This is a genomic window from Aeromonas sp. R2-2 (genome assembly GCF_040908355.1).
Classification (GTDB): Bacteria; Pseudomonadota; Gammaproteobacteria; order Enterobacterales; family Aeromonadaceae; genus Aeromonas; species Aeromonas veronii.
In genome coordinates this window covers 138036-224505 of sequence record NZ_JBFODQ010000059.1, presented here as the reverse complement: position 1 = coordinate 224505, position 86470 = coordinate 138036, and the positions used below count along the sequence as shown (strand labels likewise).

Here is an 86470-nt window from a genome sequence, read left to right as displayed (position 1 = left end):
GGCACCAGCAGGCCAATCATCCCGGCTGGGCCGGGCTGCAACTGCTCGCCGTCGATGGCGTGATGTGGCGCACACCCGATACCCCGGACAATGCCGCTGCCTTTGCCAAGCCCGGTACTCAGCATGGGGAGACCGCTTATCCGCAGGCACGCATGCTCTGCCAGATGGAGCTGACCAGCCACCTGCTTGTTCAGGCGGTCATGGAGAGCTGCGCCGTCAACGAGATGGTGTTGGCCGAGCAGCTTGTCGCGCACACACCAGACCACTCGCTAACTCTGTTCGACAAGGGGTTTTACTCTCTCGGTCTGCTCCACGCCTGGCAAACCACTGGCAGCGAGCGGCACTGGCTGCTGCCACTCAAAAAGGGCACGCAATACGAGGTGGTGCGCAAGCTGGGGCGTCAGGATGCCCTGGTGCAGCTCAAGACCAGTCCACAGGCACGCAAGAAGTGGCCGCAACTGCCGGACACGGTGGAAGCCCGTTTGCTGACCCGCAACATCAGCGGCAAGGAGCGCCAAGTATTGACCTCAATGGTCGACCCGATGCGCTTTCCGAGCGCCGATATTGTCGAGCTCTACAGCCATCGCTGGGAAATCGAGTTGGGCTATCGGGAGATGAAGCACAGCCTGCAAGAGCACCGGCTGACCTTGCGCAGCAAGAAGGCGGCGGGTATACGGCAGGAGCTGTGGGGGGTGTTGCTGGCGTACAATCTGCTGCGCAGCCAGATGGTAAAGATGGCGGCAAGTCTGAAGGGATACACGGCGAGCCAGCTGAGTTTTCACATGGCGTCGGTCTATCTTATCCATGAACTGAGCTGCATGCCGTACCTATCACCGGGTACTATCCCGAAGCGGGTAGCTGACCTGGAGAAACAAGCGGGCCAGTTTGTGCTGCCGGAACGAAGGGAGCGAAGTTACCCCCGCAGTGTGAAGGCGAAGCCGCAGAAGTATGCCGTGAAAAAAGCCAATAAAAACAATGCCAGTCAGGCTTAACTGACTGGCATTACTCCCTTGGGAGCCTCTTTGCGTTGGCGAGCCGGTCACAGGCTCATGATCTTCTTGAACTCCTCCGGCGAATACTTCTTCTCGGTACGCTTGGTGAGATCCGTCATCAGTTTGTAGCGCAGCGTTTTGGCCATCTGATAGGTCTGCTCCAACTGGCCATAGGAGTAGTCGGCGGCCAGCCCGATGGCGGTAGCCTTGTCGCTGGCGTAGGCCTGCTTCAGGCTCTTGTCGAGCAGCGCCATCTCCTTGTAAAGCTTGCTGCTCTCCTTGTTCCAGACGCCGCGCAGCAGCGGCAGGTACTTGTCCGGATCAGCGCTGGCCAGCGCGGTCAGGCTGCGGAACTGCCAGTAGGCGGAATCATCGGAGTAGCTGTCGCTACCGGTGCGATAGGGCAGGGGGTAGGACTCCAGGGTGTTGTAGAGCGGCACCATCACAGATTCGGCCAGCACGCCGTAGCTCTGCCAGATCAATCCCTGCAGCTCTTTGGGCATCTCCTTGCGCAGCTGGATGACGTGGGATTCGAGCTGGCGATCGATGCGGATCGGCCGCTCCGCCTTGCCCGCCAGCGGCGTGCCGTCATAGGTGGCGCTCAGCAGCCTGGCCACGTCCGGCACGGCGATGGGGGCATCCGGTTTCATAAAGAGCGGATATTGCGCCTGCCGGGTCGGCTGCGGGTGGCTGGCGGTCAGCATTTTCTGGCCGAGCCACTCCCGATCCACGTTATACGGGTCAGCGATGACCCCGAACGCCTTGGCGAAGTTGAACTCTTTCGGGTCGGCGTTATCCAGCAGTTTGTGTTCGCGTACAAACTCCAGCAGCTTGGGCGAGTGCAGCACATCGGCGCTGTCGAGATTGACGCCGTGGATGCGCAGGCCGTTGGCCACCATGGCGTAGCTGTCGTCCGGCACCCGCACCGCGATCCAGTGGTGGCCGGAGCCGATCTCCATCAGCCAGGCTTCGTTCACATCTGCCAGATAGAGGCTGTTGCCCTCACCAGCACCATATTGCTCCACATAGCGGCCGAGCAGCTCGACCCCCTCTTTGGCCGTTTTGGCCTGCGGCAGGATCAGGGTGGGGATGATGGCTTCAATCACTCCCTTCTCGATCAGCGGATCGGCTTTTTGGGCCTTGTCGTTGACCTCGGCACTGGTGGTGGCCGAAATGGCGACGTTGAACTCGTTGATGCCGCGCTCTTCATAATATTTGCCTGCCGGATCGCTGGTGGTGGCATCCCAGTCGTGGATGGCGGAGTAGGCTAAGAACGCCTTGGGCATCGGCACTTCCAGCCCGTTACCCAGTTTCCAGGCCTTGCCCTCGTTCTGCTGCGCGGGCCGGAAGGCGAGGTACTTATTCCAGTTGTTGACGCCAAAATCCTCGTTTCTGGCGATCATCACGCTGCCATCGGCGCTGGCCCCCTTGCCGACGATAAGGCCGGTACAGGCGTCGGCACTGGTGCCAAGCAGGGTGAGCAGGGTGGCAGAGAGAAGACTCAAGGTGTGTTTTTTCATAGGTGTACCCGAAGGGTTGCGGTGAGTGAGAGTCAGACGAGGTGATGAGGTGTGGGGAGGCTGCAGCTCCGAACTGGCAGCGGAGTGAGCACGGCAGATTGGTCTGCCTGTTATTGGTTTTTCGAACAGATCATCCATGACACGGCTGGCTGGTTGTGATGTGCGCCAAAATTGTATTCCTGAGTGGTTGTTTGTTTTGTGATCGAGCTGCTGTTCCTGACTTTTCTCTGGCGTCGTGGCGCGTGGACGGCGAAATGTGCCAAAACAGCGAGAGCCGGCAGCAGATGAGTCATGATTCTGACGCCAGCCTTGCGTGTGGGGCGTGGTGAGATCCACCATAGCGCGGGATCTTGCAACATCTGACAAGTTGGCCTGTAACTTGCTGGTTTAATTGATAATGGTGGGGCCTGACGCCCCATGTGACCGGATCAGCCTGTGCCCATTGCCGCAGATGCGCACTGAATTGGAGCCCCCATGGATATCAAACCCTACAGCCAGCAGCTTGCCCAGAGCGCCTCCAACAACCGCGCCCTCGCCACCCTCAACAGTGCCAGTAGCGGCGGTCAGGGTGGTGGCTGGGAGGAGATGGTCAGCCTCTCCACCCAGCGCATGACCGGTCAGGCCCAGCAGGTGCTGACCTACGAACATCTGGCCAAGAACAGCAAGCTGCCGCCCGCACTCGATATGAGCTCCGACAAGGGGGGCGTGGTACAGCAGTTGGTGGACAAGGCGCTCGGGTTTGATCGCAAGAAATTCAACGAGATAGAAGACAAGCTCAAGGCTATCGCCGATAACAAGAAGCTGACCCCGGAAGAGCGGGCGGAGCAGAGCAAGCCGCTCAACGAGCAGAAAGATGCAATGCTCAAGGAGGCGATGGATCGCCTGACCGGCAAGAAGAGCTCATCCAAAGATGAGGCCAAAACCGCCTGATCCTGCCACAGTTGTGCTCGCTACCCGGTCGACACCGATGGGCCAGTGTCGACCGCCGATGGGCAAGCTTCTGCCACCTATTTTGACCTCACCTCCCCACAGGCGCACAATGTCCGCGCATTGAGCCAGTCGAGGAGTCCGCCGTGTACAACTTCCAATATGCCAATCCGACCCGCATCTGTTTCGGTGAGGGGCAGATCGCCTGCCTGCCCGATCTGATCCCGCCCGGCAGCCGGCTGCTGGTGCTCTACGGTGGCGGCAGCATCAAGCAGAACGGGGTGTATGAGCAGTTGACCCGGGCGCTGGAGGGGGTGACGTGGCAGGAGTTTTCCGGCATCGGCGCCAACCCCAGATTCGAGTTGTTGATGGAGGCGGTGGCGCTGGTGAAGCGCGAGCGTATCGACTTCCTGCTGGCGGTCGGTGGCGGCTCCGTGGTCGATGGCACCAAGTTTGTCGCTGCCGCCGCCTGCTACGAGGGGGATGATCCCTGGGATATCTGCGGCAAACAGGCGAGCGTGCACAAGGCGCTGCCGATGGGCTGCGTGCTGACCCTGCCGGCGACCGGCTCCGAGAGCAATCCCACCTCGGTAGTGAGCCGGGGGGATGTGAAGATCTCCTTCAGAAGCCCGCTGGTGCAGCCGCAGTTTGCGGTGCTCGACCCGACCACCACCTACAGTCTGCCGCCGCGTCAGACCGGCAATGGCGTGGTGGATGCCTTTGTCCATATCGCCGAGCAGTACCTCACCTTTCCGGTGGGGGGCGAGGTGCAGGACAGACTGGCGGAGGGGCTGCTGCAGGTGCTGGTGGAGAACGGCCCCAAGGCGCTGGCGGAGCCGACCAACTATCAGGTGCGGGCCAATCTGATGTGGGCGGCCAGTCTGGCGCTCAACGGCCTTATCGGTTGCGGGGTGCCGCAGGATTGGGCCTCCCACGCCATCGGCCATCAGCTGACGGCGCTTTACGGGCTCGACCACGGCCAGAGTCTGGCAGTGGTGCTCCCCGCCCTGCTGCGAGAACGGGCAGCGCAGAAGCAGGAGAAGCTGGCCCAGTTTGCCGAGCGGGTGTGGCACTCCAGCCGCGAGGATTATGCCCTGCGCATCGAAGAGGCGATCATCCGCACCGAGCAGTTCTTCCAGCAGATGGGATTGGGTACCCGGCTTGCCGACTATGGCCTCAGCGAAAGCTGCATTCCGGCGGTCTGCTCCAACCTCAAGCGGGTGGGGCGCACCGCGCTCGGTGAGCAGCAGGATATCGACCCGGATCAGGTCGCGCGCATTCTCGCCCGCGCGCTATAAGCCGGCGCCGGTTTGTGTCCCTGGCTGATTCATTTTCCCAATTAAAGAGGGCCGCTTGTTGCGGCCCTCTTGCATGACGGGTTAGCCGATCACTCGGTGCGCGCCTTGAGATAACCGGCGTAATCCGGGATCTGTACGCTGAACGCCTGCCGCATATGGGGGCTGTCCATGATGAAATCGGCGGTCGCCTCGTTGGTGGCGACCGGGATGTTCCAGACTGCCGCGAGGCGCAGCAGCGCCTTCACGTCCGGATCGTGCGGCACCGCATTGAGGGGATCCCAGAAGAAGATCAGCACGTCGATCTTCCCTTCGGCGATCAGGGCGCCGAGCTGCTGGTCGCCCCCCATGGGGCCGGAGAAGAGGCAGGTGATGGGCAGCTGCGCCTTCTTGCCGAGCATGGTGCCGGTGGTGCCGGTCGCATAGAGATGGTGGAGCTTGAGCTCCTCCTTGCGGCGCATCACCCAGTTCAGCAGAGGGGTCTTCATGTTGTCGTGAGCCACCAGTGCCACCCGTTTGTGGGGCGCCATCTCGCGTGCAATCTGTTCCATGGAAATCGTCCGTAGCATTGTTATTGGAAGAGAGTCGTATCCTAATCGAAAGCCATGACAGATGCTGTGTCGGGCGTATTAACTGTGATCCTGTCGAAAAGTTTTCGGGTCATGGCTGCTCAAATGAAGAGACCCGCGCTGGCGGGTCTCTTTGCTTGCTGACCTGCTGGCTCAGGAGCCGTGGTGCAGTTGCGACTGCTGGTAGTTCTCCAGCCCGATGCGATCGATAAGATCGAGCTGGGTCTCCAGCCAGTCCACATGCTCCTCTTCATCTTCCAGGATCTCCTGGAACAGGTCGCGGCTGATGTAGTCCTGCACCGACTCGGCGTAGGCGATGGCTACCTTGAGGTCGGGGATGGCATCCATCTCCAGCGAAAGGTCGCAGCGCAGCATCTCTTCGACGGTCTCGCCGATGCGCAGCTTGCCCAGATCCTGCAAATTGGGCAGCCCTTCGAGAAACAGCACGCGCTTGACCAGCTCGTCGGCGTGTTTCATCTCATCGATAGACTCGTGATACTCCTTGTGCCCGAGCGCCTTGAGGCCCCAGTCATCGTAGATGCGGGCATGCAGGAAGTATTGGTTGATGGCAATCAGCTCATTGGCCAGCACCTTGTTGAGGTGGGCAATGATCTTGGGATCTCCTTTCATCGACAGTGCTCCTTGGTTCGTGCCTGAGGCTTCGATCGTTAGAGCTTAGTCCAGAAAAGTGACAACAAGAGGTCTGGCGAGCCAGCTCGCCTGAGAAAAGGGGTGACCCTGTTGGCGGGTCGCATCAGAAAAGAGGTGTCCGGATCAGGCCACTTCGTAGTAGAGCACGGGTTGCTCCTGCTCCATCTTGTCGAGTTCGGTGGCGATAATCTCCATGGTCATGCGCACGCATTTGCCACATTGGGCGCCCACCTCGAGCGACTGCTTGAGCTGGCGGAATTCGCTTTTACCTGACTGCACCGCTTTGCGGATCTGGGTATCTGTGATGCCGCGGCACAAACAGACGTACATGATGGTCACCTCTTGTGGAATGAGATGAAATCTAAATGAGAATGGTTCGTAGTGCAAATAACCATTGGTAATAAGATCCCCTGCTTGCCACTGTGCAACCCCTTGGGGACAATGCTGGCAACCAGAGGAGATCACCATGCTCAAGAAACTGTTCAGCGCCCTGTTCGGGGGCGAGCCGACCAAGGCGCCGGAAGTCACTCCCACCGAATATGCTGGCTATCTCATCTATCCGGAGCCCATGGCGGAAGGGGGGCAGTACCGACTGGCAGGGCGCATCACCAAGGAGTTGGACGGCGTGCTGCAAACCCACCGTTTCATCCGCTCCGATCTGTTTGCCAATCCGGCCGATGCCGAGCGTTTCATGGTGCAGAAGGCCCACACCTTTATCGATCAGATGGGAGATCGCATGTTCGAGCCCCGCAAACCGGCGGACAGCCAAGCTTCATGACACTGCAAGAGGTCACCCTGCTACGCGAGGCGCTGGCCCGCGCCGGTGAGCGGCGTCTTATCTGGCTGGAGGGGGAGGAGGCCGACTGCATTGCCCGCGCCCAATCCCTGCTCGGCGAGACTGTCTTCTGGCTGGGCGCCGGGCCCGAGTGCTATGCCCCGCAACCCGCCGCCAAGGCGCTGCAGCGGCTCGGTCAGGAGTGCGACACGCTGGTGTTCAATGCCTTTAGCGGCTTTCATCCCGATGCCTTCGGGGCGCTGGCGGGTACTCTGTGCGCCGGTGGCTTGCTGTTGCTGCTGACGCCGCCCAGAGAGAGCTGGCCCGCATGGCCGGATCCTGACCGGATCCGGCTGGTGGCCCAGCCGGAAGAGGCGAGCCGGGCCGGTCACGGTTTTATCGCCCGGCTGGTGCGGTTGCTGGTAGGTGATCCTGCCCTCTCTCTGGTGCCGCCGCTTTGCTCGCAGCCGTGGCAACCGATTGGGCTGGAGCGCATGCTGAGCTGCGATCAGACACGGGCACTGCCCACCATCCACAAGGTGTTGCACGGTCATCGCCGTCGGCCGCTGGTGCTGAGCGCTGACCGCGGTCGTGGCAAGAGTGCCTTGCTGGGACTGGCCGCCGCCGAGCTGCTGCGCCAGCAACCCTCGCTGAACATAGTGGTGACGGCCCCCTCGCAGGCGACGGTGGCGACCCTGTTTGCCCACGCCGCCCGCGGGCTTGATACCACGCCAGAACAACTGACCGGGCTGAGCTACTGTTCGCCAGATCGGCTGGTGCACGATGCGATGAATCCCGATCTGCTGCTGGTGGATGAAGCGGCCGCCATTCCGACCCCGCTGCTCGAGGCCATGCTGGCCCGCCACAGCCGGATTGTGTTTGCCACCACCGAGCACGGTTACGAGGGGACGGGGCGTGGTTTTCACCTGCGCTTCAAGCGGGTGCTCGATAGTCAGACCCCGGAGTGGCAGGAGATCCACCTCTCTGAGCCCATTCGCTGGAGTGAGCGCGATCCGCTGGAGCCGCTGATTTTCCGCCTGCTCGGCCTCAATGCCGAAGTGGCAACTCCCTTGCCGCCGACCAGCCCGAGCTGGCGTCTGGTCAGTCAGGAGACGCTGGCCAGCGACGAGGCGTTGCTCAACCAGCTGTTCGGCCTGCTGGTGCTGGCTCACTACCAGACCACGCCGAGCGATCTCAGATCCCTGCTGGAGAGCCCGGATCTCGACATCCATCTGCTGGAGCAGGATGCGAGCCTGCTGGGAGTGGCGCTGGTGGCGAGGGAAGGGGGGATAGAGCCCGAGCTGGCCGAGGCGATCTGGGCTGGTCGCCGCCGTCCGCGCGGCCATCTGCTGCCCCAGTCGCTGCTGGCTCATGCCGGTTTCAAAACGGCGGGGGGGCGCAGCTACGCCCGGGTGATGCGTATCGCCATCCACCCCGAGCTGCACCGGCACGGACTGGGTTCGCTGCTGCTTGTCAGGCTTGAAGAACATTATCGTCAGGCGGGGATCGATTACCTCGGTTCTGCCTTTTCGGCCAGCGCCGACCTGCTCCCCTTCTGGCGCAAGGCAGGACTGACGGTGCTGCGCATTGGTCTGCAACGGGATGCCACCAGCGGCTGCCACGCAGCCCTGCTGCTAAAGGCGCTGAAACCCGAGCATGATCCCGAGCTGGATCAGTGGCAGCAGCGTTTCATTCGCCAGTTGCCGACCCTGCTGGCTGGTGAGTTGAGCGAGCTGGATCCCGAGCTGGTATGGCAATGTCTGCAAGGCAGTACCGCTACCGCAGCGGAGCTTGGCGAGTTCGAGCGCGACGAGATTGAATGCTTTGCCCTGCATCACAAGCCGTTCGAACTGAGCCAGTCGAGCTTGCAGTTATGGCTGGCACGCCATCTGGCTGTGCTGGCTTCACTGACTCCTGACGAGCGTTATCTGCTGATCGCAGCCATCTGGCAATATGCCGACTGGGGAAGACTGGCTGTGAGGTTGCAACTGGCGGGCAAGCCCGCCGTGATCAAGAGGTTGCGGGCGCTGCTGGCGCGTCTCTTGAGTTCCTCTACCACTCGATAGGTTTACCCTGCCAGTCGAGAAAGCTCAGCTCGCCATCCGGTGGCAGCCGGTTCATCAGGTTAATCAGATGGTCGGCTACCAGCTCGGGACTCTGCACATTTCCTAGCGGTACATTGGCGTGAAACGGGCGGGAGAGTGGGGTATCCACTGTGCCGGGATGGAAGGCCAGCAATTTGATGCCTGGGGCCCGCCGGGCCAGCTCGATGGCGGCACACCTGAGCAGCATGTTGAGGGCGGCCTTGGATGCACGATAGCCATACCAGCCGCCCGCTCGGTTGTCGCCAATGCTGCCGACACGAGCGCTGAGAACGGCCAGAGTGCAAGGCTCGCGGCCAAACAGCGGTAACAACTGGCTGATCCAGCGCACCGGCAGCAAGGCACTGGTCTGGTAGAGGCGGGTCATGGCATCGAGATTGATTGCTTCGAGCCGCTTCTCTGGCTGGATCTCCCCCTGATGCAGGATGCCGTTACAGATCACCACCCGATGCGGTCTTGGTGCTAACTCAGCTATGCGGGCCACCACTTCTGTCATTTGCTCATCGCTGTAATCACAACATAGCCAGTGCAGGGCTGGCGAAGAGGCTCCTGCTGGTGCGGGCTGACGACTGATGGCAATCACTGGCCCAACACCCGCCGCCAACCAGTGTGTCACCAGAGCCGCCCCGATCCCGCCAGAAGCGCCAATCACGACGATACCTTCACTCATCTCAGGCTCCTTGTGAGTACATGATGGATTTCTCCATCTGCCAATGTTGTCCTGATTGGCAGATACGATCGTGCCAGCCTGCGGGATCAAGCGGTTAAGGCTGCAATCTTGCCGAGATCCGAGCCGTTGGGTGAATTCCATTCCTATACTGAAGGAAAACCGCAGCGGTCTGCTGCCCGCGCAACCAGAATGAGAGTCACCATGATGTCCAAAGATGGGGAAGAGCGTAAATCTATCCTGACCGAAAGTGGCACCAACGAGCTTGAGATCATCGAGTTTCACCTCAAGAAGCAGCTACCGGACGGTCGTGAAAAAACCGCTTATTACGGGATCAACGTCGCCAAGGTACGCGAGGTGATCCGGGTGCCGGAGACAACCGATTACCCCAATGCCCAGCGTCATATGGTGGGGGTATTCTCCCTGCGGGATCGCCTTATCCCGCTGGTAGATCTGGCGGGCTGGCTCGGCATCAAGACCAACCCTGACCCCAGCCACAAGGTGGTGATCGTCACCGACTTCAACAAGATGGCCAACGGCTTCCTGATCGATAGCGTCAGCAGGATCCATCGGGTCTCCTGGGAGGATGTGGAGTCCCCCAGCCAGTTTCTGGAAGCGGGGGAGAACGACTGCGTGGTGGCCGTGGTCAGGCGCGATGGCAACCTCATCATGATCCTCGATTTCGAGAAGATCATCGCCGATATCAACCCCGAGCTCAGCATGGAGAAGTACGACGTCACTCAGGACCGCAAGGTGCTCATCGACGATCGCATGATGGCACTGCGTCAGGGCAAGACCATTCTGGTGGTGGATGACTCGGCCTTTATCCGCAAGATGATCGAAACCACCCTGCGCACCGCTGGCTACAACGTGATCACGGCCAAGGATGGGGGAGAGGGGCTGGAGATGATGACGGATTTCGATCGTCTGGCCCAGGAGGAGAGGATGCCGGTGACCGGCTTTGTCAACGCGGTGATCACCGATGTGGAGATGCCGCGCATGGATGGCATGCACCTGCTCAAGCGACTGCGGGATACCCCCTCTTACAAGGAGATGCCCATCGTGATGTTCTCCTCCCTGATGAGCGATGACAACCGTCAGAAAGCGCTGCAACTGGGGGCCAACGATACCATCACCAAGCCCGAGATAGGGCGCATGGTGGGGATGATGGATCACATGCTGCTGGGAATAGCCCCGCCTTCGCCCGCCAACAACATCTGACCTGCCATTAACTTGCCATTGGCCGGTCGGATCCACTGACCGGTTGCCTCAAGCGGCCACTCCTTGCCAAGGAGTGGCCGCGCTGTTTTGGCTGTTTGCTGCGATCCCGACGCCCCTTGTCTCCCGGATATGATTCATGTAATGATAATTATTATCATTTGTTGGTGTGAAGCATATGACAGCAACCTGGGTGAAGGGGTGGGTCGAGTCGACCGAAGGTGGCAGCAGCATGAGTCACTGGAAACAGCAGACCCGAGAGGGTAATCGGCTGTTTGATTGCGGCGAGTATCATCAGGCGCTGGCCCATTATCAGCAGGCGCTCTGGCTGGCTCGTCAGCAGTTGGTGCAGTGGCATGACGCCGATGAGGCGGTGGCGGCGCTGGTCGTGGCTCACCACAATCTGGCGGATCTGCTGGTGGCCATGACCCTGCCCGATCGCGCCGCCGACCTGCTCTGCTATGTGCACGACTGCATGCTGGCGACCTGTCACTCCCCCGCATGCTCCTCTCGCCTGCGAGAGGCTGCTTTGCGCCATACCCGCACAACCCGTGCCGAGTTGCTGACGTTCGTACAGCGCCACGGTAGCCACGCCGGGATCATGCGTTCGCTCGGTCACTGCCTGTGTCAGAGCGAGCCCTCATCCCGGCTCCATTAATCCGAACAGAGGTCATCATGAGCCATACCCTGCCAGCCCTGAACTATGCCTACGACGCACTGGAACCCCATATCGATGCAATGACCATGGAGATCCACCACAGCCGTCATCACCAGACCTATATCAACAACCTCAACGCAGCGCTGGAAGGATCGCCCGAGCTGGCCGTACTGCCGGTAGAGGAGCTGCTGCGCCGCTTCGACACCCTGCCAACCGCCCTGCAGGGGGCGGTACGCAACCATGGTGGCGGCCATGCCAATCACTCCCTGTTCTGGCTGGTGATGAGCCCGCAGGGGGGCGGTGAGCCGGGCGGTGAGCTGGCTCTTGCCATCGAGCGGGAATTGGGGGGATTCGATGCCTTCAAGCAGGCCTTCACTCAGGCGGCCCTGAGCCGCTTTGGTAGCGGCTGGGCCTGGCTGGTGGTGGACAAGGCGGGCAGATTGCAGGTGGAGAGCTGTGCCAATCAGGATAGCCCCCTGATGCATGGCCATACCCCGATCCTGGGGCTGGATGTGTGGGAGCACGCCTACTATCTCAAGTACCAGAACAAGCGTCCTGACTATATCGCAGCCTTCTATCAGGTGGTGGATTGGGCCGAAGTGGCGCGCCGCTATCAAGCGGCGAGAGGCTGACTTGGCCACTTGGAATGGGTGTACAGGCTCACTGCCACAACCTGCGCTGTAATAACAAGACCCGCCAGTTGGCGGGTCGTCTGTTTATGGTGTGGCAGTGCTGACGCTGGCGGCTGAAGGGGTCATCGGTAATGTGGGCAAGGCCGCGCTGGGCATCTCGGCGGCGGTTTCTGCCGCGGATTTGGCGGGAGTGACCGGCTCAGTCGTTGCCGCAGCGGATACAGCAGGGTTGAGTTGTGCTGTCGCGGCCGAGGCAGATGGAGTAGCCGACTCGGTGGCAACCGCGGCAGAGACTGCCGCTGGCTTGGCCTCATCCACCGCCGGTTTGGGCTGTTTGAGGCAGGGTTGCAGGCTGCCGATGGTGCTCAGTGACTGGCAAGGCACAGGCAGACCGATGGGGACCGGTGCCCCGAGGAACTTGGGCCCCTTGTCCAGTACATAGAGGTCGAGCAGCCCCATCAGGCGGGCAAAGACTTCCCGCACCCGGGTGCGGATCCCCTGATAGGCGCTGGGATCCTCGGCATTGAAGCCGACCGCATCGATACCGAAATGGCGAGCGATGAAAATGGCCCGCTCGTTATGAAAGCCTTGGGAGACCACGGTAAAGCGCTCCTGGCCGAACACCTCCTTGGCGCGAACCACAGAGTCGAGGGTGCGGAATCCGGCGAAATCCATATAGATGGCGGAGGCGGGGATGCCCGCCTTGATCAGGGCGCGGCGCATCTGGCGCGGCTCGTTGTACTGCACGGTAGCGTTGTCACCGGAGACGATGATGAAGTCCACCTTGGCATTGTTGTAGAGCTCGGCCGCCGCCTTGATGCGGTATTTGAAGTAGTGGTTGGGGCCGCCACCAGAGAGATATTTGGAGGTACCCAGCACCACCGCAACCCGGTTGTAGGGCACCTTGTCCACCTGATCGTAGGTGTAGTGACGGGCATCCGAGACGATCCACTCGCTGTAGCCCAGCAGCATGGCAATCAGGGCCAGCAGCAAAACGAGGCAGGCGAGGAGGATCTTGGCAAACTTCTTCATGCGCGGTGCGGTCAGGGTCTGAAGTTGGGAGTGGCTATCGGCATTCTATTACAACTCGGCCGCTGGCGTCAGGCTTGATAACGGGCGGGCACCTCATTCGGGCAGAGGTTGTCGCAGCAGAGGCCGGGAGAGCGGGAGGATAAAGCGAGGGGCTGCGGTGGCAGCCCCTCTGGTAGGTGAAGGTTTATCAGTGGGCGGAGTCGTTACCCTTGCAGGCGTCTGACTCCTTGTTGGCTTGCCACCAGGGCAGCAGATCCCGGGCGAGCCACGCCTGATAGGCGTCGCTGTCGTTGGCGATCAGCCGGTCCAGCTCCCCTTCGAAATCGCTCATCGCCTGCTGCCGATCCGGATTGCGCAGCGCCTGTGCCAGCGCCAGCCAGCTGGCGCCGCGACCGGTATCGTTGAGGAAGCGGTGCACGGTATAGGACCAGGAGTAGACCATCTCGCCACCCTGCTCGTAGTCAAGGTGGAGGATAGCCGCCAGTGTCGGGCGCTGGTTGGCGGGGCGGTTTGCCACGTTATCCAGACCCCGGGCAAAGCACTGGCCGTGGGCGATGTACTCTGCAACCCCCTCGGCCCACCAAGTGGTGCGGTTGAGCGGATAGCGGCCGAAGCTGCCGTACTGGTTGAAGCGGCCGTCGAGATAGTGAACGTACTCGTGGCGCAGGTTCCACACCTGGAAGGCAGGGCGTTTCCACTCCGCCTCATAGGCGAAGAAGCGGGCCTGATTGCCGGGGCGAGCCGGATCCCCCTCGATATAGATGCCGCCATTGTCGGTGGAGACGCCAAACAGCGCGCTGCCGTAGCGGCCCCAGTCGGCGGAGGAGTTGAAGATCACCAGTTCCAGCGCTTCGTTGTGATCATCGGCCACCGGTTGCCAGCCAGTCTCCATCTGCTGGTGGAAGCGCTGCTCTTCATCACCCAGCTCGCGGCAGATCCCTTCGGCCTGAGCCTGAGTCAGATCCTGGGCGCGCAGACGCAGGGTGGGTGAGCAAGTGTGCTCGAACGGCAGAATATCTTCCATGCGGATCGGGGTACAAAGCCCGGCGAACTCGCCGCTGACACAGGCTTCGCTGGTGCGATCCGTGTAGGTGAGGTAGTAGCTGGAGAGGGTCAGGGAGACCTCTTCCAGCATGGCGGCCGGATGTTGGCCACCCGGGATCAGCCCCTGCTGGCGCATGATGGCGATGACATCGCGATCCAGCTGTTGGCGGTAGGCGATCGCCTTATCCGGGCTGGTGTGATGGAGGTAGCGCATCATCTGGTAGAGGCGGCTGTGGGCATCGAGGATGTTGTTGAAGATAAACAGATCCCGTGAGCCATCGCGCTGTTTCCAGAGGGCCAGCTCGCTCAGGCCCAGTTGCAGCAGGCTCTGGCGCAATGCCGCTTCCTGTTGCAGCACAGCTGCGCTGAAGTCGGCCTGCTGACCGTAAGAGGCGCTCTGATCGACCAGATTGAGCAGCTCGAACAGGCCATCGGCCCAGGGTTTGTGGCCATTGATCTGTGCCGCATGTTGCACCGCATAGCCGAGCGCCTGGTTAAGCTGGGCCAGCATGGGGGCGGCACTCTGGCGGAAGGCGGCTTGGCCAAGTTGGCCCTGCGCTGCCACGCTCCAGGCTTCCAGCACTGTGCCAGCCTGATCCTGTGGTTCAGCTCCCAGCAGCAATGGGTGGTTGAGCAGATCAATCATCACCCCGGCCAGAGCCCGGGCGGCCTGATCACTCTCTTTGCCAACGCCGCCATGGTAGTTGTGGGCGCGCACATAGTAGAGCAGCTTGTCCATTGCCGGATGGGTCGGCTGGTTGGCCGCCAGCAGAGCACGCATGCCGCGCACCACCGCCATCAGCTTGGCGTCATCGTGGCCGTAATCCGCCTGCCAAGCAGGGCTGTTCTGGCCGCTCACGTCGGCCACCAGTTTGGCGGCATCGCTGTCGAGCAGATCCACATCGGGCTGCTCGGGCTCGGAGCAGAGACGACCATTGGCACGGCGGCACTCCAGCTGCTCCTCCTTGCTGGCCAGCACGATGGGGCGATTGAGCACCCGACTCTCCTGCCACTCTTTGCTCTCTGGCAGGGGTTGCCACTCGCCGCCAGCGACCGGGTATTGGTAGCCGCTATCTTGCAGCGTTACCTGAACCTCGCTGCCAGCGGGGATCACCTGACGGCAGATGCGATAGCGGATGGTGTTGCTCCCCTCCTTGCGCTCCTGCGGCTCATCACACTCCTGCTGAGGCGTGAGCTGATCCAGCTGCCACTGATAGCGGCGCCAGACGTGGATCTCGCTGACCTGAGCGGCAGCCTGACTACCTGCCACCGGTTGCAGACGGAAAAAGATCTGCTCCAACCGGCCATCCCGTTCACTCGGGGTCTCTTCAAGTACCTGCAACTGCTGCCAATCCTGCGGCTGATAGTGCCACTCCGACTCGGCGCAGCGGCCCTGCGCGTTGAGTTCGCAGCGATCCAGCTCCCTTTCGCTCTGACCCAGGATGATGGCTTGCGGCAGCGGCAGACGATCCTGCCGCTGGGCGGTCGGCGTGCCCGCCAGCTGCTCCCAGCGACCCTGCTTGAGGCCATAACCGAAGTCATAACTGCTGGCCGGGATCAGCTTGCCCGCCGGAATCCGATCTTCACAGCGTACGAAGCGGATCTGCCAGCCCGCATCTACCTTGAGCTGCGGCTCGCCACACTGCTGTTCGGCCAGTGCGGCGAGATCGCTGCTCTGCCAGTCGAAGCGACGGTAGACCCTGAGCTGCTGATAGGGGGCGTTACTGCTGCGCGCCTTGAGCTCGTAGGTGATCTCGGTGATGCGCGCAGCCAGTTGCCGGCTCGATTCGCCAGTCAGCTGATACTGTCGCCAGTCATTGGGGGAGTAGTTGGCTTGCGCCGAGGATGTAGCCAAAAGCAGGGGGCCTGCCAGCAGCAGCCACCCGGTACCTGAACGGTTCATTTTTATCCCTTTGTTCTTGTTTGTGTATTGTCTTGCGAGTAATCGCAAGGCAATTTACAGAGACTCAAAGGAATATCAATGATTTTTTAAATGACATATAAATCAATGGTATAGCGTTGATTTATATGCTTGCTGTTTTTGAACTCCTGCTGCCGTAGTGAGGGCTCACATGCGACTTTATTGAAGAAGTTGTTAGTTGTGTAAAGTGCGTGTCAGATCTCATTTAATCAACACGAGACATGCAGCAATTGACCAGGAAAAGCGAGATGTCCCTATGGCTTAAGCCACATTATCTGGGCGGATGATGACTGGTGACTCAATCAGCAAAGCCAGCTATTTGTTCGTGGGGAGGCGGGATGAAAAGATATTGGCCGCCTGGCCTGTATGGGTAGCACAGGCGACCTGATAAGAGTTGCTTTCAACACCACCTGCTCATCTGTTTCGCGCCAATTTCACCGTCACTACAGATGAGTCATCAGAGATAGCTGACAGTCACGATCGCCATGTTGCTGGCATTGGTCACTTTGTAGCTGATAGTGCTGCTAATTGAGCTGATTTGACCGGCTTGCTGCAAGTGAGCCAAAGGCATGGTTTGCTTGTTCATGCCTGAATAGCAGGTCACGCTGCTGTCAGAAAAATCACATGGAGATTCATAGATAGTGCCAGTAAACGTCACTGAGCCATCAGCCGCAGAAGCGGTGGATGGCAACAAGGCGGTACCAAGCAGCAAGGAGGTGCATACAGAGAAAACTGTCTTGCGAACTAAACGGGAGGCGGTGTGTTGAGCTTTCATATCAATGTCCTTTTCGTCACAGGTGTTGTACGAAAAGGGCAACGCAATCAAAGAGTAATGCCATAAATCGGCAATAACATCACTCTTCTCAGATGGCAGCTCCGCTGTCTTAGGTATCAAAACCCTTAGACCGGTGGCTTTGCGTCCCGACCTTTCGATCGGTTTGCCCTTTACTCTATGTCTAGATGATAACACTCCACTTTGAGAAATCAATCGGCTTAAAAATCATGAGAGATGGATCACAGTTAGTCTGCATAATTAATAACGTATATTTATTTTTTTATCTCAAATCTTGCCTGTGAATATTGCGGGCAAACCTCTATATTAGCGCGTCATATCTATGATTAATATGTAATGTAGTAGATGTATATTTATGTGTGGGCTGCCACTAATTTGATTACCTGATTACCTGATTACCTGATTACCTGATTACCTGATTACCTGATTACCTGATTACCTGATTACCTGATTACCTGATTACCTGATTACCTCTTTAGGGGGCGATTCATGAAGTGGTTGATAACTATTGTCAAAAATAGATAGGTTATCTTTGTTGTGTTTTTGTTGGAGTTTTGTGTGCGACTTTAAATTCATAGTCTGACAATATTACAATAGATGTCCTTTATATGAACTTTATTTATTTCATGATCTCGCTTTATGTTTTATTGTTGCATTAACTCATTGTTTTTTATGTGTTTATAAAAAAATTTATACAAATCAAAATGTATTTGATGTGCATCAAACGAGTCGTTAATTTGTTCATCAAGCAAAAGCGGAATGCGGCTTTCTGCACAGACGACAAGGACGTATGTAGTTGTGCAGTTGAGGTGTAGCGGGAACTACCCCTGATGCGGTGTGCTGCTTTTGCTTATTTAAATAAACCTGAAGAGGCACAGTTTATTATTGGCATGACTTCTCATCGGCTTAATGAGAGACGAGCGCCAACAGTTGCTGTGCAGTATATCGCGGCATCACTTAATATCGTGACTCCAGCATGATTGGAGTGATGCAGTACAACACACGTTAATGTAGGTATAAACGAATGAAAGCTAATAAGATTCTGGTTGCTATGGGTGTTGGTTCCATGCTGCTGTGCGGCTCCGCTTTTGCTGCTGGTGGTGCCGGTTCCGGTAAAGTCACTTTTAACGGTGAAATCATCAACGCTCCTTGCTCTGTAGCCCCTGAGTCTGTTGACCAGGTAGTTGAAATGGGCCAGATCAGCACCAAAGAGCTGGCTAACGGTGGTGAGTCCAACTCCAAGCCGTTCAGCATCAAGCTGCTGAACTGTGAAATCTCCGACGCCGAAGATGCTGTCAAGGTGACTTTCAGCGGTGCCAAAGACCCGGTAGATTCCAGCCTGCTGGTGATCGGTGGTGGTCAAGCCGCTGGTGCCGGTATCAAGATGACCGCTCCGGGTGGTGCTCCGATCGTGCTGGGTACTCCGACTTCAGCCTTTACCCTGGTTAATGGTGATAACGAACTGCCGTTCAGCGCCGTGCTGAAAGGCTATGCAAAACAAGACACCAACCCGCTGAAAGCCGGTGCTTTCACTGCAGTGACCAACTTTACTCTCTCCTACGAGTAATAGAGTGCCTTAACGTGTGACAAGGGTTGTGGTGGTGCGAGCCACCACAACTTCACACATTCTGTTTCCTCACATCGAACCCTAATCATGAAAACTTCAATGATGGCGGCCATGGTGCTGCAGCTGGTGATGATGGCGGGATCAGTCCACGCCAACGAACTCACGGATGGACTAGCCGAATCGGGCTGTACGCTGAAGGTGCTGCGCAGCATTCCGCTGCAGGCTCAGCAACCGGGTACGTTGAAAATCAGCGGTTGTCAGGTTGACGGGGCGACGGTGGCATCACTGCCTTTTATTTCCATGTCCGTGCGTGGTGCCATGAGCGATGAGCTGGGCATTCTCAATAACGGCCAATATCACAAGGTATCCGGTGAGCGCTTTATTGTCTCGGATATCGTCAACAGTGATCTGGAATTCAATTTGGGGCTCATCAGCAGTCAGCTGTTTTTTCCGGACAGTACGACGCTGTTAGAACTCAATTATATGTAAGCAAACCAATTGCTTAGTGTAGATACCTCATTACGTGAGACCTTTATGCAATTCCTAGAGTGAAAATATGAGCGTTTCAACATCAGACTCTGTGAGAAAAAAACATTATTCAAAAATGGCTTTTATGCTATGCGTGCCCGGCCTGATGGCGGTGGCAAATCACGCATGGGCAGAAACGGAGTTTAATATTGATGCGCTCGATCTGGATGAGCGGACCAAGATCGACCTCTCCCAGTTTGCCGACGAAGGCTACATCCTGCCCGGCGACTACTACCTCGAGATCGAGGTCAACAAGAACAAGCTGCCCCTGCAGAAAATCCCTTTCTACGAGAGCGATACTGGCAAGGGAAAGGGTGGGGTAGCCTGCCTGCCGCAAGACGTGATCCCCAAGCTGGCGCTGACCGACGAGGCCATCGCCAAGATCGATACCTGGCACGATGGCCAGTGTGCCAACCTGTTGGCGCTGGACGGCGTAGTGATCTCGAACGATATCGGTAACGGCTTGCTGCGCATTGCCATCCCTCAGGCGTGGATGAAGTACAGCGATCCCAACTGGATTCCACCCGAACAATGGGATGAAGGGATCCCGGGGATGATGCTTGATTACAACATCAATGCCCAGGTCAACGAAGGCGATGGTTACTCCAATCGCAACATCAGCAGCTATGGTACGCTGGGGTTCAACTATGGCGCCTGGCGTCTGCGGGGTGACTATCAGGCCAGCTCTTACTGGGGCGACAATGAGCGGACATCGACCGAGTTGAACCGTATCTACGCCTATCGTCCGCTGCCGAACATGGCCGCCAAGCTGACAGTGGGTGAGCAGCAGCTCAACTCCCAGTTAATCGATGGTTTCCGCTATACCGGCGTCAACCTGGCCAATGACGAGCGCATGCTGCCGCCTAGTCTGCAGGGTTATGCGCCGGAAGTGAGCGGTATTGCCAAGACCAACGCCAAGGTCACTATCTCCCAGTCCGGCCGGATCATCTATGAAACCAACGTGCCGGCGGGCCCGTTTCGCATCCAGGGGCTGGACAGCTCGGTGCGCGGCCGCCTTGATGTGCGGGTAGAGGAGCAAGATGGCAGTGTCAATTCGTTCCAGGTAGACACGGCAACCGTTCCCTACCTGACTCGCCCTGGCTATGTCCGATACAACCTGGCGGTTGGTGCACCTTCCGAACAGACGGATTCGGTGCACGATGTGCACGGCCCTGCCTTTGTGACCGGTGATTTCTCTTGGGGGGTGGCGAACTCCTGGTCACTATACGGCGGCAGCCTGATTGCGGGTGAATACAACTCCATGGGATTGGGTATCGGTCGTGATCTCTATACCTTCGGCGCTATTTCCGCCGACCTGACCCAGTCCATCGCCAAGTTGCCGGGCCTGTCGACCAAGATTGGCCAGTCGGTACGGGTGAACTACGCCAAGCAGTTTGATGAATACAACAGCTCGATCACCTTCGCGGGTTATCGCTTCTCCCAACATGACTTCATGACCATGTCGCAGTTCCTCAATAACAAGGATCGGTTGGAGAACAACACTACGACCTCGAGCGATGATTACAATACCTGGGGTGACAAGGAGCTCTACACCATCACCGCCAACAAGACCTTCTGGGCGGAGGATGCAGCCAAGGCGCTGACTGTTTATCTGGACTACACCCACAGAACCTACTGGGATCACGAGGCAGAGGATCGCTACGGCCTCACTATCAACAAGAACGTGAACATCGGCAGCTTCAAGGATGTTTCCGTCTATGTGTCGGCCTACAAGACCAAGACCGAGAACTACGAGGATGACAAGAGCGTCATGTTGACCCTCAGCGTGCCAATAGGGGACAGAAAGAGCGCGGGATACAGCGTACAGTCCTCCAACGGCAAGGTGACTCACCTGGCCACCTATCAGGACTACAGTCGACCGGATGATACCTATCAGTTGGGGGCGGGCGTGCAGAGCAATGGCCACGCCGTGGCGCGGGGTTACTACAACCACAACAGCGACATCGGAGCGGTCAGTCTCAATGCCAACAGCGTGCAGAGCGAATACACCTCGGTTGGTGCCAGCCTGCGTGGCGGTCTGACGGCGACCCAGCACGGTGCAGCCCTGCACCAGGCGACTCGTCGTGGCGGTACCCGTATGATGGTGGATACCGATAATACCTCCGGCGTCTCTTTCAACAATGGCCGCGCCGTGACCAACCGCTTTGGCGTCGCGGTGATCAGCGACATGACCGACTATCGCAAGAGCGACACCCGGGTCGATGTGGATCAGCTGAGCGACGACATCGATGCGATGAACGCCATCAAGCAGGGGACCCTGACCGAGGGCGCAATTGGGTATAATGCCTTCGAAATTGCGGAAGGGTTCAAGCTGCTGGCCAATGTCAGACTACCCGATGGCTCAGTGCCGCCGTTTGGTGCCACCGTCGTCAAGGATTCCGGCCGTGTGCTCTCGGTGGTGGATGAAGATGGCCTGGTCTATCTGACCGGGGTGAAACCGAATGAAGCGTTTGAACTCTCCTGGGGCGGGGCCCGCCAGTGCAAGATAGTGGCGCCGCAACAAGTAACCGATCTGTCGATGAAGACTCTCACTTGCAAGTAATGGGATACCGATGAAAAAGCTGCTCTCTTATATCTGTCTGGCTGCGCTTGGCATGACCTCACTCAACGTCAGTGCCGCCATTGTGCTGGATCGTACTCGTGCCGTTTATCCGGGCGGCGCAAAGTCCATCAGCCTCAACATCAAGAACGAGAACCAGAAGCTGCCCTACTTGGCGCAGGCCTGGATTGAAGATGCCCAAGGCCAGAAGATCTCTTCTCCCTTCGTGGTGCTGCCGCCGGTACAGCGGGTGGATGCCAACCAGAAGTCCATCGTGCGCATCGCCAGTGTGCCGGCCATCGACAGCTTGCCCAAGGATCGTGAGTCCATCTACTACTTCAACCTGCGCGAGATCCCGCCCAAGAGCGAGAAGAGCAACGTGATGCAGATTGCCGTGCAGTCCAAGATCAAGCTGTTCTACCGCCCCGAGGCTATTCTGCCGGAGCGTGGAGCCGTCTGGCAGGATCAGGTGCTGATCACCAAGCAGGGCAAAGCCCTCAAGGTCAACAACCCGACCCCTTACTACATCACCTACGTGGGCCTAGGTCATCCACAGGGCAAGGAGCGGACCACCATCAAGGGTTTCTCCGCCTTTATGGTTGCCCCCAAGTCAGAGCAGACGGTCACCATCCCGGAAGCACTGGGTAATGAATTTGTGATCAGTTACGTCAATGACTACGGCGGATATATGGATATCAAATACCAGTGCACAGGTAATGCCTGTAAAGCCGTGAAGAGCGAGTAAGCCTTATGCTACGTTCCATCTTCTGTTCAAGTCTTATGCTGTTGGCAGGAACGGCATTGGCAAATGGCTATGTGACGCCTAACCCAACTCATGATTACTATATATCGTTGGACAAGGCTGACATTCAAAACAGACCTGGTTTTACTACCAAGGCATTTGAGTGGAATTTGGGAGGGCAATACTCAGGTATCGTTACCTGCCCAGATAGAAGCATTCCACAATCTCCAGTGTACTATAAAGCAACAATGACAGATGGCTTGCCTCAAGCTGGTGATGGTTTTGTAAAACTGAATGACTTTTTGGATATGAAAGTCGAAATTTGGATAGCCGGTTGGAAGAAAAAATTTGTTACAGCCCCATTCCCGAATGAAAGTAACGATTACCCAAATTACTCTTGTACTAAAGGGAAAGAGACAAGAATAAATAATTTCGAAAGCGGTAGCCGTGGAAAGGTAACTTTTCGCGTGAGAAAACAAATAATTAATGGTGTGCAAATATCAGATCGTCAAGTTGTAGAGATGTATGGTCGTCTAGGGGCTACAACGACAGACTTTAATAGTTTGCCAATGTCTAGGATTACGATTACATCTGCAATTTTATATGTACCAGAAGAGTGCGTGATCAATGGTGGGCAGACTATTGAAGTAGAGTTTGGTGATTTGCCGGGATCGGGATTGGATGGAAATAACTTTGAAAAGACGGTTCCTCTGACATTTCAATGCCGTGGTGGTGTTTTCGAAGGGGATGCTTTGAAGATCAATCTTGGTATTTCTGGAAAACCAACCTCTTTCAGTCAAGACTATCTGCGGACAACTCGGGATGGCTATCAAGGTGGAAATGTTATTTCCGATTTAGGGATAAAATTCAAACAGCTGGATGGTTCTCAGCTGAAATTGAATACCTTCTATCCGGTTTCCATGCAGGGAAATATCGGTGATTGGGGCTTTATCGCTGCACCGGTAACCCCGACAGGTGCAGATATTCCGGCGGGCGATTTCTATGCGACAGCCACCATCGTTGCCGAGTTCCAATGAGGAGATGTTTTATGCTACGGACATTGTGGATAGGCTTGGTGCTGTACCCGTTGTTGGGGGTAACGGCAGCCCCCCGTGCCAGCAATGATCTGGAATTGCTTGGCAATACGGTCCATCTCCATGGCAGGATCATCGATCAGCCCTGTGTGGTTTCTCCTGAATCCCTTGATCAGGAGGTCGAGATGGGGGTAGTTGATGTGAAGGAACTCTATGCCAACGGAGTCGCGGAGCTAGTGCCGTTCTCCATTCGTCTGACCAATTGCAAGCCGGGTATTTTCCGCATGGCCAAGGTGACCTTTACTGGCTCGCAGGATACCGAACTAAGCGGCGGATTGGCATTCACGGCTGGGATTGCCAAGGGGGCAGGCATCCGCCTGTATGACGTGGCCCAATCACCTCTGAATTTGGGTAGTGCCTCCCGCGGCTATCTGCTAGGTGGTGCGGCAGATAATGATCTGCAATTTTTTGCCAGGGTTGAAGGACATCCGGCGGCATTGACCGCCAAGAACATCCAGCCTGGCGACTATTCTGCCGTCGCCAATTTCATTGTTGCTTATGAGTAAACTCAGAAGTCGTTGCGCTGGATGACTTTTGTATTGCCATGGCTAGGCCAGGTGATGACGCCACCTAGATAACTGGAAAGGTAAATACCTCCGGGCAATTGAATGAACTTGGCTTTTTGTTTGGGGGGCGTTAGCGCCGCGACCAGAGTGGCGACCAGAGCGTTATTGGTCAGCGCCTGCTGGTCAATGAAATTGACAATGGTATTTTTTATCTCAACCGAAATATCGCCATTATCCCGCTCCAGATCCCCAACAGAATCCAGATTGAACAGCGTCTTTCCCTGATTGTCAGTGGCTATCACGGTGGCCACTACTATTTCTCTGTTCATGGTCACAATATATTTACTCTTTCTGGTCATTTCTACCCAGTTGTCTGGTGCCTGACAATCTCTGTGATATCTGACTGTGGTTTCTTGATTATTGTAATAGTTGTTGTAAACATTATTTTCCTGCTGGTTCATGGTTGTGATAACGCATTGAACTTCTTCGGCCACAGGGTGACCGCTACGCAACAGGAAGATATTTTCGGATAATTTCCTGCTGCTATTGTTGATGGAAAAATAGCTGATGGCTTCTTTTCCAACCAGAATTGAAATCTGCTCATCAGCTTTACGTGAAACAGGTTTTATCAAGGGCGTCAGTGAATCTATTTTCACATTCAGAGCTTTTTCCGTCTCGCTGGTCATATAGAGAGAAATCTGACCTAAATTGATAGTGCGTAGTGTATTTGCTGTCGCATAGTTATAAATGACGAGGGCTAGTGAAGTCAGCGAGACCAGCAGCAATGCAAACAGCAAAATACGCTTTGGGCTGAAATATCGGTCATATTTGCGGCGAGTATATTGCCGCCTGGCTTGAGGTGCAGGGGAAGGCGTCGACGCTTGAATTTCTTCCGCTGGTGCTGGCTCTTCACTTTCCCCAGCGAGCTCAATCGGAGCACAAAACATATAGCCAACCCGTGGAATGGTATCGATCGCATCCATTAAGCCGAAGGATTCCAGCTTTCTTCTCAACGAGAGTATCTGCCGGTTCAAATTGGTATCGGTATTGTCCTGATTTGGCCACAAGGCATCCTGCAGTTTGCTTCTTGGAATGACAGTGCCTGCCTCATCACACAGCATTTCGAGTAGCTCGGCTTCCTTGTTGCTGAGCTTGATGTCCTTGTCCCCTTTCGAGATTCGGAATATTGCAGCGGAGAAAAAGATATCCTCTGCAATTTTATAAATTCTGTTACTCATGTGTGACTCGTCTTACTGCCAAGGAGAGCATTTTACCACCACGCAGTCTTTGTTCAAATAATGATAAATCGTCAATTTCTTTTATTATCATATGGTTAGCTTTCCTACTAAATGCATGGTGGAGGGTATGGTACTACAGCCAATTAATTTGGTTCAAAAAATGTGCAAAAAAAGGCCGTTTATGTAATCGTTCTCACTTATTCAGACTGAGGAGGAGGATTTTGATACCACCAGCATTTTATTTTGAGCCATATGTGTATTTGGATGGCTCCATGGCGTCATTTTTTGTCGCATGAATAATTATTGCGACCTAATGATATTCTGAAATTGTTTCCGCTGTGGCTTGAGATTACCGCCAAGATCGGGCCAGGGGATCCAGTGGTCGGGCACCATAAAGCCGGGCAGGGCGCTACGGATCCAGGCTGCCAGTTCGGGGTAGGGCACCGGCTCGCCGTGCCAGTCGATAAAGGCGGCGGGGCGTTGCCCCCACTCGTCGCTCGGTACCGGCACCACCAGCGCCTGGGCGACAGCGGGATGATCTACCAGTCGCTGCTCTATGGTTTCGGGCTGGATGTTTTCGCCACCAGAGATAAAGAGGTTATCGAGCCGCCCATCTACCAGCAGTTCCCCTGCCGCAGTGAACCTCCCCTTGTCGCGGGTATGAAACCAGCCTTCGTCATCGAGGGGCAGTTCCAGCTCGCCATCTCGGTAGTAACCGGCAAACAGGGTGGCGCCGCGCACGCAGATCTCCTGCTCCCTGATGCACACTTCCCGTCCCGGTAGCGGTTTGCCAACTACGCCTGTATCGCCGGGGATAGCGGTGCAGACCTGACTGCCCATCTCGGAGAGACCATAACTCACCTTGGGTTCGAGCCCCATGGCGCAGAGGCGGCTCACCAGCGGTTGCGGGATGGCGGCGCCACCGAGCAGCAGCTCGCGCAGGCGGGTACGGGCGGGATCAAAACCCTCTGCCAGCAGGCGCCAGAGCTGGGTCGGCACCAGCGAGAGGTGAGTGATGGGCTGGCACTCCAGCCGCTCCTTGAGGGAGCGTTCACGTTGATCCAGCACCAGCGTGGCGCCCGCCAGAAAGACCCGAAACAGGATGGCGTAGCCGCCCACATGGAACAGCGGCAGGGAGAGTAGCCAGCCGCAGGCCTCATCGAGGGGAATAAGGGTGGCAGAGCCGCGTGCCGAGGCAAGGTGGTTGCAGAGCCGGTGCACCACCGCTTTCGGCGTGCCGCTGGAGCCGGAGGTGAGGATCATGTTGTTGAGTTGGGTCGATTCCAGCGGCCACGCTTCCTCGCTTGCTGGCAGTTCGCGCGTGAAGTCGAGCGGCAAGGGCTGCCAGTTGCCTGCCGGGATCTCCCCTGCCGACCAGAAGGCATCGGCATCGAGTTGCACCGCCAGCTCGCTCTGCTTTTCGAGAGGAAAGGCGGGGTTGAGCGGGCAGAACACCACGCCGCTGCGTACGCAGGCCCACGCCAGCAGCACATCTTCCAGCGCACCGCGCACCACCGCAGCCAGATGTTCGCCACGGCGCACTCCGGCTTGTTTCAGCTGTTGGCACAGGCTGTTGAGGTGGGCATCGAGCTGGCGGTAACTGAGGGGCGAGGCGGCGTGGATGGCAATGCGGTTCGGGGCTGTGATTGCCCGGTGGCGTACCGGGCAAGGTGTCTGTTCGGGTGAACGTGTGGGTTCAATCACGGTAATACAGTTGCTCCAGTCGGCTCAGATCCGGTTTGCCATCTTCCCCCAGCAGGTTGCCCGCCATCCAGCGGCGGGTATCCAGACCCGGCGCCTGTTCGGGAGCCCATTCGCTCGCCAGATGAAAGAGCTGGTTCAGGCCCAGATCCGATTCGAAGCAGGAGGAGATGATCACCTTGAGCCGCAGTTCGCGGGCGCGGGCGATCAGCGCTTCGCAGTTGGCGAGTGAACCGAGCAGGGTAGGCTTGAGCACCAGCGCGCGCAGTTGCGGGATCGGCTCCCACTGCTTGCCTTGTGCCAGCAGTTCGTCCAGCGCTACCGGCATGCCGGTTCGGTTGGCGACAAAGGCGATGTCGGCAAAGTCGGCGCAGGGGTCTTCCAGATACTCGATACGATTCGGGTCGAGGTGGCCGCAGAAGGTCCAGGCCTCCTCGCGAGTCCAGCCCTGGTTGGCATCCAGCACCAGCTTGAGGGAGGGGAGGCGATCGCACAGCAGGCGGATCAGCGCCAGCTCGTCACGCATCGGGTAGCGCGCCACCTTCAGTTTGGCCTTGCCGGGCGTGCGGTGCAGCCACTCTTTCCAGTTGCGCAGCAGCTCCTGGGGGGAGCCTTGAATGAGGGGATAGGGCTCCGGCAGCGGGTTGCGCTGCTCGGGCCATGTCCGGCGCGCGCAGTTGAGGCCAAATTGCACCGACGGCAGCACGGGGTTCGGGGTGTCGCCGGCGGCAAGGGCCGCCAGCGTGGCAAGGGCTTCTGCCTCTGCCTGTTGCAGACTCTCTTTCGAGAAGCCGGGCAGGGGGGCAATTTCCCCCCAGCCGTCGTTGATGCGCACCAACAGCCCCTCTCGCGCCACCTCCACCTTGCCGTGAAAGGTCAGTGGCTGGGTAAAAGGCAGTTGATAGCGATACAGGGCGAGTGTCATCAGGGGTTCCGCTTGTATTTGGAGAAGTCGGGGCGACGCTTTTCGTTGAAGGCGTTGCGGCCTTCCTGACCCTCTTCGGTCATGTAGAACAGCATGGTGGCATTGCCCGCCAGCTCCTGCAAGCCCGCCTGACCATCACAGTCAGCGTTGAGGGCGGCTTTCAGGCAGCGCAGCGCCATCGGGCTGTTTTGCAGCATTTCGCGGCACCAACGCACGGTTTCACGCTCCAGTTCGGCCAGCGGCACGACGGTGTTGACCAGACCCATATCGAGGGCTTGCTGGGCATCGTACATGCGGCAGAGGAACCAGATTTCGCGGGCTTTCTTCTGGCCGACGATGCGGGCCATGTAGGAAGCACCCCAACCGCCGTCGAAGGAGCCCACTTTCGGGCCGGTCTGGCCAAACTGGGCGTTGTCGGCGGCGATGGTCAGGTCACACATCATGTGCAGCACGTGGCCGCCACCGACCGCGTAACCGGCCACCATGGCAACCACCGGTTTCGGGCAGGTGCGGATGTCGCGCTGGAAGTCGAGTACGTTGAGGTGGTGAGTCCCCTCGTCATCACGGTATCCACCGTAGTCGCCACGGATCTTCTGGTCGCCGCCGGCGCAGAAGGCTTTCTCGCCAAAACCGGTCAGGATGATAGTGCCGATTTGATCGTCATAACGGGCATCGGCCAGCGCCTGCAGCATCTCTTTGACGGTGCGGGGGCGGAAGGCGTTGCGCACCTGGGGACGGTTGATGGTGATCTTGGCAATGCCATCGTTGGACTTGTGATAGAGGATGTCCTCGTAACCGGCGGAGCAATCTTGCCATTCAACAGGTGCATACAGTTCAGCTTCCGTCATTGCTTCAATCATGACTCGTCTCTTCTTGTTGGTTGACCCACTCCGCGAGGAGTCGGGCAAAGTTATCAGGCTGATGGGCGTGCAGATTATGGCCGCCATCCAGCACCAAGTGGTTGATTCTGCGATTTTGGTTCGCCAGCTGGCAAGCCAGCTGATGGAATTTGTGATCCCGCTTGCCACTCACATAAGTAACCGGCAGCTGGCTCGCCATGAGCCAGGGGGCGAGATCCGGCTGCTTGCCGAGCGAGGTGGCGCGCAGCATGGTGGCGATGCCCTGACCGTCGTTGCCAAGGCGGCGGGCGATCTGGCGGGCCCGGGCCGCATCGTCAAGATCGGCAAACACCCCTTGCCGGTACCAGTCTGCCAGCACGTCAGCCAGGGGCTCACGCTCAAAGCGCTGCGCCCACTGTTCATCGTGCTGGATGCGGGCGGCCCGTTCACTGGCCGGTAGCCCCGGGTGGCAGTTCTCCAGCAGCAGCCCCCGCAGCCCGGCGGGCTCGCGGCTGGCGTGATAGAGGGCCAGTCGCCCACCCAGCGAGTAACCTGCCAGCAGATAGCGTTCAATGTTGCGGCTGGCCAGCTCGGTGACCAGCCACTGGTGGCTCTGCTCAAAGTCGCTGACGTTGAGATCGCTATGCTGACCGTGACCCGGCAGATCGAGGGCGATGCAGCGGATGGCGGGCAGCCGGTCGATCACCGGTTGCCAGTCGCCGCTATCCCCCAGCAGACCGTGCAGCAGCACCAGCGGCACATTGGCATCTTTATTTGCCACGGATGGCGGCCCCCAGCGCCTTGAGATCATCGGCCACCTGCTCGCTCGGTACCCGGATCTCGATCAAGGTAACGCCATGTTGGAGGGCGGCGCGGTAATCGCGTTCGAACTCGGGCAGGGTGGTCGGCGCCCGATAGGCGAGGCCAAACATGGCGGCGGCATGTTCAAAGCTGAGACCGTGGGGCAGCCGGTAGTAGCTCTCCAGCAGTTCCCCTTCGGTGGGCACCGGCAACATACGGAAGATGCTGCCGCCATCGTTGTTGAGCAGGATCACCACCAGCGGTCGGCTCGCCTTGCTGAGCAGGGCGAGGCTGTTGAGATCGTGCAGGGCGCTGAGATCCCCAAGCAGCAGGGTGGTGGGCTCATCGCTACCCGGCTCGATCGATTGGGCAAACCCGTAGGCGGTGGCGATCAGGCCATCGATGCCGGAGGCGCCGCGGTTGGTCATCACCCGGCTCGGCCCCTTGCCCGTTTCGCCGAGCATATCCATTAGTCGGGCCGGCATGCTGTTGCCGACAAACAGTTGCCCTTCGATCAGGCGGTTGAGGCGATGGCAGACCCCAAGTTCGGAGAAGTGCTCGCAGGCAGCGGCGATCTGCTGGCTGGCGTTGTGTTGCAGCTCGGCCAATGTGTGCCAAGGGGCTTGTGTGGTGACCGGATGGGCCGCAGCAAAGGCGCTGGCACTGCAGAGCAGCCGGTTGCGCAGCCGGTAGTCGGGATCTAGCCGCGCCGGTTGCGGATCCACCAGCCAGTAATCCTGCCATGAATGGTGTTTGATGAACTGGCCAAGCCGCTTGGAGACAAGCCGCGCACCAAATTGCAGCAGCACCTCGGCGCGGCCCAGCTCGGCGACGAATTCAGGGTCGTTGAGCGCCATATCCATATGGATGAGGTTGCGGCAATCGAAGCGGATCTGGCTCTGCAGATCCGCCAGCAGCGGCCAGCCAAGTTGCTCCGCCAGCGCGGCGGCGGCCTGTGCCTGCTTCGGGTCGGTAATGCGACCAGCCACAACGATGCCGCGCTGTTGGCGAAAGGTTTCCCACTCCGCCTGAGGTGGGCAGGTCGGCTCGTTTTGCTGCCACGGGCTCCAGGGCTTGCGCGAGCCGAGCCAGTCGCCGAGGGGGGCCAGATAGTCGGAGAAATCCTGATAGTGCTCGCCCGGGTAAAGGGGCTCGGGGTACATGCAGTTGAAGTGCACCACCCCGGGGGTGAGCGCCTGTTTGGCCAAGGCTTGGTCCACCGAACTCAGCACAAACGCCGCCGGAATGGTCGGGGTGGGGCTCGGCAGGTTCTGTTGATAGACGGGGTAGCGGCCGAAGATCCCCTGCTGGTCGATCGCCTGATTGGCGCCGTTGTCGATCAGTTCGTGAGGGCGATCGGCGGAGAGAATAATCAGCGGCACGCCGGTGAGCTGGGCCTCTGCCATGGCGGGCCAGAGGTTGGCCACTGCGGTGCCCGAGGTCATGATCACCGCCACCGGCCGGTTGCTCCCCTTGGCCAGCCCGAGCGCCATAAAGCCGAGGCCGCGCTCGTCAAAGTGCAGGTGACGACGAAAGCCCTGATGGGCCGCGGCGGCCATGGTCAGCGGCGCAGAGCGGGAGCCGGGGGCCAGCGCGATGTCGCGCACCCCGAGGCGAAAGAGCTCCTCCAGCAAGAGGGAGGACCAGACGTGGTTGAAGGTGGCGTGCTGGCTCGAAAACGGTGTGCAGGCAAACTCTTCGCTGGCAGGCTCTTTACGGGTGGGCATAGGGGCTCTCGTAGCGTGAAAAGGGTGAATGACTATCCCAGCAGGGAGAGCACATTGGCGATCTTGTTGTCGAGTTCGGCCCACTCGGCGACAGGCTCGGAACCGGCGACAATGCCGGCACCGGCAAACAGGGTGACGCTGCCCGGCTGAATGCGGGCGCTGCGAATGGCGACCGAGAACTCGGACGTCTCCCGACTCAACATGCCGCAGGCTCCGGCGTACCAGCCCCGATCATAGGGCTCGAACTCGCGGATAAAGGCGAGCGCTGCCTCGCGCGGCGCACCGCCCACCGCCGGAGTCGGGTGGAGGGCGTCGAGCAGTTGCCAGTCGCAGACCCCGGGCTTGAGCTCGGCTTCGATATCGCACTTGAGGTGTTGCAGCAGCCGCAGTTTGAGAATGCGTGGCTCGGTCAGGGTGGCATCGTGGGTCAGTGGCGCCAGTCGGCTGAGGATGTCGGCATGTACCAGCCGGTTCTCCAGCCGGTTCTTGCTGTCGGCCAGCAGCTCGGCGGCCAGTTGGGCATCCACCTCTTCATCGCCGGAGCGGCGGATGGTGCCCGCCAGCGCCTCGGTAAAGAGGTGGCGATCTTCCCGGCGGTAGAGCCGCTCGGGGGAGCAGGCGATAAAGGCCTGCTCGGGGGAGAATTGAAAACCGAAGTGGAAACAGTCCTGGGCGTGGCGGGCCCACTGGTCGAGCATGGCCCAGGGATTGATATCCGCATCGTGGTTCGGACTGGTCAGCACGCTCTCCCGCGACAGCACCACCTTGGGGGTGTGCGCCTGAAAATCGGGGGCGGTGACGCGCTCCACCAGCGTTTGCCACTGGGCGGGGCCGGGGCAATCCTGTCGCTGCCAGGGCTGCTTTTGCAGGGCTGGCAGCGGGGCTTCTGGGCGCAGGGCATCGAGGGCGGCTTCGGCCGCCTGCAGTTCGGCCTCGAGATTGTTTTCATCCAGCCAGAGGTTGAGGCAGAGGCTGACGCATTCGCCACGGCGCACCAGCTCGATGCGGGGCAGCACGAAACGGCAGGGGCCAAACCCTTGCCAGCCGGACTGGGCCGGATCGAACGCCAGCCCGCCATAGTAGCGAGGGCTGTCGTCATGATGCTGGTTGGCTGTGTTAGTGCACACCTGCTTGATGGCGTGCGGTTCGGTCAGTTCATGGATGGCGCCTAGCGCGACATACTCGGGACGAGCCTCTCCACGGGCCTGCCAGTAGATGCGGGGATAGAGGGTTTGCGCCGCGAGCCAGCCCAGAAAGGAGCGGATTTCGATCGCCACTCGCAACCGTACGAAGCCGCTGACGTTGCTGTGACGCAGGGCGTCCAGTTGTTGCTTGATATGGGTCTGAGCCAACATGGATTCTTTTCTGAGCCGGGTAGTAACGAGCGATCCGGTAGCTGGATGCCGTAGGTTTATGCCAAAGGGCGATGATTTCCTATATATTATCTGCCCATTCGTCCATGTAAATCGCCCGCGGGAGCTTCACTCTCCGGGGCCAAGTATACCCAAATCCGGTTCGATAACCCTTAACACGATCAATATCCGATTGTTTGGCCATCACAAAATGACAAATACCTTCTCTGTTTGGTTGCTGGCGGCGCGTTTGCGAACATTGCCGCTCGCCTGCTCTTCCATCCTGCTGGGCTCGGGGCTGGCTGCCAGTCGTGGCGCCTTCGATGGCACCATCATGGCGCTCTCGCTGCTGACCGCCATCCTGCTGCAGATCCTCTCCAATCTGGCCAACGATTACGGCGATGCGGTTTCCGGCGCCGACAACGGTGAGCGGATCGGCCCGCAGCGGGCGGTGGTCTCCGGTCTTATCACCAAAAAACAGATGTGCGTGGCAATGGGGCTGACCGCGCTGGCGGCGGTGGCCAGTGGCCTGCTGTTGCTGGGCTGTGCCTTCGGCGGTCAGTGGCTGCAGATTTTGGCATTTGTGGTGCTGGGTGGTGCGGCCATTGTCGCGGCGGTGACCTACACCGTCGGCAAGACTCCTTACGGCTATCGCGGGTTTGGCGATATCTCGGTGTTCCTCTTCTTCGGCCTGCTGGGGGTGCTCGGCTCCTACTACCTCTTCACCAAGACGTTGGAGTGGGATCTGCTACTACCCGCCACCGCTTGTGGTCTGCTGGCGACCGCCGTGCTCAATATCAACAATGTGCGCGACATCGAGACCGACGCCGCCAGTGGCAAGATCACTCTGGCGGTGCGCCTTGGTCGCAACCGCGCCATCGCCTATCACTGGGTGTTGCTGGGGGCGGCGTTGCTGGCAACCATCGCCTTTATCCTGATCCAGCCCGCCAGTTTCTGGCCGTGGATCTTCCTGCCCGCCATGAAGCCTCTCAGCGATGCGGCCAAGACCCTTCGCGAAAGCTACGATGGCGAGGTGCTGACCGGTGCCCTCAAGAAGACCGCCATCAGCGCGTTTCTGTTCAGCCTGCTGCTCTCCATCGGGTTAGCGCTCTCCTGACCTGCTGGATGGAACGGCGATAAATGAAAAGGGCTCCCGAACGGGAGCCCTTTTTGATCGTTATCGAGGCAGCTCAGCTGGCCTTGGCCAGCGCCGGAGTCCGGCGGGAGAAGAGCAGGGTATCCAGCAGCCAGATGGCGACCAGCGAGGCGCCCACCAGCGGGAAGGCAATGCCCAGCAGGATCAGCAGGGCGATGGCACCGCGCATCGGCGGGAGTTTGGTAGGCAGCGGCGGTGCGGCGAGACGGCCCTGCGGACGGCGGCACCACCAGATCCACAGACCGCTCACGGCGCTGGCCAGCACCATCAGGCAGATAAGCAGCATGGCGAGCTGGTGGGGCCAGCCGTAGAGCTTGCCCATGTGCAGCATGACGCCACTCTCCACCGTTTTGGCGACCGGGCCGTAATCCTGCCAGCGCACATCGGCCAGCACCTTGCCACTGTATTGATCGATATGCAGGGTGGCATCGTTGCGCGGATCATCGGCAAAGATCGCGATGGTATAGACACCGGTGGCGCCGACCGGCGGGGTAATGCTGTAACCCGGTTGGACTCCCCGCTCATGGGCGATCTCGACCACCCGTTGCAGCGGGATCCGCTGGCTGGCCATCACCACTCCCTCGTGCTCGCCGTGGTTCATGGCGCCGTGATCGTGCCCCTCATCGACCGGCTGCGAGCTGGGCATAGGGGTGTTCTCCACCGCCCATGGGACGGTCTGCTCGTGGGCCTGATTGAGGCTGCGAGCCAGCGGTGCCGATTTGGGCACCTCGTTCCACATGGCGGCGGGGAAGCGGTTCCAGACCGCGGCAAACTGATCGCCCCAGAAACCGGTCCAGGTCATGCCGCTCAACAGCAACAGCAGCAGGAAACCAGCGCCCCAGAAGCCGACCACTGCATGCAGATCCCGCCACCAGAGGCGTCCGCGCTGGCTCACTCTGGGCCAGAGGATGCCGCCCACCCCGGGCCCCTTGCGTGGCCACCAGAGGTAGAGACCACTCAGCAGCAGCACCAGCCCCCAGCCTGCGGCCAGTTCGATCAGCCGATCTCCGGTGGTACCGAGCAGCAGGTCGGCGTGCAGGGAGCGGGCCACCGCTTGCAGATTCCACTTGTTATCCATGGTGCCGAGCAGAGCGCCGCTGGCGGGATCCATAAACAGGGTCAGTTCCTGTTCACCTCGATTGACGATGAACTGAGCGCTCAGGTCGGGAGTGGCAGGCGGCAGGTACTTACGCAGGCTGGCATCGGGCATGGTCATCATCGCCTTGGCCAGCAGCTGGTCGGCACTCAGGGTCTGGCTGGCGGGGGCGACCTTCATCAGCTCTGGGTACATCAGGTTGTCGAGCTGGGGTTTGAACAGATAGACGATCCCGGTCAGTGACAGCAGGATCAGGAAAGGGGCGACAAAGAGACCGGCGTAGAAGTGCCAGCGCCAGATCCGTTGGTAATGACTCGAGTCCCTGTTTTTCATTGCACATCCTTGTTGGGGTGCCAAACCTTTCGGCTGGTGGAATGTTTGTGGCGGCGCGGATAATAGCAGTAACGTTTCGTTAACTGCAATCACACATCTTGAGACCGATTCAGTGCGGAGTGTCGGTAACATGAGGTGCCGACGGTTTGCAGGATAGGATGATCACGCTTTGGGGAAAGCCTGTTTGCTGCTGGACTTTTCCTTATAAATTATTACCTTGTGGTAACAATTTGCAGGCGATGGTGGTGGTAACGGAATGGGTGCAGTCATGCAGCCACATGGGCAATTCGACATGGAGCGCAGGGGCCAGATGCTGATCTGCCGTCCGAGTGGCCCCTTCAATCTGGCAGGTGCCATGGCCTATGAGGCGCGCTTTCGTCACGAACTGGCCGGTCTGATGGATGGCCCCTGGGGGATTGTCGAGGTCGCGACCGAGTTTGAAGCGGCCGGGCCCGAGGTGTTGGCCCGTTTTCGTCGCCAGTTTGGCTGGTGTGCCGAGAGTGGCTGTCAGTTTCTGGCGGTGGTCTTCGTGGGGGGCTTCAAGCGCTATCTGGCGGATAACATCTTCAAGGGATTGCCCTTTCGGGCGGTACGTTACTTCGAGCAGGAGGCAGCGGCCATCCAGTGGCTGGGGGAGCAGCTCAACACAGCTCCCTGTGAACCTGCGAGCGCTTGACCACCCCGCTCCCCGCGTGGACGGGCTTCACTCCAGCTTGATAAACCACTTGTCCCGTTCGTCGACGCAGTCGGGTTCACCCATTTCGAATTCGCGGCAGATCAGCGGCCGTACCTCGTAGATACGGCACATCATGGTGTTGCGGTCGAGGGCGGCGCACCAGCCATCGTCCAGCCGGCGCATAACCGGTATCTCGCCATCCCGTTCCAGTACATAACGGTCCGGCACGCCGGTATCGGTAAAGAGCATCACTTCGAGGCGGCAGCAGCAGGCTTCGCAGTTCTGGCAGCTCACATCGGTTTGGATTGCTTGGGTCATGGTGCCTGTCTTGCCGCATGGCGGCATCGGAGATATGAAACAGGCGCCTGTCAGGCGCCTGTGGTCTGGCTAACGGCTTGCAAAAAACCTTAGCCCAGTTTGCGGGCGCGGTAGCTGCGACCCTTGATCTTGCCTTCCTGCAACCGCTTGAGGGCGGCGCTCGCCACGCTGCGCTTCACCGCGACGTAGGAGTACTGTTCGGAGATCTGGATCTTGCCCACATCGGCGCCGGCAATGCCGCCTTCGCCGGTCAGCGCGCCCAGAATGTCACCGGCCCGCACCTTGGTCTTGCGGCCTGCATCGATGGAGAGGGTCACCATCTGCGGGGCGATTGGCTTGATATCGCGGCCGATGCTGTCGAGATCACCCAACGGCATCGAAGCCTGCTGGTACTCTTCGATAAAGTTGACGCGCTGGGCCTCGTTCGGCTGATAGAGACTCAGGGCCAGACCCTGCTGGCCGGCACGACCGGTACGGCCGATGCGGTGCACGTGCACTTCCGGATCATAGGTCAGCTCGTAGTTGATGACGGCGCCCAGCTCCTTGATGTCGAGGCCGCGGGCCGCCACATCGGTGGCCACCAGAATGGTGGCGCTGCCGTTGGCAAAGCGCACCAGCACCTGATCCCGCTCGCGCTGTTCCAGATCGCCATTCAGCGCCAGCGCCGAGAAGCCCTTGGCGGCCAGATGGTCGGCCACGTCGTTACAGGCGCGCTTGGTGTTGCAGAACACCACGCAGGAGCTTGGCTGGTAGTGACTCAGCAGCCAGGTGAGGGCGTCGAGGCGCTGGCCGGCAGGCACTTCGTAGAGCTTCTGTTCGATGGCGCTCCCCTCGTGCAGGGACTCCACGCTCACCTCGACCGGATTGCGCTGCACGCCGCGGCTCATCTGGGCGATCCCTTCCGGATAGGTCGCGGAGAAGAGCAGGGTCTGACGCTGCTGGGGGGCATAGCTGATGACCCGGTTGATATCTTCGCCAAAGCCCATGTCCAGCATGCGATCCGCTTCATCCAGCACCAGCGTCTTGAGGCCGGAGAGCTCCAGCGTGCCTTGCTCCAGATGCTTGAGAATGCGACCCGGGGTGCCGACGGCGATGTGGGCACCAAAGCTCAGGGTGGCTGACTGCGGTGCGGTCGGGGTGCCGCCGCACAGGGTGACCAGCTTGACGTTGGGCAGGGCACGCGCCAGACGACGGATCTCCTGAGCCACCTGATCCGCCAGTTCGCGGGTCGGGCAGAGCACCAGCGCCTGCACTTCGAGGCGGTTGACGTTGAGCTTGGCCAGCAGGCCGAGGCCGAAGGCGGCGGTCTTGCCGCTGCCGGTTTTTGCCTTGGCGATCAGGTCTTTGCCATCGAGCACCAGGGGCAGGCTCTGGGCCTGGATCGGGGTCATCTGCAGGTAACCCAGGCTGGTGAGGTTCTCTTGCAGGGCGGGGGAGAGATTGAGGCTGCTAAATTCGCTGTTGTTCACAAAAGGACTCTATTTCGGAGAAAACGGGGATGCGCGAGCGCTAAGGCCGCGCATCATACCAGAATGTGGCACCGGATGTGGCGGATTTTTGAACGGCTGGCCACGAGGGGCAATGAAAGGTTCATTTGTTGCCAAACCGACCGCGGACGATCACCGACAATGCGATAAGGACTATTTTTCAAACACTCATCTAATTATTTATCGTGGATAAACGTTTTCTATTTTCAGTATTTTAATATAATGATTGGGAAATATTTCACGAACGGTTACTGCGCCACAGGGAATGTTGCGAAAATGCTGATGAAATATTTTCAAAGAACATGAAAACGGCGCCAGCCTTACCCAGTGCGATGTTTTTAAAGGAATTTATATTTCTATGTTGCGCGATTAATATCAGCTCATTGCACAATTAATTTAAAAACGTTTGTATTATCCTGCCTCCATAATATTGCGCGGGATTGTGATGGCTATCTGATTTTTAAATGTGCAAATGTCTATGATGGCGCCGGTCAAAAATTACAATTTACTCAGGTGCTACAGGTATGGAATACGTTCACTTTGTGCTCGGACTGGTGATGGTCCTCGCTCTCTCTCTGCTGGCTAACCGCCACAACTGGAAACAGATCAAACTGCGTTATATCGGCCAACTGCTGGTGGTCGAACTGGCGCTGGCCTGGTTCATGCTGAACTCCGAAGTGGGTCTGGCGGTGGTGGGTGGCTTCGCCGCCGGCTTCACCAAGTTGATGGAGTTTGCCAAACAGGGTACCGATTTTGTGTTCGGTGGTCTGGTCAACGAAGGAGCCTTCTCCTTCTTCCTGATGGTGCTGATGCCCATCGTCTTCATCTCCGTGCTGATCGGTATTCTGCAGTACATCCGCCTGCTGCCGCTGGTGATCCGCGGTATCGGTACCGTGCTGGCCAAGATCAACGGCATGGGCAAGCTGGAGTCTTTCAACGCCATCAGCTCGATGATCGTCGGCCAGTCCGAGAACTTCATCGCCCTCAAGAACATCCTGCCGCACCTGAACGAGAAGCAGATGTACACCCTGGCGGCGACTGCCATGTCTACCGTCTCCATGTCCATCGTCGGTGCCTACATGCAGCTGATCGAGCCGCGCTACGTGGTCGCCGCGCTGGTGCTCAACATGTTCAGTACCTTTGTGGTGCTCTCTCTGATCAACCCCTACGAGCCGGATAACTCCGTGACCGACATCAAGGCCATTGCCGAAGGTGACGAGCACCACACCCCGAAGAAAGAGAACTTCTTCGAGATGCTGGGCGAGTACATCATGGCCGGTTTCACCGTTGCCGTGATCGTGGGTGCCATGCTGGTGGGCTTCATCGCCCTGATTGCCCTGATCAACTACCTGTTCGAGATGGCATTTGGCGTGAACTTCCAGTTCGTCATGGGCTACCTCTTCTACCCGATCGCCTGGATCCTGGGTATCCCGAGTGGTGAAGCGCTGCAAGCGGGCTCCATTATGGCGACCAAGCTGGTGACCAACGAGTTCGTGGCGATGATGGATCTGGGCAAGGTGGCTGCCGAGCTCTCTCCGCGTACCGTCGGCATCCTCTCCATCTTCATGGTCTCCTTCGCCAACTTCAGCTCCATCGGCATCATCGCCGGTGCGGTAAAAGCGCTGAACGAAGAGAAGGGCAACATGGTTTCCCGCTTCGGTCTGAAGCTGGTCTACGGTTCTACCCTGGTCAGCCTGCTCTCTGCTGTTATCGCTGGCATCATGATCTGATCCTCTGGCGGCACCCGCCACGGTTTGAGCCCCTGACCTTGTCAGGGGCTTTTTTGTTTCTGCCTCACAGCCGCCAGCCGCACCACCAGCCGGCGACCAGCAGGGTGAGAGTGCAAAAGCCGGTTTCGATGGCGCCGCCACTGCGCAGCGGCCAGCCCGGCAGGCGGTAACGGCGTTTGATGGGCCAGAAGAGCGGAATGCCCGCCGGGGTGAGCCAGTCCCCCAGCAGATGGCTGAGGTAGCCGACGATAAGCGCATCCTTGACCTCCATGGGCAGGGTGCCCGGCGGCAGGCTCTGGTTCAGCCCCCAGACGGCGGCGGCGACTGCCAGCAGACTGTGGGTGAAGCCGCGATGGCCGAACAGCCGCGACAGAGGTTTCGAGATCCACGGCAGGCGCTGCCCCAGCACCGATTTGGGGTGGTCGAGGTCGGGCAACAGGGCGCTGGCCAGCGCGGCAGGGATGGTCTGCCACAGGCTGGCATCGGCCAGTGCCGGAGTGAGCTGCAGTTTGTGGGCGATCAGGGTGCAGGTAACGGAGAAGAGCAGGTGCCCTTGGGCGGTCATGATGATTACGGCGTGGACAAGATGGCGGCGCATCTTACCAGCCTGACGGTTGTGGTCAGCTCTTATTTTAAAAATCAGGATGTTACGGCGAAAAAGCGCCCATATTGGGCGCCTTTATAGCCTATTTACAACTTGCCTTTGACCAGCCACTTGTCGAGGGCGTTGGCGAAGCGCTGTTTGTCGGCAGCATTGAAGGGGGCCGGGCCGCCGGTCTGCACGCCGGCCGAGCGCAGCTCTTCCATAAAGTTGCGCATGCCGAGCCGCGCCTTGATGGTCTCGCGGGTGTAGATCTCGCCGCGGGGATTGAGTGCCTCGCCGCCAGCATCGATCACCCAGGAGGCGAGGGGGATATCACCGGTGATCACCAGATCGCCGGGTTGAACCTGCTGGGCGATGACATGATCTGCCACATCGAATCCCTTTTCCACCTGCTGGGTTTTGATGAAAGGCGAGGGGGGCACCCGCAATCCCTGATTGGCCACCAGGGTGGTGACGACCTGGGCGCGGTGGGCGGCGCGGTAGAGGATCTCCTTGACCGGAATGGGGCAGGCGTCGGCATCAACCCAGATGGGCATGGCATGGTTTCCTGTAGTGAAAGCGGATAAAAAACGAGAGCGGCCATGTTAACACAGGCCTCCCCTTCCAGGCGCGGGGCTGAGTCGGCCCCGCCTTTGGTGTAAGCTGGGGCCAGCACATGAAACGAGAAGGAGACGAGATGGATCGGGTGCCCAGTGAAGTGATTTATGCCCTGACCCTGGATGGCAAGGGGGGCATGGCGCCGCTGACGGCGGGAAGCGAAGTCCCGGCGGCGCATCCCGGCTGGCTGCATCTGGATTACGGCAATCCCGATTCGGCGCGCTGGCTGTTGCAGACCCCCTTGCTCAGCGAGGCGGCCAGGGAGTCGCTGCTCGGCCAGAGCAATCGTCCCAAGCTGGTGCGGATGGGGGAGACGGTGCTGCTGATCCTGCGCGGCATCAACCACAACAAGGATCACAGGCCCGAAGAGATGGTGGCGCTGCGCATCTTCATCACCCCGGATCTCATTATCAGCAGCCGTCGTCGTCCGCTGCTCTCCGAGCAGGATGTGTTCAACCAGCTCAAGCTGGGGGGCGGCGCCGATACCCCGGCCGACTGGCTGGTGGAGATTTGCGATGCCCTGACCGATCGGGCGGGGGAGTTTGTCGAGGAGCTGCACGACAAGATCCTCGATCTGGAGGAGATGGTGCTGATGCGCGACATGCCCGCCAATGGCCGCTTGGCGCTGATCCGCAAGCAGCTCATCATGATCCGCCGCTACCTCTCGCCGCAGCGGGATCTGGTGGCGCGGCTGGCCAACGAGAAGATCAGCTGGCTGGATGAGGATGACCGCCGTCGTCTGCTCGATATCGCCGATCGGCTGCGGCGCTGGCTCGATGACCTCGATGCCGGAGTGGCACGCACCGCCGTGCTGGCAGACGAGATCAACAATCTGATGGCGGAGGCGACCAACCGCCGCGCCTACCAGATGTCGGTGATGGCGCTGCTCTTTTTGCCCGCCAGTTTCCTGACCGGCCTGTTTGGCATCAACCTCGGCGGTATCCCCGGGGCCGAGAATCCGACCGCCTTCTGGGTCTTCTGCGGATCCTTGGTGGCGCTGGCAAGCGGGCTGGCTATCTGGCTCAAACATCGGCGCTGGTGGTAAGGAGGCGTAACCCATGTGGCAATCAATTGGCCTGACCCTGCTGCTGTTGCTGGGTCATACCCTGATCCGGCGGCTGATTCACAAGAGCCTGCTGGCGCTCGGTCAGAGCAGGCAGGTGAGCGAGAACCGGGTGCTCTACGTGGCCCATGTGTTCCACTTCCTGCTCGGCTGCGCCACCTTGCTGGTGCTGGCCGGGGTATGGGGGCTCGACTTCTCCCGACTGGTAGTGCTCGCGTCCTCCTTCTTTGCGGTACTGGGGGTCGCCATGGTCGCCCAGTGGTCGATCCTCTCCAACATCACCGCCAGCATCACCATCTTCTTTGCCTTCCCCTACAAGATTGGCGACCGGATCCGCATCCTCGACAAGGATGATTCGGTCACCGGCGTCATCACCGAGATTGGCCTCTTCTATGTGCGGGTGCGTGATGACAACGGCGATCTGGTCACCTATCCGGCCAACCTGATCCTGCAAAAGCCGGTCAGGAAGCTGGAGGGCAAGGTGGCGGAACCGCTGCAACCGGAATAGAAAGCAACCGGAATAACAAAAAGGCTCCCTCGGGAGCCTTTTTAGTGTGTGGTGGGTGGCGCTAGCGTTCGAAGAAGCGGTAGAGGTGCTCCACCTGAACCGGGCAGTTGGCCACCTGATGCAGATGTTCGCGGGCCTGTTCGACGTTACCGAAACTGACCGGGCAGCCGAGGGTGTCGGTTAGCTCGTAGAGGGTGCCATCCTTGCCTCTGAATTCGATGATCCATCCGGGGATGGCAACGTCGTGGAGGATTTCGGCCTCGTGCAGGATCTGTTGCTGATAGAGCTTACGAAGTTCACTGACTGTCATGATGCTCTCCTGTGGGGAATATCCAGCTCCAGTCTATGCCTGCCCTTTATATGCGGCAACGGGATCATCCCCGCAGGACCTCCCATGCCCAGCGGATCCGGATAAAGGTCTCTGCATTGCCGCCCCGATCCGGATGGTGCTGCAATGCCAGCTCCCGCCAGCGGTGGCGGAGCGTCTCCTGACTCGCCCCCTCATTCAACTCGAACAGGGCCAGCGCCTCGGCTTTGTGCCCCTCACCGTCATAAGCGCGCCAGAAGCGGTTGAGCAGGGCCTCAACTTCGGCACGATCGGTCTGCCAGAACACCTGCCAGTCGAGATAGTAGCTACGCAGATTTTCGCCAACGGCAAAGCCGTGGTTGGCCTCCTGATTCCCGGCCAGCGGTTCGAGCCGGATATCCAGGGTGCTGATCACCAGCCACCATCCCTCTTGCCAGAGCTCGGCCTGCAACTGGTAGAGGGCGTTCATGATCAGGAAGTTGACCCGAAACAGCTGCAGCTGTTCATCGTCGGCCAGCCGGGGGATCGCCCCCTGCTGGCGCAGAGCCGCCATCAGTTCATGCACCTTGTAGCTACCCGCCGCCTGTTGCAGCAGCACCAGCAGAGGGGCGATCAGCGGATTGTTGTTGGCTTCGTTCATTCGGCGCCCTGCTCTCTGGGCGGCTGCAGGGCGATCAGCAGCTCACCCGCCTGCGGGGTGACGGGGCCGGTAACGATCTGGGGCTTGCCCTTGCCATCCATGATGAAGAGCGGGATGGCGCCGGGATTGGCGGTCTGATACTGGGCCCAGTCGAACGCCTCGCTCAGGCGGGTCGCCTTGATCTGGCCGCCCCGGCTCAGCAGGCTGCTCAGCCTGGCATAGTTGATGTCGGGGCCGAACAGGTTCTGGCGAGCGCGAAAGGTGGCGCTCTCCCGGTTAGCCTTGCCGTGCTGCTCGCTGGAGCGCAGGGAGTAGACCTGCTCCTCGCCGTAGAGGTGGGCAAAGTGCAGTACCCCGAGGGCGTTGTTGTGGCGATTGGGGGAGAGCGCCAGCACGGTACTGATGCTGGTAAGCGGCAGGTGCAGCTCGGCATGTTCTGACTGGGGGTTGCCGAAGTAGCAGGGGAGGTTGCTCATCCGCGCCTGTTTGCAGAACTCCCAGGCGGGATCGCAGAGTTGCACCGGCACACCCTGATCCGCCAGCGCCCGGCCTATGGCTCGCGCCACCGAGTTGGCCCCTATGATGAGCCAGGTATTGGGGGTGCTCTGGCGCATCTTGAGCAGGCTGGCCAGCGGTGCCGAGGTGAGGCTCTGCAACACCACGGTGGAGATGATCACCGCAAATACCAGCGGCACCAGCTTGTCGGCATCGGGGATCTCGGCCTGATGCAGGCTGATGGCAAACGAGGCACTGACTGCCGCTGCGACTATGCCACGTGGGGCGATCCAGCTTAGCAGGGCGCGAGCTCGCCAGGAGAGATCCGAGCCCCAGGTCGAGACCAGAATACAGAGCGGGCGCGCCACAAACTGCACCACGCAGAGCAGCGCCAGCACCATGGGGCCGAGCTGCCAGAGCTGTGCCAGATCGAGGCGGGCCGCCAGCAGGATAAACAGGCTGGATATAAGGATGACCGCGAGATCCTCCTTGAACGCCAGCACCTCCTCCAGATCCAGCCCCTCCTGATTGGCGAGCCAGATGCCGAACACGGTCACCGCCAGCAGGCCCGATTCGTGGCTCAGCCAGTCGGAGAGGCTGAAGGTGACCAGCACCAGCGCCAGCACGCCGAATTTGTGCAGGCTGACCGGTAGCCAGTCCTTGCGAATGAGCAGGGTGGTGAGCCAGCCTGCCACCACCCCGATCAGGGAACCGACCAGCACTGTCTTGCCCAGCGCCAGCAGGGTATGGCTGATGAGATCCCCCTGACTGCCAAGGCGCACCGCCTCGAACACCAGCACCGCAAACAGGGCGCCGATGGGGTCGATGACGATCCCCTCCCAGCGCAGGATGCGGTCCACCTCCCGGGTGGGGCGGATCACGTTGAGCATGGGGGCGATCACCGTCGGGCCCGTTACCACCAGCACAGCGCCGAGCATGGTGGCAACCCGCCAGTCCAGCCCCAGCAGGAAGTAACCGGCGCTGCCGATGACGGCGAAACTGACCAGCATGCCGGTGGAGCAGAGATTGCGCACCACCTTGCCGATCCCCTTGAGCTCGGCCAGATGGAGGGTCAGTGCCCCCTCGAACAGGATGATGGCCACCGACAGGGAGACCAGCGGAAACAGCAGATCCCCGAGCAGGGCATCGGGGTCGAGCAGGCCGCTGACCGGGCCCAGAGTCAGGCCGGTGAGCAGCAGAAACAGGATGGCGGGCACCCGCAGCGACCAGGCAAGCCATTGGGCCAGCACGGAGACCAGGGCGATCCCGGCCAGAGAGAGGGCAATCATGCAGACCTCGATTCAGGCAATGAGTATGGAGCTAGTGTAGTGGCTAAGTTGGTCAGATTGACACCTGAAGGAGCGTGCATCATGGCCGGGATGGGGAGATGTGCGACAGTCGGCGTCATGGTGGCTGGCTGTGGTGTGAAGGGTGCCAGCCAGACGCCAACCGTGGTGACGGGTTGGCCTTGGGGCCGGATTAGATGGGGCTCTCCTTGTGGAGCTCGCCGACACAGTCGGCCAGCGTCAGTACCAGTGCGGAGCGCACCATCTGATCGAGCCGGTTGAGCTGCATCTGGTAGAAGGCCCAATCCTCTTCGCTGGCGGGGGGCTCCAGCTTCATCATGCCGCCCTGATTGACCCCGTGCAGGCGGTCGAGCAGATCGCGGATCGGCTTGTCGCTGAAGCGGTAATCCTTGGGGTCGCGCACCAGAAAGTCGCGGATCTTGATATAGGCTTCGATATCCTGATAGCGCTCGAGGGAGATGAGGCCGAGGGCGAAGATGAGCTTGAGGCGCACCTCCAGCTGGCCGAGGGGGCCGCTCTGGTTGAGCAGGGGTTCGATGGCGTATTTGACGGCATACTCCTCCTGACGGAACGCGCGTCGCATCAGGGAGTCGACCGCCTCTTCCAGGATGGTCACGGCTTCGAGAAAGAAGCCGCGGGGGCCATCCTGCTCATTCAGTCGTTCCAGTACTTCATCTTCCTGGTGTGTGGTCATAGGTGCATTGGGTCCAGCTGACAGGGAGAGAGTCAGCCTCTCTCCCGGTTTTTATCATATGGGGCACATTCCCTTGCCATTCAAGCGCTTGGCGCGCTATCAGTGGTGGCTGAATGCGCCGCAAGCAGGGTTATTACAGGGTTTCGTAACGGGCGACGATGGCGCGAACCACTTCGCTCTCTTCATCCAGTCCGGTGACGCGGGCCAGCGCTTTGGCCGGGCCCAGCTCCGCCAGCAGGGCTTGCAGCTCCACCGCCTGCGGGTCATCGGCATTGCGATAGTGGAGCGCCGCGGCGATCCCCTCCTGCAACTGCTCGTTGGGCAGGCCGTACTCCAGGGTGCCCAGCAGCGGCTTCACCAGTCGATCTCCCGCCGCCAGCTTGCGCAGCGGCTGACGACCGACCCGGTCAATCTCGTCCACCAGATAGGGGTTGGCGAAGCGGGCCAGGATCTTCTCGATGTAGGCGGCGTGCAGACGCGGGTCGAAGCCGTAGCGTTTCACCAGCACGGCACCGCTCTCCTCCATGGCGCGGCGCACCTTGCTGCGGATCACCGGATCTTCGATCGCCTCGCGCACTGTGCGGTAGCCCCGCAGTTTGCCGAGATAGGCGGTGACGATGTGGCCGGTGTTGAGGGTGAACAGCTTGCGCTCGACGAAGGCCATCAGGTTGTCGGTGGGCTCCATACCCGCCACCTGTGGCAGCTCCCCCTTGAACTGGGTCTGGTCGACGATCCACTCGCTGAAGCTCTCGACCGTCACTTCCAGCGGATCATCGTTGGCAGCCGCGGCGGGCGGCACGATGCGATCCACCGCCGAGTCGACGAAGCCGATACAGGATTCGAGCGTGGCATGATACGCGACCGGCAGGTACTTGAGTACCTCCCGCTTGAGGTGGCTTGTGCCGCGTACCATGTTTTCACAGGCGATGACGTTCAGCGGAGTCAGGTTGCCGGCATCGAAGCGAGCTTGCAGCCCCTTGGCCAGGGTGCTGGCAATCTTGTCCAGAATGTTGGGGCCCACTGCCGTGGTGACCAGATCGGCGGTGATGATGCGGGCGATCACCTCGTGACCGGCGGAACTGACCGCTGCCACGTTGCGCACCACGTCCAGCTTCTGATCCGCACCTACCACATGGACCTTGTACTCCTGACGGTGGTTGAGCTGGTCGATAAGAGTGTCGTTGACGTCGGCGAAGGTGACCTGATGACTGGCATCCGCCAGCACTTTTCCGATAAAGCCGCGACCGATGTTACCAGCACCAAAATGCAATGTTTTCATGATATTAACCTCTTGAACCAAAGACGATGAAAGATGATTACGCAGCCTGTTCGGCACCCAGCAGATCCAGGAAGGCCTGGGGATCCGTGGTGCTGGCCAGCCGGTCGATGAGACCGGGTTCATCCAGTGCATTGGTCAGGCGGGTTATCACCTGCATGTGTTCGTCGTTGCGGGCGGCGATGCCGATCACCAGCCGCGCTACCTCATCGGCAGCCTCGCCAAAGGCGACCCCGGCCGGGTACTGGCAGATGACGATGCCGGTACGCTTCACAAACTCCTTGGCGGCGATGGTGCCATGGGGCACGGCGATGGACTCGCCGAGGTAGGTGGAGACCAGCTGTTCACGCTCCAGCATGGCGTTGACGTAGTCGGGCGCCACGTAGCCCCGCTCGGCCAGCAGTCGGCCTGCGGTCAGGATGGCGGCCTCCTTGTTGTCTGCTTTCAGTCCCAGATGCACGTCATGACGGCTCAGGGTAAAGACTTCGGCGGCCTGCGGCTCGTAGCTGTCGTCGTTGGCGGCCACCAGCAGCTGCGGGTTGGCGACATCATCGTTGGCGGCGCGGCTCAGGCTCTGTACCAGCTCCTGATAGAGGCCGTTGTCGAGGAAGTTGGTCAGGGAAATATGGTGAGCGTTCGGCGCATGGCGACGGGCCCGCTCGGTCAGATCCTTGTGGGTGATGACCCAGTCCACCTGATCGTCTAGCTGATCGATGGCGCGGTTGGTGACGCTGATATCGAGCCCGGCGGCCTGCACCCGCTTGCGCAGCATGCCGGCGCCCATGGCGCTGGAGCCCATGCCCGCATCGCAGGCGACCACGATATTGCGTACCGCCATCAGTTCGCCGCCCGGCTTCTTGGCCGCTGCGGTATCGGGCTTGCCGCCCTTCAGGGCTTTCATTTTGCGAGTGGCTTCACCGAGGGCATCGGCCTCGTCGGCTTCCGGCTGCTGGGCGCGGACGAACACGGCGGCGACCAGGAAGGAGACCAGAGTAGCGCTGATGATGGAGAGGGCGACCCCGATCAGGGAGGCTTTCGGCGTCATCAACAACACGGCGAAGATGGAACCCGGTGAGGCAGGGGAGACCAGACCGGCGTTGAACAGGGTCAGGGTAAAGACCCCGGTCATGCCACCGGCGATCACCGCCAGAATGAGGCGCGGGTTCATCAGCACATACGGGAAGTAGATCTCGTGGATGCCGCCGAAGAAGTGAATGATGGAGGCGCCAGCCGCGGACTGCTTGGCCGCACCACGGCCGAACACCATGTAAGCCAGCAGCACACCCATGCCTGGGCCCGGGTTCGCTTCAATCAGGAAGAAGATAGAGCTGCCGTGCTCGGTCGCCTGCTGGATCCCCAGCGGCGAGAAGATGCCGTGGTTGATGGCGTTGTTGAGGAACAGGATCTTGGCCGGCTCGACGAAGATGGAGGTGAGCGGCAGCATGTGGTTTTCTACCAGGAAGCCGACGCCACCGGCCAGCAGGCCGGAGAGCACCTTGACGAAGGGGCCAATCACGAAGAAGGCCAGGATCGCCAGCAGCATGCCGATGAGGCCGGCGGAGAAGTTGTTGACCAGCATCTCGAAGCCGCTCTTGACGCGACCGTCCATCGCCTTGTCGAAGCGCTTGATGGCCCAGCCACCGAGCGGGCCGACCATCATGGCACCCATAAACATCGGGATGTCGGTCCCCACGATGACACCCATGGTGGTGATAGCACCGACCACGCCGCCACGATCACCGCCCATCAGCTTGCCGCCGGTGTAGCCAATCAGCAGCGGCAGCAGGTAGGTGATCATGGGGCCGACCAGCTTGGCCAAGGTTTCATTGGGCAGCCAGCCGGTGGGGATAAAGAGGGCGGTAATAAAGCCCCAGGCGATAAAGGCGCCTATGTTGGGCATGACCATATTGGACAGGAAGCGTCCAAAATTCTGTATCTTGACTTTGGTATCCGGTGATAACATGTCGGGACCCCGTTTTAAGCCTGTTTGATTAAAAGTGGTAGTTCGGGATGGCCGGTTTTGCCGAACCTCCATCCCTGTCGTCTAAGCAACTTCAATCTACCAGCTTGCGATCAAATTAGGCTGAAAACGGGGTGTCTTGTGATCCAGATCTCGGATACCCAGCGATACCCCCTCCATAATCAGTGACTCACATCACATTCCCATGCTGTAATTCGGCTACATTTCGATCTTTTCTGTTTTTAATGACTATTTTTTGTGATTCAGATCACCAGATTGGTTTTGCCGTGCCTTTGCGTAAAGGTGATTCACTTCACAAATTCAGTTTTTGTATTCGAATGGGGCAAATCACTCAATAACTCATCAGCGGGTAGTGACGATGAATCTATCTAAATCTCTCTTTACTCACAAATGAATCAATAGATTTGTAACCCGCTTTCAGTTTTTACGGTTGGTGATGAGCTCTCTTTTGCTGCTGGCTGTTGGGAATGGGCGCCAACATGCAGGATGTTATCGAGCGGCAGATGTTCGGGGCGCTTGCTTGCCGCGCAGGGCTGATAGCAGATAAAAACAAACCGCCAGCAGGCGGTTTGTCGGTTTTTGCGATCTGAGCCCTGTCGGGGCTGCGGCTTAGTAGAAGCCGGCATCCTCGGGGGAGGGGCGGGTCTTGAAGCGGCGATGGAGCCACATGTACTGCTCCGGCGCCTTGCGCACGGCGGCTTCAATCTCGCTGTTGGCGCGGGCGGCATCAACCATGTCATCCCCGCTGGGGTAGTCGGCGAGCGGCGCACCGATATGCAGGGTGTAACCCTCGCTGGTGCGGATGTTGTAGCAGGGGAGGGTGACGGTGTTCTTCACCCGCGCCAGGGTGGCTGTGCCGGTGATGGTGGCCGCCTGCTCTACCGCGAAGTAAGGCACGAACACACTGGCGTGGCTGCCGTAGTCGTGATCCGGCGCGTACCAGAGGGCGTCACCGTTGCGCAGCGCCTTGATCATCCCCTTCACGTCCATCCGGTCTACCAGATATTTGTTGGAAGCGCAGCGACCGTGATACTGGGCATACTCCAGCACCGGATTGGTGTTGGGGCGATAGACCCCCACGCCGGGGCGCACCAGCCCGAAACAGCGGGCGTTGAGTTCCAGCGTCAGGAAATGGCAGGAGAGCAGCAGCATGCCCTGACCTTTTTCCATGGCGGCGATGACGTGATCTTCCCCTTCCACCTTCATCAGGTTGCGCATCCGCCAGTCTGGCCAGAACCAGGCGATCCCCACCTCGAACACGGCGCAGCCCACGCTCTCGAAGTTTGCCTTAAGCAGTTTCTCCCGCTCATCCCGGGTCAGCTCGGGCATCGCCAGCTCCAGATTGCGACGGGCAATCTTGACCCGGGACTTCAATATCCTTGCGGCGAGACGACCGAGCTGACGGCCCAGCCACATCTGGCTGCGCCACGGCAGCAGGGTCAGCAGCCAGAGCAGGCCGAGGCCGAACCAGCTGGCCCAGTAACGGGGATGAAACAGGCGGGGCTCCAGGCGGGGAGCGTTGTCGTGGGCCATGGCTAATCTCTTGTTCGCAAACACAATCGGGGGATTCTAGCCGAAAAGGGGGGGCGGGGGCGAATGGCTGTGTGCTGGTCAGAGGGGTAACCCGCGTCCGGTTAGCGTGACAGCGGCGGCAACTGCAGTCGGCTTTTTCTACACCGGATAAAAGAGTGTGATAAAATCGCCCGCTGATTTTTCAGGTTTTGAGAGTCGATACAGATGAAGATCACCCTGCCCGATTTTGAAAAAGCCCGCGTTCTGGTCGTTGGCGATGTCATGTTGGACCGTTACTGGCATGGCCCTACCGGTCGGATCTCCCCCGAGGCACCGGTGCCCGTGGTCAAGGTTGAACACATTGAGGAGCGTCCGGGCGGTGCCGCCAACGTGGCCCTCAACTCCGCCGCCCTTGGCGCTCATGCCGTGCTGCTTGGCCTGACCGGTCAGGATGAGGCTGCCGATGCCCTGGCTGGCCAGATGGCCGGCGTCAAGGTCGCCTGTGACTTCGTTCGTCTGGCCGACTACCCGACCATCACCAAGCTGCGCGTGCTGTCGCGCAACCAGCAACTGCTGCGCCTCGATTTCGAAGAGGGGTTCCACGCTGTCGACTCCACCCTGCTGGTGAGCAAGGTCGAGCAGGCGCTGCCGCACAGCGATGTGATGATCCTCTCCGACTACGGCAAGGGTGCTCTCAACGACGTGCCCGGCATGATCCAGCGCGCCCGTGCCGCTGGTATTCCGGTGCTGGTCGACCCCAAGGGAACCGACTTCGAGAAGTATCGCGGTGCTACCCTGCTGACCCCCAACATGTCCGAGTTCGAGGCTGTAGTGGGCAAGGTAAAGAGCGAAGAGGAGCTGGTCGCCAAGGGGCTGGATCTGGTCAAGCGCTTCGAGCTGGATGCCCTGCTGGTCACCCGTTCCGAGAACGGCATGACCCTGATCCGCGAAGGTCAACCAGAGCTGCATCTGCCGGCTCAGGCCCACGAGGTTTATGATGTGACCGGTGCCGGTGATACCGTCATCTCCACTCTGGCTACCTCACTGGCGGCAGGCAAGAGCCTGGACGAAGCCTGCGCGCTGGCCAATACCGCTGCCGGTATCGTGGTCGGCAAGCTGGGTACCTCCACCGTCAGTCCGGTCGAGCTGGCCAATGCCCTCTACACCGAGCAGGAGACAGGCTTCGGCGTCATGTCCGAAGCCCAGCTGAAAGTGGCGGTTCGTGCCGCCCGTCTGCGTGGCGAGAAGGTAGTGATGACCAACGGTTGCTTCGACATCCTGCACGCCGGTCACGTCTCCTATCTGGCCAACGCTGGCAAGCTGGGGGATCGCCTGATCGTGGCGGTCAACACCGACGAGTCGGTTCGCCGCCTGAAAGGGCCGGGTCGTCCGGTCAACCCGACCGAGCGCCGCATGGCGGTGCTGGCTGCGCTGGGCGCGGTGGATTGGGTTGTGCCATTTGGTGAAGATACCCCGCAGCGCCTGATCGCCGAGATCCTGCCGGATCTGCTGGTCAAGGGCGGTGACTACAAGCCGGAAGATATCGCCGGTTACGCCGAGGTGACCGCCAATGGTGGCGAGGTGCGCGTTCTCAACTTCGAGGATGGCTGCTCCACCACCGACATCATCAAGACGATCCGCGAGCGCGGCTAACGCGCTGCTGGCCCCGCAATCTGGCGGGGCTCACTATCGGCGGCTGCAATCCGACCGAAATACGGATAACAAAAAGGCGACCTTGCGGTCGCCTTTTTCATGTCCGATAGCGGCTATCAGCCTTTGGCTTTTGCCGTGGCGGGCATCAGGCCCTGGTTCACTTCCACCAGATCCTGCGCTTCCAGAATACCGGCAGCCTGTTTCAGGCTCAGGATATTGAGAATGTAGTTGTAACGGGCTTCGGAGAGCTTCTGCTTGGCCTCGTACAGCTTGCGAGTAGAGTCCAGCACGTCGACGATGGTACGGGTACCCACTTCGTAACCGGCTTCGGTCGCCTTCAGGGCGCTGTCGGCGGAGACCACAGACTGGCTGTAGGCGCGCACCGAGCCGATACTGGCGTTCACGTTGTTGTAGGAGGAGCGCACTGTGCTCTGCACCGAGCGGAAGTTCTTCTCCAGCAGTTCGCTGGCCGCCACGTAGTTGTATTGAGCCTGCTTCACCTTGGAGCTGGTGGCGCCACCGCTGTAGATGGGCAGCTTGAAGGTCAGACCGATATTGGCCTGATTGTCATTGCCGCCCGGCATGCTATCCAGCTTGTAATCGGTATTGCTGGTTTGCAGTCCGGCACCCAGATCCAGAGTCGGCTCATGGCCGGTTTTGGCCAGATCGATCTGCTCCTTGGCAATGTCCTTGCTGATGCGGGCACTGTGCAGTTGCAGGTTCTTGTCCAGCGCCAGCTCCAGCCACTTGTCGGAGCCGAAGGCGGTCTTCTGCGGGCTGAAACGATCAGTGTTCAGCACGTCCAGATTGCGGTGATCGATACCGGTCAGCTCGCGCAGGGTCTCGTAGCTGTTGTCCAGCGAGTTTTCGGCATTGATCTCGTCAGCCAGCGCCTGGTCGCGGGAGGCTTCGGCTTCATGAACGTCGGTGATGGCGGTCAGGCCCACTTCGAAACGCTGCTGGGTTTGCTCCAGCTGACGCTCTACGGCAACCTTGTTGGCACGGACGAATTCCAGGGTATCCATCGCTTTGAGCACATCAAAGTAGGCTTTGGCGGTGCGCACCATCAGGTTCTGGATTTCGAGGTTGTAGGCAACATCTGACTGGGTGGCCTGCTTCTCGCTGATATCCAGATTGACCCAGTTACTGCGACGATAGAGGGATTGCGACAGCGTCACTTCACCCTTGGCGTTGGTATTGCTCTGGGTATCGTTCTTGTTTTGCAGATAATTGAGCCCGGCACCCAGATCGATCTGGGGCAGCAGAGGGGCACGGGATTCGTTGATCTTCTCGAAGGCCTGGTCGCGAACGGCTTTGGACTGCAGCAACTGCGGGTCTTTGATCTGGGCTTGCTGGTAGATGTCGAGCAGGTTTTCGGCATGGGCACCGGCACTGACGCCCAGCAACACCATGACTGACAAAAGTGTTCTTTTCATAGATCGTTTTAACCTTATGTAGTAACCCAAACTGGTTGCTGGAGAGGCAAATATTGTCACCGACCAAGCTTGATTGCAGCTTAATCACTCTACTATAAGCAAAATTTAATGCTAAGAGTCTCAGGTCCGGTGACGGGAACGTCAAGAACCGGACGCAGTTTTCTCCCCGCGCGCCTAGCCAAATGGTCTGTGGCTGCTAAAATCCACCCCTCATTACCATGGCACACCGAGTGAATGAACGTTCATTCATGTTCCTCGGATTTTATGGTCAAACTGATACAAGTCAAGCTGACGGGAGCCCCGGATGTCGCAGCAACCCTTGCCGCAAGATCGGCATTACGCCGCCGATGATGTGAAAATCATTGAAAAATCAGCTGGATATAACGGCTTCTTCAAGGTGAATGTCTATCGTCTGCAGCATCGGTTATTTGCTGGCGGCTGGAATCAGCCCATCGTGCGCGAGCTGTTCGAGCGGGGCCATGCTGCCGCGCTGCTGCCCTATGATCCGGTGCGCGACCAGATCGTGCTGGTGGAGCAGTTCCGCATCGGCGCGATGGAGACCAGCCCGACTCCCTGGCTGCTGGAGCTGGTGGCCGGCATCATCGACGAAGGTGAGACCGCCGAGGCGGTGGTGCGCCGCGAAGCGGTGGAAGAGGCCGGGATCGAGGTGGCCCGCTGCGAGCATGCCATCAGCTATCTGGTGAGCCCGGGCGGTAGCACCGAGCGGATCGAGGTCTTTGTGGGCGAGGTGGATGCCAGCAAGGCGAGTGGTCTGCACGGTCTGGCTGATGAGGGCGAAGATATCCGGGTGCACGTGGTGAGCCGCGAGCAGGCCTATGCCTGGCTCAAAGAGGGGCGCATCGACAATGCGGCCTCGGTCATCGCCCTGCAGTGGCTTGCTCTCAACCACGGCGAGCTGCGCGCCCGCTGGCTGGCGGATCGCTGAGGTGGCACTGACCCTGCAACAGAGCAGGCGCTATGTGCCTGATCTGATGTCCTTGCAGCGTACCTGCGAGGTCAACTACATGGCATTGATGAAACTGCTGCCGCCTGATGGGGAAGTCGGGGCCGAGCGCCGCTATCGGGTCGGCAACGATCTGCAGTTCCAGCTCACCATCATTGGCGAGAGTCGCTTCACCAATCAGGTGATCCTGAGCCAGCACAACCCCGAATTACCCGAATATTTACAAGCTCAGATAGAGATTCGTTTGTATCATGATGTGCGGATGGCGGAAGTGTGTGCAGCGCAACAGATTTCCCGTTTGCAACCACGTTATGATTATCCCAATAAAAAGATGCACCAGCGGGACGAAAAGGAGCAGGTAAATCTGTTTCTGGCCGAATGGCTAAAATTTTGTCTCAGACATGGTACCAGCCCGATCAATATCTCCAGTTGAACAAATAAAAAGAAGCGTGATTTTGGAAACAGAGCTCCCCCAGGCGCAGGACGGCAGTGTGCGCCTGTTGCAAATTACCGACACCCACCTCTTCGCGAGTGCCGAAGGGCGGCTGTTGGCTGTGCGCACCGCAGAGAGTCTGGCCGCCGTGCTGGAACAGGTGCAGGCCAATGAACACCCCTACGAGGTGATTCTGGCGACCGGCGATCTGTCGCAGGATCACAGCCCGGAATCCTATCAGCGTTTCGCCTCCATGATGGCGCCCCTGGGCCGTCCCATCTACTGGCTGCCTGGTAATCACGATGACAGCCCGCTGATGACCGAATATCTCCATGCCGCCGGGATCAGCGAATCCAAGCAGCTGGTGGGCGACCACTGGCAGGTGATCCTGCTCGACACCCAGGTGCGCGGCAAACCCCACGGCATGATTGGCGATCACCAGCTGGCCGCCCTCGACCGTGCCCTGCGCCAATATCCTGATCGCCACGCCCTTATCACCTTGCACCATCAGGCGGTGCCGGTGGGCTGCGCCTGGCTGGATCAACACAATCTCAAGAATGCCGATGACCTGTTCGCCGTACTGGCCCGTCATCCGCAGCAGAAGACCATCCTGTTCGGCCACGTTCATCAGGAGTTTGACGAGGTGCACCGCGGGGTGCGGCTGATTGCCAGCCCCTCCACCTGCATTCAGTTCAAACCGCTCTCCGACGGCTTCGCGCTGGACGAGTCCGGCCCGGGCTGGCGTTATCTCACCCTCTATCCGGATGGGCGGGTGGCCAGCGAGGTGTGGCGCCTGCCGGTGGGGCAGTTTGTGCCCGACCCCAACGCCACCGGTTATTGAGGAGAGCATTCCATGAAGTCGGTTCTCCTCTACCTGCACGGTTTCAACTCCTCACCGGGCTCCGCCAAGGCGCAGCAGATGGCTGCCTGGGTGGCCGCCAACCGGCCCGACATCGAAGTGATCATTCCAGCCCAGCCCAATACGCCAGCGGCGGCCTGGGCGGCTATCGAGCAGACCATTGCCGATCTGCAGCGTCGTTATGGTAGTGAATACAAGCTCGGCGCCGTGGGCAGCTCCCTCGGTGGCTTTATGGCGACCCGGGTGAGCGAGCGGTACGGTTGCCGCGCTGCGCTGATCAATCCGGCGGTGCGCCCCCACGAGCTGCTGTGTGACTACCTCGGCTCCCAGACCAATCCCTATACGGGTGAGCAGTACCAGCTGCTGCCAGAACATATGGACGAGCTACGGGCTCTGGCGGTACCGGTGGCGGCGCCGGAGCGACTCTGGATCCTGCAACAGCAGGGGGATGAGGTGCTCGACTATCGCAAGGCGCTGGATGAATACCGCTTTGCCCGCCTCTCGCTGGAGTGCCGTGGCAACCACGCCTTTGTCGCGTTCGAGCGCTACCCCGCCCAGATCATCCGTTTCCTCGGGTTATAGTCAGGTTTGAGTCAATAAGGGCGGTCTCGCCCTGCTTGTTCTTCTCCAGATCAAGCTTTCGGTGCGGGGAGTTTGTTCTACCCCCGCCTAGCAGTTAAGATTCCCTCCAAACGTCAATTCGCAAGGCCCTCCATGTCTACTCAATACAATGCGGATGCCATTGAGGTCCTCAATGGCCTTGAGCCGGTGCGTCGCCGCCCCGGCATGTATACCGACACCACCCGGCCCAATCACCTCGGCCAGGAGGTCATCGACAACAGCGTCGATGAAGCGCTGGCAGGTCACGCCCGCAGTCTGGAGGTGATCCTGCATGAAGACCAGTCCCTCGAAGTGATCGACGACGGCCGCGGCATGCCGGTCGATATCCACCCGGAAGAGGGCGTTAGCGGGGTGGAGCTGATCCTCTGCAAGCTGCACGCGGGCGGCAAATTCTCCAACAAGAACTACCAGTTCTCCGGCGGTCTGCACGGGGTGGGTATTTCGGTCGTAAACGCCCTCTCCGATCGGGTCGAGGTGACGGTGCGTCGCGACGGTCAGGTCTACGACATCGCCTTCGAGCGTGGCGAGAAGGTGCAGGAGCTGACCATCACCGGCACCTGCGGGCGTCGCAACACCGGCACCCGGGTGCGCTTCTGGCCGCAGGCGAGCTACTTCGATTCGCCCAAATTCTCGGTCACCAAGCTGGAGCACCTGCTCAAAGCCAAGGCCGTGCTCTGCCCCGGCCTTACCATCAAGTTCCTCGACAAGAACACCGGCATCAAGCTGGAGTGGTGCTACGAAGATGGCCTCAAGGATTATCTGGTCGACGCGGTCAAGCAGTTCACCTGCCTGCCGGAGCAGCCCTTTATCGGCTCGTTCAGCTCCGAACAGTCGGCGGTGGACTGGGCGCTCTGCTGGTTGCCGGAAGGGGGCGAATGCCTCGCCGAATCCTATGTGAACCTCATTCCCACCGCGCAGGGCGGTACTCACGTCAACGGCCTGCGTCAGGGGCTGCTCGACGCCATGCGCGAGTTTTGCGAGTTCCGCAACCTCTTGCCGCGCGGGGTCAAGCTGACCCCGGAAGATATCTGGGATCGCTGCGCCTACATCCTCTCCATCAAGATGCAGGATCCGCAGTTCGCCGGTCAGACCAAGGAGCGCCTCTCCTCCCGCCAGAGCTCGGCGTTCGTCTCCGGCGTGGTGAAGGATGCCTTCAGCCTCTACCTGAACAGCAACACCGAGCTGGCGGAGCAGATCGCCGAGATCTGTATCTCCAGCGCCCAGCGCCGGATGCGCGCCGCCAAGACGGTGGTGCGCAAGAAGATTACCCAGGGCCCGGCGCTGCCCGGCAAGCTGACCGACTGTAACTGCGCCGACCCCATGCAGGGGGAGCTGTTCCTGGTGGAGGGTGACTCCGCGGGCGGCAGTGCCAAGCAGGCGCGGGATCGCGAGTTTCAGGCCATCATGCCGCTGCGCGGCAAGATCCTGAACACCTGGGAGGTGGAGGCCGGTCAGGTGCTCGCCTCGCAAGAAGTGCACGATATCTCGGTCGCTATCGGGCTCGACCCCGACTCCGAGGATCTCAGCGGCCTGCGCTACGGCAAGGTGTGCATCCTCGCGGATGCGGACTCGGACGGTCTGCACATCGCCACTCTGCTCTGCGCCCTGTTCGTGAAGCACTTCCGCACGCTGGTGGAGAAAGGCCACGTCTATGTGGCCATGCCGCCCCTCTACCGGATCGATATCGGTAAAGAGGTCTACTACGCCCTCGACGAGGACGAGAAGAACGGCGTGCTGCAACGGGTCGAAGCCGAGAAGAAGAAAGGCAAGGTGATGGTGACCCGATTCAAGGGTCTGGGTGAGATGAACCCGAAACAGCTGCGGGAAACCACCATGGATCCCAACACCCGTCGTCTGGTGCAGCTCACCATGGAGCCGGCAGGAGAGAGCGAAGGGGATGCGGCTGACGAGACCCTGCAGCTGATGGACATGCTGCTGGCCAAGAAGCGGGCGAGCGATCGCCGCGAATGGCTCGAAGAGAAGGGCAACCTCGCCATCATTTAAGCCGTCGGCTGGCCCGCACTGGGCCAGCAAGCATTTAGCCGGAGTCGCCCTGTGGCGGCTCCCGAACCGAAAGAGAAAATCACATGAGTGATGCTATCGAGCTCAGTCTGGACGGGGTAGAGCGCCAGCCAATGCGCACCTTTACCGAACAGGCTTACTTGAACTACTCCATGTACGTCATCATGGATCGGGCCTTGCCGCATATTGGCGATGGCCTCAAACCGGTGCAGCGGCGCATTATCTACGCCATGAGTGAGCTGGGGCTGTCGGCGCTCTCCAAGCACAAGAAGTCCGCCCGTACCGTGGGTGATGTGCTGGGTAAGTACCACCCCCACGGCGACAGCGCCTGTTATGAAGCCATGGTGCTGATGGCCCAGCCCTTCTCCTACCGCTACCCGCTGGTGGACGGTCAGGGTAACTGGGGGGCGCCGGACGATCCCAAATCCTTCGCCGCCATGCGTTATACCGAGGCGCGGCTGTCGCGCTTCTCCGAGCTGCTGCTCTCAGAGCTCGGCCAAGGCACGGTGGAGTGGACGCCGAACTTCGACGGCACCATGAAGGAGCCGGTGGTGCTGCCTGCCCGCCTGCCACACATCCTGCTCAACGGGGTGACCGGTATCGCGGTGGGGATGGCGACCGATATTCCGCCCCACAACGCGCGGGAAGTGGCCTACGCCTGTGCCGAGCTGCTCGACAACCCCAATGCGGGGCTCGATGTGTTGATGCAGCACATTCAGGGGCCGGACTACCCGACCAACGCCGAGATCATCACGCCGCGCGACGATATCCGCAAAATCTACGAGACCGGCAAGGGCTCCATCAAGCAGCGGGCGGTCTGGAGCGAGGAGGATGGCGACATCGTCATCACTGCGCTGCCCCATCAGGCCTCCGGCGCCAAGATCATGGAGCAGATCGCCGCCCAGATGGTGGCGAAAAAGCTGCCGATGGTCACCGATCTGCGGGATGAATCTGACCACGAAAACCCGACCCGTCTGGTGATCGTGCCCCGCTCCAACCGGGTGGATGTAGAGGGGCTGATGGCCCACCTGTTCGCCACCACGGATCTGGAGAAGAACTACCGGGTCAACCTCAACATCCTCGGCCTCGACAACCGGCCGCAGGTGAAGTGTCTCAAAACCATCCTCAGCGAGTGGATCCAGTTCCGCCGCGAGACCGTGCGTCGCCGCCTGCAGTTCCGCCTCGACAAGGTGCTGGCTCGCCTGCACATCCTCGAAGGCTTGCTGATCGCCTATCTCAACATCGACGAGGTGATCGAGATCATCCGTACCGAGGATGAGCCGGGCAAGGTGATGGTGGAGCGCTTCAATATCAGCGAAACCCAGGCCGAAGCGATCCTCGAGCTGAAACTGCGCCATCTGGCCAAGCTCGAAGAGTTCAAGCTGCGCGCCGAACAGAATGAACTGGCCGAAGAGCGCGACAAGCTGGAGCTCATTCTGGGCTCCGAGCGTCGCCTCAACACCCTGCTCAAGAAAGAGCTGCTGGCCGATGCCGAGAAGTACGGCGACGATCGCCGCACCCCGCTGGTGGAGCGTGCTACCGCGGTGGCGCTGACCGAGAAAGAACTTATTCCCAGCGAACCGGTCACCGTCATCCTCTCCGAAAAGGGGTGGGTGCGCGCAGCCAAGGGCCATGACGTGGATGTGACGGGGCTCTCCTACAAGGCTGGGGACAGCTATCTGGCCCATGCCTGTGGCCGCAGCAACCAGCAGGCGGTGTTCCTCTCCACGTTGGGGAGAACCTACGCCCTCGAATCTCACACCTTGCCATCCGCGCGCAGTCAGGGTGAGCCGCTCACCGGCCGCTTTGCGCTGGGGGCAGGGGAAGAGGTGCGCCATCTGGTGATGGGTAACGAAGGCGAGCCGTATCTGATCGCGAGCGACGCCGGTTACGGCTTTGTCTGCACCTATGACGATCTCATCGGCAAGAACAAGAACGGCAAGGCGCTGCTCACCGTGCCGGAAGGGGGTCAGGTGATGGCACCCCAGAAGATCGGCTCGCCGGAGACCGATCTCTGCATGGCCATCTCCAACGAAGGGCGCATGCTGCTGTTCCCGATGAACACCCTGCCGGTGCTCGGCAAGGGCAAGGGCAACAAGCTGATCAGCATTCCGTCGGCTCGGGTGAAAGCACGGGAGGAGTTTGTGGTGATGGCCGCCGTCATCCCGCAGGGCCAGTCGGTCACCCTGTTTGCCGGCAAGCGCAAGCTGACCCTCAAACCCTCTGATCTCGACTACTACCGCGGCGAGCGTGGCCGTCGCGGTGCCAAGCTGCCCCGCGGTTTGCAGCGCGTGGATCGCATCGAGATTGAACCCGCCGCCGGTGCCGAGCCGGCAGCCGGGGAAAATCAGGAAGGGTAATTAATATAGAAGGGCGCGAAAGCGCCCTTATTATTTTATCAGCAATGATGCTTACAATATTAATGTTTTAAATGCATAAGGAATTTGAAATGACGCTTGAGGAACGAGAACTGTATGTTGCTCTAACTAGATATAATTATTTCCCAAATCAAAAGTCTTCGATAGGTGAGCTTCCTCCATGCATTAATTCTCGGCAATTCACACCTGAAATTTCAGATGCGTTGATTGCAATAAATGATGCTAGGCGTGGTGGTTATGATTTAGTTACATATTTCGCCACAAGATACAATAACGCTTCTCGTGAGTTGTCACTTATTCACCCTAGAGCATATTGTCGATTGGCTAGACATATAACGGATAACTGGCATCTGATACGTCATATAAAAGAAAATGAAAATAGCTTTATTAAGCCAGAAGAACATCAAGATGGTCGTATCGTTGTAATGAATTATGAAGACCCAATAGAAAAAACTAACAGAGTATTAAATAATAGCTTTGGTAAACGATACATTGTAAGTGCGGATATATCTAGCTGCTTTGATAGCATTTATACTCATGCAATATCATGGGGGTTAGTTGGTTTTGATTTTGCAAAAACAAACCGAGGTGATCACCATTGGTTTAATAAGTATGATATGTACCAACGTTATTGTAAAAGAAATGAAACTCAAGGTGTTCCTATTGGGCCTGCAGCATCAAACATTGCATTGGAAGTAATCCTCAGCAAAGTGGATAGTGAGCTAAGGAACGCAAACTTTTTATTCAATAGATATGTGGATGACTATACGTGTTATTGTGAAACTAGTGAAATTGCACATAAATTTATTTTGACGCTTAGTAAAGAATTAAAGAAGTTTAAACTTACTTTAAATACACAAAAGACAGTGATTACTGAGCTACCTTCACCTGCACAGGATGCATGGGTTACTGAAATACTATCATGTCTACCTAGTCGTCTAAATCATGCACATGATGAAGAGCCCAAACTTACTGCATCTGAAGCAGTTACTTTTCTTAATAATTCAATTTTAATAAACAAAAAAACGCCCGATGGAAGCGTATTGAAATATGCTATCCAGCTAATAATTGAACATTTAGATTTATCTGCCCCTCTATCTGTTTATCGGGCTGTCTTAAGTCTGTCGTGGCATTACCCTATTTTAATTCCATATTTAGACTCTTTGATAGAAAAGGCTGAACTATCCAATGATGAGATCGAACCGGATCTCAAAAAACTAATAGAGGAAAATAGTACATTAATGCGTTCAGATGGTATTTGTTGGCCTCTGTATATTATGAAGAAAAACAATATAATGCCATCTAGTGGTGTTGTTGAATCTGTATTGAACAGCAAGGATTGCGTTGCATTAACGATACTTAATTCAATGATAAATAGCGAGGAGATTGTAGCCTTTGCTAAAGAAGTTATAGCTACAGATGATAAGTATTATATTGATACATACTGGCTCTTAATTTATCAACTTTTCAGAGAGGGTAAAATAGATGATGTATCTGATAATATGAGTGCATTTGTTATAATGCGAGATCGTGGTGTGAATTTCATTCCTGAGGATATAATTACTCAAGCTGAGCTGGATAGCGATGCAGTTAAATTAAAAATGATATTTTCACACTTTGATGATGAGTGAATATCTAAGGGTTGATTAGGTCCGTAGGTCTGATTAGCGAAGCGTAATCAGACGATCGCGAAAACAGGTTGCCACAATGTGGTTGCTAATTCTTTTTTGGTGCCCCCTCATCCTCAGCCCTTCTCCCTTTATCTATGGCAAAGAGTGGGAGAAGGGGGTTCTGTAATCACCGATGGTTGATGGCATGACCACCACGGCTGAGATTGGTACTGAGTTGTTCCCTCTCCCCTTGGGAGAGGGAATAGGGCAAACGTCACAGCGAGCGCCAGGTTGCCAACCTGAAAAAGAACCATCCATCCCGCCATAAAAGAGGGCCCCGCCATCCATGATGGCGGGGCCCTTTGCATTAACAGCAGTGCCGCTGATTCAACCGTTCGCACTGGCAGGGGCCACTGAAATGGCTGGCCCGAGCCCGATCAGACGGGGATGGCTGTCGCCGTCGGGGTGATCTTCGAGGCAATCAGCAGGCGCAGGCGGGGCACCAGCAGTAGCAACACCAAGCCGCCCGCCAGCGAGCCCCAGCCCAGCATATTGAACACCGAGCTGTAACCCGGGTTGGTGGCGACCGGGGTGCTGCCGATATTCTGCGGCATGGCGCCAGAGACATAGCCCGCCAGCACCGAGGCGACGCCGGTCACCATCATCCAGCAGCCCATCATCAAGCCTTGCAGGCTGGCGGGGGCCAGCTTGCCAATCATGGCGTAACCGATGGGGGAGATCAGCAGCTCGCCAAAGCTCTGCAGCACATAGCTGATGGCGATCCACTTGAAGGCGACCAGCCCGTCGGCCCCCGCCAGATGGATGCCGATCGGCAGCACTAGCATGCCGAGCCCCATGCAGAACAGGGAGGCGGCAAACTGGGAGGGGATGTCGATATTCCACCCCTGTTCGCGCAGCCGCTTGAACAGCAGCGCCATCAAGGGGCCACCGATAACGATGACGAGGGTGTTGATGTTCTGGATCCACTGCGGGGCGACTCGCAGCCCGAACACGTTGAGGTTGATGTTGTGCTCGGAGAAGAGCATCAGCCCCATGGGCGCCAGCTGGTAGAGCGACCAGAAGATGAGGGAGCCGAGGGCGAGGATCAGGTAAGCCACCATGCGGCTGCGCTCGGCGGCGTCCGGATGGCGGGCGGTCATCACGCAGAGCAGTACCAGTACTACGGCCCCCAGGATCAGCACAAAGCTGCCGCTGAAGCTGGCGTGGGTCAGCAGCAGGCGCAGCGCCGGCACCAGCATGGCCAGAATGGCGATACCTGCCAGCATGCGGCGGTAGAAGCCGCTCCCTTTGACGTGGCGCAGCGGGGTGCTGATATCCGCCAGAATCGGCCAGCAGGCGAAGGTGGCGATGATGGCGATGATGTTGCCCTGCGTCGCGAACAGGAACAGGGTGCGGTAATCCTCGGTGAGCTGGAAGTAGCCCGCCACCGTGAAGCCGATAAAGAAGCCCAGATTCATCCCGGCGTAGTTCCACAGGAAGGCGCTCTCGCGGCGGTGATCATCCGGGGCGAAGCGCTGGGTCAGCATCATGTTGAGGCAGGTGACGTTGAGGCCGCTGCCGGTGAGGAACATGGCGAGCCCCCAGTAGAGGCCAGTGATCCCCATCTCGGCGATGAAGTAGCAGCCGATCACCTGCAGCACCATCCCCATCACGAACAGGTTGCGGTTGCTGAGGTAGCGCCCGCCGAGATAACCGCCAAACAGGTGCAGGCCATAGTTGAAGGCCCCGAAGACCCCCATCATGGCGTTGGCCTGGGATTCGCTAAAGCCGAGCCGCTTGGTGGCGTAGAGCACCAGCGTGGAGTAGAGCACTGCAAACCCCAGGGTCGAGAAGGTTTGGATAAAGAACAGCGCCCCGGAGCCGGGGGGAATGGTGGGGTGTTGATTCGAAGCGCTCACGGTCTGTCTCCTGTGAGAGAAGAAAGTCATAACTCGTCCTGAGAGCGTACCGGTCTGCTGCCGGCTAGCCTTGTGCGCTTCCATGCTGGTCTGAAGGCCGGTCTGTCATTTAGCGGCCAAGCGGTGCAAATAGCCATACCTGAAATTTAATCCGGCGCGATTAATTGCTTTTTATTGATCTATTCCGCCTTTTTATGCGTGATTGAGTCATGGTTGTAGCTCGGCTTACCACGCGATTGCGGCACGGTTGATGTGAGCCAGTCGGCTATTTAGTGCCGATTATGGCGCTGTAGCGGGATCTGCGTCCCACTTTGTTGTCCCGAAACGCAGCTGGCGCCAAGCCGTTGTATCGCAGGTTGTTTATTCATTCTTGGGCATTGAGTGAATAAATATCGGGAGGAGAAGGGGTTGCCTCAGGGTGACTTGCGTGTGTTCCCTCTCTGTTTGGGAGAGGGTGAGGGGAGGATAGAACAACGCCCGGCGGGCCGGGCGTTGTGGTGCGACTGATGGGCGGCGAAAGCGGCCTTAGAAGTCGTGGTAGAGCGGCCAGCCGAGCAGCGGGTGCTTGAGACCGGCGCGCATCTCGATGTTGTCGAGCTTCTCCGGCGAGGCGTTCTCTTTTTGCAGCAGCTGGTACTGGCGCACAAAGCCGAGGGTGTGCAGCAGGTTCGGCACAAAGCCCGGGCTCAGCTCCTGACGCAGGGCGGCGGCCATGTCGGCGGGTAGCGCGCTTAGCATCAGGGCGAGCTGGGCGGCGAGGTAGTCGGTGTCATACCAGCCCTCGTCGAGCTCAATCTCCCGCGCCAGTTTGCGCTTGAGATCCTGCTTCACCTTGAGCGGGGCGGCGCCACTGCCCTTGCCGCAGAGGATGCGGTAGAGCAGCGCTTCGGCCAGCTTGTCCTCCATGGTGGGGTGGTCGCTCTCGCAGGCGAAAAAGTGCTGGTCGATGAGCTCCATCAGGCGGCTCTTGTTGTGCTCGGTCAGCGCTTTCTCGTACTCCTGCCACCCTTGCCACTCCTCCGCATCGGGCGGGCTCGAGATCTTGTCCAGCAGGCGCGCATCCACGTCACCGTAGAGGCTGTTGCCAGCCTGCTTGGGGCTGACGGTAATGAGCATTGACCAGCCCTTCTGGAACGGCTTGATGGGGCCTTCCGGCGCCTGCAGCAGCGCCAGCGCCTTGGCCGGATCCCGCGCCGAGAGCTCCTGCAGGCCGAGGCTCACCACGCCGATGACGTCGTGGGCGGCCTGCTCCAGCAGGTGCATCTTGTACTTGTTGTAGTACTTGTCGGCGAATTTGAGGCTCATCAGCACCGCCTTGCCCTTGATGGCGGCGAGCTGTTGCTGACTCAAGAGTTCGTTGTCGCGGCCAAAGCGCAGCACCTGGCTCAGAAAGGGGCCCTGGTTGGCATCGCGAATGACTAACTGCATGAATGGGCTCCTTAATCCAGAAAGCTGAACATGTCGTCGACGTCGCCGTACTCGTCTTCCTCGACCTTGTTCTTCTCTTTGGCCTGCATCACCAGCTCGGCGGCAAACTTGTTGATGATGCCATCCCAGCTGGAGTGCTCGTTGCGCAGCAGCGCCTTGATGGCTTTCTCCACCTCGGGGGCCAGCTCGCGAATGAGCATCAAGAGGCTTCTCGGGTCATCCAGCGCGTAGTCGTGGACATCCTCGCTCTGCTGGCGCTCGCTGTAGCGCAGGGACTCTTCGAGATCTTCCTCTTCGGCGTGCAGCACGTCGCGATAGCCTTCGTCCTCTTCATAGCGATCGCCGCGATAGAACTCGATAAAGGGGATGGCGAGGTAGAAGAGACCGGCCGGATCTTCGGCCACGCACTCGAGGATCTCGCGCTGCTTGGCTTCACTATCCTGGGTGCGGATCAGGTAGTTGAGGAAGTCGAAGGTGTGCTGTTGCAGCTCGTCGGCGTTGTTCTTGATCGCCTCTTCCCAATAGAGCGGCTGCTGGCAGACGATGTCGCGGATCCGCTCCGGGGTCATCAGCTCGGAGATGATGGAGGGGAAGGAGATATCGTGCTGGCCGTTAATCTGGGTCAGGGTAACGATATCAATGTTTTCAATCACTTCTGCCAGCTGGTCGTCAGACATAGTCTTGGCGATCAGCTCGAACTTCTCACTGGCCTGCTTCGGCTCGATAACGGCCAGCTCTTTGATCTCGATGGCGGTAATTTCTATCAGACTGTTGCTCATGCCTTGCCCCAATTAGAAACGGACTTCGTCGTACATATCCTGATCGCCGTCGTCATCACCATAGCGGTCACTGCCGCCGTGGTAGTCGGCGTCGGCATCTTCCCCGTCTTCATCTTCTTCGTCGCGCAGCTCATAGTCGTCATCGCCGCGGTGGCTGCCGCGTGGCAGCGGGTTGTCGAGCAGGAACAGCACGGCGCAGGCTTCCATCAGCTGATCTTCGCTCTGGGCCCGCACCGCCTTGACCAGCGGCAGGGCGGCGTTGTTGAAGCCGACGCTCACCTTGAACTCGTCCCAGCTTGGCTGCTCGCCGCTGGTGAGCCACTTGTTCCACTGCGACTTGGCCTTGGCCGGGAACTGCACCCGACCATAGAGGGCCAGCGGCAGATACTCGGGCATAAACTCCAGCATGCTCATATCGGCCAGCAGCAGGCTCTTCATCTGGTCGGTGAACTGTTCCAGCCCCTTGGGGTCGTCCTGATCCCGGTAGGATTCGATGTTTTCGCTGGCATCGCTTTGCAGCGACTTGAGCCGCGCCTGGTCCCATCTCTTTTGCATAGTTGCTCTTTCTGCCTGCTGTTTCAGGGGTAGAACTGATCCCACATCTCCTGCATGGCGGAGGCGGGGTCGGTCACGATGACGTTGTTGAAATCCTTGATAAAGGCGGCCCGCTGTTTCGGATCGGACAGCACTTCATAGGCCTGCTTTACCTGGTGCAGCTTGATGGCTGCCTGCTCTTTCTCTTCTTCACTGGCCCCGTGCAGCTTGTCGGGGTGGTACTGGTTTGACAGCCGACGATAGGCTTTCTTGATGTCGTTTTCGCTGGCGTTGGACTTGACGCCCAGCACCCGAAAGTAGTTGTTCATGGCAGATCCTGCATCACTGGCATCATAGGATTCACGCTGCGAGTGCCTGATGGTGGGGATTGGCAAACCAGGCACGGCAAAAACCCGTCATTTTAACGGAAACAGCCCGCCAACGCGATGAGTTGGGCGATCAATTAACGGGCGAGATGAAGAGGTGTCAGTTGAGCGTCTATTGTTGCCAGTCGGTCTGGCCAGTGCAAGGGGCGGGCACGGGAAGGCGATGAAAAAATGGTCAGTGGCGAGTGTGGGGTGAGATGGCGGCGGCAGCGCAAATCGGGCTGCAGCCGCAGAGGTTACTCCTCCCAGAAGGAGGCGGAGGTGTGGTAGATCATCTTCTTGCTCATCCCGCCATCGACCACCAGATTGGCACCGTTGATAAAGTCGTTGCGAGGATCGGCCAGAAAGAGGCAGGCGCGGGTGATGTCGTCGGGGCGACCGACCCGGCCACTCGGGTGCTGGCGATGATCCGCCTCGGTCAGGGTGTGGTAATCCTCCGCCTGGATCCAGCCCGGACTGATAGCATTGACCGTGATGGGGTAGTCGGCCAGCGAGTTGGCGAGGGACTGGGTGAGGGCGACCAGTGCCCCCTTGGAGGCGCCGTAGGCATCCCAACCCGGTTCGTTCTGCTGCCAGCGGGTGGAGGCAATATTGATGATACGGCCATAAGGCAGCTCGCGGTTGGCCTGCACAAAGGCGCGGGCGCAGAGCATGGCGCCGCGCACATTGACCGTCATCACCTGATCGAACTGGGCTGCGCTCAGCTCCTCGAAGCGGGTGTGGAACTTGCTGATGGCGCCGTTGTTGATCAGCAAGTGGATGCCGCCGTGCTGCGCGTGCACCTCGGCAAAGAGCCCCACGATGGCCTGCTCATCGCGCAAGTCGAGCGGGTAAAAGTGGATTTCGGGATGGTCGAAAGCGTGAGGAGCCAGATCGGTGGCGATCACCCGATAACCTGCCTCGGCCAGCCCGATGCAGAGCTGGCGGCCAATCCCGCCAGCGGCGCCGGTGACCAGTGCAATTTGGGGTTGGTTGGTCTGCTCGTTCATTGTGCTGCTCCATTGCGCGCCCGCAGCACCTTGATGAGAGCCGAGACCTCCTGCTGACCAAATCCTTGCGCCACTCCTTCCTCAAACAGATCGGCGGCAAAGCGCGGGAAGCGGCTGTCGATCCCGGCATCGGTGGCATGACCGGCGAGGCGGCTGATGGCGGCGCTCCAGGTTTTCAGGCTGGCGTAGGGGTGATCGAAATCGCCGCTCGCCAGCGTCTTGCCAAGATAGGCCACATCGCCACCGAGAATGGGGGAGAGCTCGCTGAACTGGGCGCACACCTTGGCTACCGGCAACCCTTCCGCCTCGCAGATCAGCGCGCCGTGCAGAGCACCGAGCAGACCACCGGCAAAGTAGGCGGCGACGGCACAATCTTGCGCCGCGGCGGCGCCCACCGCCTCGGCCACATGGTCGAGGGTGGGGGCGAGCAGGCGCAGCACCGGCTCGGCGTCGCTAAAGGCGGTGTTGGCACCGGAGCAGATGATGCTGGCATCTCTGGTGCCGATCTGATCCGGGAAGCAGAGGATGGCGCCATCGAGATAACGGGCGCCGCGGGTGTGGCTCCAGCTCTCCAGCGCTCTGGCCCCCTGCGGACTGCCGGTGGAGAGCTGCACCAGCAGCTTGCCCGCCACCGCATCGCTCGCCTCGTCCAGCAACTGTTGGCTGACGGCGTAGTTATCGACGCAGACAAGGGTGATATCGCTTGCGGCGATGGCCGCGCCAACCGAGGGGGCGAGTGTCGCACCCAGCGCTTGCAGCGGGGCCGCCTTGGCGGCGCTGCGATTCCAGACGGTGACCGGATGGCCCGCCTTGAGCAGGGTGGTGGCGAGGGCGGAGCCCATGGCCCCGAGGCCGATGACAGAGAGATGGCGCATGATGGCTCCTGGCTGTGTTGATAGACGCTGATATAGAAAATTGGGATGCCTTGTGACAGGTGAGCCACTATATTTGCCCCGTGTCGCCGTGAAAAATGGCTTTTATGACTGTCTGGTATAGGTGAATTCTATGGATGTGCGAACCCTGCGTGCGTTTGTGGCTGTCTTCGAGGAGCGCAACATCACGGCGGCGGCCACCCGTCTTTTCATTACCCAGCCCACCCTCTCCACCACCATCAAGACGCTGGAGGATGAGCTGGGGGTGACCCTGTTTGTGCGGCAGGCGCGCGGGGTGGAGGGAACCGAAGCGGCGCACCGGCTCTATCCCCGCGCCAAGCGGTTGATCGCCGACACCGACTCCCTCGCCCGCGAGTTTCGTGAAACCTCCCCCTGCCTCGAGCTGACGGTGGGAATTGAGGCTGATCTGGATGATGGCGTGGTGGGGGCGCTGGTGCAAGGGGCGCTCGCCCACGAGGAGATCCTGCTGACCCTGGAGGAGGGCTGTTGTGGCGATGTGCGGCTGGGGTGTGAATCCCTGCGTTGTGGCGACGAGCTCTTTATCCCCCTGCTGGAGGAGGAGTTCGTGCTGGTGCTGCCGCCGGATCACCCGCTGGCGGGCAAGGGGACGCTCACCCCGGCAGCGCTGGCGAACGAGCCCTGGGTCACCTGCCCGCGCCACGACTCCCACCTGCGGCTGATCGCCATTCTCGGCAATCAGGCGCCGCTCTATCCACGGAGGGCGGGGTCGCTGCGACTGGCGGCGACTATGGTGGCCGCCGGGGCGGGGATCGCCTGGTTGCCCCGTTCGCTTTGTCCGCCCGGCTGTACAGTCGCCGAGCTGGCGGCCTCTTCCTTCAAGCGGCGGGTGGGGCTCTGCTACGCCCCGGATGCGTTGCGCTCGGCAGCGGTGGCGGCCCTGCTGGAGCAGGTGCGCGGGATGCAGCTCCCCGCCTGATGTCGGCATAAAAATGTCTGCATAAAAAAGGGCCATCCGGTGGGATGGCCCTGTTGAAGGCAATGTTGTTGCGTGGCTAGAGCGATGCCCACCAGAGCCGCAGCTGCAAGCCCCACTTCGAGCTCCAGCCGGTGGTGCTGCTCACAAGCGTCCCATCCTTGATAACGAGGAACGTCGGGGTGACCCCTACCTGCCACTGGGCGGCCAGAGCTCCCGACTCGTCGTTGTGGGTCGGGAAGGTGAGCCTCTTCTTGCTCATCCCCTTGGCTAACTGCTCCGAATTGCCGGAGCGCAGCGCCACCGTCAGCACGTGTTCCCCCTCTTGCCAGAGCTGCTGTACCGCCGGGGTGGTGAAACGGCAGACACCGCACCAGCTGGCCCAGTAGTAGACCAGCAGCGGCTTGCCCTGACTCAGGGTGGCGAGATCCGTACTGGTGCCATCCTGCAGGGTGACGGGGGCGCTCATCGCCCCCTCTGGCAGGGTTGGGGTGCGCCACAGATCCAGCAGGGTCGAGATGATCAGCGCCATCAGCAGCAGCCAGAGCGCCTCCTTGCCCCAGCGGCACCAGCGGGGTTGAGGGTTGGTAGTCATCCCTTACCCCTGCTTGGCCAGTTCGGCCTTCACCAGCTGCTCCAGCTCCTCATAGGGGATGGCGCCCGGCACCAGCTGGTTGCCGATAAGCGTCGCCGGTGTGCCCTGTACCCCGAGGATGGTGCCGATGCGCAGGCTGTTGCGCAGCTCTTCGGTCGCCTTGGCGGCCGGTTTGAGCGCGGTGTTGCCGGTGGCGGCCAGCGCCTTGTTGATGTCCGCCTCGGTCAGCATCCCCTGCTTGCTCATCAGCTTGTCGTGCAGGGTGAGGAAGCGGGCGGGATCTTGCTGCCACAGGGTCAGGCTGTATTGGGCCGCCTTGGCGGAGGTCTGCCCCTTGAACGGCAGCAGCTTGATCACCAGCCCCAGATCGTCCGGATAGGCCTTGAGCAGTTTGGTCAGCTGGGGATCGAACTGCTTGCAGTAGGGGCAGTTGTAGTCGGTGAACAGCACCAGCGTCAGCTTGGGGTTTTTGGCTCCCAGACGCGGGCTGGTGGCGCTGTTGAACAGCACATCCTTGTTGCCCTTGATGAAGTTGCCAAGCTGCGCCTCCTGGGCTGCCGCGTTCTGTTTCTCCCAGGATTCGGCGGCCTCATCGAGGATCTTGGGATTGGCGATCAGGGTCTCGCGGATCAGCTCCTTGATGCGCGCCTCCTGCTCCGGGGTGAAGGGGGCAGCGTGCAGGGTCGGAGCCAGCAGGGCTGCAGAAAGGGAGGCCAGCAGGGTCAGGGTACTCAGAGTCGGTTTCATGGTTGCTCCTTAAAATCGGGTGGTGCCAGCCTGAAGCAGGCCAGCCTTGTGCAATGTGGTCAGCAGCTCGTCCTTGTCGAGCAGGGGTGACAGCGTGACCCCCTGCGGCAACTCCGGGCCGTAAATCTGGTTGAAGGGGACGGCCGCCGCGCCCCGCTTACGCAGGAAGGTGGCGATGGTGTCGTTCGGTTTGCTCCAGTCGCCGCGCAGGGCCACCACATCGGGGGCAGAGAGGGCCTGTTGCACCTCATCGCGCAGCAACACGTTGTATTTGTTGGCCTTGCAGGTGACGCACCAGTCGGCGGTGACATCGATAAAGACCCGCTTGTTCTGGGCCAGCGCATCTGTGATGGCGCGTTCGGAGAGCGGCTGCCAGACCACCTTGTCAACGCTGGCCGAGCCCTGCGCGCTAAAGGCGCCGCTCAGCAGCAGGGGGCTGCCAATCAGGGCGGCGAGGGCGATCGCCAGCGTGAAGCCGCGCATGCCGTAACGCCAGATGATGCCAGCCAGCAGCGCCAGCAGCATGGCAACCATCAGCCAGCTGGTGGCATAAGTGCCGAGATGGTTGTCGAGCAGGCTGGTGAGCCAGAGGCTGGAGCCCAGCATCATCAGGCCGAGCAGGATGCGCAGATGGTTCATCCAGCGCCCCGGTTTCGGCAACCAAAGGGCGAGCCGTGGCAGGGCCGCCACCAGCAGCCAGGGCAGGCTCATGCCAATTCCGAGCGCGGTGAAGATCAGCCAGAGCTGGCCGAGTGGCGCCGCCAGCGCAAAGGCCACCGCGGTACCGAGGAAGGGGGCCGAGCAGGGGGTCGCCAGCAGAGTGGCGAAGCTCCCCTGCAGGAAGTGACCGCCGAGGCCGTTGCCGCCGCTGTTGGCGAGGCGGGTGCTGAGGGCGCTGGGCAGGCGGATCTCGAACAGCCCCAACAGGTTGGCGCAAAACAGCATGGTGACCAGCACCATCAAGCCGATAAAACCGGCGCTCTGGAACTGGATGCCCCAGCCGACGGCCCCTTGCGTGGCGCGCAGCATACTGCTCATGGCCGCCAGCACCCAGAAGGAGGCGATGATCCCGGCGCTGGCGGCGAGGAACTGCTTGCGCACCACTCCCTGTTCACGCTCCTGATGTTGCAACACAGAGCCCAGCTTGAGCGCCAGCACCGGCAGCACGCAGGGCATCAGGTTGAGGATGAAGCCGCCGAGCAGCGCTGCTCCCAGCAACCAGAACAGCGAATGGCTCTGGTTGGGCAGTGCGAGTGGCGCGCCGATCGTCCCCTTGCCCTGCCACGCCTGTTCGCCGCTGGTGAGCAGCAGGCCGAGGGATTGGCCGCGCAGATCCGGCGCATCCCCCTGCCAGCCATCGCTCACCGGCACCCGGGCGATCAGGGTGTTGCCCTCGACCTCAAGCGCCGGTTTGCCAAACTCGGCCCCCTCCAGAGCGTCGATAAAGAGCGCTGGTGATTGCCAGCCCTCTGCCCGCTCGGCGCGCAGTTGCAGCTGGTTGTGCTGATAACCGAGCTCGATCCGGGTCTCGGCAGGCAGCGGCTGGGGCAGGGTACTCATCGCCTTCGCCCAGGCAAAATCGAAGTCGGCTGGGGCCTGCCCATCCACCGTGAGGGTGAAGGGAAAGTCGGTCAGGATGCAGACATTGCTGCAGGTGGAGAGGCGCAGAGTCCCCTTGAGCGGTTGCCCAGTTGGGTAGTTGAGGCTGAGGGGGAAGGTCACGTCCCCCTGATAACCCTGGGTGCTGAGCCCGGCTACCTCGAAGTGACGTGGCACCGGCCAGCGCCACTGAAAGTCTCCGACCGGCTCGTCCCACAGGATCTGGGGGGCAATGCCCCCTTCTCCCGGACTGTGCCAGTAGGTTTTCCAGCCTGACTCCAGCTCGACATCGAGCAGGATGCGGGTCTGATCTGCCGTGCTGCGGTCGGCCTGCAGCCGTACCCGGGCGTGATCATTCTGTGGACTGGTGAGCCAGCCCGTGTCGCTGGCCAATCCCATGGATTGCCACAGCAGACCGCCCAGTAGCAGGGCTGCCTTGAAGAGATTCGACATCTTTTTGGTCTCGCAAAAATTGAGTGACAGCTAACGAAAGAACGCAGCCGAACTCATTCCCGCCAGACGCACAGGGTGAGGTGCAGACGCCGCTCGGGTGGCGAGATGCCTCTGGGAGGGGGCAGTGGCGGTGTGTAGCGCCAAAGGGGGGCCAGCAGGGCGATCAGCACCGCCACGGCAAAGAAGAGCTGTTCGACGCAGAGCAGGGTGGCGGCACTTAGCCACTTGCCGTTGAGCTGGCAGCTGGTGGGTTGCGGGCTGGCCGGTTTGGCATCCTCTTGATCCGTTGCCGAGCCTGGAACGGGCAGTGCCTGACAGCTGAGGGCGTGATCGAGCAGGGCAAGCCGGGCCAGCGGCTGGGCCGCACAATTGAGCACCAGCAGGCAGACCAGCAGCAGGAGATGTTTCGCTACCCGTTGTTGCAAAATCATGTTCGCCCCGTCCATCAAGATGGGGCCATCCTAACGACCAATGGCGGGTGGGGCAAGTCGGCGGCGTATTGATGAGCAGTACTGTGGGTGGCGCGACGGGGAGGGTGGTCGGTTCTGTTTGGCGAACGCTTGTTCGCTAAAAGGGGGATCAGTATACTGCGCCGAGTTAAAACTCGAGGTGTTCGATGCTCAAAATTGCCCGTGTGCTGCTGCTTGGTCTGCTGCTCATTTTCTGGTTCCTGTTTGGCCTGCTGCTCTGTCTGGTTCGTCCGCGCCATCCCAACAACGTCTATGTCTTCGCCCGCATGTATCACGCGGTCTGCCCGCTGATCGGGCTGCGAGTCAAGGTGACGGTGGCCGACGAGGTCAAATCGGTCGGCCCGGCGGTCTACGTCTGCAACCACCAGAGCAACTTCGACATCTTCACCGTGACCGGTGCGGTGCAGCCCGGCGTGGTGGCGGTAGGCAAAAAGAGCCTGCTCTGGTTGCCGCTGTTCGGCCTTATCTTCTGGCTCTCCGGCAACGTGCTGATCGACCGCTCCAACCGCTCCCGTGCCATCGGCACCATAGGTCAGGTGGTGGATCGCATCAAGAATCGCGGCACCTCCATCTGGATGTTCCCGGAAGGGACCCGCTCCCAAGGGCGTGGCCTGCTGCCGTTCAAGGCGGGTGCTTTCCACACTGCGGTACAGGCTGAAGTGCCCGTGGTGCCCATCGTCTGCTCCAGCTACTTCGGTCAGGTCGACCTCAATCGCTGGGACAACGGCGAAGTGCTGGTGGAAGTGATGGCCCCGGTCTGTAGCAAGGAGCACGGTGCCAGCGGCATTCGCGATCTCTCCGATACCTGCCGCGCCCGGATGGAGGCCAAGCTGACCGAACTGGACAGCAAGCTGGGCCACAGCCACGCCGCCTGACGGATATCGCAGACGAATCGACAAGGGAGCCACAGGCTCCCTTTTTTGTTGGTAAAAATCACCACCAGGTTGGCTATTCTCACCAACAAGCCCTTCTTGAATTTCCTCAGTAAATTCCCATCTATATGTAAAACAACAATAATTTTTCTTGGCACGGCTCTTGTAATGCTATGGGAAGAGATAGCCATCCCATCAACAAGGAGCCAGACCATGAGCGTATTCAGCCGCCTGACCGACGTGATAAATGCCAACCTGCACAGCCTGCTCGACAAGAGTGAAGAGCCGGAGAAGATGCTGCGCCTGATGATCGAAGAGATGGAGCAGGTGCAGGTCGAGATGCGTACCCAGGCCGCCCGCGTGATTGCCGAACAGAAACAGCTGGAGCGTCACCAGCAGGCGTTGCAGGCGCAGATCCTGGAGTGGTCGGCCAAGGCCGAGCTCGCCATCCAGAAGGGACGTGAGGATCTGGCCCGCGCCGCCCTCACCGAGAAGCTGGCGGAGGTCAAAAAATGTGAACAGCTGGAGCAGGATAAGGTCCGAGTGGCCGAGGTGCTGGCCCAGCTCACCGCCGACAGCGAGCGGCTGGCGGCCAAGCTGAGCGAGGCTCGCGAGAAGCAGAAACTGCTGACCCTGCGCGAGCAGACGGCCCACAGCCGCATTCGTGCCCGCGCTCATGTGGACAACCAGCGGATGCATGAGCTGATGGCGCGCTTTGACGGTTTTCAGGGCCGGGTCGATCAGCTGGAAGCCCAGCTGGAGGCGGCCACTCTGGGGCAGAATCCCTCGCTGGAGGCCCAGTTCCGCGAGCTGGAGCTCAATGACGAGATCGAGCGCGAGCTGGCTCGCCTCAAAGGCCAGAAGGCGGAGGTGTAATCATGAGCCCCTGGCCCAAGGATCTGGTGCATCGCAAGCTGACCGGGGTCTGCGCCGGTATTGCCAGGCGGTTGGGGGTCTCCAGAGTCACGGTGCGGGTGGTGGCACTGCTCGCCCTGATCCTGATGCCGCCGCTGGCACTGGCCGTCTATCTGCTGGCGGTGCTGGTGATGCCGCCCCGTTATGAATTGAAGCGCTGGCTGGATTGACCGAAGGGTTGATCAGCCGGCAGACAAGGTACTGATAAGGAGCAAGTTATGCTGGAATTTTTCATCTTGCTGGTGGTGCTGCTGGTCATGGCACTGACCGGTTTTACCCTGGTAGCCATGTTGCTGGTGAGCGGCTTGTTCGTGCTGCTTGGGGCTCTGGGCGGCATGCTTGCTCTGATCATCAAGCTGGCCCCCTGGTTGTTGCTGGTGCTGGCGGTTTGCTGGCTGATCAGTAACCGCAGCAAGCGTTCCAATACCTACCTCTAACCCGCCTGAGGTTGTGCAAGACGTTGTGTGATGCTCCCTGATTTCCCCTTTCCGGCCACTCATCGAGTGGCCTTTTTTTGCCTGTCGTCCTCAAGGCTGGGTGGCTGCGGGTAACCACTGGGGGCTCCAGCTCTGCCAGAGTGCCGGGCTGTGGATCAGCTGCTCCTTGAAGGATTTCGGCTGCTGCTTGAGGCGATATTCGATGCGCAGGGCTGCCCCCTTCTCGCCGACTTCCTGTTGCCACGCCAGCGTCAGTGGCCCCTTGCCGCGCAGGGCGCGAGCGCCCTTGCCACTCTGGTGCTGGCGCAGGCGGCGCAGCGGATCCGTGCTGATCCCGGTATAGAGCAGGCCGGTGGCGGTGCGCACCATATAGACAGACCAGCGGGAAGGGGCGGATGGTTGCTGTGCCGGTGTGGTGGTCGCGGGTTCTCTCATTCAAATTCTCTGTGCCAAACTCAGAGGCAGCTCAAGGAGGTGCGATGAGAGTCTGGTTTTGGTTGTGGTTACTGTTGTCGGTCCCGGCTCTGGGGGAGACGATCCGTCTCTACGATTACCATCAGCATCCCCCCTTCAACACCGGAGTGGATGCAGGGCTGAGCCGCGAGCTGGTCAAGTATCTCAATGAAAAGCTGGGGGGTGAACCCAGAATCGAGCTTTGGCTGGTCAATCGCGCCCGGCTGGCGCTGGAGATGGCGGATCCCGACTTCGATGGTCTGGTGGTCTGGGTCAATCCCGCCTGGGTGGGGGATCCTCATCGCGAGCGCTATCTCTGGACCTTTCCGGTGATGCGCGACACCAACGAGCTGGTCTCGAACATCGACAAACCGGTCACCTATCGCGGGCCAGACTCCCTCAAGGGGTTGGTGTTTGGCGGGGTGGAGGGCTACCGCTATCAGGGGATCGATGATGCAGCTGGCCGCGGGGAGCTGGTGCGTCAGGATGCCAAGAAGGTGAAAACCAATCTTGAGCTGCTGGTGCGCGGCCGCATCGATGTGACGCTGGTGAGTGGTTCATCGCTGGGCTTTTTCATCGACGCACAGCACTATCAGGGCAAGCTGTTTATCTCACCCTTCCCCCAATCCAGCTATACCCGCCATATCCTGCTGCCCAAATCCCGTCCCGAGCTGCATGCCACCCTCAACGACATCGCCGAGCAGATGGACAGGGATCCCCGTTGGCACAAGGTGCTGGAGTCCTATCGCGGCACGCCCTGAGGGCGGCGCTTGAGCCGGTGCAGCGGTAACAGGCTCACCAGCAGACCTGCCCAGACGAAGGCGAAACCGACCGCCTTGATGGGGTCCGGCGCCTCACCAAACCAGTAGATGGCGAGCAGGAAAGCGAGGCTGGGCTCGATATATTGCAGCAACCCCACCGTGCTCATCCGGGTTCTCGCCACTGCGTAGCAGAACAGCCCCACCGGCAGCAGGGTGGCGGGGGCACTGCCCATCAGCAGCAGCTTGTCGGCCAGATCCCCATTCACGAATGCCCCTTCCCCGTGCCATGCCAGCGTGCCGATGATGATCAGCGCGACGGGCAGTTGTACCATGGCTTCCAGATAGAGGCTGGTGCCGGTGTCGTAGTGGATCTTCTTCTTGATAAGGCCGTAGCAGGCGAAGTTGGCCCCCATGATGAGGGAGAACCAGGGGAGCTGGCCGTAGCAGAAGAGCATGTAGGCGAGCCCCGCCAGCGCCAGGGCGACCGCCAGATGCTTTTGCGGGGTGAGCCGCTCTTTGAGGAAGATGACGGCGAATACGATATTGAACAGCGGGGTCATAAAGAAGGCGAGGCTGGTGGTCAGCACCTGCCCGGTAGTGAGGCACCAGGTGAACATGCACCAACTGATGGACATGACGGGGCCCGCCAGCAGAATGAGGCCGAGCTGGCGCGGCTCGCTGCGCAGCCGCGCCCAGGGCACCTTGTGGCCAAGCAGCAGAAACAGGCCGCCAAGCAGGACAACCGACCAGATCACGCGGTGGGAGATGAGCTCCCACATGTTAACCTCGGGCATGAATTGATAATAGAGCGGCAGCATCCCCCACAGGATGAAGGAGAGGGTTGCGGTGCCGGTACCTAGCCAGTTTTTCATTATTGTCCGTTTATTAAATTAAACGCCCATGGCGATAGTAGGGGGCGCGCCCTGTTTCCACAAGAGGGAAAACAGGGAAATGCTGGTACTATCAACGTCATGCAGCGAATCGATAAGTTGTTTGAGCAAATCAGGGCCTGCCGTCTGTGTGAGGCTCATCTGCCGCTGGGGCCTCGTCCAGTGATCCGCGGGGCCGAGAGTGCCCGCCTGCTGATCATCGGTCAGGCGCCCGGCACCCGGGTGCATGCCAGCGGTATCCCGTGGGATGACCCCTCCGGTGACCGGCTGCGCCAGTGGCTTGGTGTCGATAAGGCCACCTTTTACGACCAATCCCGCATCGCCATCATGCCGATGGGGCTCTGCTATCCCGGCAGGGGAAAATCCGGCGATCTGCCACCGCGCCCCGTATGTGCGCCCACCTGGCATGACAAGGTATTGATGCTGTTGCCCAATATCGAACTGACCCTGCTGATCGGCCAATATTCACAAGCCTACTATCTGCGGGGGGCAGCCAAAGGGTCACTCACCGACACGGTGCGCAGCTGGGCCGACTATGGCCCCGGCTGGCTGCCGCTGCCGCACCCCTCCCCGCGCAATACCCTCTGGCTCAGGAAAAATCCCTGGTTCGAGCAGGAGATCGTCCCCGATCTGCAGCAAAGGGTCGCCCCTTTGCTGGAACGACCCTGAGCGCTTAAACCGCCGGTTCAGCCAGCGGTTTTGGTTTGCTGCGGGCCATGGCGATGAGCGGCAGGACGATGCAGATACAGCCCAGCAGCAGCGGCAGACCGGGCTGCTCGTCAAACAGCCACACCCCGATGGCCACCGCCATCAGCAGACCGGTGTACTCCGCCGAGGCGATCTTGCTCGCCTCCGCCTTGCGATAGGCCACCACGCACAATCCCGCATAGACCATGATCAGCGCCGAGGAGCCGAAGGCGGGCCACCACATCTGCCACTGCCAGTCGCCCCCTTCCCATAATGCCAGCGCCAGAATGAAGGGCATGCTCAGCACGTTGGTGAAAAACAGGGTCTGGGCGATGGGCTGCTTGAGCGGGATCCGCTTGATCAGCAGATTGTTGAGCGCCATCGACAGCGCCACCCCGAGCGCCGCCAGTGCGGCCCAGTTCACTTCAGTCGGGCGCAGCACGATCAGTACCCCGATAAATCCGATGACTGCGGTCAGCACCTTCTGGCGCGAGATCGCTTCTCCTGCCATCCACACCGCCAGCGGCACCATCATCAGGGGGGCGGCATAGAAGAGGGCATTGGCAGTGGCGAGCGGCAAGCGGGTGAGGGCCACTACCATCAGGCAGACGCCGACCGCCCAGATATGGGCCCGCAGCAGGTGCCACTTGATGGCCACCGGTGGATTGCGGCGCCATGACCAGAGCAGCCAGGGCATCAGCAAAATGGCGGCCGAGAGCTGGCGGAAAAAGACAAACTGGAAGATGGGCTGATCCGGCTCCAGCACCTTGACCAGCGCATCGGAAAAGACCGCCACCATATTGCCCAGCACCAGATAAAGGATGCCGATCCCTACTGCATTCATACCACCTCCCACTTCAGATGAGCGGAGGGTAGCGTGCCGGTTGATATCCAGTAAAATGATAAAAAATGACCACTCATGAGATATTTAGATAATGAAGCTTCCTCCCCTGCGAGCGGTGCAATATTTCGAGGTGGTGGCCCGCTTGCTCAGCTTCTCCCGCGCCGCCCTTGAACTGAACGTCAGCCAGAGTGCGGTCAGCCACCAGATCCGCCTGCTGGAAGATTTTCTGGGTGAGCGCTTGCTGCTGCGTCAGGGGCGTCTGCTCTCGCTGACAACCCAGGGGGAGAGTTATTTCGAAGGGATTGCCGCCGGGCTCAGCCAGATTGCCCAAAGCAGCGAACAGCTGCGTGGTGGTGGCGAGATGCGAGTCCGGCTCGCAGTCTACAGCTCCTTTGCGGTGAAGTGGCTGATCCCCCGCCTGGCCGGATTGCGCCAGCTCTACCCCGAGCTTGATTTGAGTCTGGAGATGGTGGCGGAAGACCCCGAGCTCTCCGATCGGGTGGCCGACTGTTTTATCACAGTCTCACCCCACGGGCGGGGCTACTGCCACGACCTTATCTATCAGGAGCGGCTCTTTCCGGTCTGCAGCCGCCGCTTGTTGCAGCAAGTGGAGGGGGAGTGGCCAGATGCCATCTGGCAACTGCCGCTGCTATCGGTGCAATCCATCTACAAGGCGCGGGGGGAGGATTGGCAGCGCTGGGCCAAGGCGGGTGGTTTGGTGATCCCAGACGAGGCGCGGATGCACCACTTCAGCCATGTGTTGCTGGCGATGGAGGCGGCGGCTTGGGATCAGGGAGTGGCGTTCGTGAATGACTACATGCTGCGGCCCGATGATCCCCAGCTGGTGGCCTTGCCGGTACACCAGCTGGAGACGGGGGATGCCTTCTACTTTACCTGCAAACGCTCACGGGCCCATGAGCCCGCCATCAACCGGTTACGCCAGTGGCTGATGATGGAGACACGCCAGAGCATGCCGCTGTAATGGCTCGGGTTATCAGGCTTTTTTGAACTGGCTCAGCACAAACAGGCTGGTGGCGCAGACCACCACTGACGGGCCCGCCGGGGTATCCTGATACCAAGAGAGGGTCAGTCCGCCGAGCACGGCGAGGCAGCCGATCAGCGCGGCAAAGCCAGCCATCTGCTCCGGCGTCTGGCTAAAGCGGCGGGCGGTGGCGGCGGGAATGATCAGCAGGGAGGTGATGATCAGCGCCCCGACAAACTTCATCGCCACGGCGATCACCAGCCCAATCAGCAGCATCAATACGCAGCGCAGCACATCGACCCGGATCCCCTCGACCCGTGCCAGCTCTTCCGAGATGGTCATGGAGAGCAGGGGATCCCACAGTCGCCACAGGGTGAGCAGCACCAGCGCACCACCGCCGTAGATCCAGAGCAGATCCATCGGTTGTACCGAGAGCAGGTCGCCAAACAGGTAGGCCATCAGATCCACCCGCACGTTATCCATAAAACTCAAGGTAACCAAACCGAGCGACAGGGCGCTGTGGGCCAGAATGCCGAGCAGGGTATCAGTTGCCACCTGCTGGTTGCGACTCATGATCACCAGCAGCATCGCCATGGCGAGGCAGCAGACCACCACCGCCAGGGTGAGATCCACCTGCAGCAGGATGCCCAGCGCGATGCCGAACAGACAGGCATGGGAGAGGGTGTCGCCAAAATAGGCCATCTTGCGCCATACCACGAAGCTGCCGAGGGGGCCGGCCAGCAGGGCGATGCCGAGACCGGCTGCGAGGGCGTATAACAGAAAGCTGTCCACTTGAATGTCCTGTTGCTTGCGCTATTTGCTGTGAGCGTTGTTGCGAGAGGGCAGGCGGATGACGGGGGCCTGCGGTTCATGATGATGGTGTTCGCCGTCGCAGTGGTGATGGTGGGTATAGACCGCCAGCACCTCCTGCTCCGGTCGCCCGAACAGGCGGGCAAATTCGGGGTGGCGCGCCACGCTTTCCGGCTCGCCATGACAGCAGACGTGGCGATTGAGGCAGATCACCTCGTGGGTACTGGCCATCACCAGATGCAGGTCGTGGGAGACCATCAGCACGGCGCAATTGAACTCGGCGGCGAGCTGGCCGATGAGGGCGTAGAGCTCGATCTGGCCGGTGATATCAACCCCTTGCACCGGCTCATCCAGCACCAGCAGCTCGGGCTTGACCAGCAGGGCGCGAGCCAGCAGTACCCGCTGCATCTCGCCACCGGAGAGTTTTTGCATCCGGTTTTCCAGCAATCCCTCTGCGCCTACCCGGGCCAGTGCTTCCTCGATGGAGAGGCGGCTGTTTTTGCCCAGTTGCAAGAAGCGGCGCACCGTCAGCGGCAAGGTGGGATCCAGGTAGAGGCGCTGCGGTACATAGCCGACTCTCAGATCGCGGCTGCGGGTGATCTTGCCTGAATCCGGGGTGAGCAGGCCCAGCACCAGCTTGCTCAGAGTGCTCTTGCCCGCCCCGTTGGGGCCGACTAGCGTGGTGATTTTGCCTTTATTGAGGGTAAAGGAGACCTTGTCGAGCACAGAGCGTCCATCAAACGAGAGAGAGACCTCTTTTAGCTCTACCAGTTGGCTCATGACAACTCCGGGGTTTACAGCCAGTGAGAGTTATAATATAACAAAAAGCGGCTGTTATATTATCACATACTCACCCCCTGACGAGATTCACCAATGAGAATTATTGCGCTTTTCACTGCCCTGCTGGCGGTGAGTTTGCCTGTTCGTGCCATGGAGGTACTGACCACCATCAAGCCCCTTGGCTTCATTGCCGCGGCGATCACTGACGGGGTGAGCGAGCCCAAGGTATTGCTGCCGACCGGTGCCTCTCCCCACGATTTCTCCCTGCGTCCGTCCGATATTCGCAGCATCAACAGTGCCGATCTGGTGGTGTGGGTTGGCCCCGAGCTGGAAGGGTTTATGGCCAAGCCGCTGGCCAACCATCCCCATGCTCTGGCCCTGACTCAGGTTGAGGGGATGCCGCTGTTCAACTACGCGACTCAGGATAGTCACGATTCCCATGACCATGATGATCACGATCATGCCGTCCACGAGCACGGTGACCATGATGAAGGGCATGAGGGACATCATCACGAAGGGGTCGATCCCCATATCTGGCTTGGCCCGACGCAGGCCAAAGTGATTGCCAAGGCGATCGCAAGTGAATTGGGCAAGCTGGATCCGGCCAATCAGGCTCGCTATGACGCCAACCTCGCGGCATTTGATGCCAAAGTGGATGCCAAAGACAAGGTGATTGCCGGCCAGATGAAGGCAGTGAATGAGAAGGGGTACTTTGTCTTCCACGAGGCGTATGGCTACTGGGAGCGCCACTACGGCATGAGTTCAAAAGGTCACTTTACCGTGAGCCCTGAGCGTCGCCCTGGCGCCAAGACCCTGGTGGATATTCGCAAGGCACTGGAAGAGAAGCAGGCGAGCTGCATTTATGCCGAGCCGCAATTCTCACCGGCTGTGATCGAATCGGTGGCACGCAATACCGGCGCCAAGGTGCTGTTGCTTGATGAGGTGGGTGAACAGGTACCGCTCGGCCCGGATGGTTATCCCCAATTCATGCAGCAACTGGCAGACGCATTCGCCCAGTGTCGCTGATCAGCGGCTGAGCCTCTCATCCGGAGGGGCTATACTGACCTCCAGCATCTGACATGGAGTGTCCGGTATGAAATGGTTGTTGATCCCGGCCTGTACTCTGGCGCTATGTTGCGCCAGCGTGCAGGCTTCGCGTCTTTCCGAATATATTGCCAGTCCGGATCTGCGGGCCAAGCTGCAGGAAGTGTATGGTGGCAGGGCCATCCAGCGGGCCGAGGCATTTTCTCGCTTGCTCACCCCCAGAGCGGGTACAACCGACCAGCAGAAGATCGAGCTGGTGAACAACTACTTCAACAATCTCACCTACAGCGAGGATCCCAAGCTGTGGGGGGATGAGGATTACTGGGCCAATCCGCTGGAGTTCATCGGTGCCCGGGGTGGGGATTGCGAGGATTACAGCATCTCCAAGTACTACACCCTGATGGAGCTGGGGGTGGATGAGAAGAAGCTGCGGCTGGCCTACGTCAAGGCGGTGCGTTACAACCAATTCCACATGGTGACGCTCTACTTCCCGACGCCCAAGGCTGATCCACTGGTGCTCGACAACATCAACAGCCGGATCCTGCCAGGCAGCAAGCGTACCGACCTCATTCCCGTTTACAGTTTCGATGCCAAAAGCATCTGGATCATGAAGTCACGGCGGGAAGGGACGCTGGCGGGGAGTGCCGATCGGTTGGCGCAGTGGACATCGATGAAGACCCGTTTCTCCAGCGAGCAACTGCGCTCTCCTCGTCGTCAGTTATAGCTTGCCCGCCGCCTTCAACTCATCGAAATATTTCGCTGCGCCCGGATGCTGCTCAATACTCAGCACTGGGCCGGTTTTATTGCGTGCCCTGTGAAACATATTGGCGTAGCCATAAGTTTGCTCATTGAACTTGGTTTGCTGGGTCAGCATGGCCTTGGTCAGGCGATAGACAGACTCTTCCGGCATGGTGGCATTGGTGACCAGGGTGGCGGCAATGGCAAAGGTGGGAGTTGCCTTCAGATTGCCGGGGTAGATGCGGGCGGGCACCTGACTACGTTGGTAATATTTGACCCCCTTGAGTAGCTGATCACGGGTGGCCCCATCGATGGGGAGGAAGCTGACTGCGCAGCGTTTGGCGGTGTCGAGCACAATCCGGTTAGGGTGTCCCATCACCAGTGCAAATGCGTCGATCTGCTTGCTGCAGAGCGCATCCGGCAGGTTGGCCATGCTCTTCAGATCGAGATCCTGCTCTTTCGCTCCCAAGATGTTGAACAGAGCCAGCGCCGTCTGGCGGGTTCCCGAGCTCTTCAACCCCATGTCGATGGGAGCGAGCTTGAGCTGTTCCAGTGAAGTGATATCGCCATCGGCACGGATCACTATGGTGAAGGGCTCGGCATGGGTGGCAAACAGGGCGCGCAGCTCAGGTTGCGGCTGCGTGGCAAAAGGGCCCAAGCCCTTGCTTGCCTGATACAGCCAGTCTGACTGCACCATGGCGTAGGCGGTCTCGCTACTCTTCAGCCTCGTCAGGTTTTCTATTGAACCCGATGAGCTCTGCAGTGTGCACGCAAGTTGCTCGTCGACCTCATGAGCCAGACGGCAAAACTCTTTGGTTATCTGGTGATAAATCCCCTGCTCACCCCCGGTGGTGATAGTGACGGTTTCAGCCATCAGGCCGGATTGCCACAGCAGGGGCAACAGCATGGCGAGCTTCTTCATGATTGCGCCTCCTTGGCATAACCATCGATACCCCAGGTCCGCAGTTTGTCGATGTTGCGACACTCTCCCGATTCTGCCAGTAGGGTATAGCCAGCAGCATGCATGGTTTGGGAGAGCAGATTCCAGTAGAGCGGTGCATCGGTCAGCTGACAGCTGATAAAAATGGGATTGAGTGGGTCAAGTTGATTGAAGGTATCCGCATTGAGGGGAATGGCGCTGAAGGCGAGCTCACACCCCTGTTCCTGCAACGCAGCCAATGTGGCTTGGCCGTGGGCGGGAAAGGTGACCACATCCCAGCGCCAATCCAGAGTTTTGCCGCGGCCCTGGCTTAGCAGAGGGGCGATCTCGGACCATTGCGGGTGATTGAGCAGGGAGAGGGGCAGCAAGATCCCCTCTATATGAGAGTGCTGCCACTGTTGCAGGGCGCTCTGGATGGTTGCGAGATCGCTGTCGACACCGAGGGGCTGACTGGGCAAGAAACGCTGATAGAGCGCGATCTCCCCTTGTGTGGAGACAAATTTTTGCAGTTGCCCACCTTCCGGCAGTGGACTCACTCCTTGCAACGGCTGTGGGGTCGTCAGTGGCAGCTGTTTTCCCAGCTGGGTGATCTTGAGTCGTTGTTGCAGCAGATCCCGTTTGCGTTCGGAAACCAATTGGTTGATGGAAAGTGCCACTTCTTTGAGGTCTTGCAACCAGGGAGTGGGCAGGGTGCTGTTGAACTGGTGTTTGCGGATACGGATCAGCTGCAGGTTGATCTGCTCCAGGGGCTGCAGCAGGCGTTGGCACACCAGGGAGATGATCAGGGTAAATACGACGAGGCCCGCCAGCAGCGCCAGACCGGTGCGACTGATGGCATTCCACAGATGCTGATAGGCGTAGCCGCTATGCCCCTCAAGGGTCAGAGTGCCCAGCATGCGCCAGCCATCGGTCAACTCTTGCTCAATTTTGACGGGGGGCATGCCGATAACCGAGGGAAGCCAGCCGGGGACATTTTGCTGGGTAGAGTGGAATGCCTTCTGAAACAGCAACTGGCCATCAGGATCGATCAGGGTGACCGAGCTGACGAAACCGCCATCAAACATGGCATTGACGATGGTCTCGGCCAGCACATTGTCGTCATTGAGCAGGGTTCCTTGCAGCACCAGCCCGAGAGCGGTGATGGCGGTTTCCAGGTTGGCTGACATCTGGTCGAGGATGGATTGGCGGACCGTCGTGACTTCCAGTGCAAACAGCAGCGCTGCACCGATCAGGAACAGGACGACAATTATTCTGATTAACAGTTTTGCTAACGACATATCCACTCCATGGAAAAGTTATCGCAACATTTTAGGTTTCTATTCAGTATCGAATCCGACCCGGTTCTTAAAAATAGGAAAAAATGGTTAAAAAAGACGATCATTTCTGCCCATCCGGGCGGGTTATGCATAAAATGTGAGGTTCATGCAGATTGTGATGAACTATTTGTAACTATTTGTGT

Annotated in this window: 83 protein-coding genes and 1 riboswitch; of the genes, 37 read left to right on the top strand and 46 right to left on the bottom strand. The window is 59.5% G+C overall.

Annotation, left to right across the window (positions count from 1 at the left end; translation table 11 throughout):
• A partial coding sequence (locus AB5Z09_RS12025; protein WP_368195206.1) for an IS4 family transposase occupies window positions 1-992 on the top strand: 992 nt, incomplete at its 5' end.
• A 47-nt stretch (window positions 993-1039) separates the two neighbouring features.
• Here AB5Z09_RS12025 and AB5Z09_RS12020 read toward each other — a convergent pair.
• Window positions 1040-2512 carry a C69 family dipeptidase gene (locus AB5Z09_RS12020; protein ID WP_368195382.1) on the bottom strand — a complete coding sequence of 491 codons (1473 nt, stop codon included), beginning with the start codon at window positions 2510-2512 and terminating at the stop codon, window positions 1040-1042.
• Window positions 2513-2986: 474 nt separating this feature from the next.
• On the opposite strand from AB5Z09_RS12020, the gene AB5Z09_RS12015 reads away from it, so the two are divergent.
• A complete protein-coding gene (locus tag AB5Z09_RS12015) occupies window positions 2987-3442 on the top strand; it encodes a hypothetical protein (protein ID WP_033115559.1) in 456 nt (151 codons plus the stop codon).
• A gap of 143 nt (window positions 3443-3585) precedes the next feature.
• A complete protein-coding gene (locus AB5Z09_RS12010; protein WP_368195381.1) occupies window positions 3586-4737 on the top strand; it encodes an iron-containing alcohol dehydrogenase in 1152 nt (383 codons plus the stop codon).
• Window positions 4738-4826: 89 nt separating this feature from the next.
• Here the strand turns inward: AB5Z09_RS12010 and AB5Z09_RS12005 are convergent, their stop codons facing one another.
• The 3 genes from AB5Z09_RS12005 to AB5Z09_RS11995 form a co-directional block, all read right to left on the bottom strand.
• Window positions 4827-5285, bottom strand: a complete 459-nt coding sequence (locus AB5Z09_RS12005; RefSeq protein WP_005363178.1) for a methylglyoxal synthase — start codon at window positions 5283-5285, stop codon at window positions 4827-4829.
• Window positions 5286-5456: 171 nt separating this feature from the next.
• Window positions 5457-5933, bottom strand: coding sequence for a bacterioferritin (gene bfr / locus AB5Z09_RS12000; RefSeq protein ID WP_005354959.1), 477 nt, complete (start codon window positions 5931-5933; stop codon window positions 5457-5459).
• 144 nt (window positions 5934-6077) lie between these two features.
• Window positions 6078-6284, bottom strand: coding sequence for a bacterioferritin-associated ferredoxin (locus AB5Z09_RS11995; RefSeq protein WP_043826011.1), 207 nt, complete (start codon window positions 6282-6284; stop codon window positions 6078-6080).
• Window positions 6285-6420: 136 nt separating this feature from the next.
• On the opposite strand from AB5Z09_RS11995, the gene AB5Z09_RS11990 reads away from it, so the two are divergent.
• Window positions 6421-6732, top strand: coding sequence for an HlyU family transcriptional regulator (locus tag AB5Z09_RS11990; protein WP_005354958.1), 312 nt, complete (start codon window positions 6421-6423; stop codon window positions 6730-6732).
• The gene (locus AB5Z09_RS11985) at window positions 6729-8795 is read left to right on the top strand and encodes a tRNA(Met) cytidine acetyltransferase TmcA (RefSeq protein ID WP_368195380.1); all 2067 of its coding nucleotides are present in this window, start codon (window positions 6729-6731) and stop codon (window positions 8793-8795) included. The genes AB5Z09_RS11990 and AB5Z09_RS11985 overlap by 4 nt, the downstream gene beginning before the upstream one ends.
• Here AB5Z09_RS11985 and AB5Z09_RS11980 read toward each other — a convergent pair.
• On the bottom strand, window positions 8782-9501 hold the full coding sequence (locus tag AB5Z09_RS11980) for an SDR family NAD(P)-dependent oxidoreductase (protein ID WP_368195379.1): 720 nt from the start codon (window positions 9499-9501) through the stop codon (window positions 8782-8784). The genes AB5Z09_RS11985 and AB5Z09_RS11980 overlap by 14 nt on opposite strands.
• Window positions 9502-9702: 201 nt before the next feature.
• Between AB5Z09_RS11980 and AB5Z09_RS11975 the strand changes: the two genes are divergently transcribed.
• The 3 genes from AB5Z09_RS11975 (at window position 9703) to AB5Z09_RS11965 (ending at window position 12006) form a co-directional block, all read left to right on the top strand.
• Window positions 9703-10719 carry a chemotaxis protein gene (locus AB5Z09_RS11975; protein ID WP_005335957.1) on the top strand — a complete coding sequence of 339 codons (1017 nt, stop codon included), beginning with the start codon at window positions 9703-9705 and terminating at the stop codon, window positions 10717-10719.
• A gap of 175 nt (window positions 10720-10894) precedes the next feature.
• The gene (locus tag AB5Z09_RS11970; protein WP_368195378.1) at window positions 10895-11374 is read left to right on the top strand and encodes a hypothetical protein; all 480 of its coding nucleotides are present in this window, start codon (window positions 10895-10897) and stop codon (window positions 11372-11374) included.
• A gap of 17 nt (window positions 11375-11391) precedes the next feature.
• A complete protein-coding gene (locus AB5Z09_RS11965; RefSeq protein WP_368195377.1) occupies window positions 11392-12006 on the top strand; it encodes a superoxide dismutase in 615 nt (204 codons plus the stop codon).
• 84 nt (window positions 12007-12090) lie between these two features.
• On the opposite strand, the gene AB5Z09_RS11960 is transcribed toward AB5Z09_RS11965, so the two are convergent.
• The 3 genes from AB5Z09_RS11960 to AB5Z09_RS11950 all read right to left on the bottom strand — a co-directional run bounded on the left by AB5Z09_RS11960 (window position 12091) and on the right by AB5Z09_RS11950 (window position 16778).
• Window positions 12091-13038, bottom strand: coding sequence for a vancomycin high temperature exclusion protein (locus tag AB5Z09_RS11960; protein ID WP_139747954.1), 948 nt, complete (start codon window positions 13036-13038; stop codon window positions 12091-12093).
• A 187-nt stretch (window positions 13039-13225) separates the two neighbouring features.
• Complete coding sequence (locus tag AB5Z09_RS11955) at window positions 13226-15985, bottom strand: collagenase (protein WP_368195376.1); 2760 nt, start codon at window positions 15983-15985, stop codon at window positions 13226-13228.
• A gap of 475 nt (window positions 15986-16460) precedes the next feature.
• Window positions 16461-16778, bottom strand: a complete 318-nt coding sequence (locus AB5Z09_RS11950; protein WP_005354947.1) for a hypothetical protein — start codon at window positions 16776-16778, stop codon at window positions 16461-16463.
• 91 nt (window positions 16779-16869) lie between these two features.
• Window positions 16870-16956, bottom strand: a riboswitch (cyclic di-GMP riboswitch).
• Window positions 16957-17820: 864 nt separating this feature from the next.
• Here AB5Z09_RS11950 and AB5Z09_RS11945 point away from each other — a divergent pair.
• The 6 genes from AB5Z09_RS11945 (at window position 17821) to AB5Z09_RS11920 (ending at window position 23793) form a co-directional block, all read left to right on the top strand.
• Entirely contained in the window at window positions 17821-18363 is a 543-nt protein-coding gene (locus AB5Z09_RS11945; RefSeq protein WP_149152124.1) for a fimbrial protein, read from the top strand.
• Window positions 18364-18462: 99 nt separating this feature from the next.
• Window positions 18463-18852 (top strand): hypothetical protein, encoded by a 390-nt coding sequence (locus AB5Z09_RS11940; protein ID WP_019445468.1) that lies wholly within the window; start codon window positions 18463-18465, stop codon window positions 18850-18852.
• 67 nt (window positions 18853-18919) lie between these two features.
• Window positions 18920-21454 (top strand): fimbria/pilus outer membrane usher protein, encoded by a 2535-nt coding sequence (locus AB5Z09_RS11935; protein WP_368195375.1) that lies wholly within the window; start codon window positions 18920-18922, stop codon window positions 21452-21454.
• Window positions 21455-21464: 10 nt separating this feature from the next.
• Complete coding sequence (locus AB5Z09_RS11930) at window positions 21465-22196, top strand: molecular chaperone (protein WP_019445470.1); 732 nt, start codon at window positions 21465-21467, stop codon at window positions 22194-22196.
• A 5-nt stretch (window positions 22197-22201) separates the two neighbouring features.
• Entirely contained in the window at window positions 22202-23230 is a 1029-nt protein-coding gene (locus AB5Z09_RS11925) for a fimbrial protein (RefSeq protein ID WP_043826022.1), read from the top strand.
• Between the two features lie 11 nt (window positions 23231-23241).
• A complete protein-coding gene (locus AB5Z09_RS11920; RefSeq protein ID WP_043826024.1) occupies window positions 23242-23793 on the top strand; it encodes a fimbrial protein in 552 nt (183 codons plus the stop codon).
• A 2-nt stretch (window positions 23794-23795) separates the two neighbouring features.
• On the opposite strand, the gene AB5Z09_RS11915 is transcribed toward AB5Z09_RS11920, so the two are convergent.
• The 7 genes from AB5Z09_RS11915 to AB5Z09_RS11885 all read right to left on the bottom strand — a co-directional run bounded on the left by AB5Z09_RS11915 (window position 23796) and on the right by AB5Z09_RS11885 (window position 32379).
• On the bottom strand, window positions 23796-25031 hold the full coding sequence (locus AB5Z09_RS11915) for a transcriptional regulator (protein ID WP_368195374.1): 1236 nt from the start codon (window positions 25029-25031) through the stop codon (window positions 23796-23798).
• A 300-nt stretch (window positions 25032-25331) separates the two neighbouring features.
• The gene (menE, locus tag AB5Z09_RS11910) at window positions 25332-26735 is read right to left on the bottom strand and encodes an o-succinylbenzoate--CoA ligase (protein ID WP_368195373.1); all 1404 of its coding nucleotides are present in this window, start codon (window positions 26733-26735) and stop codon (window positions 25332-25334) included.
• The gene (gene menC / locus AB5Z09_RS11905; protein WP_368195372.1) at window positions 26728-27657 is read right to left on the bottom strand and encodes an o-succinylbenzoate synthase; all 930 of its coding nucleotides are present in this window, start codon (window positions 27655-27657) and stop codon (window positions 26728-26730) included. The genes menE and menC overlap by 8 nt, the downstream gene beginning before the upstream one ends.
• Entirely contained in the window at window positions 27657-28505 is an 849-nt protein-coding gene (menB, locus tag AB5Z09_RS11900; protein ID WP_197971580.1) for a 1,4-dihydroxy-2-naphthoyl-CoA synthase, read from the bottom strand. Before menB ends, menC begins: the two co-directional genes overlap by 1 nt.
• 4 nt (window positions 28506-28509) lie before the next feature.
• Window positions 28510-29307 carry a 2-succinyl-6-hydroxy-2,4-cyclohexadiene-1-carboxylate synthase gene (gene menH, locus AB5Z09_RS11895; RefSeq protein WP_368195371.1) on the bottom strand — a complete coding sequence of 266 codons (798 nt, stop codon included), beginning with the start codon at window positions 29305-29307 and terminating at the stop codon, window positions 28510-28512.
• Window positions 29267-31024, bottom strand: coding sequence for a 2-succinyl-5-enolpyruvyl-6-hydroxy-3-cyclohexene-1-carboxylic-acid synthase (gene menD / locus AB5Z09_RS11890; RefSeq protein WP_368195370.1), 1758 nt, complete (start codon window positions 31022-31024; stop codon window positions 29267-29269). The genes menH and menD overlap by 41 nt, the downstream gene beginning before the upstream one ends.
• A 32-nt stretch (window positions 31025-31056) precedes the next feature.
• A complete protein-coding gene (locus tag AB5Z09_RS11885; protein WP_201953393.1) occupies window positions 31057-32379 on the bottom strand; it encodes an isochorismate synthase MenF in 1323 nt (440 codons plus the stop codon).
• A 208-nt stretch (window positions 32380-32587) separates the two neighbouring features.
• Here AB5Z09_RS11885 and AB5Z09_RS11880 point away from each other — a divergent pair, with 208 nt between their 5' ends.
• The gene (locus AB5Z09_RS11880; RefSeq protein ID WP_042053617.1) at window positions 32588-33493 is read left to right on the top strand and encodes a 1,4-dihydroxy-2-naphthoate polyprenyltransferase; all 906 of its coding nucleotides are present in this window, start codon (window positions 32588-32590) and stop codon (window positions 33491-33493) included.
• A gap of 73 nt (window positions 33494-33566) precedes the next feature.
• On the opposite strand, the gene AB5Z09_RS11875 is transcribed toward AB5Z09_RS11880, so the two are convergent.
• Complete coding sequence (locus AB5Z09_RS11875) at window positions 33567-34961, bottom strand: PepSY-associated TM helix domain-containing protein (protein WP_368195369.1); 1395 nt, start codon at window positions 34959-34961, stop codon at window positions 33567-33569.
• Window positions 34962-35229: 268 nt separating this feature from the next.
• Here AB5Z09_RS11875 and AB5Z09_RS11870 point away from each other — a divergent pair, with 268 nt between their 5' ends.
• Window positions 35230-35637, top strand: a complete 408-nt coding sequence (locus tag AB5Z09_RS11870; protein ID WP_005335923.1) for a hypothetical protein — start codon at window positions 35230-35232, stop codon at window positions 35635-35637.
• A gap of 27 nt (window positions 35638-35664) precedes the next feature.
• Here the strand turns inward: AB5Z09_RS11870 and AB5Z09_RS11865 are convergent, their stop codons facing one another.
• The gene (locus tag AB5Z09_RS11865; protein WP_005335921.1) at window positions 35665-35955 is read right to left on the bottom strand and encodes a YkgJ family cysteine cluster protein; all 291 of its coding nucleotides are present in this window, start codon (window positions 35953-35955) and stop codon (window positions 35665-35667) included.
• 89 nt (window positions 35956-36044) lie between these two features.
• Window positions 36045-37424: an ATP-dependent RNA helicase DbpA gene (gene dbpA, locus AB5Z09_RS11860; RefSeq protein ID WP_213387756.1), complete on the bottom strand. Its 1380-nt coding sequence runs from the start codon at window positions 37422-37424 to the stop codon at window positions 36045-36047.
• A 542-nt stretch (window positions 37425-37966) separates the two neighbouring features.
• Here dbpA and AB5Z09_RS11855 point away from each other — a divergent pair.
• Window positions 37967-39172, top strand: a complete 1206-nt coding sequence (locus tag AB5Z09_RS11855; protein WP_005363118.1) for a NupC/NupG family nucleoside CNT transporter — start codon at window positions 37967-37969, stop codon at window positions 39170-39172.
• A gap of 64 nt (window positions 39173-39236) precedes the next feature.
• Here the strand turns inward: AB5Z09_RS11855 and AB5Z09_RS11850 are convergent, their stop codons facing one another.
• A complete protein-coding gene (locus AB5Z09_RS11850) occupies window positions 39237-39737 on the bottom strand; it encodes a metal-dependent hydrolase (RefSeq protein WP_368195385.1) in 501 nt (166 codons plus the stop codon).
• Between the two features lie 125 nt (window positions 39738-39862).
• Window positions 39863-40312 (bottom strand): YaiI/YqxD family protein, encoded by a 450-nt coding sequence (locus AB5Z09_RS11845; protein WP_005335916.1) that lies wholly within the window; start codon window positions 40310-40312, stop codon window positions 39863-39865.
• A gap of 140 nt (window positions 40313-40452) precedes the next feature.
• Here AB5Z09_RS11845 and zntB point away from each other — a divergent pair, with 140 nt between their 5' ends.
• Together zntB and AB5Z09_RS11835 are read left to right on the top strand one after the other, a co-directional pair.
• Window positions 40453-41418, top strand: coding sequence for a zinc transporter ZntB (gene zntB, locus AB5Z09_RS11840; protein WP_368193313.1), 966 nt, complete (start codon window positions 40453-40455; stop codon window positions 41416-41418).
• A 13-nt stretch (window positions 41419-41431) separates the two neighbouring features.
• Window positions 41432-41944, top strand: coding sequence for a mechanosensitive ion channel domain-containing protein (locus AB5Z09_RS11835; protein ID WP_005354921.1), 513 nt, complete (start codon window positions 41432-41434; stop codon window positions 41942-41944).
• A gap of 61 nt (window positions 41945-42005) precedes the next feature.
• Here AB5Z09_RS11835 and AB5Z09_RS11830 read toward each other — a convergent pair whose 3' ends face one another.
• From AB5Z09_RS11830 to lpxL, 7 genes are all read right to left on the bottom strand, one after another.
• Window positions 42006-42254: a hypothetical protein gene (locus AB5Z09_RS11830; RefSeq protein WP_279488440.1), complete on the bottom strand. Its 249-nt coding sequence runs from the start codon at window positions 42252-42254 to the stop codon at window positions 42006-42008.
• Window positions 42255-42318: 64 nt separating this feature from the next.
• Entirely contained in the window at window positions 42319-42891 is a 573-nt protein-coding gene (locus AB5Z09_RS11825; RefSeq protein WP_368195368.1) for a DNA-J related domain-containing protein, read from the bottom strand.
• The gene (locus AB5Z09_RS11820) at window positions 42888-44675 is read right to left on the bottom strand and encodes a cation:proton antiporter (RefSeq protein WP_368195367.1); all 1788 of its coding nucleotides are present in this window, start codon (window positions 44673-44675) and stop codon (window positions 42888-42890) included. The genes AB5Z09_RS11825 and AB5Z09_RS11820 overlap by 4 nt, the downstream gene beginning before the upstream one ends.
• 190 nt (window positions 44676-44865) lie before the next feature.
• Window positions 44866-45387 (bottom strand): MltR family transcriptional regulator, encoded by a 522-nt coding sequence (locus AB5Z09_RS11815; RefSeq protein ID WP_047436914.1) that lies wholly within the window; start codon window positions 45385-45387, stop codon window positions 44866-44868.
• A 133-nt stretch (window positions 45388-45520) separates the two neighbouring features.
• Window positions 45521-46666: a mannitol-1-phosphate 5-dehydrogenase gene (locus tag AB5Z09_RS11810; RefSeq protein ID WP_005363105.1), complete on the bottom strand. Its 1146-nt coding sequence runs from the start codon at window positions 46664-46666 to the stop codon at window positions 45521-45523.
• Window positions 46667-46703: 37 nt separating this feature from the next.
• The gene (locus tag AB5Z09_RS11805; protein ID WP_368195366.1) at window positions 46704-48626 is read right to left on the bottom strand and encodes a PTS mannitol transporter subunit IICBA; all 1923 of its coding nucleotides are present in this window, start codon (window positions 48624-48626) and stop codon (window positions 46704-46706) included.
• Between the two features lie 627 nt (window positions 48627-49253).
• Entirely contained in the window at window positions 49254-50177 is a 924-nt protein-coding gene (gene lpxL, locus AB5Z09_RS11800) for an LpxL/LpxP family Kdo(2)-lipid IV(A) lauroyl/palmitoleoyl acyltransferase (RefSeq protein WP_368195365.1), read from the bottom strand.
• 204 nt (window positions 50178-50381) lie between these two features.
• Here lpxL and hldE point away from each other — a divergent pair, with 204 nt between their 5' ends.
• Window positions 50382-51809 carry a bifunctional D-glycero-beta-D-manno-heptose-7-phosphate kinase/D-glycero-beta-D-manno-heptose 1-phosphate adenylyltransferase HldE gene (gene hldE / locus AB5Z09_RS11795; RefSeq protein WP_368195364.1) on the top strand — a complete coding sequence of 476 codons (1428 nt, stop codon included), beginning with the start codon at window positions 50382-50384 and terminating at the stop codon, window positions 51807-51809.
• Between the two features lie 116 nt (window positions 51810-51925).
• On the opposite strand, the gene tolC is transcribed toward hldE, so the two are convergent.
• Window positions 51926-53245 (bottom strand): outer membrane channel protein TolC, encoded by a 1320-nt coding sequence (tolC, locus tag AB5Z09_RS11790; protein ID WP_021231688.1) that lies wholly within the window; start codon window positions 53243-53245, stop codon window positions 51926-51928.
• Between the two features lie 304 nt (window positions 53246-53549).
• Here tolC and nudF point away from each other — a divergent pair, with 304 nt between their 5' ends.
• The 7 genes from nudF to drt4 all read left to right on the top strand — a co-directional run bounded on the left by nudF (window position 53550) and on the right by drt4 (window position 62153).
• Entirely contained in the window at window positions 53550-54191 is a 642-nt protein-coding gene (nudF, locus tag AB5Z09_RS11785; RefSeq protein ID WP_064335385.1) for an ADP-ribose diphosphatase, read from the top strand.
• A gap of 1 nt (window position 54192) precedes the next feature.
• Window positions 54193-54642 carry a DUF1249 domain-containing protein gene (locus AB5Z09_RS11780; protein WP_005335899.1) on the top strand — a complete coding sequence of 150 codons (450 nt, stop codon included), beginning with the start codon at window positions 54193-54195 and terminating at the stop codon, window positions 54640-54642.
• 22 nt (window positions 54643-54664) lie between these two features.
• Complete coding sequence (cpdA, locus tag AB5Z09_RS11775) at window positions 54665-55483, top strand: 3',5'-cyclic-AMP phosphodiesterase (protein WP_041202814.1); 819 nt, start codon at window positions 54665-54667, stop codon at window positions 55481-55483.
• A 12-nt stretch (window positions 55484-55495) separates the two neighbouring features.
• Window positions 55496-56083, top strand: a complete 588-nt coding sequence (locus AB5Z09_RS11770; RefSeq protein ID WP_368195363.1) for a YqiA/YcfP family alpha/beta fold hydrolase — start codon at window positions 55496-55498, stop codon at window positions 56081-56083.
• A gap of 132 nt (window positions 56084-56215) precedes the next feature.
• Complete coding sequence (parE, locus tag AB5Z09_RS11765; protein ID WP_103251420.1) at window positions 56216-58126, top strand: DNA topoisomerase IV subunit B; 1911 nt, start codon at window positions 56216-56218, stop codon at window positions 58124-58126.
• An 83-nt stretch (window positions 58127-58209) separates the two neighbouring features.
• Window positions 58210-60504 (top strand): DNA topoisomerase IV subunit A, encoded by a 2295-nt coding sequence (gene parC, locus AB5Z09_RS11760; protein WP_368195362.1) that lies wholly within the window; start codon window positions 58210-58212, stop codon window positions 60502-60504.
• 89 nt (window positions 60505-60593) lie between these two features.
• The gene (gene drt4 / locus AB5Z09_RS11755) at window positions 60594-62153 is read left to right on the top strand and encodes an antiviral reverse transcriptase Drt4 (protein WP_368195361.1); all 1560 of its coding nucleotides are present in this window, start codon (window positions 60594-60596) and stop codon (window positions 62151-62153) included.
• A 416-nt stretch (window positions 62154-62569) separates the two neighbouring features.
• Here drt4 and AB5Z09_RS11750 read toward each other — a convergent pair whose 3' ends face one another.
• The 7 genes from AB5Z09_RS11750 to AB5Z09_RS11720 form a co-directional block, all read right to left on the bottom strand.
• Entirely contained in the window at window positions 62570-64051 is a 1482-nt protein-coding gene (locus AB5Z09_RS11750) for a peptide MFS transporter (protein WP_368195360.1), read from the bottom strand.
• 525 nt (window positions 64052-64576) lie between these two features.
• On the bottom strand, window positions 64577-65479 hold the full coding sequence (locus AB5Z09_RS11745) for a hypothetical protein (RefSeq protein WP_368195359.1): 903 nt from the start codon (window positions 65477-65479) through the stop codon (window positions 64577-64579).
• Window positions 65480-65490: 11 nt separating this feature from the next.
• Window positions 65491-66258: a hypothetical protein gene (locus AB5Z09_RS11740; RefSeq protein WP_005343119.1), complete on the bottom strand. Its 768-nt coding sequence runs from the start codon at window positions 66256-66258 to the stop codon at window positions 65491-65493.
• Window positions 66259-66270: 12 nt separating this feature from the next.
• Window positions 66271-66813 carry a hypothetical protein gene (locus AB5Z09_RS11735; protein ID WP_040067053.1) on the bottom strand — a complete coding sequence of 181 codons (543 nt, stop codon included), beginning with the start codon at window positions 66811-66813 and terminating at the stop codon, window positions 66271-66273.
• A gap of 23 nt (window positions 66814-66836) precedes the next feature.
• On the bottom strand, window positions 66837-67121 hold the full coding sequence (locus tag AB5Z09_RS11730) for a DnaJ domain-containing protein (protein ID WP_005343121.1): 285 nt from the start codon (window positions 67119-67121) through the stop codon (window positions 66837-66839).
• 293 nt (window positions 67122-67414) lie between these two features.
• Window positions 67415-68167, bottom strand: a complete 753-nt coding sequence (locus tag AB5Z09_RS11725; RefSeq protein WP_368195358.1) for an SDR family NAD(P)-dependent oxidoreductase — start codon at window positions 68165-68167, stop codon at window positions 67415-67417.
• Complete coding sequence (locus AB5Z09_RS11720; protein WP_368195357.1) at window positions 68164-69042, bottom strand: NAD(P)-dependent oxidoreductase; 879 nt, start codon at window positions 69040-69042, stop codon at window positions 68164-68166. The genes AB5Z09_RS11725 and AB5Z09_RS11720 overlap by 4 nt, the downstream gene beginning before the upstream one ends.
• Window positions 69043-69172: 130 nt before the next feature.
• On the opposite strand from AB5Z09_RS11720, the gene AB5Z09_RS11715 reads away from it, so the two are divergent.
• Window positions 69173-69997: a LysR family transcriptional regulator gene (locus AB5Z09_RS11715; RefSeq protein WP_368195356.1), complete on the top strand. Its 825-nt coding sequence runs from the start codon at window positions 69173-69175 to the stop codon at window positions 69995-69997.
• Between the two features lie 76 nt (window positions 69998-70073).
• On the opposite strand, the gene AB5Z09_RS11710 is transcribed toward AB5Z09_RS11715, so the two are convergent.
• Genes AB5Z09_RS11710 through AB5Z09_RS11695 form a run of 4 tightly spaced genes read right to left on the bottom strand, consistent with a single transcriptional unit; the run spans window position 70074 to window position 73819 of the window.
• Window positions 70074-70589 (bottom strand): protein disulfide oxidoreductase, encoded by a 516-nt coding sequence (locus AB5Z09_RS11710; RefSeq protein WP_368195355.1) that lies wholly within the window; start codon window positions 70587-70589, stop codon window positions 70074-70076.
• 3 nt (window positions 70590-70592) lie between these two features.
• On the bottom strand, window positions 70593-71336 hold the full coding sequence (locus AB5Z09_RS11705) for a DsbA family protein (RefSeq protein ID WP_194495034.1): 744 nt from the start codon (window positions 71334-71336) through the stop codon (window positions 70593-70595).
• Between the two features lie 9 nt (window positions 71337-71345).
• Window positions 71346-73388 carry a protein-disulfide reductase DsbD family protein gene (locus tag AB5Z09_RS11700; protein WP_368195354.1) on the bottom strand — a complete coding sequence of 681 codons (2043 nt, stop codon included), beginning with the start codon at window positions 73386-73388 and terminating at the stop codon, window positions 71346-71348.
• A gap of 53 nt (window positions 73389-73441) precedes the next feature.
• A complete protein-coding gene (locus AB5Z09_RS11695; RefSeq protein ID WP_368195353.1) occupies window positions 73442-73819 on the bottom strand; it encodes a hypothetical protein in 378 nt (125 codons plus the stop codon).
• 185 nt (window positions 73820-74004) lie between these two features.
• Between AB5Z09_RS11695 and AB5Z09_RS11690 the strand changes: the two genes are divergently transcribed.
• The 4 genes from AB5Z09_RS11690 (at window position 74005) to pspG (ending at window position 76082) form a co-directional block, all read left to right on the top strand.
• Window positions 74005-74733 carry a 1-acylglycerol-3-phosphate O-acyltransferase gene (locus tag AB5Z09_RS11690; protein WP_005335875.1) on the top strand — a complete coding sequence of 243 codons (729 nt, stop codon included), beginning with the start codon at window positions 74005-74007 and terminating at the stop codon, window positions 74731-74733.
• Window positions 74734-74943: 210 nt separating this feature from the next.
• Window positions 74944-75606, top strand: coding sequence for a phage shock protein PspA (pspA, locus tag AB5Z09_RS11685; RefSeq protein WP_368195352.1), 663 nt, complete (start codon window positions 74944-74946; stop codon window positions 75604-75606).
• A gap of 2 nt (window positions 75607-75608) precedes the next feature.
• On the top strand, window positions 75609-75815 hold the full coding sequence (locus tag AB5Z09_RS11680; RefSeq protein ID WP_101315781.1) for a PspC domain-containing protein: 207 nt from the start codon (window positions 75609-75611) through the stop codon (window positions 75813-75815).
• Between the two features lie 48 nt (window positions 75816-75863).
• Window positions 75864-76082 carry an envelope stress response protein PspG gene (gene pspG / locus AB5Z09_RS11675; RefSeq protein ID WP_005335871.1) on the top strand — a complete coding sequence of 73 codons (219 nt, stop codon included), beginning with the start codon at window positions 75864-75866 and terminating at the stop codon, window positions 76080-76082.
• Window positions 76083-76172: 90 nt separating this feature from the next.
• Here the strand turns inward: pspG and AB5Z09_RS11670 are convergent, their stop codons facing one another.
• Window positions 76173-76517, bottom strand: a complete 345-nt coding sequence (locus AB5Z09_RS11670; RefSeq protein ID WP_151287443.1) for a GIY-YIG nuclease family protein — start codon at window positions 76515-76517, stop codon at window positions 76173-76175.
• A gap of 44 nt (window positions 76518-76561) precedes the next feature.
• Here AB5Z09_RS11670 and AB5Z09_RS11665 point away from each other — a divergent pair, with 44 nt between their 5' ends.
• On the top strand, window positions 76562-77296 hold the full coding sequence (locus AB5Z09_RS11665) for an ABC transporter substrate-binding protein (RefSeq protein WP_043826077.1): 735 nt from the start codon (window positions 76562-76564) through the stop codon (window positions 77294-77296).
• Here the strand turns inward: AB5Z09_RS11665 and rarD are convergent.
• The gene (rarD, locus tag AB5Z09_RS11660; protein WP_368195351.1) at window positions 77278-78168 is read right to left on the bottom strand and encodes an EamA family transporter RarD; all 891 of its coding nucleotides are present in this window, start codon (window positions 78166-78168) and stop codon (window positions 77278-77280) included. The two genes, AB5Z09_RS11665 and rarD, sit on opposite strands and share 19 nt — an antisense overlap.
• 99 nt (window positions 78169-78267) lie before the next feature.
• On the opposite strand from rarD, the gene AB5Z09_RS11655 reads away from it, so the two are divergent.
• Window positions 78268-78855 (top strand): uracil-DNA glycosylase family protein, encoded by a 588-nt coding sequence (locus AB5Z09_RS11655; RefSeq protein WP_368195350.1) that lies wholly within the window; start codon window positions 78268-78270, stop codon window positions 78853-78855.
• Between the two features lie 4 nt (window positions 78856-78859).
• Here AB5Z09_RS11655 and AB5Z09_RS11650 read toward each other — a convergent pair whose 3' ends face one another.
• Entirely contained in the window at window positions 78860-79717 is an 858-nt protein-coding gene (locus AB5Z09_RS11650) for a DMT family transporter (protein ID WP_040067030.1), read from the bottom strand.
• A 91-nt stretch (window positions 79718-79808) separates the two neighbouring features.
• On the opposite strand from AB5Z09_RS11650, the gene AB5Z09_RS11645 reads away from it, so the two are divergent.
• The gene (locus AB5Z09_RS11645) at window positions 79809-80699 is read left to right on the top strand and encodes a LysR substrate-binding domain-containing protein (protein WP_368195349.1); all 891 of its coding nucleotides are present in this window, start codon (window positions 79809-79811) and stop codon (window positions 80697-80699) included.
• A 12-nt stretch (window positions 80700-80711) separates the two neighbouring features.
• On the opposite strand, the gene znuB is transcribed toward AB5Z09_RS11645, so the two are convergent.
• Window positions 80712-81491 (bottom strand): zinc ABC transporter permease subunit ZnuB, encoded by a 780-nt coding sequence (znuB, locus tag AB5Z09_RS11640; RefSeq protein WP_033115078.1) that lies wholly within the window; start codon window positions 81489-81491, stop codon window positions 80712-80714.
• A 21-nt stretch (window positions 81492-81512) separates the two neighbouring features.
• A complete protein-coding gene (gene znuC / locus AB5Z09_RS11635) occupies window positions 81513-82289 on the bottom strand; it encodes a zinc ABC transporter ATP-binding protein ZnuC (protein WP_005354861.1) in 777 nt (258 codons plus the stop codon).
• A 93-nt stretch (window positions 82290-82382) separates the two neighbouring features.
• On the opposite strand from znuC, the gene znuA reads away from it, so the two are divergent.
• On the top strand, window positions 82383-83315 hold the full coding sequence (znuA, locus tag AB5Z09_RS11630) for a zinc ABC transporter substrate-binding protein ZnuA (RefSeq protein ID WP_368195348.1): 933 nt from the start codon (window positions 82383-82385) through the stop codon (window positions 83313-83315).
• A gap of 67 nt (window positions 83316-83382) precedes the next feature.
• A complete protein-coding gene (locus tag AB5Z09_RS11625) occupies window positions 83383-84057 on the top strand; it encodes a transglutaminase-like cysteine peptidase (protein ID WP_042052461.1) in 675 nt (224 codons plus the stop codon).
• Here the strand turns inward: AB5Z09_RS11625 and AB5Z09_RS11620 are convergent.
• Window positions 84052-84993, bottom strand: a complete 942-nt coding sequence (locus AB5Z09_RS11620) for a TAXI family TRAP transporter solute-binding subunit (RefSeq protein ID WP_368195347.1) — start codon at window positions 84991-84993, stop codon at window positions 84052-84054. The two genes, AB5Z09_RS11625 and AB5Z09_RS11620, sit on opposite strands and share 6 nt — an antisense overlap.
• Window positions 84990-86288 (bottom strand): LapD/MoxY N-terminal periplasmic domain-containing protein, encoded by a 1299-nt coding sequence (locus AB5Z09_RS11615; protein ID WP_368195346.1) that lies wholly within the window; start codon window positions 86286-86288, stop codon window positions 84990-84992. The genes AB5Z09_RS11620 and AB5Z09_RS11615 overlap by 4 nt, the downstream gene beginning before the upstream one ends.
• Between the last annotated feature and the right edge of the window lie 182 nt (window positions 86289-86470).

What these genes read in the sequence shown, in the direction of transcription:
- AB5Z09_RS12020 (WP_368195382.1), bottom strand. Translation starts at nt 2,512, where the DNA reads ATGAAAAAACACACCTTGAGTCTTCTCTCTGCCACCCTGCTCACCCTG.
- AB5Z09_RS12015 (WP_033115559.1), top strand. Translation starts at nt 2,987, where the DNA reads ATGGATATCAAACCCTACAGCCAGCAGCTTGCCCAGAGCGCCTCCAAC.
- AB5Z09_RS12005 (WP_005363178.1), bottom strand. Translation starts at nt 5,285, where the DNA reads ATGGAACAGATTGCACGCGAGATGGCGCCCCACAAACGGGTGGCACTG.
- bfr (WP_005354959.1), bottom strand. Translation starts at nt 5,933, where the DNA reads ATGAAAGGAGATCCCAAGATCATTGCCCACCTCAACAAGGTGCTGGCC.
- AB5Z09_RS11995 (WP_043826011.1), bottom strand. Translation starts at nt 6,284, where the DNA reads ATGTACGTCTGTTTGTGCCGCGGCATCACAGATACCCAGATCCGCAAA.
- AB5Z09_RS11990 (WP_005354958.1), top strand. Translation starts at nt 6,421, where the DNA reads ATGCTCAAGAAACTGTTCAGCGCCCTGTTCGGGGGCGAGCCGACCAAG.
- AB5Z09_RS11985 (WP_368195380.1), top strand. Translation starts at nt 6,729, where the DNA reads ATGACACTGCAAGAGGTCACCCTGCTACGCGAGGCGCTGGCCCGCGCC.
- AB5Z09_RS11980 (WP_368195379.1), bottom strand. Translation starts at nt 9,501, where the DNA reads ATGAGTGAAGGTATCGTCGTGATTGGCGCTTCTGGCGGGATCGGGGCG.
- AB5Z09_RS11975 (WP_005335957.1), top strand. Translation starts at nt 9,703, where the DNA reads ATGATGTCCAAAGATGGGGAAGAGCGTAAATCTATCCTGACCGAAAGT.
- AB5Z09_RS11970 (WP_368195378.1), top strand. Translation starts at nt 10,895, where the DNA reads ATGACAGCAACCTGGGTGAAGGGGTGGGTCGAGTCGACCGAAGGTGGC.
- AB5Z09_RS11965 (WP_368195377.1), top strand. Translation starts at nt 11,392, where the DNA reads ATGAGCCATACCCTGCCAGCCCTGAACTATGCCTACGACGCACTGGAA.
- AB5Z09_RS11960 (WP_139747954.1), bottom strand. Translation starts at nt 13,038, where the DNA reads ATGAAGAAGTTTGCCAAGATCCTCCTCGCCTGCCTCGTTTTGCTGCTG.
- AB5Z09_RS11955 (WP_368195376.1), bottom strand. Translation starts at nt 15,985, where the DNA reads ATGAACCGTTCAGGTACCGGGTGGCTGCTGCTGGCAGGCCCCCTGCTT.
- AB5Z09_RS11950 (WP_005354947.1), bottom strand. Translation starts at nt 16,778, where the DNA reads ATGAAAGCTCAACACACCGCCTCCCGTTTAGTTCGCAAGACAGTTTTC.
- AB5Z09_RS11945 (WP_149152124.1), top strand. Translation starts at nt 17,821, where the DNA reads ATGAAAGCTAATAAGATTCTGGTTGCTATGGGTGTTGGTTCCATGCTG.
- AB5Z09_RS11940 (WP_019445468.1), top strand. Translation starts at nt 18,463, where the DNA reads ATGATGGCGGCCATGGTGCTGCAGCTGGTGATGATGGCGGGATCAGTC.
- AB5Z09_RS11935 (WP_368195375.1), top strand. Translation starts at nt 18,920, where the DNA reads ATGAGCGTTTCAACATCAGACTCTGTGAGAAAAAAACATTATTCAAAA.
- AB5Z09_RS11930 (WP_019445470.1), top strand. Translation starts at nt 21,465, where the DNA reads ATGAAAAAGCTGCTCTCTTATATCTGTCTGGCTGCGCTTGGCATGACC.
- AB5Z09_RS11925 (WP_043826022.1), top strand. Translation starts at nt 22,202, where the DNA reads ATGCTACGTTCCATCTTCTGTTCAAGTCTTATGCTGTTGGCAGGAACG.
- AB5Z09_RS11920 (WP_043826024.1), top strand. Translation starts at nt 23,242, where the DNA reads ATGCTACGGACATTGTGGATAGGCTTGGTGCTGTACCCGTTGTTGGGG.
- AB5Z09_RS11915 (WP_368195374.1), bottom strand. Translation starts at nt 25,031, where the DNA reads ATGAGTAACAGAATTTATAAAATTGCAGAGGATATCTTTTTCTCCGCT.
- menC (WP_368195372.1), bottom strand. Translation starts at nt 27,657, where the DNA reads ATGACACTCGCCCTGTATCGCTATCAACTGCCTTTTACCCAGCCACTG.
- menB (WP_197971580.1), bottom strand. Translation starts at nt 28,505, where the DNA reads ATGACGGAAGCTGAACTGTATGCACCTGTTGAATGGCAAGATTGCTCC.
- menH (WP_368195371.1), bottom strand. Translation starts at nt 29,307, where the DNA reads ATGATCTCAAGGCGCTGGGGGCCGCCATCCGTGGCAAATAAAGATGCC.
- menD (WP_368195370.1), bottom strand. Translation starts at nt 31,024, where the DNA reads ATGCCCACCCGTAAAGAGCCTGCCAGCGAAGAGTTTGCCTGCACACCG.
- AB5Z09_RS11885 (WP_201953393.1), bottom strand. Translation starts at nt 32,379, where the DNA reads ATGTTGGCTCAGACCCATATCAAGCAACAACTGGACGCCCTGCGTCAC.
- AB5Z09_RS11880 (WP_042053617.1), top strand. Translation starts at nt 32,588, where the DNA reads ATGACAAATACCTTCTCTGTTTGGTTGCTGGCGGCGCGTTTGCGAACA.
- AB5Z09_RS11875 (WP_368195369.1), bottom strand. Translation starts at nt 34,961, where the DNA reads ATGAAAAACAGGGACTCGAGTCATTACCAACGGATCTGGCGCTGGCAC.
- AB5Z09_RS11870 (WP_005335923.1), top strand. Translation starts at nt 35,230, where the DNA reads ATGCAGCCACATGGGCAATTCGACATGGAGCGCAGGGGCCAGATGCTG.
- AB5Z09_RS11865 (WP_005335921.1), bottom strand. Translation starts at nt 35,955, where the DNA reads ATGACCCAAGCAATCCAAACCGATGTGAGCTGCCAGAACTGCGAAGCC.
- AB5Z09_RS11855 (WP_005363118.1), top strand. Translation starts at nt 37,967, where the DNA reads ATGGAATACGTTCACTTTGTGCTCGGACTGGTGATGGTCCTCGCTCTC.
- AB5Z09_RS11850 (WP_368195385.1), bottom strand. Translation starts at nt 39,737, where the DNA reads ATGACCGCCCAAGGGCACCTGCTCTTCTCCGTTACCTGCACCCTGATC.
- AB5Z09_RS11845 (WP_005335916.1), bottom strand. Translation starts at nt 40,312, where the DNA reads ATGCCCATCTGGGTTGATGCCGACGCCTGCCCCATTCCGGTCAAGGAG.
- zntB (WP_368193313.1), top strand. Translation starts at nt 40,453, where the DNA reads ATGGATCGGGTGCCCAGTGAAGTGATTTATGCCCTGACCCTGGATGGC.
- AB5Z09_RS11835 (WP_005354921.1), top strand. Translation starts at nt 41,432, where the DNA reads ATGTGGCAATCAATTGGCCTGACCCTGCTGCTGTTGCTGGGTCATACC.
- AB5Z09_RS11830 (WP_279488440.1), bottom strand. Translation starts at nt 42,254, where the DNA reads ATGACAGTCAGTGAACTTCGTAAGCTCTATCAGCAACAGATCCTGCAC.
- AB5Z09_RS11825 (WP_368195368.1), bottom strand. Translation starts at nt 42,891, where the DNA reads ATGAACGAAGCCAACAACAATCCGCTGATCGCCCCTCTGCTGGTGCTG.
- AB5Z09_RS11820 (WP_368195367.1), bottom strand. Translation starts at nt 44,675, where the DNA reads ATGATTGCCCTCTCTCTGGCCGGGATCGCCCTGGTCTCCGTGCTGGCC.
- AB5Z09_RS11815 (WP_047436914.1), bottom strand. Translation starts at nt 45,387, where the DNA reads ATGACCACACACCAGGAAGATGAAGTACTGGAACGACTGAATGAGCAG.
- AB5Z09_RS11810 (WP_005363105.1), bottom strand. Translation starts at nt 46,666, where the DNA reads ATGAAAACATTGCATTTTGGTGCTGGTAACATCGGTCGCGGCTTTATC.
- AB5Z09_RS11805 (WP_368195366.1), bottom strand. Translation starts at nt 48,626, where the DNA reads ATGTTATCACCGGATACCAAAGTCAAGATACAGAATTTTGGACGCTTC.
- lpxL (WP_368195365.1), bottom strand. Translation starts at nt 50,177, where the DNA reads ATGGCCCACGACAACGCTCCCCGCCTGGAGCCCCGCCTGTTTCATCCC.
- hldE (WP_368195364.1), top strand. Translation starts at nt 50,382, where the DNA reads ATGAAGATCACCCTGCCCGATTTTGAAAAAGCCCGCGTTCTGGTCGTT.
- tolC (WP_021231688.1), bottom strand. Translation starts at nt 53,245, where the DNA reads ATGAAAAGAACACTTTTGTCAGTCATGGTGTTGCTGGGCGTCAGTGCC.
- nudF (WP_064335385.1), top strand. Translation starts at nt 53,550, where the DNA reads ATGTCGCAGCAACCCTTGCCGCAAGATCGGCATTACGCCGCCGATGAT.
- AB5Z09_RS11770 (WP_368195363.1), top strand. Translation starts at nt 55,496, where the DNA reads ATGAAGTCGGTTCTCCTCTACCTGCACGGTTTCAACTCCTCACCGGGC.
- parE (WP_103251420.1), top strand. Translation starts at nt 56,216, where the DNA reads ATGTCTACTCAATACAATGCGGATGCCATTGAGGTCCTCAATGGCCTT.
- parC (WP_368195362.1), top strand. Translation starts at nt 58,210, where the DNA reads ATGAGTGATGCTATCGAGCTCAGTCTGGACGGGGTAGAGCGCCAGCCA.
- drt4 (WP_368195361.1), top strand. Translation starts at nt 60,594, where the DNA reads ATGACGCTTGAGGAACGAGAACTGTATGTTGCTCTAACTAGATATAAT.
- AB5Z09_RS11745 (WP_368195359.1), bottom strand. Translation starts at nt 65,479, where the DNA reads ATGCAGTTAGTCATTCGCGATGCCAACCAGGGCCCCTTTCTGAGCCAG.
- AB5Z09_RS11740 (WP_005343119.1), bottom strand. Translation starts at nt 66,258, where the DNA reads ATGAGCAACAGTCTGATAGAAATTACCGCCATCGAGATCAAAGAGCTG.
- AB5Z09_RS11735 (WP_040067053.1), bottom strand. Translation starts at nt 66,813, where the DNA reads ATGCAAAAGAGATGGGACCAGGCGCGGCTCAAGTCGCTGCAAAGCGAT.
- AB5Z09_RS11730 (WP_005343121.1), bottom strand. Translation starts at nt 67,121, where the DNA reads ATGAACAACTACTTTCGGGTGCTGGGCGTCAAGTCCAACGCCAGCGAA.
- AB5Z09_RS11725 (WP_368195358.1), bottom strand. Translation starts at nt 68,167, where the DNA reads ATGAACGAGCAGACCAACCAACCCCAAATTGCACTGGTCACCGGCGCC.
- AB5Z09_RS11720 (WP_368195357.1), bottom strand. Translation starts at nt 69,042, where the DNA reads ATGCGCCATCTCTCTGTCATCGGCCTCGGGGCCATGGGCTCCGCCCTC.
- AB5Z09_RS11715 (WP_368195356.1), top strand. Translation starts at nt 69,173, where the DNA reads ATGGATGTGCGAACCCTGCGTGCGTTTGTGGCTGTCTTCGAGGAGCGC.
- AB5Z09_RS11710 (WP_368195355.1), bottom strand. Translation starts at nt 70,589, where the DNA reads ATGACTACCAACCCTCAACCCCGCTGGTGCCGCTGGGGCAAGGAGGCG.
- AB5Z09_RS11705 (WP_194495034.1), bottom strand. Translation starts at nt 71,336, where the DNA reads ATGAAACCGACTCTGAGTACCCTGACCCTGCTGGCCTCCCTTTCTGCA.
- AB5Z09_RS11700 (WP_368195354.1), bottom strand. Translation starts at nt 73,388, where the DNA reads ATGTCGAATCTCTTCAAGGCAGCCCTGCTACTGGGCGGTCTGCTGTGG.
- AB5Z09_RS11695 (WP_368195353.1), bottom strand. Translation starts at nt 73,819, where the DNA reads ATGATTTTGCAACAACGGGTAGCGAAACATCTCCTGCTGCTGGTCTGC.
- AB5Z09_RS11690 (WP_005335875.1), top strand. Translation starts at nt 74,005, where the DNA reads ATGCTCAAAATTGCCCGTGTGCTGCTGCTTGGTCTGCTGCTCATTTTC.
- pspA (WP_368195352.1), top strand. Translation starts at nt 74,944, where the DNA reads ATGAGCGTATTCAGCCGCCTGACCGACGTGATAAATGCCAACCTGCAC.
- AB5Z09_RS11680 (WP_101315781.1), top strand. Translation starts at nt 75,609, where the DNA reads ATGAGCCCCTGGCCCAAGGATCTGGTGCATCGCAAGCTGACCGGGGTC.
- pspG (WP_005335871.1), top strand. Translation starts at nt 75,864, where the DNA reads ATGCTGGAATTTTTCATCTTGCTGGTGGTGCTGCTGGTCATGGCACTG.
- AB5Z09_RS11670 (WP_151287443.1), bottom strand. Translation starts at nt 76,517, where the DNA reads ATGAGAGAACCCGCGACCACCACACCGGCACAGCAACCATCCGCCCCT.
- AB5Z09_RS11665 (WP_043826077.1), top strand. Translation starts at nt 76,562, where the DNA reads ATGAGAGTCTGGTTTTGGTTGTGGTTACTGTTGTCGGTCCCGGCTCTG.
- rarD (WP_368195351.1), bottom strand. Translation starts at nt 78,168, where the DNA reads ATGAAAAACTGGCTAGGTACCGGCACCGCAACCCTCTCCTTCATCCTG.
- AB5Z09_RS11655 (WP_368195350.1), top strand. Translation starts at nt 78,268, where the DNA reads ATGCAGCGAATCGATAAGTTGTTTGAGCAAATCAGGGCCTGCCGTCTG.
- AB5Z09_RS11650 (WP_040067030.1), bottom strand. Translation starts at nt 79,717, where the DNA reads ATGAATGCAGTAGGGATCGGCATCCTTTATCTGGTGCTGGGCAATATG.
- AB5Z09_RS11645 (WP_368195349.1), top strand. Translation starts at nt 79,809, where the DNA reads ATGAAGCTTCCTCCCCTGCGAGCGGTGCAATATTTCGAGGTGGTGGCC.
- znuC (WP_005354861.1), bottom strand. Translation starts at nt 82,289, where the DNA reads ATGAGCCAACTGGTAGAGCTAAAAGAGGTCTCTCTCTCGTTTGATGGA.
- znuA (WP_368195348.1), top strand. Translation starts at nt 82,383, where the DNA reads ATGAGAATTATTGCGCTTTTCACTGCCCTGCTGGCGGTGAGTTTGCCT.
- AB5Z09_RS11625 (WP_042052461.1), top strand. Translation starts at nt 83,383, where the DNA reads ATGAAATGGTTGTTGATCCCGGCCTGTACTCTGGCGCTATGTTGCGCC.
- AB5Z09_RS11620 (WP_368195347.1), bottom strand. Translation starts at nt 84,993, where the DNA reads ATGAAGAAGCTCGCCATGCTGTTGCCCCTGCTGTGGCAATCCGGCCTG.
- AB5Z09_RS11615 (WP_368195346.1), bottom strand. Translation starts at nt 86,288, where the DNA reads ATGTCGTTAGCAAAACTGTTAATCAGAATAATTGTCGTCCTGTTCCTG.